The organism is Streptomyces formicae, assembly GCF_002556545.1.
Taxonomy (GTDB): Bacteria; Actinomycetota; Actinomycetes; order Streptomycetales; family Streptomycetaceae; genus Streptomyces; species Streptomyces formicae_A.
Genome location: NZ_CP022685.1, coordinates 7584375 through 7699717, shown reverse-complemented (window position 1 = coordinate 7699717; position 115343 = coordinate 7584375). Strand labels below are relative to the sequence as shown.

General features: G+C 70.7%; 100 protein-coding genes (2 of these 100 cut by a window edge). 45 read left to right on the top strand and 55 right to left on the bottom strand.

What is annotated here, in order from left to right; genetic code table 11:
- Together KY5_RS33500 and KY5_RS33495 are read left to right on the top strand one after the other, a co-directional pair.
- Positions 1–3891, top strand: partial view of a LamG-like jellyroll fold domain-containing protein gene (locus tag KY5_RS33500; protein ID WP_098245706.1) — the 3' portion only. 384 nt of this gene lie to the left of the window's left edge; only the last 3891 of its 4275 coding nucleotides appear in the window; the start codon falls outside the window, past its left edge; its stop codon occupies positions 3889–3891.
- A 139-nt stretch (positions 3892–4030) separates the two neighbouring features.
- Entirely contained in the window at positions 4031–10945 is a 6915-nt protein-coding gene (locus KY5_RS33495) for a polymorphic toxin-type HINT domain-containing protein (RefSeq protein ID WP_098245705.1), read from the top strand.
- Positions 10946–11681: 736 nt separating this feature from the next.
- Here KY5_RS33495 and KY5_RS33490 read toward each other — a convergent pair.
- A complete protein-coding gene (locus KY5_RS33490) occupies positions 11682–12584 on the bottom strand; it encodes a HipA family kinase (protein ID WP_098245704.1) in 903 nt (300 codons plus the stop codon).
- Between the two features lie 93 nt (positions 12585–12677).
- Positions 12678–13490: an SAM-dependent methyltransferase gene (locus KY5_RS33485; RefSeq protein WP_098245703.1), complete on the bottom strand. Its 813-nt coding sequence runs from the start codon at positions 13488–13490 to the stop codon at positions 12678–12680.
- A gap of 178 nt (positions 13491–13668) precedes the next feature.
- On the opposite strand from KY5_RS33485, the gene KY5_RS33480 reads away from it, so the two are divergent.
- Together KY5_RS33480 and KY5_RS33475 are read left to right on the top strand one after the other, a co-directional pair.
- Complete coding sequence (locus KY5_RS33480; protein WP_098245702.1) at positions 13669–14685, top strand: phospholipase; 1017 nt, start codon at positions 13669–13671, stop codon at positions 14683–14685.
- A gap of 83 nt (positions 14686–14768) precedes the next feature.
- Positions 14769–15737 (top strand): aldo/keto reductase, encoded by a 969-nt coding sequence (locus KY5_RS33475; protein ID WP_234362988.1) that lies wholly within the window; start codon positions 14769–14771, stop codon positions 15735–15737.
- A gap of 46 nt (positions 15738–15783) precedes the next feature.
- Here KY5_RS33475 and KY5_RS33470 read toward each other — a convergent pair whose 3' ends face one another.
- Positions 15784–16440, bottom strand: a complete 657-nt coding sequence (locus tag KY5_RS33470) for a winged helix-turn-helix transcriptional regulator (protein WP_098245701.1) — start codon at positions 16438–16440, stop codon at positions 15784–15786.
- Positions 16441–16524: 84 nt separating this feature from the next.
- On the opposite strand from KY5_RS33470, the gene KY5_RS33465 reads away from it, so the two are divergent.
- From KY5_RS33465 to KY5_RS33435, 7 genes are all read left to right on the top strand, one after another.
- Positions 16525–17736: a pyridoxal phosphate-dependent aminotransferase gene (locus tag KY5_RS33465; protein ID WP_098245700.1), complete on the top strand. Its 1212-nt coding sequence runs from the start codon at positions 16525–16527 to the stop codon at positions 17734–17736.
- An 87-nt stretch (positions 17737–17823) separates the two neighbouring features.
- Entirely contained in the window at positions 17824–18159 is a 336-nt protein-coding gene (locus KY5_RS33460) for a hypothetical protein (RefSeq protein WP_324965565.1), read from the top strand.
- 35 nt (positions 18160–18194) lie between these two features.
- Positions 18195–19421 carry an FAD-dependent monooxygenase gene (locus KY5_RS33455; protein ID WP_098247646.1) on the top strand — a complete coding sequence of 409 codons (1227 nt, stop codon included), beginning with the start codon at positions 18195–18197 and terminating at the stop codon, positions 19419–19421.
- Between the two features lie 79 nt (positions 19422–19500).
- Positions 19501–20796 (top strand): VWA domain-containing protein, encoded by a 1296-nt coding sequence (locus KY5_RS33450; protein ID WP_098245699.1) that lies wholly within the window; start codon positions 19501–19503, stop codon positions 20794–20796.
- Positions 20796–21590: a hypothetical protein gene (locus KY5_RS33445; RefSeq protein WP_098245698.1), complete on the top strand. Its 795-nt coding sequence runs from the start codon at positions 20796–20798 to the stop codon at positions 21588–21590. The genes KY5_RS33450 and KY5_RS33445 overlap by 1 nt, the downstream gene beginning before the upstream one ends.
- Positions 21591–21692: 102 nt before the next feature.
- Complete coding sequence (locus tag KY5_RS33440) at positions 21693–22289, top strand: histidine phosphatase family protein (protein WP_098247645.1); 597 nt, start codon at positions 21693–21695, stop codon at positions 22287–22289.
- Between the two features lie 81 nt (positions 22290–22370).
- On the top strand, positions 22371–23258 hold the full coding sequence (locus tag KY5_RS33435) for a TIGR03619 family F420-dependent LLM class oxidoreductase (RefSeq protein WP_098247644.1): 888 nt from the start codon (positions 22371–22373) through the stop codon (positions 23256–23258).
- A gap of 34 nt (positions 23259–23292) precedes the next feature.
- Here the strand turns inward: KY5_RS33435 and KY5_RS33430 are convergent, their stop codons facing one another.
- Complete coding sequence (locus KY5_RS33430) at positions 23293–24162, bottom strand: oxidoreductase (protein ID WP_324965560.1); 870 nt, start codon at positions 24160–24162, stop codon at positions 23293–23295.
- A gap of 209 nt (positions 24163–24371) precedes the next feature.
- Between KY5_RS33430 and KY5_RS33425 the strand changes: the two genes are divergently transcribed.
- The 5 genes from KY5_RS33425 to KY5_RS33405 all read left to right on the top strand — a co-directional run bounded on the left by KY5_RS33425 (position 24372) and on the right by KY5_RS33405 (position 28817).
- A complete protein-coding gene (locus KY5_RS33425) occupies positions 24372–25241 on the top strand; it encodes a helix-turn-helix domain-containing protein (protein WP_098245697.1) in 870 nt (289 codons plus the stop codon).
- A complete protein-coding gene (locus tag KY5_RS33420) occupies positions 25238–25876 on the top strand; it encodes a hypothetical protein (protein WP_098247642.1) in 639 nt (212 codons plus the stop codon). Before KY5_RS33425 ends, KY5_RS33420 begins: the two co-directional genes overlap by 4 nt.
- 230 nt (positions 25877–26106) lie before the next feature.
- Positions 26107–26529: an acyl-CoA thioesterase gene (locus KY5_RS33415; RefSeq protein WP_098245696.1), complete on the top strand. Its 423-nt coding sequence runs from the start codon at positions 26107–26109 to the stop codon at positions 26527–26529.
- 200 nt (positions 26530–26729) lie between these two features.
- Positions 26730–27554 carry an endonuclease I family protein gene (locus KY5_RS33410; RefSeq protein ID WP_098245695.1) on the top strand — a complete coding sequence of 275 codons (825 nt, stop codon included), beginning with the start codon at positions 26730–26732 and terminating at the stop codon, positions 27552–27554.
- Between the two features lie 489 nt (positions 27555–28043).
- A complete protein-coding gene (locus KY5_RS33405; RefSeq protein ID WP_234363255.1) occupies positions 28044–28817 on the top strand; it encodes an SAM-dependent methyltransferase in 774 nt (257 codons plus the stop codon).
- 12 nt (positions 28818–28829) lie between these two features.
- Here KY5_RS33405 and KY5_RS33400 read toward each other — a convergent pair whose 3' ends face one another.
- The 11 genes from KY5_RS33400 to KY5_RS33350 all read right to left on the bottom strand — a co-directional run bounded on the left by KY5_RS33400 (position 28830) and on the right by KY5_RS33350 (position 42628).
- Positions 28830–32165, bottom strand: coding sequence for a tetratricopeptide repeat protein (locus KY5_RS33400; RefSeq protein ID WP_107645719.1), 3336 nt, complete (start codon positions 32163–32165; stop codon positions 28830–28832).
- 14 nt (positions 32166–32179) lie between these two features.
- Positions 32180–32518, bottom strand: coding sequence for a trypco2 family protein (locus KY5_RS33395; RefSeq protein ID WP_098245692.1), 339 nt, complete (start codon positions 32516–32518; stop codon positions 32180–32182).
- A 46-nt stretch (positions 32519–32564) separates the two neighbouring features.
- Positions 32565–32981: a hypothetical protein gene (locus KY5_RS42785; RefSeq protein ID WP_234362987.1), complete on the bottom strand. Its 417-nt coding sequence runs from the start codon at positions 32979–32981 to the stop codon at positions 32565–32567.
- Positions 32891–33298: a hypothetical protein gene (locus KY5_RS33385; RefSeq protein ID WP_199843354.1), complete on the bottom strand. Its 408-nt coding sequence runs from the start codon at positions 33296–33298 to the stop codon at positions 32891–32893. The genes KY5_RS42785 and KY5_RS33385 overlap by 91 nt, the downstream gene beginning before the upstream one ends.
- Before the next feature lie 8 nt (positions 33299–33306).
- Complete coding sequence (locus KY5_RS33380) at positions 33307–33729, bottom strand: contact-dependent growth inhibition system immunity protein (RefSeq protein ID WP_234362986.1); 423 nt, start codon at positions 33727–33729, stop codon at positions 33307–33309.
- An 11-nt stretch (positions 33730–33740) separates the two neighbouring features.
- Positions 33741–34328, bottom strand: coding sequence for a hypothetical protein (locus KY5_RS33375; RefSeq protein WP_234362985.1), 588 nt, complete (start codon positions 34326–34328; stop codon positions 33741–33743).
- Positions 34329–34363: 35 nt separating this feature from the next.
- Positions 34364–38845 carry a DUF6531 domain-containing protein gene (locus KY5_RS33370; protein ID WP_098245690.1) on the bottom strand — a complete coding sequence of 1494 codons (4482 nt, stop codon included), beginning with the start codon at positions 38843–38845 and terminating at the stop codon, positions 34364–34366.
- Between the two features lie 5 nt (positions 38846–38850).
- A complete protein-coding gene (locus KY5_RS33365) occupies positions 38851–39165 on the bottom strand; it encodes a hypothetical protein (protein WP_055549276.1) in 315 nt (104 codons plus the stop codon).
- Between the two features lie 86 nt (positions 39166–39251).
- On the bottom strand, positions 39252–40655 hold the full coding sequence (locus KY5_RS33360; RefSeq protein ID WP_098245689.1) for a S41 family peptidase: 1404 nt from the start codon (positions 40653–40655) through the stop codon (positions 39252–39254).
- Between the two features lie 88 nt (positions 40656–40743).
- The gene (locus KY5_RS33355; protein ID WP_098245688.1) at positions 40744–42054 is read right to left on the bottom strand and encodes a phytase; all 1311 of its coding nucleotides are present in this window, start codon (positions 42052–42054) and stop codon (positions 40744–40746) included.
- Between the two features lie 133 nt (positions 42055–42187).
- Positions 42188–42628 (bottom strand): ATP-binding protein, encoded by a 441-nt coding sequence (locus KY5_RS33350; RefSeq protein WP_098245687.1) that lies wholly within the window; start codon positions 42626–42628, stop codon positions 42188–42190.
- A gap of 156 nt (positions 42629–42784) precedes the next feature.
- On the opposite strand from KY5_RS33350, the gene KY5_RS33345 reads away from it, so the two are divergent.
- A complete protein-coding gene (locus KY5_RS33345) occupies positions 42785–43609 on the top strand; it encodes a helix-turn-helix domain-containing protein (protein ID WP_098247639.1) in 825 nt (274 codons plus the stop codon).
- A complete protein-coding gene (locus KY5_RS33340; protein ID WP_098245686.1) occupies positions 43606–43851 on the top strand; it encodes a DUF397 domain-containing protein in 246 nt (81 codons plus the stop codon). The genes KY5_RS33345 and KY5_RS33340 overlap by 4 nt, the downstream gene beginning before the upstream one ends.
- A 12-nt stretch (positions 43852–43863) precedes the next feature.
- Here the strand turns inward: KY5_RS33340 and proP are convergent, their stop codons facing one another.
- From proP to KY5_RS33320, 4 genes are all read right to left on the bottom strand, one after another.
- Positions 43864–45348 carry a glycine betaine/L-proline transporter ProP gene (gene proP / locus KY5_RS33335; protein ID WP_098245685.1) on the bottom strand — a complete coding sequence of 495 codons (1485 nt, stop codon included), beginning with the start codon at positions 45346–45348 and terminating at the stop codon, positions 43864–43866.
- A gap of 167 nt (positions 45349–45515) precedes the next feature.
- Complete coding sequence (locus tag KY5_RS33330) at positions 45516–47351, bottom strand: alpha-L-fucosidase (protein ID WP_098245684.1); 1836 nt, start codon at positions 47349–47351, stop codon at positions 45516–45518.
- Between the two features lie 307 nt (positions 47352–47658).
- Positions 47659–48021 (bottom strand): hypothetical protein, encoded by a 363-nt coding sequence (locus KY5_RS33325; RefSeq protein ID WP_098245683.1) that lies wholly within the window; start codon positions 48019–48021, stop codon positions 47659–47661.
- Positions 48022–48312: 291 nt separating this feature from the next.
- Positions 48313–49776 (bottom strand): MFS transporter, encoded by a 1464-nt coding sequence (locus tag KY5_RS33320; protein ID WP_098245682.1) that lies wholly within the window; start codon positions 49774–49776, stop codon positions 48313–48315.
- Positions 49777–49881: 105 nt separating this feature from the next.
- Here KY5_RS33320 and KY5_RS33315 point away from each other — a divergent pair, with 105 nt between their 5' ends.
- The gene (locus KY5_RS33315) at positions 49882–50628 is read left to right on the top strand and encodes a TetR/AcrR family transcriptional regulator (RefSeq protein ID WP_098247638.1); all 747 of its coding nucleotides are present in this window, start codon (positions 49882–49884) and stop codon (positions 50626–50628) included.
- A 70-nt stretch (positions 50629–50698) separates the two neighbouring features.
- A complete protein-coding gene (locus KY5_RS33310; RefSeq protein WP_098245681.1) occupies positions 50699–52906 on the top strand; it encodes an alpha-N-acetylglucosaminidase in 2208 nt (735 codons plus the stop codon).
- A gap of 270 nt (positions 52907–53176) precedes the next feature.
- Here the strand turns inward: KY5_RS33310 and KY5_RS33305 are convergent, their stop codons facing one another.
- Positions 53177–53827 carry a DUF4360 domain-containing protein gene (locus KY5_RS33305; RefSeq protein WP_098245680.1) on the bottom strand — a complete coding sequence of 217 codons (651 nt, stop codon included), beginning with the start codon at positions 53825–53827 and terminating at the stop codon, positions 53177–53179.
- 264 nt (positions 53828–54091) lie between these two features.
- Between KY5_RS33305 and KY5_RS33300 the strand changes: the two genes are divergently transcribed.
- On the top strand, positions 54092–54943 hold the full coding sequence (locus KY5_RS33300; protein WP_098245679.1) for a chitosanase: 852 nt from the start codon (positions 54092–54094) through the stop codon (positions 54941–54943).
- Between the two features lie 168 nt (positions 54944–55111).
- On the top strand, positions 55112–55909 hold the full coding sequence (locus tag KY5_RS33295; protein WP_098245678.1) for an alpha/beta fold hydrolase: 798 nt from the start codon (positions 55112–55114) through the stop codon (positions 55907–55909).
- A gap of 44 nt (positions 55910–55953) precedes the next feature.
- Here KY5_RS33295 and KY5_RS33290 read toward each other — a convergent pair whose 3' ends face one another.
- The 3 genes from KY5_RS33290 to KY5_RS33280 all read right to left on the bottom strand — a co-directional run bounded on the left by KY5_RS33290 (position 55954) and on the right by KY5_RS33280 (position 58049).
- Positions 55954–56307 carry a hypothetical protein gene (locus KY5_RS33290; RefSeq protein WP_098245677.1) on the bottom strand — a complete coding sequence of 118 codons (354 nt, stop codon included), beginning with the start codon at positions 56305–56307 and terminating at the stop codon, positions 55954–55956.
- A gap of 3 nt (positions 56308–56310) precedes the next feature.
- On the bottom strand, positions 56311–56916 hold the full coding sequence (locus KY5_RS33285; RefSeq protein WP_098245676.1) for a hypothetical protein: 606 nt from the start codon (positions 56914–56916) through the stop codon (positions 56311–56313).
- A 173-nt stretch (positions 56917–57089) separates the two neighbouring features.
- Positions 57090–58049: a helix-turn-helix domain-containing protein gene (locus tag KY5_RS33280; protein WP_234362984.1), complete on the bottom strand. Its 960-nt coding sequence runs from the start codon at positions 58047–58049 to the stop codon at positions 57090–57092.
- A gap of 273 nt (positions 58050–58322) precedes the next feature.
- Here KY5_RS33280 and KY5_RS33275 point away from each other — a divergent pair, with 273 nt between their 5' ends.
- Entirely contained in the window at positions 58323–59246 is a 924-nt protein-coding gene (locus KY5_RS33275; RefSeq protein WP_098245675.1) for a hypothetical protein, read from the top strand.
- Positions 59247–59266: 20 nt separating this feature from the next.
- On the opposite strand, the gene KY5_RS33270 is transcribed toward KY5_RS33275, so the two are convergent.
- From KY5_RS33270 to KY5_RS33260, 3 genes are read right to left on the bottom strand one after another with little or no spacing between them, the layout of a single operon-like run.
- Positions 59267–60487 (bottom strand): MFS transporter, encoded by a 1221-nt coding sequence (locus KY5_RS33270; protein ID WP_098245674.1) that lies wholly within the window; start codon positions 60485–60487, stop codon positions 59267–59269.
- Between the two features lie 60 nt (positions 60488–60547).
- On the bottom strand, positions 60548–62062 hold the full coding sequence (locus KY5_RS33265; RefSeq protein WP_098245673.1) for an alpha/beta hydrolase: 1515 nt from the start codon (positions 62060–62062) through the stop codon (positions 60548–60550).
- Positions 62063–62076: 14 nt separating this feature from the next.
- Entirely contained in the window at positions 62077–62460 is a 384-nt protein-coding gene (locus KY5_RS33260; RefSeq protein ID WP_098245672.1) for a DUF4190 domain-containing protein, read from the bottom strand.
- A gap of 142 nt (positions 62461–62602) precedes the next feature.
- On the opposite strand from KY5_RS33260, the gene KY5_RS33255 reads away from it, so the two are divergent.
- Both KY5_RS33255 and KY5_RS33250 read left to right on the top strand, forming a co-directional pair.
- Positions 62603–63913, top strand: coding sequence for a sensor histidine kinase (locus KY5_RS33255; RefSeq protein WP_098245671.1), 1311 nt, complete (start codon positions 62603–62605; stop codon positions 63911–63913).
- Positions 63910–64668, top strand: coding sequence for a response regulator transcription factor (locus KY5_RS33250; protein ID WP_098245670.1), 759 nt, complete (start codon positions 63910–63912; stop codon positions 64666–64668). The genes KY5_RS33255 and KY5_RS33250 overlap by 4 nt, the downstream gene beginning before the upstream one ends.
- Positions 64669–64786: 118 nt before the next feature.
- Here KY5_RS33250 and KY5_RS33245 read toward each other — a convergent pair whose 3' ends face one another.
- On the bottom strand, positions 64787–65134 hold the full coding sequence (locus tag KY5_RS33245) for an ArsR/SmtB family transcription factor (protein ID WP_098245669.1): 348 nt from the start codon (positions 65132–65134) through the stop codon (positions 64787–64789).
- A gap of 90 nt (positions 65135–65224) precedes the next feature.
- Between KY5_RS33245 and KY5_RS33240 the strand changes: the two genes are divergently transcribed.
- Positions 65225–66364, top strand: coding sequence for an FAD-dependent monooxygenase (locus tag KY5_RS33240; RefSeq protein WP_098245668.1), 1140 nt, complete (start codon positions 65225–65227; stop codon positions 66362–66364).
- A 42-nt stretch (positions 66365–66406) separates the two neighbouring features.
- Entirely contained in the window at positions 66407–67468 is a 1062-nt protein-coding gene (locus KY5_RS33235; RefSeq protein ID WP_098245667.1) for a DUF6461 domain-containing protein, read from the top strand.
- A 7-nt stretch (positions 67469–67475) separates the two neighbouring features.
- On the opposite strand, the gene KY5_RS41955 is transcribed toward KY5_RS33235, so the two are convergent.
- Together KY5_RS41955 and KY5_RS33230 are read right to left on the bottom strand one after the other, a co-directional pair.
- Positions 67476–67712, bottom strand: a complete 237-nt coding sequence (locus KY5_RS41955) for a hypothetical protein (protein ID WP_159072660.1) — start codon at positions 67710–67712, stop codon at positions 67476–67478.
- A 134-nt stretch (positions 67713–67846) separates the two neighbouring features.
- A complete protein-coding gene (locus tag KY5_RS33230; RefSeq protein WP_098245666.1) occupies positions 67847–69235 on the bottom strand; it encodes a nucleobase:cation symporter-2 family protein in 1389 nt (462 codons plus the stop codon).
- Between the two features lie 382 nt (positions 69236–69617).
- Here KY5_RS33230 and KY5_RS33225 point away from each other — a divergent pair, with 382 nt between their 5' ends.
- Positions 69618–70445, top strand: coding sequence for a scabin-related ADP-ribosyltransferase (locus KY5_RS33225; RefSeq protein WP_098245665.1), 828 nt, complete (start codon positions 69618–69620; stop codon positions 70443–70445).
- 86 nt (positions 70446–70531) lie between these two features.
- Here KY5_RS33225 and KY5_RS33220 read toward each other — a convergent pair whose 3' ends face one another.
- From KY5_RS33220 to KY5_RS33185, 8 genes are all read right to left on the bottom strand, one after another.
- A complete protein-coding gene (locus KY5_RS33220) occupies positions 70532–71881 on the bottom strand; it encodes a nucleobase:cation symporter-2 family protein (protein WP_098247636.1) in 1350 nt (449 codons plus the stop codon).
- Positions 71882–72263: 382 nt separating this feature from the next.
- Positions 72264–73673, bottom strand: coding sequence for an 8-oxoguanine deaminase (locus tag KY5_RS33215; RefSeq protein ID WP_098245664.1), 1410 nt, complete (start codon positions 73671–73673; stop codon positions 72264–72266).
- A gap of 46 nt (positions 73674–73719) precedes the next feature.
- Positions 73720–75147, bottom strand: coding sequence for a nucleobase:cation symporter-2 family protein (locus tag KY5_RS33210; RefSeq protein ID WP_098245663.1), 1428 nt, complete (start codon positions 75145–75147; stop codon positions 73720–73722).
- A gap of 64 nt (positions 75148–75211) precedes the next feature.
- Positions 75212–76144, bottom strand: coding sequence for a factor-independent urate hydroxylase (pucL, locus tag KY5_RS33205; protein WP_098245662.1), 933 nt, complete (start codon positions 76142–76144; stop codon positions 75212–75214).
- A gap of 5 nt (positions 76145–76149) precedes the next feature.
- Positions 76150–76557, bottom strand: coding sequence for a hydroxyisourate hydrolase (gene uraH / locus KY5_RS33200; RefSeq protein ID WP_098245661.1), 408 nt, complete (start codon positions 76555–76557; stop codon positions 76150–76152).
- A complete protein-coding gene (uraD, locus tag KY5_RS33195) occupies positions 76554–77078 on the bottom strand; it encodes a 2-oxo-4-hydroxy-4-carboxy-5-ureidoimidazoline decarboxylase (RefSeq protein ID WP_098245660.1) in 525 nt (174 codons plus the stop codon). Before uraD ends, uraH begins: the two co-directional genes overlap by 4 nt.
- A 213-nt stretch (positions 77079–77291) precedes the next feature.
- Positions 77292–77669 (bottom strand): helix-turn-helix domain-containing protein, encoded by a 378-nt coding sequence (locus KY5_RS33190; protein WP_098245659.1) that lies wholly within the window; start codon positions 77667–77669, stop codon positions 77292–77294.
- On the bottom strand, positions 77666–77944 hold the full coding sequence (locus KY5_RS33185; protein ID WP_098247635.1) for a hypothetical protein: 279 nt from the start codon (positions 77942–77944) through the stop codon (positions 77666–77668). Before KY5_RS33185 ends, KY5_RS33190 begins: the two co-directional genes overlap by 4 nt.
- A gap of 126 nt (positions 77945–78070) precedes the next feature.
- Here KY5_RS33185 and KY5_RS33180 point away from each other — a divergent pair, with 126 nt between their 5' ends.
- The 3 genes from KY5_RS33180 to KY5_RS33170 all read left to right on the top strand — a co-directional run bounded on the left by KY5_RS33180 (position 78071) and on the right by KY5_RS33170 (position 81472).
- Positions 78071–78910, top strand: coding sequence for a TIM barrel protein (locus tag KY5_RS33180; RefSeq protein WP_098245658.1), 840 nt, complete (start codon positions 78071–78073; stop codon positions 78908–78910).
- 44 nt (positions 78911–78954) lie between these two features.
- Positions 78955–79845, top strand: coding sequence for a 2-hydroxy-3-oxopropionate reductase (locus KY5_RS33175; protein WP_098245657.1), 891 nt, complete (start codon positions 78955–78957; stop codon positions 79843–79845).
- 169 nt (positions 79846–80014) lie between these two features.
- A complete protein-coding gene (locus KY5_RS33170) occupies positions 80015–81472 on the top strand; it encodes a catalase (RefSeq protein WP_098245656.1) in 1458 nt (485 codons plus the stop codon).
- Positions 81473–81872: 400 nt separating this feature from the next.
- Here KY5_RS33170 and KY5_RS33165 read toward each other — a convergent pair whose 3' ends face one another.
- Together KY5_RS33165 and gcl are read right to left on the bottom strand one after the other, a co-directional pair.
- Positions 81873–82814, bottom strand: a complete 942-nt coding sequence (locus KY5_RS33165; protein WP_098245655.1) for a DUF2382 domain-containing protein — start codon at positions 82812–82814, stop codon at positions 81873–81875.
- Positions 82815–83136: 322 nt separating this feature from the next.
- Positions 83137–84924 carry a glyoxylate carboligase gene (gcl, locus tag KY5_RS33160; protein WP_098245654.1) on the bottom strand — a complete coding sequence of 596 codons (1788 nt, stop codon included), beginning with the start codon at positions 84922–84924 and terminating at the stop codon, positions 83137–83139.
- A 293-nt stretch (positions 84925–85217) separates the two neighbouring features.
- Here gcl and KY5_RS33155 point away from each other — a divergent pair, with 293 nt between their 5' ends.
- Both KY5_RS33155 and KY5_RS33145 read left to right on the top strand, forming a co-directional pair.
- Positions 85218–86153, top strand: a complete 936-nt coding sequence (locus KY5_RS33155) for a serine/threonine-protein kinase (protein ID WP_159072659.1) — start codon at positions 85218–85220, stop codon at positions 86151–86153.
- Between the two features lie 1332 nt (positions 86154–87485).
- Positions 87486–87860 carry a hypothetical protein gene (locus tag KY5_RS33145; RefSeq protein ID WP_199843352.1) on the top strand — a complete coding sequence of 125 codons (375 nt, stop codon included), beginning with the start codon at positions 87486–87488 and terminating at the stop codon, positions 87858–87860.
- On the opposite strand, the gene KY5_RS33140 is transcribed toward KY5_RS33145, so the two are convergent.
- On the bottom strand, positions 87841–89031 hold the full coding sequence (locus KY5_RS33140) for an MFS transporter (protein WP_234363251.1): 1191 nt from the start codon (positions 89029–89031) through the stop codon (positions 87841–87843). The genes KY5_RS33145 and KY5_RS33140 overlap by 20 nt on opposite strands.
- A 189-nt stretch (positions 89032–89220) precedes the next feature.
- Between KY5_RS33140 and KY5_RS33135 the strand changes: the two genes are divergently transcribed.
- Positions 89221–89775, top strand: coding sequence for a GNAT family N-acetyltransferase (locus tag KY5_RS33135; protein WP_098245650.1), 555 nt, complete (start codon positions 89221–89223; stop codon positions 89773–89775).
- On the opposite strand, the gene KY5_RS33130 is transcribed toward KY5_RS33135, so the two are convergent.
- On the bottom strand, positions 89747–91384 hold the full coding sequence (locus tag KY5_RS33130; protein WP_199843663.1) for an AMP-binding protein: 1638 nt from the start codon (positions 91382–91384) through the stop codon (positions 89747–89749). The two genes, KY5_RS33135 and KY5_RS33130, sit on opposite strands and share 29 nt — an antisense overlap.
- 186 nt (positions 91385–91570) lie before the next feature.
- Here KY5_RS33130 and KY5_RS33125 point away from each other — a divergent pair, with 186 nt between their 5' ends.
- Positions 91571–92722, top strand: a complete 1152-nt coding sequence (locus KY5_RS33125) for a DegT/DnrJ/EryC1/StrS family aminotransferase (protein WP_199843350.1) — start codon at positions 91571–91573, stop codon at positions 92720–92722.
- 372 nt (positions 92723–93094) lie between these two features.
- Positions 93095–93838, top strand: coding sequence for a ScbR family autoregulator-binding transcription factor (locus KY5_RS33120; RefSeq protein ID WP_098245649.1), 744 nt, complete (start codon positions 93095–93097; stop codon positions 93836–93838).
- A 6-nt stretch (positions 93839–93844) separates the two neighbouring features.
- Here the strand turns inward: KY5_RS33120 and KY5_RS33115 are convergent, their stop codons facing one another.
- Genes KY5_RS33115 through KY5_RS33105 form a run of 3 tightly spaced genes read right to left on the bottom strand, consistent with a single transcriptional unit; the run spans position 93845 to position 95399 of the window.
- Entirely contained in the window at positions 93845–94177 is a 333-nt protein-coding gene (locus KY5_RS33115) for an Asp23/Gls24 family envelope stress response protein (protein ID WP_234362983.1), read from the bottom strand.
- Complete coding sequence (locus tag KY5_RS33110) at positions 94174–94845, bottom strand: hypothetical protein (RefSeq protein WP_098245648.1); 672 nt, start codon at positions 94843–94845, stop codon at positions 94174–94176. The genes KY5_RS33115 and KY5_RS33110 overlap by 4 nt, the downstream gene beginning before the upstream one ends.
- A complete protein-coding gene (locus KY5_RS33105; protein WP_418952887.1) occupies positions 94836–95399 on the bottom strand; it encodes an RNA polymerase sigma factor in 564 nt (187 codons plus the stop codon). The genes KY5_RS33110 and KY5_RS33105 overlap by 10 nt, the downstream gene beginning before the upstream one ends.
- A 208-nt stretch (positions 95400–95607) precedes the next feature.
- On the opposite strand from KY5_RS33105, the gene KY5_RS33100 reads away from it, so the two are divergent.
- From KY5_RS33100 to KY5_RS33085, 4 genes are read left to right on the top strand one after another with little or no spacing between them, the layout of a single operon-like run.
- Positions 95608–96129, top strand: a complete 522-nt coding sequence (locus tag KY5_RS33100; protein WP_098245647.1) for an Asp23/Gls24 family envelope stress response protein — start codon at positions 95608–95610, stop codon at positions 96127–96129.
- A gap of 52 nt (positions 96130–96181) precedes the next feature.
- Positions 96182–96367, top strand: a complete 186-nt coding sequence (locus KY5_RS33095) for a hypothetical protein (RefSeq protein ID WP_098245646.1) — start codon at positions 96182–96184, stop codon at positions 96365–96367.
- Complete coding sequence (locus KY5_RS33090) at positions 96364–97329, top strand: DUF6286 domain-containing protein (RefSeq protein ID WP_098245645.1); 966 nt, start codon at positions 96364–96366, stop codon at positions 97327–97329. Before KY5_RS33095 ends, KY5_RS33090 begins: the two co-directional genes overlap by 4 nt.
- Positions 97326–97913: an alkaline shock response membrane anchor protein AmaP gene (locus KY5_RS33085; protein ID WP_098245644.1), complete on the top strand. Its 588-nt coding sequence runs from the start codon at positions 97326–97328 to the stop codon at positions 97911–97913. The genes KY5_RS33090 and KY5_RS33085 overlap by 4 nt, the downstream gene beginning before the upstream one ends.
- Before the next feature lie 54 nt (positions 97914–97967).
- Here the strand turns inward: KY5_RS33085 and KY5_RS33080 are convergent, their stop codons facing one another.
- Genes KY5_RS33080 through KY5_RS33065 form a run of 4 tightly spaced genes read right to left on the bottom strand, consistent with a single transcriptional unit; the run spans position 97968 to position 102032 of the window.
- On the bottom strand, positions 97968–98789 hold the full coding sequence (locus KY5_RS33080; RefSeq protein ID WP_098245643.1) for a DUF1295 domain-containing protein: 822 nt from the start codon (positions 98787–98789) through the stop codon (positions 97968–97970).
- Complete coding sequence (locus KY5_RS33075; RefSeq protein WP_234362982.1) at positions 98786–100036, bottom strand: SAM-dependent methyltransferase; 1251 nt, start codon at positions 100034–100036, stop codon at positions 98786–98788. The genes KY5_RS33080 and KY5_RS33075 overlap by 4 nt, the downstream gene beginning before the upstream one ends.
- Positions 100033–100773, bottom strand: coding sequence for a DUF1365 domain-containing protein (locus KY5_RS33070; protein WP_418952837.1), 741 nt, complete (start codon positions 100771–100773; stop codon positions 100033–100035). The genes KY5_RS33075 and KY5_RS33070 overlap by 4 nt, the downstream gene beginning before the upstream one ends.
- Positions 100767–102032 (bottom strand): NAD(P)/FAD-dependent oxidoreductase, encoded by a 1266-nt coding sequence (locus KY5_RS33065; protein ID WP_098245641.1) that lies wholly within the window; start codon positions 102030–102032, stop codon positions 100767–100769. Before KY5_RS33065 ends, KY5_RS33070 begins: the two co-directional genes overlap by 7 nt.
- A 244-nt stretch (positions 102033–102276) precedes the next feature.
- Here KY5_RS33065 and KY5_RS33060 point away from each other — a divergent pair, with 244 nt between their 5' ends.
- The gene (locus KY5_RS33060) at positions 102277–103965 is read left to right on the top strand and encodes a serine/threonine-protein kinase (protein ID WP_098245640.1); all 1689 of its coding nucleotides are present in this window, start codon (positions 102277–102279) and stop codon (positions 103963–103965) included.
- Between the two features lie 37 nt (positions 103966–104002).
- Here KY5_RS33060 and KY5_RS33055 read toward each other — a convergent pair whose 3' ends face one another.
- Complete coding sequence (locus tag KY5_RS33055) at positions 104003–105721, bottom strand: AMP-binding protein (protein ID WP_098245639.1); 1719 nt, start codon at positions 105719–105721, stop codon at positions 104003–104005.
- Positions 105722–105869: 148 nt separating this feature from the next.
- Between KY5_RS33055 and KY5_RS33050 the strand changes: the two genes are divergently transcribed.
- Positions 105870–106676 (top strand): helix-turn-helix transcriptional regulator, encoded by an 807-nt coding sequence (locus KY5_RS33050; RefSeq protein ID WP_098247629.1) that lies wholly within the window; start codon positions 105870–105872, stop codon positions 106674–106676.
- A gap of 92 nt (positions 106677–106768) precedes the next feature.
- Here the strand turns inward: KY5_RS33050 and dmpI are convergent, their stop codons facing one another.
- From dmpI to KY5_RS33035, 3 genes are all read right to left on the bottom strand, one after another.
- Positions 106769–106951, bottom strand: a complete 183-nt coding sequence (gene dmpI / locus KY5_RS33045) for a 4-oxalocrotonate tautomerase DmpI (protein WP_098245638.1) — start codon at positions 106949–106951, stop codon at positions 106769–106771.
- 150 nt (positions 106952–107101) lie between these two features.
- Positions 107102–108034 (bottom strand): LysR family transcriptional regulator, encoded by a 933-nt coding sequence (locus tag KY5_RS33040; protein WP_098245637.1) that lies wholly within the window; start codon positions 108032–108034, stop codon positions 107102–107104.
- A gap of 9 nt (positions 108035–108043) precedes the next feature.
- On the bottom strand, positions 108044–109279 hold the full coding sequence (locus KY5_RS33035; protein WP_418952836.1) for a winged helix DNA-binding domain-containing protein: 1236 nt from the start codon (positions 109277–109279) through the stop codon (positions 108044–108046).
- Between the two features lie 210 nt (positions 109280–109489).
- Here KY5_RS33035 and KY5_RS33030 point away from each other — a divergent pair, with 210 nt between their 5' ends.
- The 3 genes from KY5_RS33030 to KY5_RS41950 all read left to right on the top strand — a co-directional run bounded on the left by KY5_RS33030 (position 109490) and on the right by KY5_RS41950 (position 112309).
- Positions 109490–110680 (top strand): magnesium and cobalt transport protein CorA, encoded by a 1191-nt coding sequence (locus KY5_RS33030; RefSeq protein WP_098245636.1) that lies wholly within the window; start codon positions 109490–109492, stop codon positions 110678–110680.
- A 250-nt stretch (positions 110681–110930) separates the two neighbouring features.
- On the top strand, positions 110931–111566 hold the full coding sequence (locus KY5_RS33025; protein ID WP_234362981.1) for a transposase: 636 nt from the start codon (positions 110931–110933) through the stop codon (positions 111564–111566).
- Between the two features lie 578 nt (positions 111567–112144).
- A complete protein-coding gene (locus KY5_RS41950) occupies positions 112145–112309 on the top strand; it encodes a hypothetical protein (RefSeq protein WP_159072658.1) in 165 nt (54 codons plus the stop codon).
- 308 nt (positions 112310–112617) lie between these two features.
- Here KY5_RS41950 and KY5_RS33015 read toward each other — a convergent pair whose 3' ends face one another.
- The 3 genes from KY5_RS33015 to KY5_RS33005 form a co-directional block, all read right to left on the bottom strand.
- Complete coding sequence (locus KY5_RS33015; RefSeq protein WP_234362980.1) at positions 112618–113904, bottom strand: serine hydrolase domain-containing protein; 1287 nt, start codon at positions 113902–113904, stop codon at positions 112618–112620.
- Positions 113905–114124: 220 nt separating this feature from the next.
- Positions 114125–114796 (bottom strand): response regulator, encoded by a 672-nt coding sequence (locus KY5_RS33010; RefSeq protein WP_098247626.1) that lies wholly within the window; start codon positions 114794–114796, stop codon positions 114125–114127.
- On the bottom strand, positions 114783–115343 hold the final stretch of the coding sequence (locus tag KY5_RS33005; RefSeq protein WP_098245635.1) for a sensor histidine kinase. It continues 621 nt past the right edge of the window; 561 of the gene's 1182 nt are visible here — the last part of the coding sequence; its start codon lies off the right edge, out of view — the gene reads right to left on this strand; the stop codon is at positions 114783–114785. The genes KY5_RS33010 and KY5_RS33005 overlap by 14 nt, the downstream gene beginning before the upstream one ends.

Below are 115343 nucleotides of genomic sequence, written 5' to 3'. Positions count from 1 at the left end.
ACGGTCGGTCTTGAACTTTCCGGTGGCGGGGACGCGCCGCTGGTGCGGATGACGAGGGCCGGGCGCGAGTTGACCCTGTCGTGGCCCGGCAAGCTGCCCGAACCCCGTGTCAAGGGCTCGACCGCCACTTACGCGGATGTGCTTCCCGATGTGGACCTGCGGATGGGGGCTCAGGAGGACGGTTTCACCCAGCTGCTGGTGGTGAAGTCGGCCAAAGCGGCGCGGAGTTCGGAACTGGCCAAGCTGCGACTGAAACTGGCCACTGACGGTGTGGAGGTGACGGAGACCTCCGAGGGCGAACTTCAGGCTGTCGACCAGGGCGCCAAGGGTGTGGTGTTTGAGGCGCCGAAGCCGATGATGTGGGACTCGAGCCCGGGGCCCGAGAACGCGCCTCGCACGCGTTCCGCCCAGCTGAAGGCATCGGGGCCGTCTCAGGACGGTACGCCCCCGGCCAGGGAGGAGCCCGCAGCCGGCGAGTCCGGCAAGCTCGCGCCGGTCGAGGTGGATGTGCCGACCGACGGCAAGGAGTTGGTGCTGACGCCTGATGCGGAGGTGCTGAGGGGCAAGGACACCACGTACCCGGTGTTCATCGACCCGCAGTGGTACTCGCCGCGAGCATCCGCGTGGACGATGGCGTCGAAGTACTGGGCGGGTTCGCCGCAGTGGAAGTTCAACGGCGAGCGCGACGCGGGCCTGGGCTACTGCAATTGGTACTACTGCAAGCCGCACGACACCAAGCGGCTCTTCTACCGCATTCCGGTGTCCAAGTTCGCGGGCAAGTCGATCCTGTCGGCCGAGTTCGTGGCGCGGAACACCTGGTCGGCCTCCTGCGGGAAGCGGGCGGTCGAGCTGTGGCGGACCAAGGACATCTCCTCGTCCACGACGTGGAACTCCCAGAACGCGTCCGGCTTCTGGAAGAAGCGGCTGGGGTCGGAATCCTTCGCCCACGGCTTTTCGGGCTGCGCGGCCAAGGACGCGGAGTTCTCGGTGAAGTCAGCCGTGCAAGCCGCGGCGGACAGCCGGGACAAGACGATGACGTTCGGTCTGCGGGCTGCGAGTGAGGCGGACGCTTACGGCTGGAAGCGATTCTCGGACAAGGCGTTTCTGCGAGTGAAGTACAACCGCCCGCCCGCGCAGCTCAAGAGCTCGCAACTGACCATGGAGTACGGCGGCGCCTGCAAGAGCTCCGGGAAGGCCGCGCGGGTACGCACATTGGGGAAGATCTACGCCAACGACGTGAAGGACCCCGACGGCGACAGCGTTTCGGTGCAGTTCCGGGCCGCTTGGGACGGTGGCAGCTGGAGTCCGGCGCGGACGTCCTCGAAGAAGTCCGGCAGCTCCTTCGCCGTTAGCCTGCCCCCTTCGAAGATTCCGGTGAACAAGCTGGTCAACTGGTCCGCGCGCGTCCACGACGGCGCCCAGTATTCCCCCTGGTCGTACGCCGGGGACCCGACCGCCTGCTACTTCACCCATGACACCAAGGTGCCCAGAGCGCCCTCCGTCTCCTCGGGCGAGTACCCGGCCTCCGACCCGGAGAACCCTGACGACCCCTGGTACGACGGGGTCGGCAAGTACGGATCGTTCGCCCTGAAGGCCGCCGACAGCGATGTGACGTCGTACCGGTACGGGATCAACAGCGATCCCAGCTCGAAGAAGAAGATCTCCACATCCGGCGGCGCGACGAAGACCGCGAAGGTGCTGCCCGCCAGGCCGGGGCTGAACTTCATCACGGCTCAGGCCTTCGACGGCGCGGGCAACGGCAGCGAGATCCGCACCTACCAGTACCGCGTGAAGGCCGGGCAGCCGGAACGGGCCACCTGGCAACTGGACGAGGCCGAGGGCGCGAACGAAGCCGCGGGAACGACCCCGGCGCGCACCGCGCGGCTGCACGGCGGTGCCACCCCCGGCGTGGAGGGCGTCCAGGGCACAGCCGTCTCCTTCAACGGAACGGACTCCTACGCCTCGACGGACATTCCCGCCGTCAACACCAACGGCGGTTTCGCGGTCTCGGCCTGGGCGCGGCTCTCCAAGATGCCCGACGGCACGGCGGTCGTCGCCACCCAGCCGGGCAACCACAAGCCGGGGTTCGAGCTGTACTACTCCAAGTCCTATGACCGCTGGGTGTTCAACCAGTACACCTCCGACACCTCGGGAGCCCAGGCCGTCCGGGCGATGGCCGACAAACCGGGCGGTGCAACGGCCGGCAAGTGGACACACCTGGTCGGCTCCTACGACTCGGTGCGCGATGTCCTCGAGCTGTTCGTCGACGGCAAGCCGGCCGGAAGGACCGCCTACGACAGTCCGTGGGAGGCCCGCCGCGGTCTGCAACTCGGGGCCGGTTCCTACAGCGGGTTCCCGGCGGGGTTCTTCCCCGGCGCCATCGACGAGGTTCAGCTGTTCGACAAGCCGCTGGCCCAGGACGAAGTGGACAAACTGCACGCCAAGCGGACGATCGGTGACCCGGGCCGCCCCGCGGTGGCGGTCTTCGACTTGGACGAGGCCCCGGACGCGAAGGAGATCTCGGGGTACGGAGGCGTGCTGCCCGCCCAGTACCACGGCGGTGTCACCACCGGTGTGCCCGGAGTCTCCGGCAAGGCGGCGACGTTCAGCGGTACCGATGGCTACGCCCGGATCGGCCGGACCAGTGGTCCGCACGTGAACACCTCGCGCAGCTTCAGCGTCTCCGCCTGGGCCAAGCTCGACAAGAAGCCCGACGGAGCGGCGGTCATCGCCGCGCAAGCGGGCAAGGAGCGTCCCGGCTTCGAGCTGTACTACTCCTCCGCCTACAACCGGTGGGCGGTCAATCAGTACTCCTCCGACGCGGCGGACGCGAAACCGATCCGCGCCATGCAACCGGACGGCGCCAGTGCCCGGACGAAGGATTGGGTGCATCTGGTAGGCGTGCACGACACGGTCGCCAACACCCTGACCCTGTACGTCAACGGAGCCGAGGCCGGATCGACCAAGCTGGCCGGCGCGTTCTACGCGGATCAGTCCATGTACCTGGGCGCGGGCAGTTACAGCGGAAAGGCGGCCAGCCACTTCCCGGGCAGCATCGACGACGTGCGTCTCCTTGACCGGCCGGTCTCGGCCGCAGAGGTCCAGCAGATGTTCAAGCAGCGCCCGCTGGTCAAGGGCCGCTGGAACTTCGAGAAGAGCGGCACGGGCAGCCCGGCCACCACGCCTGACTCGTCGGCGGAGAAGCGCCCGATGAATCTGTACGGCGGTGCGCGGCTCGGCGAAGGCATGATCGATCTGCAGGGTCTCGAGCTGAACGGCACCGACGCGTACGCGGGCACCAGCACGATGCCCGTCGACACGAGCGGCAGCTTCACCGTCACCTCCTGGGCCAGGACCGCGGCGACACCGAAACATGACGTCGCTCTGGTCAGCGGTGAGGGAAGCACCCGCAGCGCGTTCGAGGTGCGCTTCGTCCCCGATGCCAAGGACCCCGAAGCGTTGGGACGTTGGGAGCTCACGCTGCCGTCCAAGGACGGCACTGATGCCACGGTCACCAAGGTGGGCAACACCGAGTTCTTCGACGTCCGGGAGTGGAACCACCTGGCAGTGGCCTACGACGGGTTCGCCAAGGAGGTCCGCCTCTATGTCAACGGCGTCCTGCAAGAGGTCGCCTGCGGCGACGCGGATGGCGACGGCGACGCGGATGACGCCGCGTGTCAGGACCTGATCGCCTGGGCCGACAACGCCCTGGCCTTCAAGGCCACCAAGTCCCTGCAGGTCGGCAAGGCCAAGGGCGATGCCAAGGGGACGTACTTCCCCGGCTCCGTCGATGACGTGTGGGCCTTCCAGGGCGCCCTGACGGACGCGCAGATCGAGAAGCTGGCCGGTTCGTTGTTCGGCCTGCCCACCGAGGTCCCGGGCGACAACTGACCCCTGGGGTGGCCGGTGGGCGAGAACTCCCGCTCTCCGGCCGCCCTCCCCCAAGGCACTGGTAACCGAGCTTTTTCACCACCGTGCCGCGCTGCCGCGCGGCCTGCTGGTGTTGTCGTGTGAAGGACTGATTCCGAAGATGAACGGCAGAACAAGGCCGCGCCGATTCGCCGGGCTGCGGCGGTCGGCAGCGCTGGTGGTGTCCACCGCGTTGGTGGGCACGCTGCTGCAGGCCGCCGCGCCTGCAGCGGTGGCGCAAGGCAACGAGCGCCCCGGCCTCCCCTCGGCAGAGAACCCGATCAAGGGAAGTGACGGCGCCAAGAGCGCACCGCGCACGGTCTCCAAGGGGCCGAAGACCCCGGACAGAGCACCGAAGGCGGCTTGGCCGAAGCCGGGTTCGGCCGTGGTGCGCATCCCCGGCGCGCCGGTGAAGGCCGAAGGCGAACCCGTCGGAGCCAAGGGGCTGCCGCTCGCTCTGGGTGCCCCTCAGGCTACGGCCGCCAAGAGCACGGGCAAGAGGGCCAAGACAGTCGAGGCGACCGAGCCCGCCGCTCAGGGCAAGGTCACGGCACGCGTGCTGAGCAGGAAGGCCACCGAGCGGGCCGGTGTGAACGGTGTGCTGTTCGCCTTGGAGAACGGTGACGCGAAGAGCGACAAGCCCGGCAAGGTTCAGGCCGAACTCGACTACTCCGGCTTCGCCGAGGCGTTTGGCGGCGGCTACGCGTCCCGGCTCACGCTGGTCGAGCTGCCGTCCTGTGTCCTGGACAAGCCGACGAAGCGGCAGTGCCGTCACACGGCCGAGCCGGTGCGGACCGTCAACGACACGGAGAAGCAGACGCTGACCGCGAACGGGGTGGCTCTGCGGGCGTCGGGTCCGACCGTGCTGGCCGCCGTCGCCGACGACAAGAGCGCGAACGGCGACTACAAGGCGACTTCGCTGTCCCCGTCCGCGACCTGGGAAACGAACCTCAACACCGGTGACTTCTCCTGGTCGTACGACATGGCGGTGCCCGAGGTGCCGGGCGAGCTGAAGCCAGAAGTGGGCCTGTCCTATTCCTCCGGAGCCATCGACGGGCGGACCGGTACGACCAACAACCAGTCCTCATGGGTCGGCGACGGTTTCGACCTGTGGTCCGGCTACATCGAGCGCCGCTACAAGCCGTGCGCCGACGACGGGGTGAAGGGCGCGGACGGCAACAAGCCGGGCGACCTGTGCTGGGGCCACGACAACGCGTTCATCACCTTCAACGGCAAGGGCGGTGAGCTGGTCCCGGCCGGTGGCGGCGAATTCAAGTTCAAGCAGGACGACGGCAGCCGCATCACGAAGCTGACGTCCACGAAGCGCGGCAACGGGGACAACGACGGCGAGTACTGGCGCCTGACCGACCCCGACGGCGTGCGCTACTACTTCGGGTACAACCGGCTGCCCGGCTGGAAGGACGGAAAGGCCACGACCGGATCGACCTGGACGGCTCCCGTCTTCGGCAACGACAAGGACGAGCCCTGCCACAAGGCGTCCTTCGCCGATTCCTGGTGCCAGCAGGCCTGGCGCTGGAACCTCGACTACGTCGTCGACCCGCACGGGAACGCGATCGCGTACTACTACGACCAGGAGAAGAACTCCTACGGCCGCAACCTCAAAGCCAAGGACAACACCCGGTATGTACGCGGCGGTTCGCTGAACCGCATCGAGTACGGCCTCAAGTCGTCCTCGATGTACGGCACCAAGCCGCTGGCCAAGGTCGACTTCACCACCGCCGAACGCTGTCTGCCCGACAGCAAGACGGACTGCAAGGACATCGGCAAGGACGCCTTCTCCTGGTACGACACGCCCTGGGACATGAACTGCAAGGAGGCGGAGGACTGCGACAAGGGCCGCCTGTCCCCGACCTTCTTCACCCGTAAGCGGCTGACCGGTGTCACCACCCAGGTCCTGAACGGCGCCGCCTACAGCGACGTCGACTCCTGGAAGCTGGACCACCGATGGGGCAAGGCTGATGTCGATTACCAGCTCCTTCTCGACTCCGTCCAGCACTCCGGGCACACCGCCAAGCCAGCCCTGACACTGCCGAAGACCACCTTCGCCTACACGCAGCTGGCCAATCGCCTGGACAAGGTGGGCGACGGCTACGCGCCGTTCATCAAGTCCCGCCTGTCCACGATCGCCGACGAGTCCGGCGGCCAGGTCGACGTCAACTACTCGGCCCCGGCCTGCGAGGCGGGCGCACTGCCCACTCCGCAGTCGAACACCACCCGCTGCTATCCGCAGTACATCGGCGGCTCCAGTTCGGACGACCCCGAACGGCAGTGGTTCAACAAGTACGTCGTCACCTCCACGACCACCACGGACCGCACCGGCGGGGCGCCCGACGCCGTGACCGCGTACGAGTACCTGGGCGGCGGAGCTTGGCACTTCGACGATGACGACGGCCTGACCGAGAAGAAGTTCAAGACCTGGTCCCAGTGGCGAGGCTACGGCCACGTCCGGGTCAGGACCGGCGGCCAGGGCGGCGCCGACGCGCTCAAGTCGCAGGAGGACTCCTACTTCCTGCGGGGCATGGACGGCGACCGCAAGGACGCCTCGGGCGGCACCAAGTCGGTCAGCGTCACGCTCGGCGAGGGCGAGGGCGACCCGATCACCGACCACGAGTCGGCGGCCGGTTTCGGCTACAAGACCGTCTCCTTCTCCGGTCCTGGCGGCAAGGTCCTGGCCAAGACCGTGAACCGGCCCTGGCACCACGAGACCGCGAAGAAGGTCCGCGGCTGGGGCACGGTGACCGCCAACTTCACCGGCGCGGGCCACACCAAGACCTGGACCTCACTGGACGACGGCGCGGGCAAGGACTGGCGGACCACGTCGACCGCGACGCAGTTCGACACCGTCGCGGGCCGTGTCACCCAGGTCGACGACTTCGGCGACAGCGCCACCGCGGCCGACAACCAGTGCACCCGCACCACGTACGCCACCAACACCAAGGACAACATCCTCAACCTGCCCTCGCGGGTGGAGGCCGTCGCGGTCAAGTGCGCCGGCACTCCCGACCGGGCCAAGCAGGTCCTCTCGGATGTGCGGACCGCCTACGACGGCGGCGCCTACGGTGCGGCGCCCACCAAGGGCGACGCCACCGCGATCGCCACGCTGAAGAAGCACGACGGGAGCAAGGCGACCTACCTGGAGTCCGGCGTCACCTTCGACGCCTACGGCCGCAAACTGACGTCCACCGACCTCACGGCGAACGTCACCGTCACGGGCACCGGCGACCCGGTGCGCGCCCTGCGCAAGGACGGCCGCACCACCACCACCGCCTACAGTCCCGCCACCGGCTTCGCGGCCAAGGTGACCGAGACCAGCCCGCCGGTCAAGGCGGCCGATCCCGCCTCGGCTCAGACCACGGTCACCGAGGTGGAGCCGCTGCGCGGCCAGCCGAAGGCGAAGGTCGACACCAACGCCAAGCGCACCGAGATGACCTACGACGCCCTCGGCCGCTCGGCGAAGGTCTGGCTCGCCGACCGCAGGACCAGCCAGACGCCCAGCTACCAGTTCACCTACCTCGTGGAGGAGGGCAAGCCGGTCACGGTCCGCACCCAGACCCTGAACAACGAAGGCGGGCAGGTCGCCTCGTACGCGCTCTACGACGGGTTCCTGCGTGAGCGCCAGGTTCAGCACCCTGGACCGAAGGGCGGTCGTCTGCTCGCCGACTCCTTCTACGACGAACGAGGCCTCAGCACCCGGACGTTCGCTCCCTACTACACCGAAGGCCCGCCCGGTCGGGAACTGTTCAAGCCGTCCGACACGATGAGTGTGGAGTCGCAGACCCGCACCACGTACGACGGTCTCGGCCGTGCCGTCGAGGAGCGGCAGATCGCCGGAAACGGTGACGGTGGCAAGGAGTTGGCCACCACCAAGACCATCTACGGCGGCGACCGCACCACGGTGATTCCGCCCGAAGGTGCCACGGCGACCACTACCCTCACCGATGCCCGCGGACAGGCGACCGAGCTGCACCAGCATCACACGCGCAGTGCCGGTGCGGCCTTCGACACCACTAAGTACGCCTTCACCCCGCGCGGCGAGCTGAAGAAGGTCACTGACCCGGCGGGCAACACCTGGGCGTACGAGTACGACCAGTTGGGCCGCCAGACCCTGGCCGACGACCCCGACCGGGGTGCCACGAAGAGCACCTATGACGACCGGGACCAGCTGACCACGACCACCGATCAGCGCGGCACCGTACTGGCCAGCGTCTACGACAACCTGGGCCGCAAGACCGAGCTGCACAAGGACAGCCCCTCGGGTGAGCTGCGCGCCAAGTGGACCTACGACACCGTCTCCGGTGCCAAGGGTCAGCTGGCCGAGTCCACCCGTTATGTGAACGGTGCCGCCTACACCTCCAAGGTCACCAGCTACGACCGGCTGTACCGACCCACGAAGACCGCCGTGGTGATCCCCGGAGAGGAGGGAGCCCTGGCCCGTACCTACCAAAGCGGCACCACCTACAAGCCCTCCGGCCTGGTGGGCGGCGTGAGCTACTCCGCAGCAGGCTCTCTCCCCGCCGGAAGTTACTCCACCACCTTCGAGAAGCAGACCCTGCGTCCCGTCTCGATCCTGGGTGACGGCTTCCAGGCGGACACCAGCTATTCCTGGACCGGCAAGGCGCTCCAGTACCAACTGGCCGGTACCGGCGGCAAGAAGATCTGGGCCACCAACACCTACGAGTGGGGCACCCAGCGCCTGGCCACCGCGCGCGTCGACCGCGAGGACCAGAACGGTGTCGACCAGCACGACACCTACCGCTACGACCAGGCGGGCAACGTCCTTTCGGTCTCGGACGTCTCCCGCACCGGCACCGACACGCAGTGCTTCACCTACGACTACCTGCGGCGGATGACCGAGGCCTGGACCCAGGGCGACAAGACCTGCGCCACGGCTCCGCCGACGGGCAAGACGGGCGGCCCGGCACCGTACTGGCACTCCTACACCTACGACAAGGCGGGCAACCGCGCGACCGAAACCCTCCACGACACCGCGGGTGACAGCACCAAGGACACCAAGCGCACCTACGACTACCCCAAGCCCGGCGCCTCTCAGCCGCACACGCTGACCTCGGTCACCACCGAGAAGCCCGGCGGCACCGCCACCAAGGACTCCTACGGCTACGACGAGACGGGCAACACCAACTCCCGCACTCTGCACGGCGACACCCAACGCCTGAGCTGGGACGCCGAGGGCCACCTCGCCAAGGTCACCGAACCCGGCGAGAAGGGCAAGGACAAGGTCACCGAGTACGTCTACGACACCGAGGGCAACCGTCTGATCGGTCGCACACCGACCGAGACCACGCTCTATCTCGGGCACACCGAAGTCACCCTGGCCAAGGGAGCGGACAAGGCCAAGGCCACCCGCTACACCCCCCTGGGCGGCGGCCACCAGGCCGTCAAGGCGGATGACGGCACGATCACCTTCACCACGGCCGACCACCAGGGCACCGGTCAACTCTCGGTTGCCGCAGCCGATATGAAGCTGGCCCAGCGCCGTACGCTCCCCTTCGGCGGGCCGCGCGGTGAGACCCCGAAGTCCTGGCCCGGCACCAAGGGGTTCGTCGGAGGCACCGACGACACCAAGTCCACGGGGCTGACTTACCTGGGCGCCCGAGAGTACGACCCGTCGACGGGCCGCTTCCTCTCCGTCGACCCGGTGATGGATCTGACGGACCCCCAACAGATCAACGGCTACACCTACGGCAACAACAACCCCGTCACCTTCAGCGATCCCACCGGGCGCCTCTTCGGCTGCATCGCGTGTGCAGTGATGAACATCTACAAAGCCGCCAAGAGCATCTTCCACAAGGCGGTCTCAGCCAACCGTGGTGGGGGCCGTGGCGGTAGCGGTGGTGCGAATCGTGGCGGATACAGCAGTCGCGGGTACAGCGGTGGTGGGCACGCCAGCAGTGCCGTGTTCCGCGGGAGCGGCTCCAAGAGCATGTCCCGAACCTCATACGGGATCGACAGTGCTTTCGGTGTCTTGAACCACGGCATCTTCAGACCGTTGAACGACTTCTTCTCCAGTGGCGGCGCAGCCGAGGTAGCGAAGGACTTCGTCCTCCCCGACCTCCACTCGTGGGAGGAATGCGGGAAGCACCCTGGCGTCAGCGTGGCGTGCGGGAGCGCCGCGACGGACCTGCCCTGGGGGAAATGGCTCAAGCCGTTCAAGGGCGTCGCCAAGGACCTCAAGAAGGCGGAAGGGGGTGGGGAAGCAGCAGGAAAGGCGAAGAAGAGCGCCCCTTCGGGCTGCAAGTGCTTCCTCGCCGGCACCGGGGTCCTCATGGCCGACGGATCCTCCAAGAACATCGAGGACGTAGAACTCGGCGACAAGGTCCTGGCCACGGACCCGGAAACGGGTGAAACCCGCGAACGCGACGTCACGGCGACGATCGTCACCGACGACGACAAGCAGTTCACCGAGCTGACGATCGCCACCCCCGAGGGCAGCGAGAAGCTGACCGCCACGTACGAGCACCCCTTCTGGTCGGTCGACAAGAAGGACTGGGTAGAGGCCGGAGACCTCAAGCCGGGCATGACCCTGCGCACGGACGAGGGCCGCACGGTCAGCGTGACGGCGGCTCGCGAGTACCAGGATCACGCGCGCACGTACAACCTCACCGTCGAGGGTCTGCATACGTACTATGTACTGGCGGGGCAGACTCCGGTTCTGGTTCACAATTCCGGAGGGCCGTGCAAGGAAGTGACCCTGCCTAGCTTTGGCAGCTTCGAACAAGCTCGCAACAAAGCGCTCGACCTGCTGGGCGAGGTTGATTCAGCTACTCGGCAGCCATACATCGGCCGTCTCGAATCTGCACCGACGACCTATGGCAAGGTAGTGGGATTCACTACTCGAGTGAACGGCGAATTCAAGAGGTTCAGGATGGATTACGATCCAGCAAAGGGTCCCCATATCAACGTAGAAGTCGGCAAGGGTGACTCTGCACGTAAGTGGGCGGTGCCATGGAACGGAACAGAAGACGATTTCGCGAGAACGCTTGGCGGTAATTCGTGACGCTCGACGGTGTATACGGAACCAGGCCGGACCTCCTGCCCCGATCTATGGTCCGAATGGTTCGCGCAGATCAGCAGGGCGGCCGACGGCTGACTTGGGTTGGGCGGCCGGGCGTGCAGTTGCTGAACCTGAATCAGCATCTCCAATACGAGCATGAAAGCCTCAGTCGTTACCCGCGAAGCTCTGACGGTGCAATCACTTGGAGTGCGGTAGCTGATGGTTTGGTACTCAGCTCGCTAGATTCGGGTTCTGTCGAGTTGAGTACCGTAATCCAAGAGTTCGCCCCGAAAGCTAGCAACCTAATCTTCTTCTGGGAAAGCCTGGCAGTTCCGAGTGTAGAGATGGGGCTCGAATCAGCCATCTCTCACCTGCCGGAACTCACGGAATCCGTCCCGGAACTCTGGGTATATTCTCCTGGTGACCGCATTGTGGTGGAGAGTTCATTCAATGGCGTAGTGACTGTGGCCCACATTCCTGTGGAAGCAGATGGCCAGAGTCCTGCGTAACGCCGTTTGAAGGCAACGCTGACGACAACGTCAGCGGACGACCACCGCTGAGGGCGGCGGCTCTTCAGAGTCGCCGCCCTCAGCCAGTGCATCGCTTCTGGGACACCTGCGGGAGGCATCCGGGCACACGCCTCTGTTATGCGAGCCTCCGCGTGATCGCCGAGCCGGACCTGCGACCTACGCGCGAGCCATGGGAAGACAACTTCGCCGTCTTCGTGGTCTCGCAGCCGTCATCCGACGTGTCGCGACCAATCCTGTTCCGCCGGAGGCTTTCCGTGCAGGTCCGGGACCCTCTTCAGCCACGCGGGGCGGCCCTTCTCCGTCGCGGCCGCTCGGCGCGCGTCGGCCGCCGCCAGTTCGTCCCGGCTGGGGAAGCCCGTCGGGAGCCAGGACGCGGAGGAGCGGGCGCGGGACAGGAGGTGGGTGACGTAGGCGTCGCGGACCTCGTCGGGGGACGTGAAGCCCGGCTCGTCCGTCAGCCAGGCGTCGGGGACCAGCGCGGCGATCTCGCGGAGTGTCGGCTCCGTGACCAGGGGGGCCAGTTCGGCGTCGGCCGATGCCGTGTCGGGGGCGTACGCGCCCAGGGCGTGGTGGCGGAAGTCGTACGTCTTGTCGGGCGGCGACGCTCCCCAGCGGTGGTGGAAGACCAGGGCCGCGCCGTGGTCGATCAGCCAGAGGCGCGGGGTCTTGATGCCGAACGTGGGCCAGATCATCAGGTTCGAGCTGTGTACCGTGCGGTCGACGTTCGCCGTCAGCGCGTCGAGCCAGACGATCTTCCCCGCCTCCAGGGAGGTGACGTCGACGGCGTCGGGGGTGAAGTCCGCCGCGCCCGGCAGGAAGTCCATGCCGAGGTTGACGCCCGCGCTGGCGCGCAGCAGGTCCTGGACCTCCTGGTGGGGTTCGTCCGCGGCGACCGAGGGGTCGAAGTCGACGAGGACCAGTTCGGGGAAGCGCAGACCGAGGCGGCGCGCGAGTTCGCCGACGATGATCTCGGCGACCAGGGCCTTGCGGCCCTGCGCGGAGCCGGTGAACTTCACGACGTACGTGCCCAGATCGTCGGCCTCAACGATGCCCGGTACCGAGCCGCCCGTCCGCAGCGGCTCGACGTAGCGGGTGGCGACCACCTGTCTCAAGCCTTTCAAAGGCCCTTCTCCCCACTCCCCGGAGTCCAGCCCCGAAGTCCTGCGACGTCGTGACCAGCTTAATCGGAGCGCCCCGCACGACCCTCAGGGCTTGCGGGCCACCGCCCCGTACATCGCGATGGCCCGGTCGTCGACGCCCTCCTGCTCGGGGCCGGGGCGCCACTTGTGGACCTGGGTGACGCCCGGGTCCACCAGGTCCATCCCGGCGAAGAACGAGGCCGCCGTGGCCCGGTCGCGCAGCGCCATCGGCATGCCCTGCGCCGCGTACTCCTCCGCCACCCTGCCCACCTCGCCCGGCGCGAAGTCCCCGGTCCCGATGGTCATCGCCAGGAAGCTGCCCGACGGCAGCGGTTCCAGCAGGCGCCGCACCAGGAGGCCGTCGTCCGGCGGCAGGATGAAGTGGAGTATCCCGATGACCATCAGGCCCACCGGCTCCCGCAGGTCGATCAGTTCACGGAACTCCGGGCTGTCCAGGATGGCGTCCGGATCGTGCATGTCGGCGTCGACGTACGCGGTCGCGCCCTCGCGCGTGCCCTGGAGGAGGGCGCGCGCGTGCGCCAGGACGATGGGGTCGTTGTCGACGTAGACGACGTGCGACTCCGGCGCCACCCGCTGCGCCACCTCGTGCAGGTTGGGGGCCGTGGGCAGACCGGTGCCGATGTCGAGGAACTGCCGGATGCCCTGCTCCTCGGCAAGGTAGTGCCCGGCCCGGTGCATGAAACGGCGGTTCTCCAGCATGTGCACCGGAAGCGCGGGCCAGTGTTCGCACATCGTGTCGCCCGCCTGGGCGTCGACGGCGTAGTGGTCCTTGCCGCCCAGGATGTAGTCGTACACCCGCGCCGAATGAGCCGTCGAGGTGTCGATCCGGCTCCGGTCACCTGCGCTGCCGCCGTGCATGGACCACTCCGCTCCTGATCGCTTGGTTGTTGACGATGGGCTCAGACGGTACAGCGGGCCGGTCTTCCTACCGCTTCATCCGGCCACGCCCGGACCGCTTCCGAACGGGCGGAGGGCGTTTGACCTGGGACGGGACGGGCAGGTGGCCGAGCGCACAGGAACGGATGGAGAGACCACCTTGATACATCGGGACCGCCCCCGCTCGACCGCCGTCGCCGCGACGCTGACCGCCGCGTGCGGCGCCTTGGTGCTGGGGCTCGCCGCCCCGTCCGCGGGCGCCGCCACCACGGGTCACCTCGCGGACGACGCCCCCCGGTCCGGTGCCGAGCCGGGAGCCCAGCGCCCCGTCTGGGCCATCGCGCACCGCGTCCTCACCGTCGACGGCGTCGACAAGGCGCTCGACCACGGCGCCAACGCCATGGAGATCGACGCCACCGCCTGGAAGAAGGGCTGGTGGGCCGATCACGACGGGCTGCCGACGAGCGCGGGGAACACCATGGCGGAGATGTTCGACCGGATCGCGCAGCAGCGCCGGGCGGGCAAGAACGTCGGGTTCGTCTGGCTCGACATCAAGAACCCCGACCACTGCGCGAGCGATGACGCGAAGCGGCGCCACTGCTCGGTCGCGGCCCTGCGCGACCTGGCCCGCGCCAAGCTGGAGAGCGCCGGGGTGCGGGTCCTGTACGGGTTCTACGGCACCGCGGGCGGCGCGGGCTGGAAGGACGTCGCGGGCGGCCTCAACGACCTCGAAGGCGTGGACATCAGCGGCGACACGGACGAGGTCACGCGGCAGTACGGCGAGTTCGGCGACTCCGTGAAGCACAACCAACGGGTCATGGACAAGGGCCTGTTCAACCTGAAGCTGCCGACCGTTCTGGGGAAGGTGGAGAAGCAGGTCCGCCTCGGCGCCCAGGCCCGCGACCGCGGCGAACTGGCGCGCGTGTTCGGCTGGACGACCGCGGCGGGCGACAACCGCGCGACCCGGAGTCTGCTGGACGGCGCCGGGGGCGACGCCGACGGGCTGATCTACGGCCACCGGGCCTCCTGCTACCCCGACGGCGTCTCCGGGATCCACGGCTGCGGCAAGGACGAGTCGTCCGCGAAGCGGGCCATCGGCCACATCCACGACTTCGTCGCGGCGCACGGCGACACCCGCCGCATGGCCACCACGGAGGACGTCCCCTTCGGGAGCTGACCCGAGAGCCGACGAGATGACGCAGTCATGCCAACCCCTCGGCCGTTACGGTGACATCACTAGGTCATCAGCGAGGGAGAGACATGACTGCACAGCTCGACCTGCACGACCTGCCCGACCTGCCCGACCGCCGGCCGCTGTACGGCTGCATGGGCCTCGGCGGCACCTGGGACACCGCGCCGTACACCGCCGCGGACATCGCGCACGCGGAAGCCGCCGTCGAGGCCGCCCTGGCCATCGGCATCACCGCGTTCGACCACGCCGACATCTACCGGAAGGGCAAGGCCGAGTCGGTCTTCGGCGAACTGCTCGCCAGGGACCCGGACCTGCGCGGCCGCGTCGTCCTCCAGACCAAGTGCGGCATCCGGCAGGCCGACGGCGAGTACCCCGGCATGTACGACCTGCGGGGGCCGACCATCCTCCGGCGCGTCGAGGAGAGCCTCACCCGGCTCCGCACCGACGTGCTCGACGTGCTGCTCCTGCACCGTCCCGACCCGCTGGCGGGGCCTGAGGAGATCGCCGAGGCGCTCACCTCCCTGCACCGCCAGGGCCTGGTGCGCCACTTCGGCGTGTCGAACATGAGCGCCGCGCAGATCGCCTCACTACAGGCCCACCTCGATGTCCCGCTGGTGGCGAACCAGTTGGAGATGAGCCTCGCCAGCCGGGACTGGGTCGAGGCGGGCGTCCTCCTGAACACGTCGGCCGCCACCGAGAACGGCTTCCCGCACGGGACGGTCGAGTACTGCCGGGCCAACGGTGTCCGGATCCAGGCTTGGGGCGCCCTCGCCCAGGGCCGCTTCACCGGCGCGGACGCGGACGACTCGCCCACCGCACGGCTCGTCGCCGACCTCGCCAAGCGCAAGGGGACGACTCCGGAGACGATCCTGCTGTGGTGGCTCCAGCGTCACCCGGCCCGGATCGCCCCGGTCATCGGCACCAGTCGGCCCGAGCGCATCCTGGCCTGCCGGGACGCCGTCGGGCGCGAGTGCGAGCTCACCCACGAGGAGTGGTACGAGCTGTGGGTCACCGCCCGCGGAGTCCCCCTGCCCTGACCCGCACCGCCCGTCACCTCACGCCCGCGGCCTCACGCCCGTCGCCTCACACCCCGCGCAGCGCCTTGGCCACCACGGAGTCCCCGGAGACCTCTATCCGGCCCTCCCGTACGCCCTGCCCGACGGTGAGTTCGCCACGGCCGATCGCCACACAGGTCGCGGCGTCCAGGGAGATGCCCGCGTCGGCCCCGTCCGGCGCGGGCCCGTCGCCGTAGGAATCGGCCCCCCGGGCGAGCCGTACGTGGAACTGCCCCTCGGCGAGGCGGACGTCCACCACGCCCTCGATGTCAGCCGCCGCGAGCGCGCCGAGCAGCGGCAGCGCGAACCAGTGCGCCCGCACCGCGTCCGTCGGTCTGCGCTCCGCCAGGGCGGGGGCGCCCCAGACCGCGAGCGCCTGGAGCACGGGGAGCAACTCGCGTCCCCGGTCCGTCAGTTCGTACACGTACGCCGCCGCCGGCGGGGGCAGCTTGCGGCGCGTGCTCAGGCCCTGCTGCTCCATGTCCTTCAGGCGCGAGGCGAGCACGTCCGTGCTGACGCCGGGCAGGTCGGCGTGCAGGTCGGTGTAGCGGCGCGGGCCCGCGAGGAGTTCCCGGACGATCAGCAGGGTCCAGCGGTCGCCGACGGCGTCCAGGCCGCGGGCCGCGGCGCAGTACTGGTCGTAGCTTCGACGGGACCGCGACTGCGGCCGGGGCTGAGGTGGCATGCGGCATAGTCTATGCAAGTTGTTGGACTTTCCAAGCGCAGGCTTGGTAAAACCAAGTAAGACACGTCACGGGAGGCGCAGCGCATGGAGTTCCGGCAGTCGAGCAAGCTCAGCGAGGTCTGTTACGAGATCCGGGGCCCGGTCATCGAGCACGCCAACGCCCTGGAGGAGGCGGGCCACAGTGTCCTGCGCCTCAACACGGGCAACCCCGCGCTGTTCGGCTTCGAGGCGCCCGAGGAGATCGTCCAGGACATGATCCGGATGCTCCCGAACGCGCACGGCTACACGGACTCGCGCGGCGTCCTCTCCGCCCGGCGCGCCGTCGCCCAGCGATATCAGGCGCTCGGCCTGAACGACGTCTCCGTAGACGACGTCTTTCTCGGCAACGGCGTCTCCGAGCTGGTCACCATGGCCGTACAGGCGCTCCTCGAGGACGGCGACGAAGTCCTCATCCCCGCGCCCGACTTCCCTCTGTGGACCGCCGTGACGACCCTCTCCGGAGGCAAGGCCGTCCACTACGTGTGCGACGAGTCGGCCGACTGGTACCCGGACCTCGACGACATGGCGTCGAAGATCACCGACCGCACCAAGGCTGTCGTGATCATCAACCCCAACAACCCGACGGGCGCGGTCTATCCGAAGGAGATCCTGGAGGGCATCCTCGATCTCGCGCGCCGCCACGGCCTGATGGTCTTCGCCGACGAGATCTACGACCAGATCCTGTACGACGACGCCGTGCACCACAGCGTCGCCGCGCTCGCCCCGGATCTCGTCGTCCTCACCTTCTGCGGTCTGTCGAAGACGTACCGCGTGGCCGGTTTCCGGTCCGGCTGGCTGGTCGTGACCGGGCCGCAGCAGCACGCGAAGAGCTACCTGGAGGGGCTGACGATGCTCGCCTCCATGCGGCTCTGCCCCAACGCCCCGGCGCAGTACGCCATCCAGGCGGCGCTCGGCGGACGCCAGTCCATCCACGAACTCACCGCGCCCGGCGGCCGGTTGCACGAGCAGCGCGACAAGGCGTGGGAGAAGCTGAACGAGATCCCCGGCGTCTCCTGCGTGAAGCCGAAGGGCGCGCTCTACGCCTTCCCGCGCCTGGACCCGAAGGTCCACCCGATCCACGACGACGAGAAGTTCGTCCTCGACCTGCTCCTCCAGGAGAAGATCCAGGTCGTCCAGGGCACGGGCTTCAACTGGGCCGCCCCCGACCACTTCCGTATCCTGACGCTCCCCCACGCCGACGACCTCGACGCGGCGATCAGCCGCATCGGCCGCTTCCTCAGCAGCTACCGTCAGTAGGGCGCCCGAAGGGGCGCGGGGAACTGCGCGACCAGCCACGGACGACCGGCAGCCCTCAAGTACGGCGCGTACACGGAGGAAAACGGGGTGATCCGGGGCATGGTCTACGCCCCGTTCGCGGAGTACGCCCGTGCGGAGCACGGCGTCGACGCCGAGGTCCACCGGGACCTCACCGTCGGGGAGATCGTCGAACTCCTCGACGGGGGACGGCAGGTCATCGCCTCCGTGCACTACGAGATCCGCCGCCCGCACCGCCCCGCGCCGGGCAGGGGCGGCCACCTGGTCCTGCTGACCCGGCGTACGGCCGAAGGGCTGCTGCACTTCCACAACCCGTCGGGCATCGACGCGGACACCCGCACCGCCGAACTCCCCACCGACCGGTTCGAGCCGTTCTTCGCCGGACGCGGAGTGTCACTGCCCTGACAGACGGTCACCCCGCCTGCCAGGATGGCGCCATGATGCGTGGAGGCAAGGTCGCTGTCGTGGGTGGCAGCATCGCGGGGTGTGCGGCGGCGCTGGCCGCGTACCGCGGGGGTGCGGACGAGATCACCGTGTACGAGCGCGCGGCGGGCGACCTGGCGGACCGGGGCGTGGGGCTCGCCGTGCACGACGCCCGTTACGCGGAGCTGTCCTCGGCCGGGTACATGGACGCGGGCATGCCGTGGGTGCAGCTCGTGCGGCGGCGCTGGTACGTCAGGGACGACGCGGCCCCCGCCCCGGTGGGCCGGGAGATCGCCGTGATGCCGTTCCCCTTCCGTACGTACAACTGGGGTCCGCTGTGGCGGGAGTTGAGGAGCCGCGTTCCCGCGGGCGCCGACTTCCGCGCGGGCACTCCCGTGACAGCGCTGCGCCCGGAACCGGGCGGCGTGCGGGTCGAGACCGCGGACGGGGCCGAGCACGTCGACCTCGTCATCGGCGCCGACGGCTACCGCTCGGTGGCCCGCGCGGCCGCGTTCGGCGACGTGCGCCCCGCCTACGCCGGGTACCTCGCCTGGCGCGGCGCGTTCCCCGAGGCCCGCCTGACGGATCCGGGCCTGTGGGACGACGAGGACTGCGTGTACGCGGTCTTCCCCGGCGGGCACGTGATCATCTACCGCATCCCGGACGGCGCGGGCGGCCGCCGCGTCAACTGGGTCCTGTACACCGCGCCGCCCCCCGACCTCGATCTGGGCCTCGGCCTCGACCTGCAGCTCACCGGACCCACGAGCCTGCCGCCCGGCGGCCTCACCGAGGCGCTCTCCGCCCATCTCGGGTACGTCGCCGACGAGCTCCTGCCGCCGTACTGGGGCGCGGTCCTGCTCGCGACGGCCCCCGAGGAGCTCTTCCTCCAGCCGATGTACGACTTCACGGCGCCGCGCTGCACCGCCGACCGCGTGCTCCTGGTCGGCGACGCGGCCGCGGTCGCCAGGCCGCACACGGGCGCGGGCGCGGTCAAGGCGTTGCAGGACGCCACGGTCCTGGAGTCCGCGCTCGCCACGGCGGACACGTGGACGGACGCGCTCGACACGTACGACACCGACCGCACGCTGTCCGGCCGCTCGATGGTGGATCTGGGGCGGCGGCTCGGCGGCGCGTTGGTCCAGGGGACGCCGGACTGGAGCGCCATGGATCAGGCGGGCATGGAGACGTGGTGGCGGCAGGCGGACGGGACGGGGGCGTTCGGGGGGCGCGAGCTGAGGCGCTGAGCGCGGCCCCACGCCCCTGACGGGGGCGTCTTCCTGACGCCGTTTTGGGTATCACCGCCGAGATCAATAGGATCCGGCGATGATCACAAGACAACGGCCGACGGCCTGGGCTATCGCCCTGCTCGCGGCCCTGACCGCCGGGCTCGTCACGGCGGGCCCCGCCGTCGCGGACGACGGCGACGAACCGGCACGGCCCTCCCCCAAGGTCGAGCTCGTCCTCGACGTCAGCGGCTCCATGCGGGCCCGCGACATCGACGGCAAGTCCCGGATGGCCGCGGCGAAGCAGGCCTTCAACGAGGTCCTCGACGCGACCCCGGACGAGGTGGCGCTCGGCATACGCACCCTGGGCGCCAACTACCGCGGCGACGACCGCAAGACGGGCTGCAAGGACACCGAGCTGCTCTACCCCGTGGAGCAGCTCGACAAGGCGGGCCGCACCGACGCGAAGACGGCGGTGGCGACCCTCGCGCCGACCGGCTGGACCCCGATCGGCCCGACGCTGCTCAAGGCCGCCGACGACCTGACGAAGGACGACGACGCCGAGCGCAGCCGCCGCATCGTGCTGATCTCCGACGGCGAGGACACCTGCCAGCCGCTCGACCCGTGCGTGGTGGCCCGCGAGATCTCCGCCAAGGGCATCAACCTCACCATCGACACCCTGGGCCTGGTCCCCGACGCCAAGACCCGCGACCAGCTGAGCTGCATCGCCGAGGCCACCGGCGGCACGTACACCTCGATCCGGCACACCGATGAACTCTCGGGCCGCGTCAAGCAGTTGGTGGACCGCGCGGCCGACCCGGTGGTGACACCGGTCGAGGCGAAGGGCACCGCGGAGTGCTCCGCCGCGCCGGAGCTGAAGTCCGGCCTGTACACCGACCGCGAGAAGTTCGGCGAGCACCGCTGGTACCGCGTGAACGTGCCCGCGGGCAAGGAGCTGCGCGCCTCCGTGAGCGTCGCCGCCGACCGGGCCGTCAACCCGGACTACGGCGTGCTGCTGCGCGCCGAGACGCCGAACGGGCGCGAGCTCGTGCGCGGTCAGGAGTCCGGCGACGGGCGCACCGACGTGATCTCGACGGGGCTTCGCCACCCGGTCCCCGAGGCGGACGACGAGGACGAGGAGGACACCGCCGAGACCGTCTGTCTGCGCGTCAGCAACTCCTTCTCGGCGCCCGCTTCGGTGAAGACGACCCCGGGCCTGCCCGTCGAGCTCGCCGTCGATCTGGTCGACTCCCCCGACGAGGCGTCCGACGTGGCGTTCTTCGGGCTCGGCCACGGCTGGTGGCTGCTCGGCCTGCTGGTCCTCACCGGCTTCGTCGCCGGTCTGGTCTGGGGCTGGGTCTCTCGCTGGCGCTTCGCGGTCTGGAGGACCAACTGATGCGTACGACACGCGTGTTGAGCCGCCTCGCCGCAGCGACCTGCGCCGCCCTGCTCGCCCTCTCGGGGGCCGCGGGCGCGGCCTTCGCCGACGGCGGCGACAAGGACGACGCCGAGGCGCCGACCGACGCGGGCACCTCCTTCCGCACCGCCACCGCGATCCGCCCCGACCAGGAGGCCACGGCACAGGCGTCCACGGGCGACTACCTGTACTGGGCGTTCCCCGTGTACACCGGGCAGCGCGCCACCGTGCACGCCACGGTGAAGCTGCCGGACGCCGCGGCCCGGCACGCCGCCGCCACCTGGCAGGTCGACGTGTACGACGGCCTCAGGCGCCGTCAGGCGTGCCGCCTCGGCACGCCGACCAGGACCGTGGCGCAGGACGCCGAGTCCGTCTCGCTGTCCTGCTCGCTGCGCACGGTGCGGGCCTGGTCGGAGCAGTGGGCCAACGATCCGCTGCCGGGCACGTACTTCCTGCGGCTCACGGTCAGGGACCTCAAGGCCGACGACCTCGGTCTGCCGCTGAGCGTCCGGACGAAGGTCACCACGACCGACGCGGGCGGCGCGCAGGCCGTGGACGGCACGCTCGGCGAGCCGCTGGTGCCGGGCGCGGGCTCGGACAAGGCGCGGCCCGCGGCCGTCACCGAGCCGGAGGACGGCTGGGCGGGCGGCTGGTGGTCCTCGCGCTGGCTGTGGACGGCGGGCGGCGGTGTCCTCGCGGCGCTCGCGGGCGTCGGGGGCTACGCCCTGACGCGCGGCTCCGGGCGGCCCGCACGGGTGCCTCAGGGCCTCTGACGAGGCCCCCCTCGCGCGGGTGACCTCCACCGCGTGGCAGTCTCGTGGGTGGCGGGACCGGACGGTTCCGCCACCCACCTGAAGAACAGGATGCGCGCGACCATGGGCGATCTGCTCCTCGTCCGGCACGGCGAGACGCCGTGGGCCCTCTCCGGGCAGCACACCAGTTGGACGGACATCCCGCTGACGGACAACGGCAGGGAGCAGGCGCGCAGGCTCGCGCCGCTCGTCGGCACGTACCGGATCGGCGCGGCGTTCACCAGCCCGCGCGGGCGGGCGCGGGAGACCGCCGAGCTCGCCGGGTTCGCGGACGCGCGGGTCGACGAGGATCTGAGCGAGTGGGAGTACGGCGCGTACGAGGGCCTCACGACGGTCGAGATCCATCGCACACGCCCCGACTGGTACCTCTTCACGGACGGCGTGGCGCCCGGTCCTCCCGAGCACCCCGGCGAGACGCCCGACCAGGTCGGTGAGCGCGCCGACCGGATGCTGGCCAAGGTCGACGCGGCGCTCGCCGACAACGAGGGCAGCGTGGTCCTCTTCGCGCACAGCCACTTCCTGCGCGTCCTCGCGGCCCGCCGCCTCGGTCTGCCCACCTCGGGCGGATCGATGTTCCTGCTGGCCACGGGCACGGTGAGCCGACTGAGCACCGAGCACGGCAGGCCCGTGGTGGCGGGGTGGAACGTCCGTCCCCACTAGCGCCAACACGCTTGCCGCGTAAGGGAAATGTCGGTTCCGCCCGGTTCGACAGGCCCGGACTTGATCATCAAGACTGCGCCCATGCGATACGGCGTGAATCTCCTCAACTTCGGCTCGGGCACGACCCCCGAATCCCTCGTACGACAGGCCACCGACGCCCGCGACCTCGGACTCGAGTTCGCGATGATCTCCGACCACATCGCGGTGACCGAGGACGTCCACACGGTCTATCCGGCGCCGTTCTACGACCAGTTCGTGCTCGCCGCGCACCTCGCGGGGCGCGTGCCGGGGCTGCGCCTGGGCACGACCATCACCGTCATCCCCTACCGGCATCCGCTCCAGACCGCGCGCATGGCCGCCAACATCGACCGGCTGAACGACGCCGGGTTCATCCTGGGCGCCGGGGTGGGCTGGTCGGCGGCCGAGTACGAGGTGCTCGGCGTGCCCTTCCGCGAGCGCGGCGCGATCACCGACGAGTACCTGGCGGCGATCCGCGCCGCCTGGGCGGAGGATCCGACGTCCTTCCGGGGCGAGTACGTCTCGTACGAAGGCGTCCGCACCGCCCCCGCCCCCGCGACGAGCCCGCACCTGCCCGTCTGGGTGGGCGGCAACTCCCCCGCCGCGCAGGTCCGCGCCGCGCGCCTCGGCGAGGGCTGGCACCCGTTCATGCCGACCCTGGAGGCGCTGCGCGACGCGCTCCCGCGCCTCGCCAGGGAGGCGGAAGCGGCGGGCCGCCCGGTCCCCGCCCTCGTACCGCGGCTGCAGATCCGGCTCGGTCAGCAGGAGGACACGGCGGAGCGCCCGCTCGGGCACGGCAGTGCCGACCAGATCCGCGCCGACCTGGAGACCCTCGCGGAGCTGGGCGCCACCGACGTGCTCCTGGACACCTACCCCGGCACTCCCGACGAGCGGGCGGACGCGGAGGCGGACCGGAAGGTGCTCGAGCTGGTGATGTCCACGGCGCCGTGAGCGGCCGGGCGCACGGAGACGGAACGCGCGGGGGTCAGGCGGACCTGCCGACCTCGTCGAAGTCGGTGGAGGCCGATACGTCGACCCATGCGCGCATCTCGTGTTCGAAGGCGGCACGTCCTGCCTCGACGAGTCGCAGGGCGTCGGTGCCGAGCAGCAGGCGCGTCGGGGGCTGGTCGGCGGCCACCACGCGCAGCACCGCGGCCGCCGCCTTGTCCGGGTCGCCCGGCTGGGTTCCGCTGCCGTTGACGCGCCGGGCGCGCAGCGGGTCGAACAGCTCGTCGTAGTCGGCGATCGAGCGGGGTGCGCGGATCATCGAGCGGCCCGACCAGTCGGTCCGGAAGCTGCCCGGCTCGACGGCGGTGACGTGGACGCCGAAGTCGGCGACCTCCTTGCCGAGCGTTTCGAGGATGCCCTCCACCGCGAACTTGCTGCCGTGGTAGAAGCTCAGGCCCGGCATGGTGATCAGGCCGCCCATCGAGGTGACGGCGATGATGTGGCCCGATCGGCGCTCCCGCATGTGCGGAAGGACGGCCTTGATCACCGCCACGGTCCCGTAGACGTTCACGTCGAACTGGCGGCGGAGGTCGGCCATCGAGGACTCCTCGAAGAGGCCGTCATGGCCGTACCCGGCGTTGGCGACGAGGACGTCGACCGGGCCCAGGTCGCACTCGGCCCCGGCCACGACCGTCTCCACCGCGTCGTGGTCGGTCACGTCCAGGACGCGGGCGTGCGCGTCGCCGTCGAGCGCCTCGAAGGCCCGCGCGTCGGCGGTGGTGCGCACCGTGCCCACCACCCGGTGGCCCTCGGCCAGCGCCGTGCGGCCCAGCGCGCGGCCCAGGCCGGTGCTGACGCCGGTGATCAGGAAAGTCTTGGTGCTCGGCACGTCCGTCATGTTCGACATATGAGTTCCCTTCGTACGGTGCGAGGCGGCAGAGGCCGACCGGGGCCGTTGGGCCCCGGCCGGTCTCGACGCGTTCCACTTCAGCACCGGAATCGGCCCCTGACCGGCTTCAGGGAGGCCCACCCCGCCCCGGGGACGGCCGGACCGGGGGACTGCCAGTCCCCCCTTCGCGGGCCGTCGGGGCGATCCCGCGTCCTATCGTGAACGGCATGGACCGCAACACGGCTCTCGCTGAGTTCCTCCGCTCCCGGCGGGCGCGGATCACCCCGCGCCAGGCGGGCCTGCCCGATGACGGCGGCTCCCGGCGCGTGCCCGGACTGCGCCGCGAGGAGATCGCCCAACTGGCGGGCGTGAGCGTCGACTACTACGTACGCCTGGAGCGCGGACGTCGGCTGAACGTCTCCGAGACCGTGCTCGACGCCCTCTCCCGCGCGCTGCGCCTCGATCCGGTCGAACGCACCCATCTGTTCCAGCTCGCCAAGCCCGCCGCGAGCAGGCCCCGGCGCGCGGCGACCCGTCCGCAGCCGGTCCGCCCCGGGCTGCGCGACCTGCTCCGGATCCTCGACCACACCCCCGCCCTCGTGCTGGGGCGGCGCCTGGACGTCCTCGCGTCCAACCGGATGGCACGCGCGCTGCTCACCGACTTCGACGCGCTGCCGCACCGCGAGCGGAACCTGGTGCGGTTCATGTTCCGCGACGAGACAGCCCGTTCGCTCTACGCCCACTGGGACACCCACGCACGGGACATCGTCGCCTCGCTCCGGCGCGACGCCGGACGCCATCCCCACGATCCGCTGCTCGCCGAACTCGTCGGCGAACTCTCCGTCCAGGACGAGGACTTCCGCCGCTGGTGGGCCGGCCAGGACGTGCACCGGCACACGCACGGCAGCAAGCACTTCCACCATCCGATCGTCGGCCCGCTCACCCTCAACTACGAGTCCCTCACCCTGCCCGCCGACCCCGACCAGCGGTTGAGCGTCTACACCGCGGAGGCGGGCACCGGCTCCGAAGAGGCGCTCGCGCTCCTGGACGCGTGGACACGGCGGCCCGAGCCCGCGCAGCCCGAGCCATCGCGGTGAAACCGCCCACCGCCGCTCAGCGCCGGATCATCGCGGCCGCGGAGCCGGAGACCGGGCGCCTGTCCGGCACCGAGGCCCAGCTCACCGGCCTGGTGCGGGCGCGTCTCGCCTTCCGCCACCCCCGCCCCCCGCACGCGTACTTCCTGACGCCCGCGGGCCACCGCGTACGGGAGGAGGGCGCGACCCCGGCCGCCCCCGAGCCGCCACCGGCCCCCGCGCCCGCGCCCTCCGGAGTCTTCGCCGCGCGCACCGGCACGGAGACGGCACCCGTCGGCCCCGAGGGACCCTCCCGCGCGCGGGAGGTGCGCGGCGCCTGGGAGGGACTGATCGAGCTGCGCCGCATGACGAACACGGACGGCTCGCGCGAGCGCCCCTGCGCCTGGGAGCGGGGCCACTTGGTGCAGGCGGCCGCGCTGGCGCTGGAGGCGACCGGGTGCGAGCCTGCGGGCGCGGGCCATGACGGATACCGGGTGGCTCCCTCGCCCCAGCCGGAAGCGGTCACCGTCCGTGCGTCCACCCCGACCGACCTGCGCGCCTGTGTTGCCGCGCTGGAACGGGCCGGGTGGCAGACCAGCGAGCACGCGGAGGCACGCGGCGGCGCCCGCTACGTCCTGGCTTCGCCTCGGCGGACATAAGGAGACGCCCCGTCAGGGGCGCGGGGAACGGCGCGCTCGGCGCGCGACAAGCCGCAGACGCGACTGCCGAGATCCCCCGCAGACGCGTCTGCGGCTTTTTCGTGGTTGCTCGCGCAGTTCCCCGCGCCCCTGGGGCGGCCGTTCCGGCGCCCCCGGAATTCCCTGTGCCACGGGTGAGTTGAAGACGCGGGGCACACCCACCCCAACCACCGCACCCCGAAGGGAATCCCGTGGCAGACCCGTATTCCGTGAGCATCGGTGTCCGTGGGTACGAGACGGACTCGCAGGGCCACCTCAACCAGGCCGTGTACCTCCAGTACGCCGAGCACGCCCGCTGGTCCCTGCTCCGCGCCGCCGGGATCCAGCAGACGGACCTGCTGGGCAAGGGCGTCGGCCCGGTGGCCCTGGAGAACACCATCCGCTACCGCGGCGAGCTGCGCGCGGGCGACGAGATATCCGTGAGCTGCCTGTTCGTCTGGGGCGAGCGCAAGACCTTCCGTACGGAGCAGACGATCACCAAGGCGGACGGCAGCGTCGCCGCGACGGTGACCGGCGTGGCCGGACTGCTCGACCTCAAGGAGCGCCGCATGGTGTCGGATCCGCTGGAGTACTTCCGGGCGCTGGCGGCCGACCCGGGGCTGCTCGGCCTGTAACGGCACGCGCGACGCGTCATGGGCACGGACCCCGACCGGCCGTGTCCATGACATCGTCACCCAACCGTTCCACGAGGTTCACACGAGAATACGTACATCCGTGCCACTCTCCCGGTGGTTGATTAGTCAACTCGCGTAGACCGCACGCTCCTTGGGCGGGCGCGCGGTTCGCGAGGCCTTCGGGAAAGGACACCCCCCACATGCCCGTCCCGCGCGTACGCCGCTGGCAACCCCTGGCCCTGACCGCGGCCGCGGTCCTCGTCGGCATCACCGTGCCGGCCACCGCGACGGCCACCCCCTCCCCCACACAGGCACCGGCCACCGCTGCCGTCGGCGCCTACGACGACACGTACTACAAGGACGCGCTCGGCAAGACAGGCCCCGAGCTGAAGTCCGCCCTTCACACGATCATCAGCGAGCAGACCAAACTCTCGTACGACCAGGTCTGGGACGCCCTCAAGAGCACCGACGAGGACCCCGCCAACAGCTCCAACGTGATCCTGCTCTACAGCGGCACCTCGCGGAGCAAGGACAGCAGCGGCGGCGACCAGGGCGACTGGAACCGCGAGCACGTCTGGGCCAAGTCCCACGGGGACTTCGGCACCTCCACGGGTCCCGGCACCGACATCCACCACCTGCGTCCCGAGGACGTCACGGTGAACAGCATCCGGGGCAACAAGGACTTCGACAACGGCGGCAGCGCCGTCGAAGGGGCCCCCGGCAACCTCACCGACGGCGACTCCTTCGAGCCGCGCGACGCGGTCAAGGGCGACGTGGCCCGCATGATCCTCTACATGGCCGTGCGCTACGACGGCGAGAGCGGCTTCCCCGACCTGGAGCCCAACGACAAGGTGGACAACGGCAGCGCGCCCGCCATCGGCAAGCTCTCCGTCCTGAAGAAGTGGAGCGACGAGGACCCGCCGGACGCGTTCGAGAAGAACCGGAACCAGGTCATATTCGACAAGTTCCAGCACAACAGGAACCCGTTCATCGACCACCCGGAGTGGGTGGAAGAGGTCTACTGAGGCGCCCTGGGATCGCGAGCATCGCGGGCGAGACGGCACGGAGCCACGCCAGGGTGGCCTGCCCGGGCGTGGCTCCGTGCCGGTCCGGTACTCCCCCCCCGCCGCGGGCGTCCCGGAAGCGAGCACATGGCCACTTGCTGCCGCCGTTGCCCCCCTTCGCGCGACACCGCAGAATGTCGCCACCATGGCGAACGCACCCAGGTCCGGGTCGCCAAGGTGATGACCCTGCTCGGCGCCACGTCCCGATTCCAAGCGGGGCTCCGGGCGCGCGAGTTGGATTTCGGTGACAGGGTCGGGGCAGGCAACGGAGCGGCTGACAAGGCCGTCTAGATTGATACTTGATCGTCGAACCACCCATGTGCCCGCGACGGACCACGCCACCCCCGTGCGCCGTACGCCGCCCCTCAGGAGGATTCCGTGTCGGACAACGCCCAGCACCTCGGTCCCGCCGCAGACCCCGCGTTCGGCTCCGCCGAGGACGCGGCGGAGGTGCGCGCCCGCATCGACACCAGCAAGCCGCACTCCGCGCGCTTCTGGAACTACTTCGTGGGCGGCAAGGACAACTACGAGAAGGACCGCGAACTCGGGGACCACATCAGGGAGATCTTCCCCGGCCTGGTCGACGTGGCGCGCACCAGCCGCCAGTTCCTCGGCCGCGCGGTCCGCCACCTCGCCACGGAGCAGGGCATACGCCAGTTCCTCGACATCGGCACGGGCCTGCCCACGGCCGACAACACGCACGAGGTCGCCCAGGCCGCGGCCCCCGACTCGCGCATCGTCTACGTCGACAACGACCCGCTGGTCCTCGCCCACGCCCGGGCCCTCCTGACGAGCACGCCCGAGGGCGTGACGTCGTACATCGACGCCGATCTCTACGACCCCGAGGCCATCCTGGAGAAGGCCGCGGCGACCCTGGACTTCTCGCGTCCCGTCGCCCTGATCATCCTCAACACCCTCGGCCACGTCGCCGACTACGACCGGGCCCGCGACCTGGTCGCCCGCCTGATGGCCGGTCTGCCGTCCGGCAGCTACCTGGTCATCAGCGACTCCACGGCCACCAGCGAGGGCATGATCGCCGCGTCGAACGAGTACAACAAGAGCGGCGCGATCCCGTACTACGTGCGCGAGGTCGCCGAGATCGGCGGCTTCTTCGACGGCCTCGACCTGGTGGAGCCGGGCGTCGAGCAGGTCACGCGGTGGCGGGCGGAGTCCGCGGACCCGACGCCGGTCGACGCGTACGGGGCGGTGGGGCGCAAGGCGTAGCGCCCGGTCCGGTCAGTCGGGCGGGGCCCCGAGGCGCGTCACGTCGGCGATGAGCCGGGTGTGCGCGCCCGGGGCTTCCCGGTCGAGCCGCCGGTAGAGGGCGAGCGCGGCGTCCCTCGCCTCCCGGCACTCCCGTGGGCGCTCCAGGGCGAGCAGCGTCCTGGCGTGCGCGACGAGCGCGTCCGCGTGCTCCTTGGCGTACTCCTCGCGCAGTCCCTCGGGCAGCCCCGCCAAGGCGGCCACGGCTTCCGCCGCGACCTGCTCGGCCTCCTCGTACCGCCTCATGTGGGACAGGTACTGGCCCTGATTGCGCAGGGCGCTCAACAGGCCGCTCACGTCAGGGGATTCCCCGCGGAAGACGGTCCGGAAGACCTGGGCGGACTTGTTGGCCGCCCGGAAGCCCATCGCGGGGCACGACGCGGCGCTCAGGGCCGCCGTCTGCACGAGGAAGGACGCTCCGAGCAGGGGCAGATAACCGCGGCCGTGGGCGGAGGCCAGTTCCCGCGCCAGCACGACGGCTTCGTCCGCGGCCGCCACGGCCTCCGTCGGGGCGTGACCCTCGACGCAGAGCTGCGCCAGGGTGTGCAGCGTCAGTACGTACTCCGCCCTGCGATAGGCCGTCGGCTCCAGGCGCATGAGGCGGCGCCCGATGGACGCCGCCTCCGCGAGGGCTTCCCGTGCGCCCGTGAGGTCGCCGAGGTCCGTCAGGACCTGTGCCTTGGTGGTCAGTGTGGACGCCAGTTCGGGGAGATAGGCGTCGGGGTGGTCGTCGGCGGCGGCCCTGCGGGTACGCAGCGACTCCTCGGCCGCCTCCAGCGCCTCGGCGTGCAGGTCCGCCTCCCGGCAGCGCTGGGCGAACGTGTTGAGCGACCGGGCGAGGTCGGGCAGCGTGCCGGGTTGCCGGGCGGCCAGATCGCGGCGCATGTCGACAGAGGCGCGGGCCGTGTCCAGTGCTTCGCCGAGGTCACCGGTGTCGGCGAGGTTGATGGCGAGGTTGTTCAGTGCTCCCGCCAGGACGGAAAGGCGGTCATCGGGGTCCTCCGGCTGCCAGGTCTTCACCAGCCCGATGCTCTTCCTGCCGTCCCGCACCGCCTCTTGTGCCCGCCCCAGCTTTCCGAGGGCCGCGGCCCTGTGGTGCAGCAGCAGTCCTTCAAGCAGCGGCTGCCCGGTCGGCACGGTGTCGAGGAGGCCGAGCGCGGACGTCACGGTGGTGAGGGTCTGCTCGTAACGGTGGTCGGACATGAGCCTCATGGCGAGGTTGTGCAGGGAGGCCGCGCGCTCCACCTCGGGGTCCTGCGCCTGCTCGTCCACGAGCTGCGCGAGCCGGTCGGCGAGGCGGATGCTCCACGAGGCGAGCGCGCGGGTCATCAACGGGGTGCGTAGGGAGAGTTCCCGCAACTGGTCGGGCGGCAGCAGTTCCTCGGCGAGGATCAGGTCGAGCGCGGCGATCAGGATCGCGGGTTCCGCGCTGCGGGTTCCCGCGGCGACCAGCAGGGGCGCGAGCCGGGCCGGGTCCGCGCGCACGGCTGTCAGCAGGACGTTCTCCAGCGCCTCGGTCCCGATCCGTGCGGCGGCCCTGCTCAGTACGAGGAGGGAGTTCACGGCCTCCTCGGCGTGGAGGACGCCCACCAGACGCAGGAAGATCTCGGGTTCGGCCGCCACGCAGGTGCCCACGAGGTACTCGCCCAAGGGGTCGGGCTCCAGAGGACCCCACTGCTGGCGGACGCCGTCCTCGGCGGGCTCGGGCCGGGGGTAGAGCCCGCCCACCCAGTCGGCCACGGCCCAGCGCACCGACTCCGGGTGCTCGCCGATGCGCGGTACCCGGTGCAGGATGTCGTGCGCGCGGCCCCTCGGCACCGGTCCCGCCAACGTGGCCGCGACGACGGCGTTACGCAGGGCCGCGTCACCGAGTCCGTCGAGCGGTGCCCGCCGCGACGTCCTGCGCCAGTAGGCGCTCTCGTGCAGCAGCAGCGTCTCCTGCGCGCCGCGCACCTCCGCCGAGGAGTACGGCGCGAGGACCCCGGCCAGCGCCGCCATGTGGATGTCGAGGATCGTCCGCGGCCGCCCGCGCGGGGAACGCCGGTAGAAGGCGGAGGATTCGTCGGGCGGGGCGGTCACGGCGAGGCCGAGCGCGAGCGCGCCCCGCGTCAGGTCCTCCACCGCCGTACGGAACGCCTCGTCCTCGTCCACTTCGAGCGACTCGGTCTCCGGGATCGCCCAGCGCCTGACCTTCTCCTTCTCCGTCACGTCGGACGCCTCGGGCGCGCAGTCGGCGCGTACGACGTCCCACCATTGGCCGACCGAGCGCGCGACGAGGAGGACCTTGAACGGACGGCCGGGCGGGCGCCTGCTCAGGATCTTGAGGAGGGCACCGAGGTCGTCCACGTGGCTTTCCGCGTAATCGATCACGAGGAGGACGGGGGCCGTCGCGCGGGCGATCCTCCGGTGCTGCTCGGGCCCGCTGTACCTGCTCAGGTGCACCACGGCGTACCTCGAAGCGGCGAGGCGGTGGCCCACTTCGCGGGCCATCCTGGTCTTTCCCGCCCCACCGGGGCCCGTCAGCAGGGCCACCGACAGGCCGTCGCCCGAGGTGCTCCACTCCACCATCGCGTCGAGGAGTTCACGGCGCCCGGTGAACCGCACCGTCTCCGCTCTGGGGTGCAGCAGCGTGACCGCGGAGCGGGGCACCAGGGGCTCCGCCGCCTCGGCGCCCTCGGCGAGTTCGGCGGGTTCGAGGTGCACGGCCGTGCCGGTGTGACGGTGGATGAGTTCGCGGAATCCGTCGTCCGCGAGGAGCGCGTAGGCGGGAACGGCTTCGAGCCGACTGTGCGGCCAGCCCGGCAGGTCCTCGACGGCGACCCCCACGACGGTGTCGCCGCACCAGACGGCCCCGCCCGAAAGACCGGCCCACGGCGACGCCGCCGGGGCTCCGACCGGCGGGCTGCCTCCCTGGAGGGCCAGTACGTACCGGTCCCTCTCGACGGCTTCCAGCGGGTCGAGCGACCCTCGGAACACCGCGGACCCGACGCGTCCGTCGCGGCCCGCCAGCGCGGTGAATCCGAGGATCGTGACGTCGGCGAGGTCCGATGTCACCGCCCTTCCCCAGCGCACGGGATCCACGGCGGGGAGCACGTCCTCGTCGGCCAGCAGGAGGGCGGCGTCGTAGGGGCCGTCGGAACGGGCCCACACCACCTGGCAGTTGGCCGACACGCCACCGGGGGTCTGTACCGTCGCCTGTGTGTGGTCGCCCAGCACGTGCTGGGCGGTCAGGACGAGGCGCGGCGCGAGCAGATAGCCGGAGCCCTGCCCAGCCGCCTCCACCACCGCGACCCGGCGCCTGTCCTCCACTACGGACCCGCCCCTCAGCGCCCGAAGGAGGAGTCCAACTTCCCGACGTCCGCCTTGTCCTGATTACTGATCAGAAGCGGGCCGCCGGAGCCGTCCTTGGGCGTGAGGACCAACTTCACCCGGTGGACGTCCTCCTTGGCGACCTTGCCGGAGACGTCCGCGGACACCACGGAGCTGAAGATCTTGCTGAGGCCCACCTTGGCGGTGCCCTCTTTGGTCAGGGTGAAGGCGAACTCCATCTCGATGGGCCCGACTTCGAACTTCACCCCACTCGCGGCCCCCGCGACAGCGGCGGCCATCAACTCGTCCCGCAACGCCTGCACGGCCTCCCCGACCCCGATCCCCTCGGCCACGCTTCCCCCTCGTTCCACGGTTCGTTCCGGGTATGCCGCGCATACTCTACGGCGATGGCGTGGCGGGCCGGTCCCATTCCTCGACCCAGGCGTCGAAGTCCTCTTTGCCGTGCAGGTACTGCCCCGGGCCCTCCAGGAGATCCGCTCCGGACAGCCGGTCGAGGGCGGTCCGGATCCGCCCGTCACGCAGCTGCGGGGAATCGCCCTCCATGGCGTCCAGCGCCCATCCCGACACCTCCTCGGGCGTGACCGCACCGGCGGCGAGGGAACGCAGACGGGAGCGGATCGCCGCTTCCAGGGAGCCGTCCGCCCCGGACCAGTCGAGGCCCCGGCCGCCCTCGGCGCAGTCGACCCGCCTGAGCTCCGGCCCGCTCACGTCCTCGGCGCCCGACACGTAGGCCAGCCAGCGCAGTTCGTCGCAGGCGAAGAAGGACTCGCCCCAGGTGTCGGCCCAGATCCGCACCGTCCGCCCCTGATCGCCGCGGCGTAGCGCTCCCTGCCGCGCCGTGCGAACCGCGGGGCCCGCGCCGAGAGCGGACCGCTCACCTCGGCGAACCACGCGGGCACGGCGGCCACCGGCAGGTCCTCCTCGGCGAAGTCCGCCGAGAGGGCGATCCCCAGCGCGGCGTCGAGCACGGACCGCAGGCGTGCCTCGTACTCCGCGGCGGGCACGGTCAGCGTCACGTCGAACGTGCTCAGCACCGGGGGCGCGTCCTGCGGGGGCGGGCGCCGGGCGACGCGGAGGCGCTCCTGCTCGATGTCCTCGATCTCGTGGAACACGCGCGTCGTCAGTCCTCCCCAGGAGCCGGAACCGTCGCCAAGAACGTCTCGATCTCCTGGCGGACGTAGCGCGACACATCGGTCAGGACCGCCACGGTGTCGCGGAGCTCGCGGGCCAGTTGCGGTGCCGCTGCCCAGATCTCCGGCTTGCCGGTGACGACGGCGTACAACAAGTCGTCGTCGAACCAGCCGCCCTCCGCCTGCCGCGGCGCCGCGTCCCGGAGGATCTCCACCGCCAGCGGCAGCAGCCAGGCCGTGCCCACGTCCTGCCTGATCAGCCGCGCCAGCTCATGCGGCTCCAGGGTCCCGACGGGGCGGCGCCGCATCTCGTGCACGGCTCTGACCAGGGCAGTCGCGTCCGCGGGCGGATCCGGCCAGCGGTGCCCCTCCAGTTCCTCCAGGGACCTGCCCCGGTCGAGCGGCCCCGTCACCGTGGAGTTCCTCATTCGCCGACCCGCGTGTGCTCCAGCCAGCGCTCCAGGGCATCCCGCGTGCCCCGCGGAGTCTCCGGCGATGCCGCCATGCGCGTACCGAGATCCCGAAGTGATGGGAGGTCATGGGGGTTCCTCAGGAGGACGCAGTCCGTCCACTCCTCCCCCTTCGCTCCCCGCACGAGGACGGTTCCGTCGAGGGACAGCATCGCGAAGTCGACGTGGCCCGCGCCGCGCCCCGTCACCCCGGCCTCGGCGCCCGCGCCCGCGAGGTCGCAGTCCACGGTCAGGGCCACCCGCGCCCACCGCAGGGAGTCAGGGTGCGTGGCCTCCCTGTCGCCGACGGCGAGCAGGAACTCCGGGGCGTCCGGCTGGAACAGTCCCTGGTCCGCGCTGAGCATGTACCACTCGTGGTTCACCCTCTCCCGCAGGTCGGGCGCATCGGATTCCACGCTCACGGCCCATTCCTGACCGCCGGTTTCCACGGAATCCGCGAAGAACGCCAGGCTCGGAGGGATGAGCGGTGCGGACGGGTCCGCGAGGCCCAGGTATCGCAGACCCGCCTTGGTCAGCGAATTCTCCAGTTCTGCTTCCCGCATGGCATTCCTTCGAGATGAGCGTTCGCGGCCCGCGCCTAGTTGGACCGCGGCTGCGCCTTCGCCCAAGGGTACGGGATGACCTGGTCGTAGTTGTGCGATCCGTCCTTGCGCCTGCCGAAGTAGGCGATGTTCCCTTCCCGGTCCACCACAACTCGCGCCTGACTCAACGGATTTCCGTTGTCATAAATCGGCTGGTCCTTCCACCGCTGCCCTGCGCGGGAATTTCCACCCCGATAATTGTCGGCCACCCGATCGTGGGCCGGACCGGTATAACGCTGTTCCTTGTTGGGATTCTTGACGATGTCGTCCACCAGCTTATGAATGTCCTCTGGTGTTTCGAACCAAGCCTTGCGGTCCTTGTTCCCGCCGATGCGCCGGGTGATCTCCTCCGGCGAATAGTTCTCGTCCGGCACCCAGTTGCTCGGCGGCACATCGGCGTCACCGCACTCCGGTGCGAGCCCGAGCGGGTCCGTCCAGGTGCACGGGTTGTGCGGATAGGTGAAGGCGTTGTCCGCCGGACGCAGACCCAGTGGGTCCGGTGAGTGGTAGCGGCCCGTACTCGGGTCGTAGTACCGGAAGTAGTTGTAGTGCAGGCCGGTCTCCGGGTCGAAGTACTGGCCCGGGAAGCGGAGCGGCGTGTAGGCGGTGCTGTCGGCGGCCCAGCTCGTGGTGCCCCAGAGGGTGGAGCGCATGCGCCAGGCGATGTCACCGTCCTCGTCGACCAGTTCCGTCGGGGTGCCGACGAGGTCGGTGACGATGGCGTAGAAGCGCTCGTCGATCTGTTCCTGCGACGGCCCGTCGTCGGCGGAGCCGCTGCCGTCCGAGGAGCCGTCACCGCCTTCGTGGGCGGCGATGCGTTCCGTCTGCGCCAAAGGCCGCACCGCGTCGTGGTCCCACGTCAGCGTGACGGGGGAAGCGAGCCCGTCACCCCGTGTGGTCTGTTCGCAGAGCGTCGTGCCGTCCCAGGTGAAGTCGACGCGCTCGGTGACCGTCTCCCCGTCGCCGGCGAGCCGCTCCTTGGCGATGCGCCGCCCGAGCGGGTCGTAGGTGTACCGCCACCGCGTCCCGTCCGGCGTGACGACCGACGTGAGCCGGTCCTCCGCGTCCCAGGTGTACCGCCAGGTGTCCGGCTTGCGCGACAGGCGGGTCTTCTGGCGCAGCACGACGCGGCCCGCGGCGTCGTGCTCGTACCGGACAGCACCCGCCCTCAGGAGCGTCATTCCGGCCAACTCGCGTGCTCCTTGGGCCTCTTGGCCCGGGTGCGCCGCGGGCCAGGAGGCGTCCGTCTGGTTGCCCGCCGCGTCGTACGCGTACGTCTCGCGCCACCCCTCGGCACTGACACCCGTGACCCGGCCGACCTCGTCGAGTTCGAAGGCGCGGCTGCCGCCAGACGATTCCTCGATGTCCGTCAGATAGCCGTCCGCGCGGTATCGGTAGGCGCGTTCCTGGACGCGACGGTCCTCGGAGCCGGTGACGGTCTGGGTCCGCGGGCGGCCCAGTTGGTCAAACGTGTGGGCGACGGTGAGGTGGTCTCCGACGTGGCGGGTGATCTCGCGTCCCGCCGCGTCGTGCTCGAAGCGCAGGCTGTGTCCGCCCGTCGTCAGTCCGGTGCGGTTGCCGACCGCGTCGTACGACCAGGTGCTCACCACTCCGGTGGGCGTAGTGCGGTGTGTGCGGCGGCCCAGCTCGTCGTAGGCGTAGCTCAGTTCCCTGCCTGCCACCGTCTCCGCGCGGAGCTGGCCCTTCTCGTCCCAGTGCCATTCGACGGCCGTGCCCGACGTGGCCGCGCGCAGCATGCGGCCCGCCACGTCGTACGTGAAGTCGGTGACCTGCCCGGCGACGTCCTTCCGTGCCGCCTGTCCGAGCGCGTCGCGCCAGTAGCGGATCTCCTCACCGAGCGGGGTCGTGCGACGGGTCAGCTGGCCTGCCGCATCGTGCGTGTACCGCTGCGAGCGTCCGTCGAAGTCCGACTCCGCGACCAGACGGCCCGCTGCGTCGTACTCGTACGTCCAGGTGAGGCCCTGTGGATTGGTGACCGTGGTGAGCCGCAGTTCACTGTCGTAGGTGAACGCGTGGCGCACCCCGTCGGCACTCGTGCGTGCCGACAGGAGGTCGAAGTGGGTGTACTCGAAGCGCGAGACCGCGCCACTCGCGGCCGTGTGGTGCGTGCAGTTGCCCTCGGCGTCGTAGAGCCACGTCTCCTGCGAACCGTCAGCCGCCACACGCCTGGCGGGCCTCCCCTCGACGGTCCACTCCAGGCGGGTCGACGCCCCGAGCGGGTCCGTCAGAACGGCGAGCCGCCCGAACGCGTCGCGCTCATAGGTGCTCACCGCACCCCGTGCGTTCGTGACCGTGAGCGGCAACCCCGCAGCATCACAGCGGACCCGCACCGCGTGCCCCAGGGCATCCGTGACCTCCGAGAGGCCACCCGCCGAGTCGTAGGCGAAACGTGTGGTGCGGCCCGCGGGGTCGGTCACGGCGACGGGGTTGCCCGTGCTGTCGTACTCCCGCACCCAGCGGGAGCCGTCCGGGTCGACCGTCAGAGCCGGGAGGCCCGACTCGTCGAACTCGACGGAGGAGTGCGCACCGTCCGGCCGCGTCACCTGGATCAGGCGGCCGACCTGGTCGTACGCGTACCGCGTCGTCCGGCCCAACGGGTCGACGTACGCGGTGAGTCGGTGTTCCTCGTCCCACTCCTGGTGGGTGACATGCCCCAGCGGATCCGTCTCCCGCACCAGCCGATACGCGTCGTTGTGCTCATACACCCGCACATGCCCCAGCGAGTCCGTCACCCGCGTCGTGTGCGTCGCGTCCTCATACGTCAGCGTCGAGGCGAGTGCGTCGCCGGTGCCGCCGGTGGCCGTGACCCGGCCGCGTTCGTCGTAGACGTACCAGTACGTCGTGCCGTTGCGGTCGGTCCAGGAGGTGATGCGGCCCGCGTCGTCGTAGGTGTAACGCATCGGCAGGCCCGAGGAGTTGGTCTCCTCCACCAGGTGGCCTGCCTCGTCGTAGCCGAAGGTGACCAGCGTGGTGCCGGGGGCCTTGGGGGAGGTGGGGTCCAGCAGGCGCAGGCCGGTGATGCGGGAGTTGGTGGCGTCGCGGTCCAGTGCGATGCGGTAGCCGCCGGAGTGGGTGACCGCCAGCGGGAGGTCGCCGTCGGGCGCGTACTCGATGGTGATGCGGTTGCCGTTGCGGTCCTCGATGGACTGCAGGGGGACGTCGACCGCTTCGCCCGCGGCGGCGGGGAGGGGGCTGTGGAAGGTGTGGGTCAGGCCCGTGTCGGGGTCGTGCACGCACAGCGCGCCGTCGAAGCCGTCGGCGTAGGAGAGGGTGAGGCGGGAGCCGGGGGTGTCCGGGGTGACGGAGGGGGTGCCGGTTTCCGGGGACGGTGGGGGGAAGCAGAGGCGCGCGCCGTCCGCGGCGGCGTAGATGAAGCCGTCCGCGTCGGCCTGGATCCGCTGGTCCAGCGTGGAGGCCCAGGACGGGCCGAACCAGCCGCCGAAGCGGTAGGAGGACAGGTGGGTGCGTTCCAGGAGCAGGGGCAGGACGCCGGGGAGCCGGACGTCGGTGCGGGGCAGCGCCATGTCGCCGGTGGCCACGTCGATGGGGTCGCGGACGAACTTCTTGAGGGCGTTGCGCACCGAGGCGGGGAGTTTGTCGAAGCCGGGGCGCAGGGAGAGGCGCTGGAAGGCGGCGCAGTTGAGTTTCATCGCGCCGCGGAGTTTGGAGAGGTCCTTGGGCTTGAGTTTGCCCAGGCCCTTGCCCAGCAGTTTACCCAGGCTGCCCACGCCGACGCCGAGGGCCGCGCCCAGCGCGAGGGTCTCGGCGAGTTTGCCGGGATCCTTGAAGGTGGCGGGGTCCTTCAACAGGGTGTCAAGGGCGGCGAACTTGGCGCCCTCGCCCGCCATCTTGCCCACCCGGGCGATCGTCTTGATCTCCTTGAGGGCGCGCAGCGCGCGGCGCAGTCCGCGGATGACCTCAAGGACGGCGCGGATGGCGCGGGCCATCGCGGTGCCCGCGTGCTCGATCCGGCCAAGCAGGGCCATCACCTTCGCGAAGCGGGCGCCCGCGGCGAGGCTGCTGACCACGGCGGAGGCGCCGCCGGTGAGGACGGACAGGGCCAGGCCCGCCATCTCCACCTCGATGATCTCCAGGATGATGACGTTGAGTTCGGTCAGCAGCTCGTGTGCTTCGTCCGCGTACTTGTCCAGCGCGTCGGCGCCGTCGCGCAGCGAGTCGGCCATCTGGGTGGCCTGCGTCCGGGTCTTCTTGGCCCGCTTGTTGAACGCGGTGGCGGTCTTGCCCTCCCAGGTGACGTCCTTGAGGGCGGCTTCGGCGTCCTTGACCGAGGCGTCCACGGCCTTGGCCAGCTCGCGCCACTTCTTGGCGATCTCGCGGACGCCGTCCGGGTCGACGGCCGGGTCGGAGATCCCCAGGAACTCCATCATGGAGGCCATGTTGTCGCCGGCCATGTGGTTGAACTTGTTGATGTAGTGCAGGGGGTTGAGGTCGACCACCGGGCTCAGCCCTGCTTCTTGCCGCGCGCGGCGGCTTCGAGCAGCACGTCCAGGACGTCGAACGCCTCGGAGAGGTCCGTCATCAGCTTGGCCTCACCGTGCCACTCGTCCACCAGGTCCCCGGCGACCTCGGCGAGCGTCTCCATGCCCTCGCGCACGTCATCGGTCGCACTCATCAACGCACCCAGCGCGCCCAGGGCCGACAGGTCGTGCGAGGCAGTCTTGAAGTCGTGCAGCGGCTTGGCGATGTGATGCGGCGCCTTGCGCAACAGCGGCGCCGCCTTCGCGATCGACTCCGAGTCCTTACCCAGGTCCCCCATGGCTGCCGTCCCCCGAAACGCCGCGTTGCTGTGTGCACATGCCAACGGCAGACAGTAGCTGTCACGGGTAAGCGGAACGCCTTCATTCAGTCATGAGACGGCAAAGAGGCCCGGAGAACCTTGACCGCCTCGTCGAACGCCGAGTCCCGGTTCTTCTCGAACTCCTCCTTCGTGAAGACCGGCGTACGCAGGTGGGGCGGGATGCCCGCGCCGTCGAAGGTCCGGCCCGAGCGGGTCAGGAACTCCTCGTTCGGGAGGCCGACCGCCATGCCGTTGGGAAGCTTGCGTTCCATGACGTCCGAGAAGACGCCCTGCGTCGCTTCGCCGATGCGGACCGTCCCGCCGGGGCGGTCGATGAGCGCCTGGGTGAAGGTCTCGCCCGCGCTGACCGTCGAACCGCCCGTCAGGACGGCGACAGGACCGGTGTAGCGGGGCACGCCCTTGGCGGGCCGCACGGGCACCGGCTGCGGGCGCGTGTACCGCGTGCGCTTGCTGTAGGCGAGGTACGGCGTGTCGGTCAGGCGCCCGGCGATGTGCAGGCCGAGCGCGTCGGAGCCGCCGCCGTTGACCCGCAGGTCGATGATCAGCCCCTTGAGGGAGGCGGTGCGCGCGGGGGTGAGGACGGTGTCGAGCGCCTTGTCGAGTTCGGCGAGCTGGGCGGCGTACGACGGGTCCTTCGTGTCGTAGCCCGCGAAACCGGAGATGCGCAGATAGCCCTGCCCGCCGGGCAGGTCCGCGTAGCTGATCCGGCCGCTCGCGAATTCGCGCGGCTTCTTGCCGCCCAGGTCGCGCCGCACGATGTGGTTCTTGACCTTGGTGTCCAGCTTCTCGCTCGGCACGGTCGTCCCGGGGCGGACCTGGTAGAACCGGTGATCGCCGTCGACGACAGCGACATGCGCGTCGTGAAGCGGCTTCACCATCTTGCTGAAGACGGCGAAGAGTTCGTCCCGCGTCGTGTCGGCGTGCACCTGGGGCCGGTACGTGTCCCGTACGGCGTGCCAGTCGATCCCCTTGGCCGCGAAGAAGGGGTAGTTCTCCTCGAAGGACTGCCAGAAGACGTCGAACGCCGTCACCGGGTCCTTGGGCATCGCGGTGCCGCAGCCCTCGGGGAGCTCCGCGACGCGCCGCAGCTGCCGGTCGCCGGCCGAGCCCGACGCGTGCAGGGTGGCGCGCCGCGCCCCGTCCCTGCGGACGGTGAGGAGCGTCCGGTCGGCGTCCTGGTACTCCCCCGGCGCCGTCCGCCGCGCGGAGAAGCCCTTCTGGCAGCTGACGTCCGTGGTCTGGTACTCCCGCATGCGCCCGCCCTCGATGGCCAGGACGGCGCCGTAGCCCTCCATCCGCCAGAGACCGTCGACGGACGTCGGCCGCGGGGCGGCGGATCGCGCCGTCGCCGCGACGGGCGCCATCGCGCCGCCCGCGAGGGCCAGCACCACGGCGACCTGCACGGCCTTGGAACTCCTGTGTCGCACGGCTTCCCTCTCCCTGTACATGAGCTGCGTCAGGAATCACGATCGCCGAGGAGCACGGCCCGGACCATCCGGCGTACCGGTCAATCGACAGGGGGGATATCCCCCGGGGTCACAGCGCCTTCATGACCTTCCCGAGGTCCACGAACTTGAAGTTCGTGGACGGGCGCTCGCCGTCGCCGGGCGCGTCGTGACCGTCCTGCACGACCAGCAGGCCGTGCGGGTACTTCGGGCCCAGCGGCTCGTTCAGCGCTGCCGCGCCGTCGCACTCCTCGGAGCCGTCGAGCGCGCCGCCCGCCGGGGTGACGCGGAAGCCGCCCTCGTACTCGTTGTGGTCGCTCAGCTCGCGGTCGTACGCGGCGAAGGTGTTGTCACCCTGGCTGGAGGCGAGCAGGTAGCCGTCGCCGTCGGACTCGTGGACCAGGGTGAGGCCCTCCACGTCGGCCGCGATCCGCTTGCCGCCGTAGCCGGGGTCGGGGCCCGGGGTGCACTCCTCCGTCTCCTCGTCGTAGGTACCGGGGACGCCGTACTCCCTCACCTTGTCGACGAGTTGGGGCGCCCCCGTCAGGTCGGCGGGCATCCGCCAGATGCCGACGTCCTCCTGGCCCGCGTACAGCGTGCCGTTGGCCGGGTCGACGACCATGCCCTCGACCTGCGGGAGTTCACCGGGCTCCGCGCACGGGCTCCACGAGGTGCCGTTCGGCAGCCGGAAGGAGGAGGGCAGGTCAAGGGTGCGGATCTTGCGGTACGAGACCTTGCCGCCCTGCCCGGGGAGCAGTTCGAGGAGCGCGACGCTGCTGCGCTCGCGCTGGCTGACCAGGGCGTACGAGCGGCCGCTCGCCTTGTCCTGCCAGGTGGCGAGCCCGTACGCGGTGCGCTGTTCGTTGATCTCGGCCTGGTCGGCGGAGAACACGGGCGGGGCGGCCGGGTCCGTGACGTCGGTGAGCGGACCGCCGGGCCGGTCCGGGTCGATGCGGTAGAAGCGGAGCCGGTCGTGGCCGCGGTCGCTGGTGACGGCGAGATCCGCGCGGCCCGACGAGAGCTTCAGGCCGTGGACCAGGTCGACGTTGTTGAAGCGGCCAGGCGCGTCGTCCTGCCCTTCAGCAGGGGGTGCAGCTATCGACTGCACGGGCCGCGCGTCCAGGTCGTACGCGCGCAGACCGCCCTCCTTCGCCGTCGCGATCACCAGGCTGCGCGCCGGGTTCGCCGCGTCGCGCCAGATCGCGGGGTCGTCGGCGTCGGCGTTGCCGCCCGCGTCGTCGTCGTGCAGCACGGGCGTCTCGGCGCGGGGCGTGACACCCGGCAGCGGGTCGGCCGTGGTGCGGGCGGGCGCGGCGGCCGTGGCCGTGGCGCCCGCCAGGACGGTGGTCAGTGCGAGCAGGACCGGGCCGATCGTTCGATGGGTCGGACGGCGTCTGGTCACGCGGTGTCTCCTCGTTCCGGGGTCGGACGGATCTTGCGTGAGACTGGGGCCTGCGGGTGTCGGCCCGGCGTACGCGGCACGTCCGGCAGCACCCCTCCCGGATGTACGGGGAGTGAACCAACTCCCCTGTACGTCAGGCGGGTTGGACGTTCAACGCGAGCTCGGCCCACACCGTCTTGCCGACGGGCCGCTCCGTCACGCCCCACTCGGCGGCCAGCGCGGCCACGATCACGAGCCCCCGGCCCGACTCCCCGTCGGGCGCGGGCCGTTCGGGTTCCCGCGGCGGCCTGCTTTCGGCACGGGTGTCCGAGACCTCGACACGCAGCGTGTCCGCGTGGAGCGTCAGGCGCAGCTCGAAGTCACGGCCGGGTACGCGACCGTGGGTCACCGCGTTGGCGGCGAGTTCGGCGACGATCACCTCGGCGGCGTTGGACGGTTCGGAGTCGTACGGGATGCCCCAGCCGTCCAGGTGGTACCTGGCCAGCCTGCGGGCGAGGCGGGCGCCTCGGGGCGTCGAGCTGAGGCGTTCGGTGACTTCCCGCGCGGGAGCGGCGGGTTGGAGTTGGGTCGGCATGATCTCACCGTGGCCGTACGGGCGGGCCGCACACCAGCAACCAAACTCGTACGCTGAGTCAGCGTACGAGTACAAAGGGTGGACAGGTGGGGTAACGGACCGTGACCATGGGGCTGTTGGCGGGGATCAGCACACGAGCGTCGGGGGTTACCCGTGATGTCGTCGAGCACCAAAGAGCCAGAGCCGTCGGACGGCCTGAAGACCTTCGGCGCGGTACTGAAGAGTTTCCGCAAGCGGGCCGGTGTCACACAGGAGGCACTGGCCGAGGAGGTCGGCTGTTCCTCGCACTTCCTGGCCTCCATCGAACAGGGCAGGCGGTTCCCGCCGGTCGGCTTCATCGACCAGTGCGAGTCCTCCCTCGACGCGTTCGGCACGCTGCGGCTCGCCGCGAACCAGCTGACGCGCAAGCCGGGCCTTGCGACGTGGTTCCGCCAGTGGGCCCTGCTGGAGCAGGAGGCGCTGGCCCTCAACACGTACGAATGCCGGTTGATCCCGGGTCTGTTGCAGACCGAGGCATACGCACGGACGCTGTTCGTCAACCGGCTTCCACCTCTGGGTGACGAACAGATCGAGGCGAGGCTTGAGGCTCGATTCGAGCGCCAAAAGCTGCTTACCGGACGGCCGAACACGGCCTATAGCTTCATCCTTGAGGAACATTTGTTCCTGCGCCGCATGGGTGGGCATGAAGTCACCATGGAACTCATCGACCACGTTCTCGGTCTCGCCGAGCGACGGAACATCGAGCTTCAGATCATGCCGGTGGTGCGGGACAGCCATGCAGGGCTGGACGGACCGATGCAAGTGCTAGAGACCCCGGACAACAGGTGGTTCGCCTACGGAGAGGGACAGGAGAGCGGCCAGCTCATCTCCGACTCGAAAGTCGTCAGCATGCTCCAGATGCGGTATGCCAGGATGCGCGCACAGGCTCTCTCGTTCGAGGACTCGGTGAGCCTGCTGGAGCAGATGCGAGGAGCAGCATGAGCACCCCCGAACTGGCCTGGTTCAAGAGCAGTTACAGCAGCGGCAGCTCAGGCGACTGCCTTGAAGTCGCCCTCACCTGGCGCAAGTCGAGCTACAGCAGCAGCGGCGACGGAGACTGCGTAGAGATCGCCCCCTGCCCCACCACCATCCACGTCCGCGACTCCAAGAACCCAGAAGGCCCCCGGCTCGCCCTGAACCCCCGCGCCTGGGCGGAGTTCGTGGCGTACGCCGAGGGCCGTTGAAGCCGTCGTCGGTCAGTACTGCGGCTGCGACTGGGGCTGGTTCTCCACCAGTTCCCGCGCCTCCTCGTCCGTCGCGACGGACGGCGGTGAGCCTTCGAGCGGCTGACGCGCCGTCTCCTTCATCGCGGCGACGGCGATGATGCCGACCAGACCGGCCAGCATCGTGTAGAACGCGGGCATCAGGTCGTTGCCGGTGGCGCTGATCAGGCCCGCGACGACCAGCGGGGTCGTACCGCCGAAGAGGGAGACGGAGATGTTGAAGCCGATGGAGAGGGAGCCGTAGCGGACGTCCGTCGGGAAGAGCGCGGGCAGCGAGGACGACATGACGCCCAGGTAGCAGACCAGGGCGAGGCCGAGGATGAGCAGGCCGGTGAAGACCGCGACCGTGCCGCCCTGCTTGATGAGCAGGAACGCGGGCAGGGCGAGGACGAAGAAGCCGACCGAGCCCGCCATCAGGACCGGCTTGCGGCCGATGCGGTCGGAGAGGCGGCCCACCGAGTTGATCAGCGCCATCAGGATCAGCATGACGATGACGATGGACATCAGGCCGCCCGCTTCGCCGAAGCCGAGCTGGGTGAGGTAGGTCGGCATGTACGACAGCAGCATGTAGTCGGTGATGTTGAACGCCGCGACCAGCGCGATGCAGAGCAGCATCGCGCGCCACTGGCCGAAGAAGGAGTCCTTGAAGGACTTCTTCTGGCGCTCGGCGGCCGGGCCCTCGCCCTCCTCCATCTTCTGGAAGGCGGGCGACTCGTCGAGCTTCATGCGCAGGTAGAGGCCGATGAGTCCGAGCGGCGCGGCCACCATGAAGGGGATGCGCCAGCCCCAGGACTGCATGGCGTCGTCGCTGAGCAGCATCGTCAGGGTGGTGACGAGGACGGCGGCGACGGTGTAGCCGATCAGGGTGCCGAACTCCAGGAACGAGCCCCAGAATCCGCGCCGCTTGTCGGGGGCGTACTCGGCGATGAAGGTCGCCGCTCCCCCGTACTCGCCGCCCGTGGAGAAGCCCTGCACCATGCGGCAGAGGACGAGCAGGATCGGCGCCCAGACGCCGATCGTGGTGTAGCTGGGGATCAGGCCGATGGCGAGCGTCGCCGCCGACATCATGATCATGGTGAGCGCGAGGATCTTCTTGCGTCCCACGCGGTCGCCGAGCGGGCCGAAGAACATGCCGCCGATGGGGCGCACCAGGAAGGCGGCCGCGAAGGTGGCGAGGGACGACAGCGTCTGCGCGGTGTCGTTGCCCGAGGGGAAGAACTCCTTGCCGATGATGACGGCGAGGTAGGCGTAGACGCCGAAGTCGTACCACTCCATGGCGTTGCCCAGGGCGGTCGCCTTGACCGCGCGCTTGACCTGGGCTTCCTCGGTGACGGTGATGTCCGACTGGCGCAGCCGCGGGTTCTTGCGGCGGTGGATCACGCGGAAGAGCGCGCGGTGTCTCGCGACGGCCTCCGGAGCGGGGGGTGCCGGTGTTTCGGGGGCTTCTGGCGCGCTCACGGGCGGGTCAACTCTCTCGGTCGTCTCCTGGCTGGACGTCGATCAACATTGCCAACCGGTGGAGCCAGAAAGTGCCCGCCATTGGTCCTTGCCGCAATGGCCCCAAGTCCCTTATCGGGAAGGACTTGGGGCCTGAATCGCCACAAAGCGAACGGACTACGCCGTGCTCACCTCGCGTACAACTGACTCTTCGGCACGACCTGCTGCTCCTGCCCGGGGCTCGACCAGAGCAGTTTCAGATGGGCCTCGCCCGTCTGCTCCGCGTACTCGACCTTGATCGAGTGGCGCTTGCCCGCGGTGAGGGCGACCTGCGCCTTGTCGATCCTCGGCTCGTGCGGCGACCAGGAGTCGATGACGAGCTTGCCGTCGATCCAGACGCGGGCCATGTCGTCCGAGATCGTGGTCAGGGTGTACGTCTCCGTGCGGCGCGGCTCGATCGAACCGGTCCAGCGGACACTGAAGTTGTCGGCGGGGATCGACGCGTCCGGCGAACCGGCGAACTTCCAGGCGTGGTTGAGGGTGGGGTCGACGCGAGTGACCTTCGGGGCGCCTTCGAACCTCGCGTTGTCGAAGACCTCCTGCTTGAGGCCCTTGCCGCGCCCGGGCCGTGCCGTGGGTCCGGGGTCGACGGTCAGCTCGACGACCGTCGCGGTGTCGTTGGTGGCCGCGCCGGACGGCTTGATGTCGTAGCCGTCGCCCGCCTTGGTGACGGTCACCTTCTGGCCGCTGCCGAGGACGCGGGCGGCCTTCACCGTGAACGCCGTACGCGCCGTCAGGTGCAGGGAACCGCCCGCCGATGGCCACTGGGTGACCGCCGCGTAGAGCTTGTCTCCCTTCCTGCTGACCGAACCCCAGGCGGGCTCCTCGACGAGACCGCCGTAGCGGGCGCCGAAGACCGCGTCGCCCTGGCCCGCCGTGCGCAGCCAGTCGCCCATCTGCTTCAGGCGGTCGACGGAGGGCTGGGGCACGCGGCCGCGCGCGTCGGGTCCCACGTTGAGGAGGTAGTTGCCGCTGCGCGAGGTGGTGGAGAGGAGGTTGCGGGTCAGGGTCCGGGCGGACTTCCAGTCCTCGTCGTAACGGGCGTATCCCCAGTGGCCGTTGAGGGTCATGCAGGACTCCCAGAGCTGGCCGTCGACCGGGGCGCCCGGGATCTCCTGCTCGGGGGTGCCGTAGTCGCCGTCGACCACGCGGCGCTTGCCGACGCGGTTGTTGATGACGAGGTCGGGGTCGAGGCCGCGGAGGTACGCCTCCAGCTTCTCGCCGTCCTTGGACGTCCACGGGTTGTGCGGATTGTCGGTGTCCCACTCGCCGTCGAACCAGAGCAGCGCCGGGTCGTAGTTGTCGACCAGCTCCTTGAGCTGGGCGTACATGCGCTTCTCGTACCGGGGGAAGGTGGCCGGGTCCGCGAAGTCCTTGTCGTGCCAGTCCCAGATCGAGTAGTAGAAGCCGAGCTTGATGCCCGCGTCGTCGGATGCCTTCTTCAGCTCGGCGAGGATGTCGCGGTTCTTGTCGAAGGACGAATGGTCGCGCAGGTTCCAGTCGTTGACCTTCGTCGGCCACATCGCGTAGCCCTCGTGGTGCTTGGACGTGATGACGATGTACTTCATCCCGGCGTCCTTGGCGGCCTTGACGACGGCCTTGGCGTCGAAGTCGGCGGGGTTGAAGCCCTGCGCCTGCTTCTCGTACGCGTCCATGGGGATGTCGCACTGCCGCTTGATCCACTCGGCGTCGCGGCAGACGGTCCCGTCGGGACGCTTGTACTCGCCCTCCAGGTTCGAGTACGCGCCGAAGTGGATGAACATCCCGAACCGGTCCTGGCGGAACCAGTTGGTGCGGTCGGCGGTGAAGGGGTCGTCGGTGGCGTGGTCGGTGCCGGGCCCCGCGGGCCGCGCGCTGTCCTGGGCGGGGGCGTCGTTCGGAACGGCGGACGCGGTCGACATGGCGGCCGTGCCGACGAGGGCCACGGCGAGGAGCAGGGCGATTCCAGTGGCTCTGTGGCGCATGGGGCGGCTCCCGGGGTTCCCTAGGTTGGGGGGGTCGCTCGGGAACGTAGGGACGAATACATCGGATGTCAATGGGGTCAACTGGCGCGATTCTCCGCTGGGTTGCCCTTGTCGCACCTCTACTGCTCCGATGACTGAGGCGTCTCGCACTGCTCTGACGACGGAGGCGCCTCGGCGGCCTTGCGGCCCTGCGACCCACGGCCCGGGCTCCGGGGCAGCCTTCCGCCGCCCCGGAGCCCTCCCCGCACACCACCTCCCGAGCCCTCGGCCGGGGAGGCGTCTCTCAGTTGAATCCGTTGAAGTTGAATCAGTTGAAGACGACCACGTCCGTACGCATCGGAAGCGGGCTGCCCCAACCAATGTTGATCTTGAACCATACGACCCCGCTGCCGGGGGCGATGTTGTCCACCTGGAACGGCGCGGAGCCGACGAACCTGTTGCCGTTGCCGTCGACCTCGGAAGCCGTGATGACCACGGTCGAGTTCGGGTTGATCACGCTCAAGGAGATCGGCAGGTCCCACGCCCCGTTCCCCGGGCTCCACCACTGCGCGCTGCGCCACACCTCGCCGACGTTGCCGCCGATCGCCTCGGCACTCGCGTCCCGAGCCGCCTCCTGCACGTCCTTTTGGAACTTGGGGGTGACGGCGTTGGTCGAATTGACTGTCGTCATGGCTGTTCTCCGATCCGTGCTCGCGAAGTACTTCTTGCCAACTCCCCTGAGCACAAGGTGAGTTGGGCCGCATTTCGCTGTTCGAGATGCGGCGTACCCAGTGTTTCCCGCAAGGTGGCGAACCCTCAGATTCCGGTCCGTCCAGCGGAACACCCACGGAAGGACATGCCGTTTCAGAGGCGCCGCGTCGACCGTGGTGGCGGACGGGCGCCGGTGTTGCCCAGGCGGCCCCACGCGGCCCGGCTGGAGCCGGAGCCAGGGCCCGGGGGCCGAGGGTGCGGAGGCGCTGATCTACCGCTCAACCGCCCCGGGGCGAGTCCGCCGTATGGCCCACCCCACCAGCGCCGCCGAAACCACCGTGAGCACCGCCCCGGAGACGGTGGCCGCCTCCCGGAACTGCCCGGTCTGCGCCGAACTCCAGTGTCCGGCGGTGACGTTGCCGACGAAGACCGCGGCGAGCACGGTGCCGACCACGGCGACGCCGGCCGCGGCGGTGACCTCGGCGGCGGTGTCGAGGAGCGCCGCGCCGGTCGAGGTGCGGTTGCGGGGCAGGCCGTCCAGCACGTTGACCCCGGCCGCCGCGCCGACGACCCGCAGGCCCGCGGCGACGAACACCAGCGCGGCCGCCACCCACGGGTAGCCGAACGTGCCGAACACGGTGTAGACGGCGAGCCCGGCCACGACCGACCCCGCGCTGATCCAGGCGGCGCGGTCGATGCCGACCCGTGCGACGAAGCGGTGGACGAACGGGCCGCCCGCGATCAGCACGACGACCTGGGGCAGCATGCCGAGGGAGGCGAGGGCGGGCGACCAGCCCCGGTCGAGTTGCAGTTGCAGGGTCACCAGGTAGGCGAGCCCGGCGTTCGCGAGGCCCGCGGCCGCCTTGTAGGCGAGGCCGCCGGAGACCTTGGGCCGGGCGACGAGCGCGAGGTCCAGCAGCGGGTGTGCGGTCGATCGCTCACGTACGACGAACAGGATCGCCGCCGCGAAGAACCCGGCGACGGCAGCCCACGGCGCCCACGATCCGGCGCCCGAGTGCTCGAACAGGGTGGGCGCGACGAGCGCGAGCACGATCGTCGCGGTGCCGAGCACGCCACCGGCCAGGTCGGCGGGCGCCCGATGCAGGTCGGCGGGGTCGTCGGCCGGGACGCCGAGCCGGATGCCGACGATCGCGAGCACCACGATCGGCACGTTCATCAGGAGCAGGAGCTGCCACGGGGCGAAGGAGAGCACGAGGCCGCCCACGGTCGGGCCGATCGCCAGGCCGACCATGCCCACGGTGGAGATCAGAGTGATCGCCCGGACCCGGAGCCCCTCCTCGCCGAACAGCCGGAAGGCCATCGCCATGGTCCCCGGCGTGGTCATCGCGGCCGCGAGGCCCATCACGGCCCGGACGGCGATCAGCTCGCCGGTGTCGGTGACGGCCACCGTCGCCAGGCTCGCCACGCCGAGCAGGGCCAGGCCGACGAGCATCACGCGGCGGCGGCCGAGCCGGTCGGCGACCACGCCGAACACCAGCATCAGCGCGCCGAACACCACCGAGTAGCCGTTCGTCACCCACTGCAACGCGACCGTCGGAGCCGCGAGATCGCGGCCGATCGTGGGCAGGGCGACGTTGAGGACGGTGTTGCTCATCATCTCGAACAGGAAGACCGCGGAGAGGCCCACCAGAGCCACCCACGCTTCTCGCAGGGAACGGAACGCGCCGGACGGCTCGGCCGCCGGGCGTTCCTGGGTGACGCGTGGGGACGACATGGGATTCCTCTCGGGCGGGACAAGGGAGGCGACGACGAACAGTGTTCGTGCTACGAATGCTGTTCTACACACGAACACCGTTCGGGTCAAGCTATGCTGGGTGGCATGGCCAACAAGAGGGCTCCAGGTCACGCCGAGACGCGTGACGAGTGGGCGGCGAAGATTGCAGCGCTGAGCGAGCCGGGCAGGACCGAGCGGCAGGGCAAGGCCCCCATCACGGTCGGGCGGATCATGGAGGCGGCCTTCGGGCTCGTCGAGGCCGAGGGCTTCGACGCGCTGACCATGCGCCGGGTCGCCGCCGCGCTCCAGACCGGCCCCGCCTCGCTGTACGCACACGTACGCAACAAGGCCGAGCTGGACGAGCTGCTGATCAGCGAGCTGTGCGGCAGGGTGCCCGTGCCGGAGCCCGACCCGGCGCGGGCCACGGAGCAGATGCTGGAGATCTGCCGTTCCCTGCGCGACGAGTACCTGCGCTATCCCGGGATCTCCCGCGTCGCGCTGGCCTCCGCCCCGAACAGCCTGGAGGCGCTGCGGCTCAGCGAAGGCATGCTGACGATCCTGCTGGCCGCGGGGGTGCCGCCCCGGCCCGCCGCGTGGGCGATCGACGCCGCGTTCCTCTACGTCTCGGCCTACTGCTTCGAGGTGTCGCTGCGCTACCGCCCCGACAGCGGGGCCGACCAGCGCGTCCTGGACAGGGACGCGGTCGCGGAGCGGTACCGGATGCTGCCCCGTGACGCGTTCCCGAGCACGGTCGCCCACATCGAGGAGCTGACCTCCGGCGAGGGGCACGAGCGCTTCGAGTTCACCCTCACGACGCTGCTCGGCGGACTCGCGCGGGGGCCGATCGGTTAGCGACCCGGGCCGGACGGGGCAGGAAACACCACGGCCCGCACCGCACCGCCCCCGGCCCCACGGAGCCCGCATGCCACTGCCCCGCCGCACCTTCCTCACCGGCATCGCCGGTACCGCAGGCGCCGCCGTCGCCTGTTCCGGCAGCGCCGCCGACGGCGTTCCCTCCGGCGGCGCCCCCGCCCCGCGCGGGGACGCCGCCGCCGACGCGGCCCGACGACTGCTCCCCCGCCACGGGGACCAGCTGACCTTCCATGCGACCCCGGCCGCCGACGCGGACGCCTTCCGGGTGACCGGCCGCCCCGGCGACATCACCGTCGAAGGACCCACCCCCGCCGTCCAACTCGCGGGCCTGCGCCACTACTTGAAGCACACCGCGCACGCCAACATCACCTGGGCGGGCAGCCAGACCGACCTGCCGAAGCGGCTGCCCGCGCCCACCCGTCCCCTCACCGGCACGGCCAACGTCCCCCACCGCTTCGTACTCAACGACACCAACGACGGCTACACCGGCGCCTACCACGACTGGGCCTACTGGGAGCGCGAGATCGACGTGCTCGCGCTGCACGGCTACAACGAGGTCCTCGTGTACCTCGGCGCCGACACCGTCCAGCACCGCGTCTTCCAGGAGTTCGGCTACACGGACGAGGAGCTGCGCGCCTGGATCCCGGGCCCGGCGCACCAGCCGTGGTGGCTCCTGCAGAACATGTCGTCGTTCCCGCACCCCGTGTCGCGACAACTCCTCGACGCCCGCGCCCACCTGGGCCGCCGCGTCTGCGACCGGCTCCGCGAGCTCGGCATGACACCGGTCCTGCCCGGCTACTACGGCACCGTGCCGACCGGTTTCACCGACCGGAACCCGGGCGCGAGGACGGTCCCGCAGGGCGAGTGGGTGGGCTTCACCCGACCGGAGTGGCTGGATCCGCGCACCGGCCACTTCGCCCGCGTGGCCGCCGCGTTCTACCGCGCGCAGGACGCGCTCCTCGGCCCGACCACGATGTACAAGATGGACCTGCTCCACGAGGGCGGAAAGCCCGGCGACGTACCCGTCGGCGACGCGGCCAAGGGCGTCGAGAAGGCGCTGCGGACCGCCCACCCCGGTGCCACCTGGGTGATCCTCGGCTGGCAGCACAATCCCCCGAAGGCCATCACCGACGCCGTCGACACGGAGCGGATGCTCGTCGTCGACGGCCTCTCCGACCGCTTCCCCCACGTCACCGACCGCGAGGCCGACTGGGGCGCCACGCCGTACACCTTCGGCTCCATCTGGAACTTCGGCGGACACACCGCGCTCGGCGCCAACACCCCCGACTGGGCGGCCCTCTACGAGAAGTGGCGCACCAAGGACGGCAGCACGATGCGCGGCATCTCGCTCATGCCGGAGGCCGCCGACAACAACCCCGCGGCCTTCGAGCTCTTCTCCGAACTGGCTTGGCGCACAGGTGAGTTGGACCTCAAGAGATGGTTCAGCGAGTGGGCGGAGGCCCGCTACGGAGCGCGCGACCCGCACGCCACCGCCGCCTGGGACGTCCTGCGCCGCACGGCCTACGGCACGACCCGCGCCGACGAGTGGGCCGAGGGCGCCGACGGCCTGTTCGGCGCGCGCCCCGACCTGTCCGCGACATCGGCGGCGGCCTGGTCCCCCAAGAAGATGCGCTACGACCCCGCGGAGTTCGAGCCCGCCCTCGCCGAACTGCTCGCCGTGCGGCGGGACCTGCGCGGTTCGTCCGCGTACCGGCGCGACCTGCTCGACGTCGCGCGCCAGGCCCTCTCCAACCGGAGCCGCGTCCTGCTTCCTCGCATCAAGGAGGCGTACGAGGGCGGGGACGCGGCGCGCTTCGACCGGTTGACCCGCGACTGGCTGGACCTGATGGACCTGCTGGAACGCCTGGTCGCCACGGACTCCCGCCACCTCCTCGGCCGTTGGGTCGCCGACGCGCGATCGTGGGGCACCACCGACAAGGAGCGTGCGGAGCTCGCGTACGACCAGCTCTCCCTGCTCACGGTCTGGGGCACGCGCGCCGGGGCGGACGCGGGTCTGCGGGATTACGCCAACCGTGAGTGGGCGGGCTTGGTCGGCGGGCTCTACCGGCTGCGCTGGTCGCGCTACTTCGCGGAGTTGCGGGACGCGTTGGCGCGGGGGCGGGCGGCTGACGTGATCGACTGGTACGCCGTCGAGGAGGCGTGGATCCGCGATCCCGGTCGCCTCGCCACCCGCCCTTCGGGCGATACGTATGCCGTCGCGGCGCGGGTGCGGAGGAGGCTCTCGGGCGGGGAGTAGGCCCGGGGGCCGGGGGGGACGGTTCGTAGGCTGCGGGCGCATCGTGGCTGGTCGCGCAGTTCCCCGCGCCCCTAACTGCGACGGGGCTGGTCGTGCGGTTTCCCGCGTCCCTCGGCCCGTCGGGGTCGGCCGCCCATTTTCCCCGCCAGGGGGCGCCCCGTAAGGGGCGCGGGGAACTGCGCGATCAGCCCAAGCGGGCCCGCGGCCAAAGGACGCAGGGCCACGCCCCCACCCCGTAGGGGGCCAAGGGGGCGCAGCCCCGACATCACCTCACGGCCGACGCGGGCAGTCCTTCCACGCCAAGTGGTACACGGTACTGATGTCCCCGTCCGTCGAGTCCATCGTCATGAAGCTGGACTTCGCCGGATCGGACGACCCCACATCCACCCGCAACTCCGTGTTGATGTTGAAGTTGCGCCGCACACCACACGGCGCCCACACCAACTGGGCCCAGTCCGTACTGTCCGTGGCCTGCCAGTTGTCGTTGTAGACGCCCTTGAACTCGTGGCTGATCGCGGCCGTCTGGGGCGAGCCCTGGAAGTAGTACGACGCCTTCTCCGTGCCCTTGGCACCCGGCTGGAGCGAGGCGTAACCGCGATAGTCCGCACTGGCGATCGCGTAGGTGAAGCCCTGCGGAACGTGCACGATCAGGTTGAGCTGACAGTTCTTCCGGAAGGCCGTGGGGTCGGCCCCGGCACCCGCGCGGGCGAGGTAGTCGCTGTACGTCACCGTGAACGCCGTGTTGTCCTCGGAGACGGCGACGGCCGCGGTTCCGGCGGGGCAGCCGGAACCGTTCACCGTGGCGACCTCGATGACGATCTTGTCCGGGGGCGGGTCGAGGATCGCCGACGTGTTCTGCGCGGGCAGCGTCGAGCCGAACAGCGCCGCGACGGCGCCGGTCAGCAGCAGTGCACCAGCCATGGTTCTCCGTTCCATTACTGAGGTGGGGAGTTGGAGAAGAGCTGTGGTGCGATGAGCGGGCTGCAGGCGCCTGGAGCGGATTGCGTGAGCGTGGGGATCGTACGGACCAATGGATCCGGCGGACAGCGCGATGTCCGGCCAATCGACGCCACCGATCCAAACGCTGCTTGACGGGTATACGTCACGTCGAATCTCTGGTAGGAAACCTTCCTAACAGAACGCGGAACCATGAACTCCCGCTCGAACTCCCCCTAGGAGGCTCTCGTGGAGACCCCCCACATAAGCCCGCGCACCACCCACACCTCACGCCGCACCCTGCTGGCCTTCATCGGCGCCGCAGCCGTGGCGGGTCCGATCATCGCCACGCAGACGGCCACCGCGACCCAGACCTCCCCCAGGATCAACGCGGGCGGGCTCGACGACCCGGCGAAGAAGGAGATCGCGATGCAGATCGTCTGCAGCGCGGAGAACTCCTCGCTCGACTGGAAGAAGCAGTACGGCTACATCGAGGACATCGGCGACGAGCGCGGCTACACCGCCGGGATCATCGGCTTCTGTTCCGGCACCGGCGACATGCTCGACCTCGTCGAGCTCTACACCAAGCGCAAGCCGAACAACGTGCTCGCCAAGTACCTGCCCGCGCTGCGCGAGGTCGACGGCACCGACTCGCACGAGGGCCTCGACCCGACGTACACCAAGGACTGGGCGAAGGCCGCCAAGGACCCGGACTTCCAAAAGGCGCAGAACGACGAGCGCGACCGCGTCTACTTCAACCCGGCCGTCAAGCAGGGCAAGACCGACGGGATCGGCGTGCTGGGCCAGTTCGCCTACTACGACGCGATCGTCATGCACGGCGACGGCGGCGACTCCACCAGCTTCAGCAACATCCGCAAGCGCGCGCTGCGTTCGGCCAAGACGCCGGCCCAGGGCGGCGACGAGGTCAAGTACCTCAACGCCTTCCTCGACGCGCGCGTCTGGGCGATGAAGCAGGAGGAGGCGCACGAGGACACCAGCCGGGTCGACACCGCGCAGCGGGTCTTCCTCAAGAAGGGCAACCTCAACCTGAACACTCCGCTGGACTGGAAGGTGTACGGGGAGTCGTTCCACATCGGCTGAGCATTCCCGCCGACGGGCACTGCCGTCACGGCCGTCGAGGCCGCACACCCCGGGATCGCGTCACGTGGCCCCGGGGTGTTCTTCGTAAAGATTGTGTAGCGGTCGATAGATAAAGCTGCTACGGTTCTATCCATAGCGACCGCTACAGAAAGCACGGGGGAGCATCCCATGTCTCACATCGCCCTGCCCGAACCGGCCTTCGCCCGCACCGTCGTCCGCGGCGAAGGGCCTGGACTGCTCCTCGCCCATGGCGCGGGCGGCAGCGTCGCCGCCAACTACGGCCCGATCCTGGACGAGTTGGGCGCCGGTCACACCGTGGTCGGCGTCGACTTCCCGGGCACCGGCGACACCCCGCGCTCCACGACCCCGCTCAGCCTCGACGAACTGGCCGACCAACTGGTGGCCGCCGCCGTCGCGGAGGGCGTGGACACCTTCACGCTGATCGGGTACTCACTGGGCACCGCCGTCGCCGTCCGGGCCGCCGTCCGCCACCCCGAGCGGGTCACGGGCCTGGTCCTGACCGCCCCGTTCGCCCGGCCCAACGCCCGACTGCGCCTGAACGCCACGCACTGGCGCGACCTCTACGCCTCCGGTGCCCACGCACCCCTGGCACAGTTCCTCGTCCCCCTGGCCCTGGGGGCCACGGTCCTCGAATCGCTCCCCGCCGCCGACGTGGACGCCCTGGTGCAGGGGACCGCACAGTCGCTCCCCGAGGGCTCGGCCGAGCACGCCGACCTGGTCACCCGCGTCGAGGTCCGCGACGACCTGGCGCGCGTCACCGTCCCGACCCTGGTGATATCGACGACCGAAGACCTCCTCGTCACGCCCGACCTGCACCGCGAAGTCGCCGCGGGAATCCCGGGCGCCGAGCTGGTCGAGATCCCCACGGGCCACCTGCCGTTCGCCGAGCGCCCGGAGGAGTGGCTCAAGCTCATCACCGCGTTCCTCGGCGAGCGGATGCGCTGAGAGGGCCACGCCGTCAGCGGCGCGGCCCTCCGGTGGCGCTCACCTCAGTCACAGAGGCGGATGTACCAGATGGGGCTCCAGTCGAAGTGGGTCCGGGACTCGCCCGGTCGCGCCGTGAGCACGACATGGCCGTTCTTGTCGTACATCCTGACGGAGTCCTGTCGGGCGTTGACCCACGCGCCGAGGTCCCTGTCGGGGACTTCGTGGAAGCCGCACGAAGAGAACGTCCACACCGTTCCCGGAAGGCCGTTGGGGTCGTCGTAGGCGCAGAAGCTGCCCCGGCCGCACGGGAGGGTGGCCGACGAGGGAGCCCCCGCCGCCGCGGTGGGGGTCGCGGCGAGGCCCGCCCCCAGCAGAGCCGCGCCGCACGCGATCGCCGCGCGCTTCGTCAACCGCATGGCCTAGCAGGGCCTCACGTACCAGACGGGACCCCAGTCGCCGCTCGGGTCGAAGGAGTACGCGCCGGGCGTGGTGTAGATGAGGGCCTTGCTCTTGTTGTACATGCGCGCCCGCGTCCCCGAGGATTGGTTGTTGATCCACGAGCCGCCGCTGTTCCAGCCGTCGGGGATCTCGTGCAGGCTGCACGACGCGACGTTCCATTGGCTGCCGGAGTAGTTGGCGCCCTTGTAACCGCAGAAGTCGTAGTAGGGGCAGTTCCCCAGGGCCGTGGCGGGGGAATTGCCGTCGAGGCCGCTGTTGAGGGCGCGCGCGTACTTCTCTCCCGGGACGGTGAGTGTCACCGAACCGCCCTTCACGGCGATCTTGTTGGCGGCGATCTGCGTGCCGCCGGACGTGGCGAGGAAGGAGTCCACCCGCTTCTGGAGGCCACTGATCTGCTGGGCGCTCAGCCCGTCGCGAGCCGCTTCGGAGCGGAACGCCGCGGCGCCGTTCGCCACTGTGCCGTTCGTCGTGTCGGCGGTGCCGGAGGCGAGTGCCGGGGCGGCGATGCCCGCCGCGCCGAGGAGAGCCGCTCCCGCGGTGATCGCGATGTGGGTGCGCAAGCGCATGTCTGCCACTTCCTTTCGACGAAGCCCCGGGGCCGGCCCGTCGAGGAACGGGGTCCCGGGTGCCGGATGGCGTCCACACCCTGGCGGGCTCCCGCAACCACGGTATTGAAGAAATTCGCAGTGGGTTCGCAGGCGGCCTGAATTCGGTTTCCTCACCCCGCCTTCGACCTGGTTCATTCAATGGCCAGAACGGCACTGGTGATCTCGCCTTGTACTCTGTCGGCGATCACCGGACCCTCGTGGATGCCACTTCGGATGGCCAGGAATTTCCGGGGAGTGCATCCGATCATGGTTTTGAACTCCCGCGCGAAGTGGGCCTGATCGCTGAAATGACAGGCGGCGGCGACCCGGGACGGAGAACGGACTTCCGTGAGCAGCCGAAGGGCTCTGCGCAGGCGAAGCACCCTGGCCGCGGCCTTCGGGGTCAGTCCGATCTGCTCGCGGAAGCGGTGCTCGAACTGCCGCCAGCCCCACCCGGTCCGCTCCGCGAGCAGCCGGATCGGGATGGTCCCGGAGGAGCGGACGAGTTCCCGCCAGGCGTAGCGCACCCGGGGCGAGGAAGGCGGCCCTGCCCCGATCCACCGCACGAGCGTCGCGTCCAGACGGTCGAAGCGCTCGGCCCATCCCCCGGCCGCCACGAGTTCCTCGGTGAGCAGCGGGAAGCGGTGGCCGAGCAGCTCCGCCGGGTCGGTGAAGCACTCGGAGAGCTCTCGCATGGGCGTCCCGAACAGGGAGAACGCCGCCCAGGGGGCGAGGATGACCTCCAGGCCGTACAGCTTTCCGTCGTGTCGGCCGTAGGTCGCGTGGGTACTCAGTCCTGAGATCATCGACCGGTGCGTGGCCGTCGGCAGGGTGGGGTCCACCGCGTCGGCCAGCTCCACCGCGCGGTCGAAGGCCAGCACCAAGGTCACGACGCCGTCCGGCACTTCGAGCCGGGTCCGCGGCCGGTCGAGGTCCAGGCGGAACCCCCGGTAGCTCTGCACGCCCGGCCGCAGCCGGGCATCGGGCGAGGCGGTGGCCGTTTCCCACTGCCCCTGTGGACAGCTTAAATGTTGCATGAATTCCCCCATCGACCGTCTGGCGCTGCCCTTGGCGCGTATGCGCCGCAGCGGTAATTCGCCACGGCGGCGCATGGCCGACACCCGCGACACTCCCCCTCCCCTTCTCGTTCCCGCCGCAGGATCGGCTGATGTTCCACATCCAACTGACCCGTACATACTCGGACCATTACCGGAGATCCAGGAACAGCTCTTTCTTGCCGTCGTTGCTTTTCGGCGGCCGCAGCTCCGCGTTCGCCCGTGCGTCTCGTCCACGCATGCCCCTTGCCTCACCCCGGTGGAGATGGGTACGGTCCCGGCCAACTCCCGCTCTACGCGCGTCAACACGCACCGAGGTGAAAGATCCCCATGTTCCTCCGTACGACCGTTCTCGCGACTGTCACCGCCGCGTTCCTCACCTCAGGGGCCCCCGCCGTCCCCGCCGCCTCCGCCGTCGACGACGGTTGGCAGCGGGCCGGTGACGACATCCGCTCCGGCATCAGCGGTCTCGCCCTCACCGGCCGCGCGGGCGGTGCCACGCACGCGCTCGTCGTACGCGACAACAAGAAGCCCGGCCAGAACCGCGTCGCCGAACTCACCTATCGGCCCGGGAAGTCCGCCCTCATAGAGCCGCTGGCCTGGTCCGGCGGCGCCGAGCCGATCGACCTGGAGGCGATCGAGGCGGTGCCCGGGGCCTCCGGCGAGTACGTGGCGCTCGCCAGCCGCGGTCTCGTCTACCACCTGAAGGTCACCGGCTCCGAGGTGCGGGTCCTCGACACCTCGCCGCTGCCCGCGATCGCCGACGGCGACGACTACGAGAGCTTCACGCTGGCCGCGCGGGACGGGAAGACGGTGGCGGTCTGGGCCGATCGCGGTGCGGGCAAGGAGCGGCCCTCGGTCGTGCGTGCGGCCGCGTTCGGCTTCAACGAGTACGGCGAGGCGGACTTCGGCCCGGTCACCACCGCCCGCTTCCGCGCCGCCTACCCGAAGGGTGCCGTACGCCACGCCTCCGACCTCAGCGTCACCGCCTCGGGCCGTCTGCTCGTCGGCTCGGCGTCGGACGCGGGCGACGACGGACCGTTCGACTCGGCGGTCAGCGACGCGGGCACGGTGTCCGTCGGACGCACCGGGAAGGTACGGCTCGGCATCGCCAAGTCCCCCGAAGTCCTGCGGAAGTTCAAGGGCCACAAGATAGAGGCGGTGGAGTGCGTGCCGGGCACGCGGACGGTGCTGCTCGGCACGGACGACGAGAACGCGGGGGCGGTGGTGACATCGGTGAACAAGCTCGGCTGAGCCCTCGTCGGCCTCCGTCGTCAGCCCCGGGGGCGACAGACCGCGGCCGTCGCCGCGAGGACCGCGGCGGCCCCTCCCGCCACCATCACCACGGAGACGGAGGCCGCGTCCACGACCGCGCCACCCGCCAGCGCGCCGAACGAGAGCGTCGCCTGGAACGACGAGGTGAACAGGACGGACGCCGCCTCGGGCGCGTGCGGCGCGGCGGTCGCGAACCAGGTCTGTGAACACACCGGCACGGCACCGTAGGCGAGGCCCCACACCAGGAGCAGCGCGAGCGCGCCGGGGCGGCTCGTGCCGAGGAGCGGCAGGAGCAGGGTCGCCGCGGCGACGAGCACCGCCGCGAGGGCGAAGGTGGTCCGCAGCGCGCGCCGGACCCAGGCGCCCGCCAGGAAGTTGCCGACGATGCCCGCGGTGCCGTAGGCGAGCAGGAAGGCGGTGATCAGGCCCGGTCCCGCGTGCGTCACGTCGGCCAGGAACGGGGTGACGTACGTGTACGTGGCGAAGTGCGCGGTCACGATCAGGAACGTCACGGCGAGACCGGCGCGGGCGCGGGCGGTGCCGAGCAGGTCGCGCAGGACGGCGAGCCGGGTGACCTGTTGGGGCGCGAGCGGTGGCAGGGACACGAGGAGCGCGGCGAGTACGCCCAGCGTGAGGACGCCCATCGTGACGAACACCGCACGCCAGCCCGCGAGTTGGGCGAGCAGCGTGCCCGCGGGGACGCCGAGCACGGAACCCAGGGGGACGGCGGAGAAGATCAGCGCGGTCGCCCGCCCCACCCGCTCCGCCGGAACGAGCCGTTCCGCGAGCCCCACGCCGATGGACCAGAACGCGCCGATGACGCATCCGACGAGCACCCGCGAGACCATCATCAGCCAGTACGCGGGCGCGCACGCGGCCAGGAAGTTCGCGAGGGCGAGCACGGCCATCAGCAGGCAGAGCATGCGACGCCGGTCGACGCGGCCGGTGCCGACCGTGACGACCGGCGCGGCGACGGCGGCCAGGATCCCCGGCAGCGTCATCATCAGCCCCGCCGTACCGTCCGACGCGCCGAAGGTGTCGCCGATGGGCGTGAGGAGCCCGATGGGCAGGATCTCGGTGGTGACGATCGAGAAGAGCCCCAGGGTGAGGGAGACGACGGCGAACCAGCCGAGGCGGGGCGAGCGGACGGTGGTGGGGGCGGCGGCGGTCGCGCTCGCGCTCGGGGCGAGCGGGGCCGACGTGGGTGTCTGTGCGGGCATGGTGCCGAGTCCATCAGCGAGCACCTGCCGGGGTCTGGCACGAATGCGACGTGGACGTCGCTACCTCTGCCCGGTCGTGGCCCGGCAGGTCAGGTCCTCGGCAGGGAGCCTGCCCGTGATCAGGTAGCGCGTCGCGGCCAGGTCCGCGCAGGGGTTGCCGTCGGGCGCGTAGAGGACGCCGTGCCCCTCGCCGTCGGCGACGGTGAGCATCAGGGAGCCGCGCAGGGCCCGGTGCATGGCCCGGCCGGAGAAGAGGGGCGTCTGGGAGTCCCACTCGTTCTGCGTGATCAGCGCGCCGACCTCGTTGCCGATCCTGGTCTGCGGCTCACTGCCCCGCTGCCAGAAGGCACAGGGGGTGATGGCGGCCGCGAAGTCGCCGTAGAGCGGGTACCGGGCCTTGTCGCGGATCGCCTCGCGGCGGTACCGCTCGGGGTCGTGCGACCAGGTGCGGGTGTCGGCGCACATGGAGGACCAGGCGATGGAGAGGTAGTTGTCGTCGGTGGCGTCGTTCGCCTCGTTCTTGTAGGGACGGTGCTCCCCCTTGGCCGCCGCCTCCTTCAGTGCGGCGATCCTTTCGGCGGCCTTCCTTACGTGGAAGAACGTGCTGTTGTCGGCACGGATGTCGTCGCCGGTGAGGGGCTGCCCCTTGAAGGGGACGGGCTCGCGGTTCGCCCGCGCGATCAGGTCCCAGTAGGCCTTGCGGACCTCGGCAGGAGTCTCGCCGAGGCCGTAGGTCGTGTGCCGACGGGCGGTCCACGCGGTCCAGCGCGTGAAGGCCTGCTCGGCCGCCTTCGCCATGTCCTGGAACATCCCCCGGTAGATCCGGGTCGGGTCGGTCGCGCTGTCCAGCACGATCCGGTCGACCCGCCTGGGGAACAACTGCGTGTAGACGGCGCCGAGGTAGGTGCCGTAGGACATCCCCAGGTAGGAGATCTTCTTCTCCCCCAGCGCGGCACGCATGACGTCCATGTCACGGGCGCTGTTGCGGGTGGTGAGGTGCGGCAGCTTGTCACCGGCCGCGACCCGGCACTTCTCCGCGAAGGTACGGGCCCGGGCCACGTCCTTCGCGAAGGTCTCCGCCTTGTACGGATGATCGGCCTGTTCGTCGGCGGTCAGCCCGCAGTTGACGGGAGCGCTCCGCCCGACGCCCCTCGGGTCGAAGCCGACGAGGTCGTACCGCCGCCTCACTTCCGCGGGGAACTTCATGAGCGGGTCGACGGGCAGCCGCAGTCCCGGGGCGCCGGGGCCGCCCGGGTTGAGCAGCAGAACGCCGTGACGTGCCTGGGCGCTCCCCGCCTTCAGCCGGGACATCGCGATGCCGATCGTCCGGCCGCCGGGGTCGCCGTAGTCCAACGGCACTTCGAGCGTCGCGCATTGGAAGGTGGCGGGGCTCTTGGCGTCGCAGCGTTTCCAATGGAGCTTTTGCTGTGTGTACTTCCGCAGGGGGTTCTCGGCGGTGGAGGCGTCGGATGCCGTGGCGGCGGTGAAGACCGTCGCGGGCGCCAGCGCCGAAAGGGCGGCCGCCGCGAGGCCGATGGTGAGGAGGGGGGCCTTGAGGGTGTTTCGGCTTCGCACGGTGGTGGGGCCTTTCAATTTCCGTTCAGGTGCTCGCGGACGCACTGCGTGTACTGGTGGAAACTGTCGGGCTGATAGCAATCCTGCGTCTTGTTCGCGTACCAGACCATGAAGACGGCGACGAGCCCGGACACCACGATCGCGAGGGACGACGTCACCACCGCGGTGACGGCCTTGCCCCGGCCCGTGCCGGTCCGCTTGGCCGTCATCAGCGCGGCGATGCCCAGAATCAGGCCGATCACGGCGAGCGGGCCGCCGACAAGGACGACCGAGGTGGGCAGGCCGATGATGCCCAGTGTCATGGCGGCCGTGGCCAGACTGTTCTTCGGTGCCTTCGGTGCCTTCGGTGTTTCAGGTGCCGTGTGGTTCGGCGGTGTCTCGATTGCCTGGGCGTTCATCAGCCCGTCCTTTCGCCCATCAACTGGTGAGGCCCCGATTCTGGTTTCGGGGGCCCTTGGGCACATCGCGGAAAGGCGGGAGAATTCCCTCCCCCGATCGAGGGAGGGCGCCGGTGGACCGTCCGGTCATACTTACCTGGCCATGTTCAAAGGAATCCGGCCGCTGCTGCGCGGCTCCACGTACGCGGGTGCGCTCTTCGCCTATTGCGGCGCCTTGGCGAGCCTTCCCTTGCTGCCTTTCGCGGCACTACCGGCGATGGCTTGGCCATCCGCTTCCTGGGGAGCGCAGTTCGCTCTCACCGCGCTGGTCTGGGCCGTACTGATCGGCGTGATCGGCCTTGCTCGCACCACGCGGCGGGTACTGATCGCCTGCGCGCGGCGGATGCTGGGGGTGCCGCTGCCGGATCCCGTGGGCGAGTCCCGGGGTGCCGACCGTCTGCGGACCCCGCTGTGGCTCCTGGCGCATGTGGTGCTGGGGTGGGCGGGGGCGCAGCTGAGCGTCCTGCTGTTCGGCGCGGCCCTGCTCCTTCCCGGCGGCTGGGCGGGAGCCGAGGCCGGGGTGAGTGTGAACGGCTGGTCGCTGCGGGCGGAGAGCGGCTGGCAGAGCTGGGCGACGGCGCTCTGCTGCCTGCTCCTGGCGGCGGCCCTGTGCCTCGCGGTGACGTGGGCCCTGCGGTGGCTGGCTCCCAGGCTGCTCGGTCCTTCGTCGGCCGAGCGACTCGCGCTGGCGGCCGAGCGGGAGCGGGTCCTCGCCGAGCGGGAGCGGGCCCTTGCCGAGCGCAATCGGCTGGCCCACGAGTTGCACGACTCGATCGGGCACACCCTGACGGCCGCCACGATCCAGGCGGCGGTGGCGGGCGAGGTGCTCGGCGCCGACCCGGGGGCGGCGCGGGCCGCCCTGCGCAGCATCGAGGAGTCGACGCGGGCCGCCCTGGAGGACCTGGACCACGTCCTTGGCATGCTGCGCGAGGACAAGGCGGGGACGGCGCCGACCCGCACCCTGGCCGACCTGCCCGAACTGCTCGACCGGCTGCGGCACGCGGGCGCGGTGGTGGAGCCAGAGCTGTCGGGCGACCACGCGCAGGTGCAGGGCACGCTGTCCCGGGCGGCGTACCGGATCCTGCAAGAAGGACTGACGAACGCGCTGCGGCACGGAGCGGGCGGTCCGATCCGGGTCACGGTGACGGCCGCGGGGGACTCGCTGGAGCTCGACGTGGTCAACAGGGTCGGGAGCGGAGCCGGGGCCGGGGCCGGGGCCGGGGCCGGGGCCGGGGCCGGGGCCGGGGCCGGGGCCGGGAAGGGAAAGAGCCCGGACGCCTTCCCGACGTCCGGGCACGGCCTGCCCGGCCTCGTGGAGCGTGTGCGACTCCTGCACGGCGACATCGAGGCCGGTCCTGACGGACCCGAGCACTGGCGGCTCGCGGTCCGGCTGCCGGTACGGTTGCCCGCATGATCGGCTCACGAGCGAGCGCAGCGGCAGCGACCGGCCCCGACGCGAGCGCAGCCGTCACACCTGACACCACGGACGACTCCCACACCTCCGACGCCACCGACCGCACCACCCTCCTGATCGCGGACGACGACGCGGTGACCCGCAGCGGTCTGCGCACGCTGCTCGCGATGCAGCCCGGGATCGCCGTCGTCGGGGAGGCCGCCGACGGCGTCGAAGCGGTCGAGCGGGCGCGGCGCTCGCGGCCCGACGTGGTCCTGATGGACGTACGGATGCCGCGCCTCAACGGCATCGAGGCCACCCGGCAGCTCCTCGCCGGGCCCGCCGCCCCGCCGAAGGTCGTGGTGATCACCACCTTCGAGAACGACGACTACGTCACCGCCGCGCTCAGCGCCGGGGCCAGCGGCTTCGTGCTCAAGCGGCTCCCCGTCCCCAAGATCGCGGAGGCGGTGCGGGTGGTCGCGGCGGGCGAGGCGATCCTCTTCCCCGCGGCCCTGCGTCAGATGGTCACCACCCGCCCGCGGGAGTCCGCCGACGCGCTGCCGCGGGCGGCACTGACGGCCAGGGAGGAGGCGGTCCTGCGCCTGATGGCCACCGGCCGCTCCAATCCGGACATCGCGGAGTCGTGCGGAGTGAGTCTGGAGACGGTGAAGACGCACGTCGGGAACGTACTGACCAAACTCGGCGCACAGAACCGGACCCACGCGGTGGTCATCGCGTACGAGACCGGCCTGGTCGTGCCCGGGGTGCCGGGCTGACGCGACATCAGGCGGCCCGCTCCCGCCTGCGCGCCTGCCGCGGAACCACGCACTATTTAGTGCGTACTTGGCGCCGAGGGGCTCACGGAGCACTCGGAGCCCGAGACCGTACGGCGCCTCAGGACGCGTCGGTCCTGAGAGCAGCCGATCCCGGAGGCCCCGCCACCAGGAGGGCGAGCAGCCCGGGGAACCTCTTCTCGATGTCCGCGCGTCGCAGCCGGATGCCCTTGCGGTTGCCGTAGTCGATTTCGTCCACGAGACCCGCCTCGCGCAGGACGCGGAAGTGGTGGGTCTGGGTCTGCTTCGAGATCGGAAGATCGAACGAGTTGCAGCCCCGCTCGCTGTCGTCGCGGTCGGCGGCCAACTGCGTCAGCACCGAGCGGCGGTGATCGTCGGCGAGGGCGCGGAACACCGCACCCAGATCGAGCGCATCGGCCTCCGGGCCAACCAGGTTCTTCCCGGTCACGCGACACCTCCTTCAGGTACGACTTGAATCGTACCTGAAGGCTGTGCTCCACTCAGGTACGAAATTTTTCGTACCTGAGAGGTCATCGCCATGAACAAGCCCGAGGTGCTGATAGTCGGTGCCGGAATCGCAGGGCCCGCGCTCGCGTACTGGCTCTCGCGGAACGGCTACCGGCCGACGGTCGTCGAACATGCCAGGCAGCTGCGCTCCGGTGGCAGCGCGATCGTCGTGAAGGGGCCCGCGATCCCGGTCGCCGACCGCATGGGCGTCCTCCCGCAGCTCCACGGGCTCGCCACCCGCACTCGGTCACTGAGCCTGCTCGACCCCGACGGCAGGCGGATCCTGCGACTCCCGCTCGCCTCGGACAAGGCGCCCACGGTCGAGGTCACCCGGGCCGACCTGTCCGAGGTGCTCCACCGGTCGGCGCGGACCGACGCCGAGTTCTTGTTCGACGACACGGTCACCGCACTCGACCAGGACGCGGACGGGGTCGACGTCACCTTCCGGCGGTCCGCGCCACGGCGCTTCGACCTGGTGGTCGGTGCCGACGGGATGCACTCGACCGTGCGGCGCCTGGTGTTCGGGCCCGAGCGGCAGTTCGCGGGCGACCTGGGCCTGTACGGCGCGACCGTGCCGCTGGATCCCGGCGCCGTCGAGGACCCGAGCGAGATGACGATGCTGACCGCGCCGAACCGGATGCTGGTCCTCCACCCCTCGCGGACCACTCCGCTCGCGATCTTCACCTTCCGGGCCGCACGGTCGGCGCCCCACGACCGCAAGAACGTCGCCCTCCACAAACAGACCGTGGCCGACGCCTACGCCGACGTGCGGTGGCGGGCACCGGAGTTCGTGGCGGCGTTCGTCGACCACCCGGCTCCGTACTTCGACCCGCTGACCACCGTCCGGGTGCCCTCGTGGTCCCGCGGACGGGTCGTCCTGCTCGGGGACGCGGCGGCGGCGACAGCCCTGCTGGGTGACGGGTCCAGCATGGCGATGGCGGGCGCGTACGCCCTCGCGGAAGAGCTCGCCGCCCATCCCGGTGATCACGCCCGGGCCTTCGCCGCCTACGAGTCGCGGCTCCGCCGTGAGGTAGGCCCGCGGCAGCGCCGCGTCGGTCCGCTCTCCAGGCTCCTGGTGCCCCGCACCCGGTCCGGCCTCGCGGTGCGCAACGCGGTCGGCCGCACAGTCGGCCGCACGAAGCGGACCGCCTCCCGCGAAGCCGCGAGATGAGAGCGAGCCCCGATTGTCAGTGCCGGGGACGACAATCCCCGCATGACCTCACCCCAGCAGCTCCACGGCCTCCTCACCGATCTGGGACTCGCGGAGGCGGCCACGTTCACAGCCGTGCACGGCGGCGACGAGGACGCCGTCATCCGTCTCTTCGGCGGCAACCCCGAGCAGTGCTGTCCCCTGCGCCTGGAGGAACTGCGCGAGCACTACGACAGGGACCTCATCCTGGTCTCCCGGTCAGGACCTGCCGTCGTCGTCGTGGAGAACAACAACTATCAAGGGTCTCGCGAGGAGGTGCTGCGTCCGCTCTCCCGGCGCGGACGCACCGCCAGCGCCTACTGGAACGTCAACGCGGTCTCCCAACTGACCCTGGCCGAGGACGGACTGATCTCCTCCGCATTCGAAATGCTCGTGCCCGAGGGCATATTCGGCGCGCGCCCCGACGCCTGGCAGCCCCTGTTGCGGGGGCTGAGCCTGGAAGACGATGACTACCTGTGGGGCACCGGTCTGGCGGCCGTCGAGCGCGCGACCGGTGCGCGATTCGACGACGCCTGGGTACGGGGCCCGCACCGCGCCGTGGAGATCACGCGGGTGCCTGAGTACCTGCTGGGGCAAGGACTCATCGACTCACCCCTACTCAAGCGGGAGCCCTTCGTCAGCTATCTGGCCGACCTGGGACCTTCGTCGCTGACGCCGATGCGGCGCCACGCCCTGGACCTGGCCCTCGCCCACGCCGGCCTGGGCGAACACCCACTGGCCGTAACAGCACTTGCGGCCGCCACCGTCCCGGCCGCCGCAAGAGTGCGACTGCACGAGGACCTCGCCGCCGCACACGACCAAGAGCTGCTCCGGGCACGGGCACTTCTGATCGGCGAGCCGGAAGAGTTCGAACCCGAGTGGGAACGCCCCTCCCACCTCGTCTTCCGTCAGGCCATCGTCTTCGGCGTCCTGGCCCAGTGCGTCGCCGCCCAGCTGCCCACCCCGACGGACGGCCTCCCGGACATCCTCAGCTCCTTGGTCACGGCGATGACCGGGGACGGCGCGCGCGTCGAGGAGTTCTGGATGGTCGCGCACCTGCACAACGCGGTGCGAAGAGCGGCCTGAGCCACGATCAGGAGCATCGCGTCCTGCTGCTCCACATCGCTGTCGGTCGCCACGTGCAGGGGCACGAACACCACCACCCCTGGCCGCCGTCGGTGGCGCGGACGACGCGCAGGCCGGTCAGGAATTCGCCGACGCTCGCCCGTGCCGGACGGGTCAGCGCGACGCGGTTGAGGAACGAGGCGCCGAGTGCCGCGGCCCACACCGTCGGTGCCCCGACGCGGAGTTCGACCGCCCCGTCGGCCACCGTGGGGCCGGTCGCCGCCGGGCGGTGAGCCTGCGTGACTGCGTGGGGGCGGGAGGGGATGTGTGGGGGTGGGTGATCACGGCGTACCAGCGTAGTCAGGCTCCGCGGAGGGCGGGAGGAGGGAGGGGTCCGTCTCAGTGCGTCGTCGCGGGTTCCGGGTCCGGTGGGACCGAACTCTCCTTCGTACCGAGGTGGTTGAAGATCAGGTTCAGTGTCACCGCGAGGATGCAGCCCGTGGAGATGCCCGAGCCGAGGACGATCTGCGCCCAGTCGGGGAACGCTTCGTAGAAGCCGTCGGAGAGTGCGGGGGCCAGGCCCGCGCCGAGGGTGACGACCACGATCAGCGCGTTGTCGCCCCGGTGCAGGTCGGCCTGGAAGAGGGTCTGGATGCCGCTGACCGCGATGGAGCCGAAGAGGAAGAGGCTCACGGCGGCGAGCACCGGCATGGGGACCACGGAGATCAGCGCGGCCGCGGCGGGGCTGAGGCCGATCAGGACCAGGATGGCGCCGCTGAGGGCGACGACGAAGCGGCTGCGCACCTTGGAGATGACGACCAGGCCGATGTTCTGCGCGAACGCGCTGGCGTGGAAGGCGTTGAAGAGGGGGCTCAGCGCCGAGCCGAGCGCATCGGCGCGCAGGCCGCGGGCGATGGTCTTCTCGTCGACGTCCTTCTCGACGATCTTGCCGAGGGCGATCATGTCGGCGGTCGACTCGGTGAGGATCACCAGCATCACGACGCACATGGAGATGATCGCGGGGATGTTGAACTCCGGGGCGCCGAAGTGCAGCGGGGACGGGATGCCGACCGGGTCGGCGCCGTCCAGCTTCGAGAAGTCGGCGAGGCCCATCGGTATCGCGAGCAGCGTGCCGAAGACCATCGCGAAGAGCATGCTGATCTGCTTGAGGAAGCCGCGCGTGAAGCGCTGGAGCAGGAGCATGACCAGGACGGTGGCGCCCGCGAGCCCGATGCTCTTCGGTTCCGGCGTGCCGGTCGTCGAGTCGTCCACGATCCAGTCGTACGCGACGGGGATCAGCGAGACGCCGATCAGGGTGATGACCGAGCCGGTGACGACGGGCGGGAAGAAGCGGACCAGGCGCGAGAAGTACGAACTGACCAGGAAACCGAAGAGACTTGAGACGATGATCGCGCCGAACACGATCGGCATGCCCGCCTCGACGCCGCCCTGGGTCGAGATGATCGTCAGCATCACGCCGACGCCCGCGAACGAGACGCCGTTGACGAACGGCAGGCGCGAGCCGATGAAGGTGCCGATGCCGAGGGTCTGGAGGAGCGTCGCGATGCCCGCCATCAGGAGGCTGCCGCCCATGAGTACGGCCGTGTCGCCCGGCGACATCTTCGCCGCGACGGCCACGACGAGCGGGACGGAGACCGCGCCCGCGTACATGGAGGCGACGTGCTGGAGGCTGGCGACGAGCATCCGGCCCGGCGGCAGGACCTCGTCGACGGGGTGGACTTCCGGGGTGCCCGCACGCGCGGCGGCGGACTTCGCTGCAGAACTCATGGGTGGCGCTTCTTCCGTTGCGTGACGCCGGAAGTCGCTCCCGTTCCGTGGGAGTTCACGAGACGCGGAACAGGGCGGCCTTGACCGACTGGAAAGTAACTTCCGCCATGCGATCGGCGGCGCCACGACGTTACGTCAGCGCACCCCGGCCGCGGAAGACCCCGGAGCCGCTCACCTTGATCGGCACGACCGCGCCCACCTGCCCGTTCGGTCATCGAATGCTGCCCTTCCGCTTCTGGTCCCGTCCGGTGCCCTTCGGGAAGCATGGGTGCCTCTGTCACCGAGGAGCCCCCCGTTGCGCGAACACGACCACGCCAGGAAAACCGCCCCAGCGACGTCGCGAGCCGCGGCCCGCAGATCCCCGGCCGGAGCGGGCTCCCCCTTGCAGCGGCTCCAGGCGCTCCAGGCCGCCGCGGGCAACGCCGCCGTCGTCCAACTGCTTCAGCAGGACGAGCGGCAGGGCGAACAGCGGGGCGAACAGCCCGTGGTGCAGCGGGCGCCGGGGCAGGACTCGATGGCCATGGACATCGACCAGCGGGACTTCTCCGATGCCGAGGAGATCTCGGACGGCGGCATGGACTCCGAGGCGGACGAGGCCGACTACCAGTCGTTCATGGCCGAGCGCGGCAAGTACCCGCGGTCCACCACTCCGACGCCCCAGGAGGCGGTCGGGTTCGGCGACAGCAAGTACGGCGTCGACCCGGCCAAGGTGAAGACGATGCGCGAGGACAAGGCGGGCGGTGGGCGCCCCCTCCCGCCGCTGCTCTACCGCAAGGACAACGAACTCCTGTACCGGTGGGACAAGCGCACCCCCGACCAGATCCTCGGCAAGGGGTTCGACGCCTGGAACGACAAGCTCCCGGCCAGCCTGCGGCACTACCAGAAGCTGCTGCAGAAGACCGGTTTCGTCAGCACCACCCGCTCCCCCGGCGGATACGTGCCCGACTGGGCACGCCAGCCCGACGGCAGCGGCTACCGCTATGTGATCAGCGCGCCCGGCGGCATCGACCTGGTGGACACGCTGGGCACCACGTCCTTCGTCCAGCAGCAGGAGGTCATCTTCTGGCGGGGCATGACGGCCGGTCACATCCTGCGCGCGGAGCTGTGCGACAAGAACGGCAACATCCTCAAGGTCATCCCCGCCGGTGGCGCCGGGGCGGGGCAGGCCGCGGCCGGGCAGGGCGACGCGATGGACATCGACAGCGACTGAGCGGTGGCCGCTCGCGCGGCGGCCCCTCGCGCGGGTCCTGACCGCGCGAGGGGCGCCGGAACAACCGGTGGCCGTGGGCCGGTGGCTCAGTGCGCCACGGCCTGCCCCGGCACCCGCGTCTCCGCGATCGCCTCGCCGCCCTCCATCGGCGCCGTGACGTCGTCGTCCTCACGGCCCTTGCCGATGTGGTTGAAGACCAGGTTCAGGAGGACGGCGGCCACGCAGCCCGTCGAGATGCCCGAGTCGAGGATGATCTTCGCGGTCTCCGGGAACGCGTGGTAGAACTCCGGCGCCGCGATCGGGATCAGGCCGACGGCCAGCGAGACCGCCACGATCAGGACGTTGTTGTCCTTCTCCAGGTTCGCCTTCACCAGCGTCTGGATGCCGCTCGCCGCGACCGAACCGAAGAGGACCACGCCCGCGCCGCCGAGCACCGGGCGCGGCACGACCGCGATCAGCGACGCCGCCATCGGGCACAGACCCATCAGGACGAGGAAGCCGCCGCCCGCCGCCACGACGTACCGGCTGCGGATCTTCGTCATCGCGACCAGACCGATGTTCTGCGCGAAGGCGCTGCACATGAAGCCGTTGAAGAGCGGGCTGATCGCCGAGCCGAGGGTGTCGGCGCGCAGGCCCGCCGCGATGGTCTTCTCGTCGGCGGGGCGGTCGACGATCTCACCGAGCGCCAGCATGTCGGCGGTGGACTCGGTCATCGAGACCACCATGACCACGCACAGGGAGACGATCGCGGCGGCCGCGAACTGCGGGGCGCCGAAGTGGAAGGGCGTCGGGAAGCCGACGACGTCCGCGTCGCCGACCGGGCCGAAGTCCGTGACGCCGAAGGGGATCGCGATGACCGTGCCGATGACCAGGCCGAGCAGTACGGCGATCTGCTTCACGAACCCGGTGGTGAAGCGGCGAAGGAGCAGGACGACCACGAGCGTGATGCCCGCGAGGCCCAGGTTCTTCATCGAGCCGTAGTCGTCGGCCCCGGGGACCGGTCCCTGCGCCCAGCCGAAGGCGACGGGCATCAGCGAGATGCCGATCAGGGTGATGACCGTGCCGGTCACGACCGGCGGGAAGAAGCGGATCATCTTGGAGAAGAACGGGGCGGCGATGAAGCCGAGCACGCCCGCGACGATGACCGCGCCGAAGATGATCGGCAGCGCGTCGTCCTTGTCCTTGGTGGAGTCGACGACGGCGAGCATGGGCGCGACACCGGCGAAGGTCACGCCGTTGACGAAGGGGAGGCGGGCGCCGATCTTCCAGACGCCGAGGGTCTGCAGGAAGGTCGCGAGGCCCGCGGTGAAGAGACAGGCGCCGGTGAGGAAGGTGAGTTCCTTGGCGGAGAGGCCGATCGCCGCTCCCACGATGAGCGGGGGCGCGACGACTCCCGCGTACATGGCGGCGACGTGCTGGAGGCCGGTCGTCGCCATCTTCAGCGGGGGGAGCTTCTCGTCGACGGGGTGTATGGACCCCTCGTCGGTGTCCGGGCCCGGGGTGGTGCCTGGGGTGGTGCCTTGCTTGGTGAACCTGGGCTGATTGGCCACTGTGGCTCCTCCGGTTGTTTTCCGGTCCCGGCTGAGCGCCGGCACTTTTCGCTTCTGGGAGGTGGTGCGTCGTGCAAGGACTTGCTCGGTATGAGGTTGTGGGTGGTGCTGAGAGGTACCGGCGTGGCCGGTGGAAATGCGCCCAGGTAGTGCTGACCGCCCCGGGAACGCGAAGTTTTGGGCCGCGTTCCGGGGCGGCAACTTGAGCAGCCCGCTCGGCTGCTCAAGTCCGGTCGAGGGCCGTCCCCCTCAACCGGAGTTCATGGGTTCAGCTCCCGGCGGCGATCCGCGCGAGACGCTGCGCCTCCTCCCGCGTGGAGCGGGCGATGGCGTCCTCGTCGGCGTGCAGCAGGCGGCCGTTCTCGACGACCGGCTCGCCGTTGACGAGGGAGAGCGTGACCGGGGCCGCGGCGCCGAAGACGATGGCGGTCACCGGGTCGGCGATCGAGGCGTGCCCGATGCCGTCGATCTTCCAGAGCACCAGGTCGGCGAGCTTGCCCGCCTCCAGGGAGCCGATCTGCGTGGCGCGCCCCAGGACCTGCGCGCCACCGTAGGTGCCGAGGCGCAGCGCCTGACGGGCGTTCAGGGCGGCCTCGCGGTGCGCGCCGAGGCGGTTGATGAGCAGGGCGTTGCGCAGCTCGGTGTGGAGCTCGCCGGACTCGTTGGAAGCGGTGCCGTCGACGCCGAGGCCGACGGGGACGCCCGCCTTGAGCATGTCGGGGACGCGGGCGATACCGGCCGCCAGACGCGCGTTGGAGGACGGGCAGTGGGCAACGCCCGTACCGGTACGGGCGAACGCCGCGATGTCGGAGTCGTTCATGTGGACGCAGTGCGCCATCCACACGTCCTCACCCAGCCATCCGGTCGACTCGAAGTAGTCGGTCGGGCCCATGCCGAACAGCTCGTGGCAGAACTTCTCCTCCTCGACCGTCTCGCTGCCGTGGGTGTGCAGTCGTACGCCGAGGCGACGCGCCAACTCGGCGCCCTGCTTCATGAGTTCGGTGGAGACGGAGAACGGCGAGCAGGGCGCGACGGCCACCTGCGTCATCGCGTCGAAGGACGCGTCGTGGTGCTTCTTGACGGTCTCCTCGGTCGCGGCGAGCGCGCCTTCGAGGGTCTCGACGGCGAAGTCCGGCGGCAGGCCGCCGTCCTTCTCGCTGCGGTCCATGGAGCCGCGGGCCAGGGTGAAGCGGACGCCCATCTCGGAGGCGGCACGGATGATCGAGCCCGACAGGTCGCCGGAGCCCTTCGGGAAGACGTAGTGGTGGTCCATGGCGGTGGTGACACCGCCGCGGGCCATCATGCCGAGGGAGCCCTGCGCGGCCGCGTACGTCATCTGCTCGTCGATGCGCGCCCAGGTCGGGTACAGCGCCACCAGCCAGTTGAACAGGTTGTGGTCGGTGGCCAGGCCCCTGGTGATCCACTGGTAGAAGTGGTGGTGCGTGTTGACCAGGCCGGGCGTGGCGAGGTGTCCCGTGCCGTCGACGCGGCGCACGACGTTCTCCAGGCCCTCGGGAGCCTTGCCCGCCCCGATGGACTCGATCCTGTTGCCCGCGACGACGATGTGACCCGAGGCGTACTCGGTGTCGGTGGCGTCGACCGTCGCGATGGCGACGTTCTCGATGACGATGCGCTCGACGGCGCCTGCGGTGCTGCTGGGGGTTGCCGATGCTGCCATGGTGCTTCCTTTACTCGGTGAGTGGCGATGTGGGCACGGCATGACCCTAGGAAGATTTGAGTGCCGCAGCCGCGTTGGCGCTGCTACGGGTGCCGAGATGGTGGAAGAACAGGTTGAGCGTGACCGCGACGAGCGCACCGGCGCTGATGCCGGAGCCGAGCACGGTCTGGGCCCACGCGGGGAACTCCGCGTAGAAGGTGGGCGCGGCGAGCGGGATGATGCCCGCTCCGAGCGACACGGCCACCAGGATGATGTTGGAACTGTCGTCCAGGCCCGCCTCGGAGAGCGTACGGATGCCGCTGACCGCGATGGAGCCGAAGAGGACGATGCCCGCGCCGCCGAGCACCGGCATGGGGACGACGTTCACGACCGCGCCGAGCACCGGGAAGGCGCCGAGCACGATGAGCGCGCCGCCCGCGACGGCGACGACGTACCGGCTGCGGACCCGGGTCAGGGAGACGACGCCGACGTTCTGCGCGAAGGCCGAGGTCGGGAAGCCGCCGAACACCGGTCCCACGAGCGTGGCGATGCCGTCCGTGCGCAGGCCGCGGGTGATGGTCTTCCCGTCGGTCTTGCGCTCGCAGATCTCGCCGAGGGCCAGCATCCCGGCAGCCGACTCCGTCATCAGGACCAGCATCACGATGCAGAGCGAGAGGATCGCGGCGGGCTGGAAGACCGGCGCCCCCGCGGCGAACGGCGTGGGCAGCGCGGCGAGCGGCGCCGTCTGTACGGAGGTGAAGTCGGCCATCCCGAACGGGATCGCGGCGAGCGTGCCGATGAACATGCCTGCCAGCAGGGCGACTTGCTTGAGGAAGCCGCGGCCGAAACGCTGGAAGAGCAGGATCACGACGAGCGTGAAGGCGGCGAGCGCGAGGTACTTCATGTCGCCGAAGGTCGGGTCGGTCTCGTCCCCGCCCTGTGCCCACTTGACCGGCACGGGCATCAGCGTGACGCCGATGAGGGTGATGACGACGCCGGTGACCAGCGGCGGGAAGAAGCGGAGCAGTCGGCCGAAGAAGGGTCCCACGGCGAGACAGAAGACGCCCGCGACCATCACCGCGCCGTAGATCGCCGGGAGTTGGTCGCCCTTGGCGTTGGTCTCGGCGATGGCGAGGATGGGCGCGATGCCCGCGGAGGAGGCGGCGTTGACGAACGGCAGGCGGTTGCCGACGAAGCCCTTGACGCCGAGGGTCTGCAGGATGGTGGCGAGACCGGCGATCAGCAGACCCGCGGCGATCAGCCGGGTCTGGGCCACGGTGTCCAGGCCACACGCCTGGCCGATGATGAGCGGAGGGGTGACGACACCCGCGTACATGGCGGCGATGTGCTGGAGCGCGGCGGGGACGAGCCGCGAGGGGTGGAGCTTCTCGTCCACCGGATGACAGGCGGCGGTCGAGCCGCCGTCAGCTGAGTCAGCTGTGTCCGGTGGGGTGGAACATGGACCTTCTGCGGGCCCCGATGCAGGCTGTGCCATTGCTGTTCCCTCCGGTGTGGCGCGCCCCCGCCCACTGCGGTGGGGCGGGGGCGCGCGTCCCGCGTCAGAGGTTGGTCATGTCGACCGGGATCTTCGGCTCGACGCCGTCCCGCAGGATCGTGGCCTCGATGAGGCCGTAGGGACGGTCGGCCGCGTAGTAGACGGCGCCGTCCTTGGCCTCGTTGTCGAGTCCGAAGGCGGAGAGGTCCTGGCGGAAGTGGTGCTTGTTGGGCGCGGAGAAGCGGATCTCGTCGATCTCGCTGCGGTTGTTGATGACCCGCGAACCCATCTGGTAGAGCGTCTGCTGGAGCGACAGGGAGTAGGTCTCCACGAAGGCCTGCAGGATGTGCTTCTTGGACTGCTCGTACGACCGCTCCCAACTGGGCATGCGCTGCTCGTCGTTGGTCCAGTTGTGCCGCCACCAGGTGGACAGGGAGGTGGCGAGGATGCGGTCGTAGTCCTCTTGCAGGGTCGTGTACTTGTCCTTGATGTAGCCCCAGAACTCGGAGTTCGTGGAGTTCATCACGGTCAGGTCCTTCAGACCCGAGAGGACCTCGAAGTTCTCCCCGTCATAGGTGATCTGGGCGAGCCGCGTCTCCTGGCCCTTGCGGACGAAGGAGTGCTTGACCTCGTCGGCGCCGATGAACTTGGAGTTGCTGTCGGAGCCGCCGATGCGCTCCCAGGAGTACTCCTCGATCCGGATCCGCGCGCGGTGGATGGAGGGCTGGCTGTCCACGAAGTGCCGGGCGAGGTGGATGCCGTACTGCTCGGCGGACTCGATGCCGTATTCCTTGGCGAACGCGAAGCAGGTGTTCTTCGTGGTGTCCGTCGGCAGGCAGTTGGCGTTCGAGCCGTTGTAGTGGACGTCGTCCAGGTCGCCGGAGAGGGCGACCGAGACGTTCAGGTCCTTGATGTGGTGGGTGTCGCCGTCCCGCGTGATCTTTACGACCCGGTTCTCAGCCTTGCCGTACTGGTTCTGTCCCAGAATGGTGGGCATGTCTGCTAGCTCCCTCGGTAAACGGAGTAGCCGAACGGGTTGAGCAGCAGCGGTACGTGGTAGTGCTCGCCCGGCGTGACGGCGAACGTGATCGCCACCTCCGGGAAGAACGCTCCGGTCGCACCGCTGTCCCGATTCGCGGGGGCGTCCTGCTGCGCCTCGGCTTGCTTGTTCTTCTTACTCAGGAAGTACGCCTCGGTCTCGAAGTCGAGACGTACGTGGGTGGTGCCTTCCGGCAGCGCCGGGAGGTCCTTGCAGCGGCCGTCCGCGTCGGTCGCGCTGCCGCCGAGCGCCTGCCACTCCTCGCCTGTACCACTGCGGGCGGACAGGGAGATGGCGACGCCCTCGGCGGGGCGCCCGACGCTGGTGTCCAGGATGTGGGTGGACACCGAGGCGGTGGTGGCGGTGCTCATGCGTCGCTTCCTTCTTCTGCGAGTGCTACGAGACGGGTGAGACGGATGCGGTTGATCTTGCCCAGTTCGGTACGGACGATCTCCCGCTCTCCCTCCGCCTCGTTCTCGATCCGGATCCTGAGCTGTCCGAGCATGAACTCGGCGGTGGCGCCGGTCGCGCAGATCAGGAAGACGTGCCCGAACTTCTCCTGGTAGGCCAGGTTCAGTTCGAGCAGTTCGGCCTTGAGCTCCTCGGAGGCTCCCGCCATGCCCCGCTGTTCGCGGGACGAGGTCGGGTCCCCGGGCTTCGGGCGGCCGATCGGCGGGTGCCCCGCCATCGCCTCGGCCAGATCGCCGGCGGTGAGCTCGGCCATGGCGGCGTCGCTCGCGGCGAAGAGGGCTTCGACAGTGGCGTAGGGGCGCTGGGAGAGGAGCTTTCCTCCCCAGGCCGAAGAGGCGCATACCTCGTGGAGGGCGGCGGTGGCCGCGGCCTCCTCCAAGGCGTTGAACCGGGTGAGACCCGGTGTCGTACTCGAAGTCACGGGAGCCTCCGTGGCCTTGTGCTGGACGGGCTGCGGAACAGCTAAGACCTTCAACAACACGGCGTCAACAGTTTGTTGAAATAACTTGAACAAAGAAGCCGCCACCCGTTCATACGGGTGACGGCTCAGCTGCGAAGAGTGACTCGGGGGGAGGCCCCGCAAGGGGCGCGGGGAACTGCGCGACCAGCCACCACCGGCCCGCAGAGGGGACAATCACCCCTCCTTAGCGGCGTTCTCCCTGTTCAGGTAGTTGTAGACGGTGAAACGGCTGACGCCAAGGGCGCTCGCCACCGTCTCCACACCATGCCGCACGGAGAACGCTCCGCGCGCCTCCAATATGCGTACGACCTCCTGCTTCGCCTTGCGGTCCAGCTCGGACAGTGGACACCCCCGCTTGCGCTCAAGGGCGAGCAGGATGTGATCCAAGGAGTCGGCGAGCTGCGGCAGCCGCACGGCCACCACGTCCTCGCCCTCCCAGGCGAGGACGACGTCGTCGGCCCCCGCCTCCGCGGGCGGCATCAGCTCGCCGCCCATGGCGTCCACCAGCGGCTTCACCGCGGTGACGAAGGGGTCGTCCCCGAAGCTGGTCACTTATCCCCCTCCCCCGGCTTCCGCGGCTCCCCCGGTTCGCCGATCACGTTGACCTGCAACGAGACACGGGTCGCCCCGGCCTCCAGGGACTGGCGCAGCATGGCATCGACCGCGGTGAGCACGGCGTCGATGCCGCCCTCCGCCGTATTGCCGAACGGACCTACGTCCACCGCGTCGAGCGAGGCCCCCTCGATGACGTCGCGGGCCACCAGCGCGTGCGCGGGGGCCTCGTCGAGATCGAAGGGTTCGGTCGTGAACTCCACTCTCAATCGCACGCGGAACAACCTACTGCCGGTCCTCGAATTTTCGGCAGCCCCCTCTTGACAGCTTCCTCGGATCACATGCACTCTTCCATCAAGCAGAAATGAACTTCCGCAATACGGAAGGAGCGCGGAAGCCCCATGGGATACTCCGACCAGCGCTTCAATGTGAACCTGTCGATCCTCTTCACCGAGCTCCCGCTCCTGGAGCGCCCCGCGGCCGCCGCGAAGGCAGGCTTCGGCGCGGTCGAGCTGTGGTGGCCCTGGGTCGACGCCCCCACCCCCGAGCAGTCCGAGCTCGACGCCCTGAAGAAGGCGATCGAGGACGCGGGCGTCCAGCTGGTGGGCCTGAACTTCTACGCCGGACAGCTGCCGGGCCCCGACCGCGGCGCCCTGTCGATCCCCGGCGAGGAGAGCGAGAAGTTCCGCGCGAACCTCGCGGTGGCGGCCGACTTCGCCAAGTCGCTCGGCTGCACGGCGCTCAACGCGCTGTACGGCAACCGCGTCGACGGCGTGGACCCGGCCGTCCAGGACGAGCTCGCCCTGGAGAACCTGGCGCGCGCGGCCCGCGAGGCCGACCGCGTCGGCGCGATCCTCCTGATCGAGGCCCTCAACAAGCCCGAGTCGCCGCTCTGCCCCATCGTGAGCGCGCCCAAGGCGATCGAGATCGTCGACAAGGTGAACGCCCTCACCGGGCTCGGCAACGCCAAGTTCCTGATGGACCTGTACCACCTGTCCATGAACGGCGAGGACCTGCCGTCGGTCATCGAGCGGTACGCCGCCCAGACCGGCCACGTGCAGATCGCGGACAACCCGGGCCGCGGCGCCCCCGGCACCGGCTCGCTCCCCCTCGAGGCCCTTCTCGACCAGCTCAAGAAGGTCGGTTACGAGGGCTGGGTCGGCCTGGAGTACAAGGCCGGGGACCGCCCGAGCGCCGAGGTCTTCGACTGGCTGCCCGCCGAGGCCCGCGCCGCGCGCTGAGCGCCAACTCACCGTCGTACGTCAGCAGTTAGAGAGGCACCCTCATGAGCAACCTTCCCAAGATCGCGTGGATCGGCCTCGGCATCATGGGCTCCCCCATGTCCGAGAACCTGATCAAGGCGGGTTACTCCGTCACCGGCTTCACCCTGGAGCAGGACAAGCTGGACCGCCTTGCCGCCGCCGGTGGCACCGCCGCGAAGTCCATCGCCGAGGCCGTCAAGGACGCCGACGTCGTGGTCACGATGGTGCCCGCGTCGCCGCAGGTCGAGGCCATCGCGTACGGTGCCGACGGCATCCTGGAGAACGCGAAGGCGGGCGCGCTGATCGTCGACATGTCGTCGATCACGCCGCAGACCTCCGTGGACCTGGCCAAGGCCGCCAAGGAGAAGGGCCTGCGCGTCCTGGACGCCCCGGTGTCCGGCGGCGAGGCCGGTGCCATCGAGGCCGTGCTCTCCATCATGGTCGGCGGTGAGCAGGCCGACTTCGACGAGGCCAAGCCGCTCCTCGACGCCCTGGGCAAGACCATCGTGCTGTGCGGTCCGCACGGCTCGGGCCAGACCGTCAAGGCCGCCAACCAGCTCATCGTCGCCGTGAACATCCAGGCGTGCGCCGAGGCCGTGGTCTTCCTGGAGAAGTCCGGCGTGGACCTGACGGCCGCGCTCGACGTCCTCAACGGCGGCCTCGCGGGCTCGACCGTGCTGACCCGCAAGAAGGACAACTTCCTGAACCGGGACTTCAAGCCCGGCTTCCGGATCGACCTGCACCACAAGGACATGGGCATCGTCACCGACGCCGCCCGCAACGTCGGTGCCGCCCTGCCGGTCGGCGCGGTCGTCGCCCAGCTGGTCGCCTCGCTGCGCGCCCAGGGTGACGGCGGCCTGGACCACTCCGCCCTGCTGCGCTCCGTCGAGCGCCTCTCGGGCGCCGAGCTCTAAGAGCTCCCCCATGAACTTCCGGGCCGCGGTGGCGCTGACACCTGTCCTGTCGCGCCCAGGCGTCGCCGCGGCCCGGAACCCCATCATCAACTTCAACAAACTGTTGACGTAGCAGTTCAGGGGTCCTTACGCTCCGAACACCTCAGCAGTCACAGCACGGAAGGTCACGATGTCGAAGCGCGTGCTTACGACCGAGTCCGGCGCCCCCGTCGCCGACAACCAGAACTCAGCCACCGCCGGCGTCGGTGGCCCGATCCTGCTCCAGGACCAGCACCTCCTGGAGAAGCTCGCCCGCTTCAACCGTGAGCGCATCCCGGAGCGAGTCGTGCACGCCCGCGGCTCCGGTGCGTACGGCCACTTCGAGGTGACGGACGACGTCACCGGCTTCACCCACGCCGACTTCCTCAGCGAGATCGGCAAGCGCACCGAGGTCTTCCTGCGGTTCTCCACCGTGGCCGACAACCTCGGCGGCGCCGACGCCGTCCGCGACCCGCGCGGCTTCGCGCTGAAGTTCTACACCGAAGAGGGCAACTACGACCTCGTCGGCAACAACACCCCGGTGTTCTTCATCAAGGACCCGATCAAGTTCCCCGACTTCATCCACTCCCAGAAGCGCGACCCCTTCACGGGCAAGCAGGAGCCGGACAACGTCTGGGACTTCTGGGCGCACGCCCCCGAGGCGACGCACCAGATCACCTGGCTGATGGGCGACCGCGGCATCCCCGCGTCGTACCGCCACATGAACGGCTACGGCTCGCACACCTACCAGTGGACGAACGCGCGGGGCGAGGCCTTCTTCGTCAAGTACCACTTCAAGACGAACCAGGGCATCCGCAGCCTCTCCGCCGAGCAGGGCGCCGAGACCGCGGGCAAGGACCCCAACTCGCACCAGACGGACCTGCTCCAGGCCATCGAGCGCGGCGTGAACCCGTCCTGGACGCTGCACGTGCAGATCATGCCCGCGGCGGAGGCGGCCGAGTACCGCTTCAACCCGTTCGACCTCACCAAGGTGTGGCCGCACAAGGACTACCCGCTCCAGCGCGTCGGCCGTCTGGTCCTCGACCGCAACCCCGACAACGTGTTCGCCGAGGTGGAGCAGGCGGCCTTCTCCCCGAACAACTTCGTGCCGGGCATCGGCCCCTCGCCCGACAAGATGCTCCAGGGCCGCCTGTTCGCCTACGCGGACGCGCACCGCTACCGCCTGGGCGTCAACCACACCCAGCTCGCGGTGAACGCCCCCAAGGCGGCCAAGGCCGACAACTACGGCCGCGACGGCCTGATGGCGTCCAACGCGTACGGCCGTGACCGCAAGAACTACGAGCCCAACTCGTACGACGGTCCCGCCGAGACCGGCCAGGCGCTCTCCGCGCCGCTCGCCGTCAACGGCTACACGGGCACGCACGAGGCCCCGGCCCACACCAAGGACGACGACTTCTTCCAGGCGGGCGAGCTCTACCGCCTGATGTCCGAGGACGAGAAGTCCCGTCTGGTGGCGAACATCGCCGGCGGCCTCTCGCAGGTCTCCCGCGACGACGTCATCGAGAAGAACCTCGCCCACTTCCACGCCGCCGACGCCGACTACGGCAAGCGCGTCGAGGAGGCCGTCCGCGCCCTGCGCGAGGACTGAGCGAGCAGCAGCATCTCCCAGGCTGCGCCGATGAGTTGACGGGAGGTCAGCTCATCGGCGCTGAGCCCGCACCGTCGTCACGGACCCGGATGAGGGGTGGTACGTGACACACGCGGGCAGGTACGGTCCGCGGCGGCTCTGCGAGCCAGTGCGGTGGTCATGGTCCGACGGATCCGCTCTCGACCTGAGGGAGCGGAACCCGCCGGTCCGTCGCACCCGCCGCGGTCCCTTCCCCGCCCCTCGCGCCGAGGGGCCCATGGACTCCGTCCGGCAGCGCGTACGCATGTTCCGCCAGTCGCGCGCCGTCGGGCGGCACCCACGTCATACGACGTCAGGCCGGAGCGCCGAGTACGGACGGTCCCGTACTCGGCGCTCTTCTGTGCCTCGATCAGTGCCGCGGTCAGTGGCTCGGGCCCTGCTTGCCCCGCCAGTCGCCGCCCTTGGTGTCCTTGCCGTACTTGCCCTCGTCCTTCGGGGCGTCGTACTCGATCCGCTCCTTGCGGACCGTGTCGGACACCTCCTGCTGCTCGGTGACGCGCTCCGTCTCCAGGCGTACCCGCTCCACCGGCACGGTCTCCTTGCTGACGACCGCCCGCTCCGCGTGCAGCGTCACCTCGGTCTGCCCCTCGCCGATCTGCGAGCGCACGCGCTCACCCTCGCGGATGGGCTCGCGCACCACGCGCACCTCCTCGTGCGAAACCGGCACGGTGGTGGTGACCTCCTCGGTCTCCACGACCTTGCGCAGCCGCGCGTGGCCGGACTCCGTCTCCTCGGTGCCGACCCGCAGCCGCTCCTCGGACCGCACGAGCGACTCGCCCTTCTCGTCCGCGCCCGCCGTGCCGCGGGTCGCGAACTCCCGTGCGCCCGCGTGGCGTCCGTGGCTCTCGGCGCCCATGCCGGTGCTCATCGCCCCGGCCGCGCCCGTCGCGTGACCGGTCTTCGCGGCATCGGCCCGCCCGCCCGTGCCCGCCACCGGAGTGCCGGCCGCGGTGCCCGCGACACCGCGCGCCCGCGCGTCAGGACGCGTCATGCCGTAGTGGGCGTACAGCTCCTGCTCCTGGGCCGCGTCCAGGTGGTGGTCGGCGTCCACCCGCGGCGCGTCCTTCACGACGTCCTTGGCGGGCCTGACCCGGAGCGTGTCGTCCTGGCGTGCCGCTCCGTCCAGTGGCACGAAACTCTCCTTCGTGCCGAACAGGCCGGTCTTCACCGTCACCCACTCGGCCTGTCCCGTCCGGTCGTCGAGGTAGACCTGCTCGACGGAGCCGATCTTCTCGCCACTGCCGTCGTACGCCGTCAGGCCCTTGAGTGCGTCGGGATTGCTGAAGGCCTCGCCCTGCGTCATGGGTGATCACTCCCTCAGGTGCGCGACTGGCACGGCTCGAAACCCGGCCACGGGACCGCGCACCCTCCGTTCTCCATCGCGCTGCTTCGGCGGCCCGAGTGCAATCGCGAAGCTCACGCAGGGTTTCCGGACCGGTTACTCGAAGGGCGATACGCGCCTGGTTGAGGCGCGGGGACGGGACAGGAGCGCTCACCCCCGATTAGCCCGTTCGAGTGATGCCCCCGGGTACGCCGAAGGGGCGGTCCACCCCCCTCTGGTGGACCGCCCCTGTCAGCGTTCGGCGTCGCGTCGGACCTTCGGTCGCGTCGGACCTCCGGTCGCGTCAGACCTTCAGCGGACGGATCGCCGTGGGCGCGTGGCCCGGCTCCGTCGCCAGCTCCTCGAACTCCGAGACGTCGGAGATGTCCGCCGTCTTGCTCATCGCGATGTTCGTGATGCGCTCCAGGATCGCCTCGACGACCACCGGCACCCGGTGCTCGGCCGCGAGCTTCTTGGCCAGCTCGAAGGCGGGCAGGAGCTCGTCGGGCTCGGTGACGCGGATCGCCTTGCAGCCCAGGCCCTCGGCGACCTTGACGTGGTCGACGCCGTAGACGCCCAGCTCCGGGGAGTTCTGGTTCTCGAACTCCAGGTTGACCTGGAAGTTGATGTCCAGACCGATCTGCGCCTGCCTGATCAGGCCGAGGTAGGCGTTGTTGACCAGGACGTGGACGTACGGGATGCGGTGCTGCGCGCCGACCGCCAGTTCCTCGATCATGAACTGGAAGTCGTAGTCGCCGGAGAGCGCGACGACCGGGGTCTCCGGGTCGGCCTTCGCGGTGCCGAGCGCGGCCGGGATGGTCCAGCCGAGCGGGCCCGCCTGGCCGCAGTTGATCCAGTGGCGGGGCTTGTAGACGTGCAGCATCTGCGCGCCGGCGATCTGGGAGAGGCCGATGGTGGTGACGTACCGCGTCTCGGGGCCGAACGCCTTGTTCATCTCCTCGTACACGCGCTGCGGCTTCATCGGCACGTTGTCGAAGTGCGTGCGGCGGTGCAGCGTGGACTTGCGCTCCAGGTGGGAGGCGACCCACGCCGAGCGGTCGGGGAGCTTGCCCGCGGCCTTCAGCTCCTTGGCCAACTCGACGAAGAGTTCGAGCGCGGCCTTGGCGTCGGACGCGATCCCGTAGTCGGGGGCGAAGATCTTGCCGATCTGCGTCGGCTCGATGTCGACGTGCACGAACTTCCGGCCCTGGGTGTACACATCCAGCTTGTAGCCGGTGTGGCGGTTGGCCCAGCGGTTGCCGATGCCGAGGACGAAGTCCGACTCCAGGAACGTCGCGTTGCCGTAGCGGTGGCCGGTCTGCTGGCCGACCATGCCCGCGTTCAGGTCGTGGTCGTCCGGGATGGTGCCCCAGCCCATCAGGGTGGGCACGACCGGGGTGTTGGTGATCTCGGCGAACTCGACCAGGAGGTCGGAGGCGTCCGCGTTGATGATGCCGCCGCCCGCGATGATCAGCGGCCGCTCGGACTCCAGGAGCAGGCCGATCGCCTTCTCGATCTGGGCGCGGGTCGCCGTCGGCTTGTAGACCGGCAGCGGCTCGTACGTCTCCGGGTCGAACTCGATCTCGGTCATCTGGACGTCGATGGGCAGGTCGACGAGAACCGGACCAGGGCGGCCCGAGCGCATCAGGTGGAACGCCTGCTGGAAGACGCCGGGGACCTGCGCGGCCTCCAGGACCGTGACGGCCATCTTGGTGACCGGCTTGGCGATCGACGCGATGTCGACGGCCTGGAAGTCCTCCTTGTGGATCACGTGGGTGGGCGCCTGGCCCGTGATGCACAGGATCGGGATGGAGTCGCCGATCGCGGAGTACAGACCCGTGATCATGTCGGTGCCCGCCGGGCCCGACGTACCGATGCAGACACCGATGTTGCCCGGGTTGGCCCGGGTGTAGCCCTCGGCCATGTGCGAGGCGCCCTCGACGTGGCGGGCGAGGGTGTGGTCGATGCCACCGCCCTCCTTGAGCGCCTTGTAGAAGGGGTTGATCGCGGCGCCCGGAACACCGAACGCGTTGACGACGCCTTCGCGCTTGAGGATCTCAACTGCCGCGCGGGCAGCGGTCATACGAGCCATGGGAGTTCTCCTGCTTCGACAACAGCTTCGACGAGTCGACAGCTGTGGCGGCCTCGCGGCCGCCGCGTACGGCTGGCGGTTTCGGCTCCCGTCGCGCCCCGCGGTGAGCTTCAGTTTCCGCATTGTGGAAAGTTTGTTCTGCTATATGGAAGCAATGTAGAGGCGTCCTGCGGAGACCGTCAAGAGACATCCGGGATCCGGGCGCCCCGGCGGGCCGGGAACCACGCCCGCCGCGGCGGCGTCCCAGACGGTGAATTCGGGCCACACCGTCACGACACGGCTGGGGGGCGATCGTGGCCGCAACACCCGTGACGTACGGCCGCTGGACGGCCGGGACGCTGCTCGGACGGGGCACGACGGGAACGGTCCGCCTCGCGCACGACGCGACGGGCCACGCCGTCGCCCTCAAGGTGGTGCACACCTTTCTCGCCAGGGACGAGGAGTTCCGCGCCCGCTTCGCCCGCGAGGTCGCCACGCTCGGCGCGGTGCACGGCCGCCACACGGCCGCGCTCGTCGACGCGGACGCGGGGGTGGAGGCGACGGTGCCGTGGGTCGCCATGGAGTACGTGAGGGGTCCTACGTTGCACGCGCGCGTGGGAGGTGCGGACGCGGTCGGTGGCGGCGATCCCCTGCCCCTCGGCGAACTGCGTTCCCTCGCGGGCGCCCTCGCGTGGGCGCTGGACACCGTCCACGGTGCGGGCCTGGTCCACGGCGGCCTGAAGCCGTCGAACGTACTGCTCGCCGAGGCGGGGCCGCGCGTCGTCGACTTCGGGATGGCGCGGGCGATGGACGACGCGTCGAGCGACACGGAGCGGAGTGCCCGTGGCCTCCCTTACGCCGCGCCGGAGCAACTGGCCCAGGCCCTGTCGACGCCCGCCGCCGACGTCTTCTCGCTCGGCGCGGTGCTCGCCTTCGCCGCGACGGGGCACGCGCCCTTCGCGGGCGGCCCGCGCGCCGTACCCGGCGACCCCGACCTGGCGGGCGCCCCGGAGCCGGTGCTTCCGCTGCTCGCCGCCTGCCTGGCCGTGGATCCGGCGGCCCGGCCCACGCCCCGCACGGTCGCGCGCATGGCGGGCCACCCGCTGCCCGGCAGCCGCCGCAAGGCGCTGACGGTGGCGACGGTGCTCCTGGCCTTCGCGAGCCATCACGTCAACTCGGCACCTCGGCACCGCACTTTGGTGGACGATGGAACGGAACGGCGCGCCGGGGCCGACGGCACCCCGGGCTGACGGCAGGCGGTGGCGGTAATGACGGACGACGGCGTGCCGGTACGGTGCCCCCTCTGCCGACGCGAGCACGCCTACGCTCCCCCGGCGTTCCCCTGCGCGTGCGGCACCCTCGTGGTCCCCCCGATCGCCCGCGGCACGACGGCGTCGGTCATCACGGACCAGACATGGGCGGACTCCTGGGTAACGGTCCGCTGCCTGGCCTGCGGCCGCCCGAGCCAATGGCCCCAACCGGAACTGGGCTGCGCCTGCGGCGCGATCCTCCGCGTCCCGGTCATCCCGGCAGTCCGCACGTCCCGCCCTCCGGCACGGTGGGCTCGGCCGTCGGGGGGTGCGGGCTTTCCGGGGGACTCGGTGGGGCCGGGTGACGTGGCGGGATCGGGTGACGCTGGGCCGACGGAGTCGGCGGGTGGGTCCATGGGGGTGGCGGGCTCAGGGGGTTCGGAGGGGCCTGAGGGTGCAGAGGGGCGAGGAGGTCTTGCGGATCCGGCGAGTCCAGAGGGCCCGGCAGACCCAGTGAGCCCGCCGGGACCAGCAGATCCCGCCGCGCCAGCGGGGTCGACCGGACCGGCGAACCCAGCACCCTCGGCGGGATCGGCGGGTCGTGCCAGCTCCGCCGATGCAGTGCGGCAAGCACGTCAGGCGGGACCGGGGAGCCCGACGGACCCGAGCAGCTCCACCCGCGCACCGCACCACACGGACCCGGCAGTACCCGAGGTGCCGACGGACTCAGCGAGTGCGGGCGGCACGGCGAAGGCGGAATCACCAAGGGCGGGCTCGACGGGAGCGTCGCGTTCGGCGGCATCCGCGGACACGACAGGACCGGCGCGTTCGCCGGGACGAACAGGTCCGGCAGATCCGACGGACCCGGCAGATCCGGTCGACCCCACAGAACCGGCAGGCCAGGCAGGCTCGCTGAGCCCAACGGGACCGGTTGGTCCAGGAGGCCCGGTGGCCCCAGGAGGTTCTGTCGACCCGGCGAGCCCAGCAGGCCCGGTTGGCCCGGCAGACCCGGCAAGCCCCACGGGACCAGCAAGCCCCACAAGCCCAGCAGACCCCGCAAGCCCCCCAGGCCCAACAGATCCGACGAGCCCAACACACCCCGCCGATTCGACGCACCCCACGGGCCCCACAGCTTCGCCCGACCTCACAGGTGCTGCCCCAGCCCGACGCACCGACCCCACAAGCAGCCCTGCCCCAGCCCGACACACCGACCCCACAACTAGCCCCACCCCACCCCCACACACCGACGCCCCAGAGCTCCCCGCCCCCGACGGCCCCGCTCACATCCCCCTGCCCCGGACAGCCCCGCGCCCCCGCCCCGCCTTCCGGCCCATGACCATCCGCGACGCGCGGGACGCCGTCACCGTTGCCGCGCTCTATCTGCGGTGGCTCGGGTATCTCCATACGCGCAGTGCCACGCTCCGGCCGCCCTCGGGCGTGCGGATCACCGCGCGCGGGATCGTCGCCCAGGTGGAGCCCTCGCTGCGGCGCACCGCGCCGCGTGATGTCGAGTGTCTGTGGCTGAGCGCGATGACCGAGGCCGACGAGACCGCTCTCGCCTGTGCGTTCTTCTCGCTCGCGGGGTACACCGACGAGGCCCGCACCCGTGCGGACGCACTCGGCGTGCCGCTCTTCACGATGGATCTCACCGGCACGCCCCAGCCGGTCAACAGCGCGGCGGACGAGCTCATCGCGACGGGAGCGTGAGCGCCGCCTCCGTGGCGCGCGGGCCGAGGACGTGGCGGGTCAGCGCCACGGCGGCGAGCAGGGCCACCAGGGCGCACACCCCGGGCCAGCCGAACCGGTCGTACGCGCGTACGCCGAGCCAGGAACCGACGCTGCCGCCCAGGTAACCGCACGTCATGTACGCCGTGTTGAGCCGCGCGCGGGCCTCGTCGCTCAGGGCGAAGATCCGTACCTGGTTGGCGACCATGCCCGACTGCATCGCGACGTCGAGCAGCAGCGAGCCCACCGCGAGCCCCGCGAGACCCACCGCTCCGCCGAGCCCGCCGAGCAGGAGCACCCCGGCCGCGCCGAGGACCGCGACGAGGCAGACGAGGTTGACCGCGTCGGGGCCGCGCCGGTCCACCATCCGGCCCGCCACGGGCGTGCAGAGCATCGTCCCCGCGTTGACGAGCGCGAGCGCCCCGACGGCCGACGCGCCAAGACCGTACTCCGGGCCCGTGAGCAGCAGCGCCACACCGGTCCACAGCGCGGAGAACCCCCCGAAGACCGTGGCCTGGTAGACGCAGGAGCGGCGCAGCTCCGGTTCGGTGCGAAGGAGGTGGAGCGAGGCCGCGAGCAGTGCCGGGTAGCGCTGCTTCGACGGAGCCGTCGTGCGCGGCAGGGCGCGGGCCAGGACGACCGCGATGAGCAGGGCGACCGCGGCCGTCATCAGGTACGGGGCCCGCCAGCCGAGCCACTCGCCGACGCTGCCGCCGAAGGCGCGGGACAGCAGCATCCCGCCGATCGACCCGCTGAGGAGCGTGCCGGTGACCGCGCCGCGCCGGTCGTCGGCGACCAGGCCCACCGCCATGGGCGCGACGATCGGGGCGATCACGGTCGTGACGCCGACGAGGACGCTCGCGGTGACGAGGGACCCGATGCCGGGCGCCGCGCCCGCGCCGAGCAGACCGAGCCCGGCGAGCGTGAACAGCGTGACGAGCAGCGGCCGGTGGGGGAAGCGGTCGCCGAGCGGTACGAGGAGGAAGATGCCGCCCGCGTAGCCGAACTGGGTCGCCGTCACCACGGAGGCCGCCGTGTCCGGCGAGACGCCGAGGCCCTCGGCGACCAGCGGACTGATGGCCTGCGGAAAGTACACGTTGCCCACGCCCACGCCGCAGGCCACGGCGAGCAGCCACACCGTCCCCCGGCCGATCCCTCGCGGAGGCCGCCGCCGGGGAAGGCCGTCGGAGCCCTCGCCGGTCCCCGCCGAAGGAGGCGGGCCGGACTCACCGGGCTGGGAAAGACGCACACGTACCTCACGGGGATCGGTGGAAGGACCGGCCCACGATCGCCGCGACACCCGCCCGCGCACAACCGATTTCGGCCGGGGCATACTCGGGCCATGCACACCCGGCCCCCGCTCATCCGCCCCGTCACCGCCGCCGAACTCCCCCTGCTCCAGGACATCGAGCGGGCCGCGGGCGAGCCGTTCCGCGCCCTCGGGATGGCTTCGATCGCCGACGACGAGCCGCCCGCCGTCGAGGACCTCGACCGCTTCCGCAGGGCGGGACGCGCCTGGGTGGCCGTGGACGAGGAGGCGGGCGCCCCGATCGCGTACCTGATCAGTGAGCCGGTCGAGGACGCGGACGCCGAGCACATCGAGCAGGTCTCCGTGCATCCGCGCGCCGCCCGCCGAGGGGTCGGCGGTGCCCTCATCGAACACACCGCACGGCACGCCCGCGCGGCCGGGCGCTCCGCGCTCACCCTGACGACCTTCGCCGACGTGCCGTGGAACGCCCCGTACTACGCCCGCATCGGCTTCCGCCCGCTCGCCCCCGCCGAACTCACCCCGGAACTGCGGGCGATCCGCGCGCACGAGGCGGAGCTCGGCCTGGACCGGTGGCCCCGTCTGTGCATGCGCCGCGACCTCACGTCTGCGGGCCGTACCGCTCCCTGAGCTCGATCTTGCGCACCTTGCCCGAGACCGTCATCGGGAAGGAGTCCACGATCCGCAGCCGCGCCGGGATCTTGTAGTGCGCCAACTGCCCCTCGCAGTAGGCCCGAAGCTCTTCGAGCGTCAGTACGCCGCCGGGCTCGCGCAGGATCACGCAGGCCAGCGGCACCTCGCCGTACCGCTCGTCGGGGGCGCCGACGACCTGGACGTCGGAGATCTTGGGGTGGCCGTACAGGAACTCCTCGATCTCCCTGGGGTAGACGTTCTCACCGCCCCTGATGATCATGTCCTTGATGCGGCCGACGATCTGGACGTAGCCGTCGTCGCGCATGACCGCGAGGTCACCCGTGTGCATCCAGCGCCCGGAGTCGATGACCTCGGAGGTCCGTTCGGGCTCGTCCCAGTAGCCGAGCATCACGCTGTAGCCGCGCGTGCACAGTTCGCCGGAGGCGCCGCGCGGCAGCGTCACGCCGGTGGCCGGGTCGACGACCTTCACCTCGATGTGCGGCAGGACCCTGCCGACCGTGCCGGTGCGGCGCTCCAGGTCGTCGTCGCGGCGGGTCTGGGTGGAGACGGGTGAGGTCTCGGTCATGCCGTAGCAGATGGACACCTCCGCCATGTGCATCTCGGCGACCACCCGCTTCATCACCTCGACCGGGCACGGCGAGCCCGCCATGATCCCGGTGCGCAGCGAACTCAGGTCGTACGAGGCGAAGTCGGGGAGGTTCAGCTCCGCGATGAACATGGTCGGTACGCCGTACAGCGAGGTGCAGCGTTCCTGCTCGACGGCGCGCAGCGTGGCGACGGGGTCGAAGGACGCCGCGGGGATCACCACGCACGCGCCGTGCGAGGTGGCCCCGAGGTTGCCCATGACCATGCCGAAGCAGTGGTAGAAGGGCACGGGCAGACAGATCCGGTCCTGCTCGGTGTAGCCGACCGTACGGCCCACCCAGTACCCGTTGTTGAGGATGTTGTGGTGGGAGAGCGTGGCCCCCTTGGGGAAGCCCGTGGTGCCCGAGGTGTACTGGATGTTGATGGGGTCGTCGCAGCTCAGCCCGGCCTCGTGGGCGGCGAGTTCCGTCTCCGTGACCCGCCGCCCCGCGTCGACGAGCCGGTCCCACGACGCGTCCCCGATGTAGTGGACGGCGCGCAGCTCGGGACAGTCGGGCCGCACCTGTTCGACGAGCGCGCGGTAGTCGCTGCTCTTGTGGGACAGCGAGGCGACCAGGACGGAGATCCCGGCCTGCTTCAGGACGAAGTCCAGCTCGTGGGCGCGGTACGCCGGATTGATGTTCACCATGATCGCGCCGATCCGCGCGGTGGCGTACTGCACGAGCACCCACTCGGCGCAGTTCACCGCCCAGATCCCGACGCGATCGCCCTTGCCGACGCCCGAGCCGAGGAAGCCGCGCGCCAACTCGGCCACGGCCTCGCCGAATTCTCCGTACGTCCACCGTCTGCCGGTCGGCACGTCCACGAGCGCGTCCCGGTCGGGCCAGGCCGCGACGGCCCGGTCGAGGTTGCGGCCGATGGTGTCCCCGAGCAGGGGCGTCCCACTGGTTCCGTGCGCGTACGCGCCCTCAGTCACGCCCTCGGCCGCGTCCTCAGCCATGTCCTCAGTCACGAAGGCCTCCTCGCACCATGTCACCGGCACCTTCTGCAACTTGCTGCACCATGACGCTCAGCATGCCCGGCCGCGCCCCGGGACCGCCACCAGCACACGACAACAGACCACCCCTCCTGTTTTACGATCTGTTGACGATCAAGGAAGTCGCGACGCAGCGGGGGGAACACGATCATGATCCATCTCCATCAGCCGCAGGTGGGCCAGGAGGAACTGGCTGCCGTGGCCGAAGTGTTCGACAGCAAGTGGCTGGGGCACGGGCCCCGTACCGAGGCGTTCGAGGCGGCCTTCGCCGAGCACCTCCAGGTGGACGCCGAGCACGTCGTCTTCCTCAACTCCGGCACCGCGGGGCTCTTCCTCGCCGTCGAATCCCTCGACCTGACCGAGGGCGACGAGGTCGTCCTGCCCTCGCCCAGCTTCGTCGCCGCCGCCAACGCCGTCGTCGCCGGCGGCGGCCGCCCGGTCTTCTGCGACGTAGACCCGCGCACCCTCAACCCCACCGCCGAGCACATCGAAGCGGCCCTCACCGACCGCACCAGGGCCGTCCTCGTCCTGCACTACGGCGGCAGCCCCGGCGACATCACCCGCATCGCGGAACTCTGCCGCCACAGGGACATCACCCTGATCGAGGACGCCGCCTGCTCGGTGGCCTCCACCGTCGACGGCCGACCCGTGGGCACCTTCGGCGACTTCGCCATGTGGAGCTTCGACGCCATGAAGGTCATGGTCTGCGGCGACGGCGGCATGCTCTACGCCCGCGACCCCGATGCCGCCGCGCGGGCCAGGCGCCTCGCCTACCACGGACTGGCACAGCCGACCGGGTTCGGCTACGCCCAGGTCTCCTCACGCTGGTGGGAGCTGGACGTCCCCGAGGTCGGCCGCCGCGACATCGGCAACGACCTCACCGCCGCCATCGGCGCCGTCCAACTGCGCCGACTGCCCGAACTGGTCGCCAGGCGCCGCGAGATCACCGAGCTCTACGACCGCGAACTCGCCGACCTGGCCGACCTGTCCGACCTGCTGACGCCCCCGCCGCTGCCCGCAGGGCACACCTCGACGTACTACTTCTACTGGGTCCAGATGCCCCCGGACATACGCGACGACGTGGCCAACGAACTGCGGGCCGCGGGGATCTACACCACGTTCCGCTACGCGCCGCTGCACAAGGTTCCCGCCTACGGGGCGGGCGAGTTGAGCCTGCCGGGGGCCGAGCACGCGGCGGACCGGACCCTCTGTCTGCCCCTGCACCCCGGGCTCGACGACGCGGACGTGCACACCGTGGCCGCCGCCCTGCGCAAGTCGGTGGAGGCACTCCTCCACCGCTGAGGTCACGGAGCGGCCGGCCGCGGTGGGGACCGCGACCGGCCCGTCGGCACGCCGGGGGACGAAGTGCCGACCGCTTGCGCGTCCCGATCGGGAGTCTATAAACCGACTGCACGGTTTGTAAACTGAGGAAGCCGGGTTGCCGTAAGGACCACGCCAGTTTCCGCCGCCGCCGCATCTTTCGCAACGATCCACTTCCCTGGCACCCGAAGGCCCGTACGGCCAGCACGTTCCCGGCACAGGAGTAGTGAAACACAGTCAGGCCAGACAAGTGGAAACCAGACGTCTGTCTAGAAGGCCGCTGACCAGCCCTGGATCACAAACCGCCGTTCTGGTTTGATACTTGCTCCAAGGAACTGGCCAGGAAGGAACAGCGTGGCGAAGCAAGCCCGGGCGATACGGACGCGTCGCGCGATCCTGGAAGCGGCGGCGAGGGTCTTCGACGAGCACGACTATCAGGCGGCCACCATCACCGAGATCCTCAGGACCGCGGGGGTGACCAAGGGGGCGCTGTACTTCCACTTCCAGTCCAAGGAGGACCTGGCCCACGGCGTCCTGACCGAGCAGACCGCGCGCCCGACGGTACCGCCGCGCACCTGCCGGGCGCAGGAACTCGTCGACGTCGTGCTGCTGCACGGCTACCGGTTACAGAGCGATCCGATGGTCCGTGCCGGAGTGCGCCTCTCCCTGCACGAGGTGGGCCACCGGCCCGACGGCCGGGGCCCGTTCGACCCGTGGGTGGACATCGTCCGCGACCTCCTCGAAGCGGCCAAGGCCCGGGGCGAGCTCCTGTCGCACGTCGACATCGCGGCGAGCGCCGAGGTCCTCGTGGGCGGCTTCGCCGGTGTGCAGTCCATGTCCGAGACGGCCAGCAGATACCGGGACCTGGACCGCAGAGCCGCCGCCCTCCTGCGGCATCTGCTGCCCAGCATCGTGATCCCCTCGGTACTCGCCTCGCTCGACCTCGCCGAGGACCGAGGGGCACGGGTGTTCGCCGAACTGCCCGGTCCGGCGGCGCCCGGTGCCCCGGCGTCCGATGTCTCGGCGCCCGGTCCCTCGGCGCCCGACGTCACCGTGCCCGCTCCCCCGGCTCCCTGTGACGCTCAGGTCACCACCTGACGCCGCTCACACGAGCCCGCTCACCGTCACGGTCACCGCGATCCGCCCGGTCTCCCGCGCCACGGCCTCCGTCACCCCGGCGCGGATCTCCCGGGTCACGTCCAGGGCCCGGTGGTCCCTGCGCACCACCACCTGCACCTCCACGTGCCAGTCCCCCGTGCTCCTGTCGCGCCGGACCCGCACGCCCGCCGAGCGCCCTGTCGGCAACAGCGGGGTGGAGCGAAGGAGTTCCGCGATGCCCGGCTTGAGGAAGGCGACGCCCGGCGTACGCAGGACCGCGTCCCTGACCACGTCGGTCATCGCACGGGCGGCGTCCCTCTCCGCTTGTCTCTCCGTCACCGCCGTTCCCCTTCCACTCCGTCGCCCACGCCGTCGTCCTCCGCGCCGTCGTCGATGATGTCGGCGATCCGTACGTCGATCTCCGCCACCCTCATTCCCAGCTCGGCGTCGGCCGCCGCGAGCACTCTGTGCCTGGCCCGGTCCGCGACGTCCCGCAGGTTCCACGCGAGGGCGACCTGGATCTCGACCCGCACTCTGACCGGCCCCCGGGGCAGCCGCCCCGACGGCACCACCGGCGCGGGCCGTCCCTGCCCCGCTTCCAGGGGCGCGATGTCGATGCGGCAGCTGCCCGCACGTACGCCGGGCAGCGTCTCCACCGCGGCCCGGATCGTCCTGGCGGCGGCCGCCTCCACGATCCACACGTCCTCGTCCTCGTCGCCCAGCGGCAACGTACGGCCAGGTCGCAGCTCCAGGCGTACGACGTCCATGATCCGACCCGCGAGCGTCGCGGCCTGCGACGCCTGCTCCGGCGGTTCCGCCACGCGTGCCTGGGCCACGACTCCTTCCAGGGCGCGCAGCGCGGCCACGGCATCGGCGCAGTACGCGCAGCCGTCGACGTGCGGGTCCCGCTCCCCCGCCTCCCACCGCTCCCACACCCGCGCGAGCTCGCGTCCGCACGGAAGGGTCTCCTCGTCCACGGCCCCACGGCCCTCTTCGTTCATCGCCATGCGGCCATCGCCTCCGTCAGATAGCGCCGCGCCCGGAAGACACGGCCGCGGACCGCCTCCGGGCTGATGCCGACCGTCTCGGCAATGGACTCGTAGGACACGCCGTCCAGTTCGCGCAGCACCCAGCACACGCGCTGCTCCGCGGAGAGGCCCTCCATGGCCCGTGACAGGTCCGCCACCGCGGCGTGGGCCTCCGCCGCCCGCGAGGGTGACACCTGGTGGTCGGGCGCCGACGGTTCGGGCACCGCGTCGAGGCCCAGGTCGGAGCGGCGCGACCGCAGCACGTTGAGGCACCTGTTGGTGACGATCCGGTGGATCCAGGTGCCGAACCTGGCGTCGCCCCGGAACTCCGGCAGCTTCCGCCAGGCGCTCACGAACGACTCCTGCACGGCGTCCTCGGCCTCGGCCCTGCTGCCCAGGAGCCGCGTGGCGAGGCGCAGCAGGCCGGGCGCGTGGTGGTGCACCAGGGTCTCGAACGCCTCCTCGTCGCCCTCCGCCGCCCTGACCGTCAGCAGGTCCTGCTCACGCCGCAGGGACGCGTCCGTCTTCTCCAGTGCTCTGTCCCGGTCCCCCGGCACACGCGGCTCCTCTCCTTTAGACCGTGCTCGTACGACACATCGGGAGCGCTCCGCGTTACGCGGCGCAGGCACGCTACACGCGAGACGAAGAAATTCCGCGTAGGCGCGTAACGGAAGACCGGTGTCCGGGTCAGAACCGGAGAAGCACCGAAAACGGACCGGCACCCGACGAGGAGAAGTCACCATGGCGACACAGGACCTCACCACCAAGGCGGCGACGTCCGCGGGCGACGCGAACAGCCTGAGCGGCACCGTCCAGAAGAGCGTCCCGGGCTCCACCACTGTCACCGGCGCCACCGGCGCCGACGAACCCGCCGCCACGCGCGGCAAGACTTCCATCGCCGACGTCGTGGTGGTGAAGATCGCCGGTATGGCGGCGCGTGAGATCCCCGGCGTGTACGACATGGGCGGCGGTCTCTCCCGCACGCTCGGCGCCGTACGCGACCGCGTGCCCGGCGGGCGGCCCAACGTGGGGCGCGGCGTGAAGGTCGAGGTGGGCGAGCGCCAGACGGCGATCGACCTGGACATCGTGGTCGAGTACGGCGTGCCCATCACGGACGTGGCGCACGACGTGCGCGAGAACGTCATCGCGGCGGTGGAGCGCATCACCGGCCTCGAAGTCGTCGAGGTCAACGTGGCGATCAACGACGTGCGCCTGCCCGATGACGACGACGCGGACTCGTCGGGCGAGACCCGGGTGGAATAGCACGGCACCGTCCCCCCGTCCCCTTCCCCTTCCGAAGCAGTTGAGGTGAGTGGTGAGCACAGCGCTGGTGGGCCTGATGGTCGGCATGGCGCTCGGATTCGCCGGATGGTTCGGCGGTTTCGGCGCGTTCCTCCTGGTGGCCGCGCTCGGCACGGTCGGCTTCGTCCTCGGCCGGCTGGTCGACGACGGCACGGACATCCGCGAGTTCCTCGGCGGCCGTGACCGGGGGCGCCGATGAGTGCGCCCGGCACGCCGCCCGCGTCCCGCACCCCGCCCGACGAGCGCGGTGCGACGACCGTCGCGAGCCGGGCGGTGCGGCGGATCGCGGAGCACGCCGCGACGGAGGTACGGGCGGCGGGCCCGGTCCGGGTGTCGGGCGCGTCGGCGTCCGTCCGCGGCCGCCGGGCCAGGGTCGCCCTGGACGTCACGCTGCCCTACCCCGGCCCGCTGGACGAGGCGGGCGAGCGGGTCCGCTCCCACGTCGTGGACCGCACCGCGCGGCTCACCGGCCTCACGGTGCCGTCGGCCCGCATCCACGTACGCGCGCTGTCCCGGCAGGACGGCGCGGAAGCGGAGCAGGCGGTAGCGACGGAGGCCGGACCGGTACCGGCGGGCACCGCGCGGCGGCCGTGGTCCCAACGGCGCCTGCCCATGGGCCTGTTGACCCTCGTTGCGGCGGCCGCGTGCGGAGTACTGCTGTACGAGGTGGTCTCCGTGCACGTGGCCGGGCGGCCTGCCGCGCGATGGCGGGTGGAGCTGGTGGACTGGCTGTCGCAGCACGGCCCCGGCGTCACCGCCACCGATCTCGCGGCGGCGGCAGGCGTGTTCGCCCTCGGCGTGTGGCTGCTGATCCTGGCGGTGACACCGGGCAAGCGCCGCCGCGTCCCCCTGGCGGCGCCGGGACCCGGCGTGCACGCCACGCTCGAACGCGCCGCTGCCGCCGCCCTGTTGAGGGACGCGGTGAGCGACGTCCCTGGCATCACACGGGTGCGGGTCCGTATGGGACGACGCGGCGCCCGCGTGCGCGCGAGGCTGGGGTTCGGGGACCGGGACGCCGCCCGCGACGCGGTGCGGCGGGCCGCGCTCGCCGCGGCGGACGGCTTCGGCCTCGCCCGGCCGCTCAAGCTGCGCGTACGGGTCCGCACCGAACCGACATGGCGCGCCCCTGCGGCGCACGAGGAAGGCGGGAGCACCCGGTGACTAGTGGAATCCGTGGCGGCGCGAACCGGGCGGCGCTTGCCTGCGCGGCGGCGGTCCTCCTGGGCGCGGGCGCGACCCTGGCCTCGGCGACGGGCCCCGTACGGGACCGGCTCCCCGCCGGGTGGCCGCGTCTGGACGATCACCGGGTGTGGCTCGACGCGGGCGCCCTGGAGCGCTGGCGCGACCACACGTGGTGGCCCGCGGCCCTGCTCGCGGCCCTGTCCCTCGCCTTCCTGCTGCTCGCGTACGTGGCGGTCGCGCAGGTCCGCGCGGGGCGGCTGCGCGCGCTGCCCCTCGGCCGGGGCGACGTCACCCTCGCGGGGCCCGCGCTGGGCGCCGCCCTGGCCGAGCGGGCCGGGGCGATCGACGGCGTGCGCCGGGCACAGGTCCACATCCTCGGCCGCCCACACCGGCTGCGCGCCTCCATCACCCTCGTCCTCGACCCGGACGCCTCACCGTCGACGGTGCTGCGCACGCTCTCCGAGGACGCCATCACGGAAGCGCGCGCGGCCGCGGCCCCGCGCGAGCTCACGGCGGACGTCCGCATCAAGGTGCGGTCACACCGGGCGGAACGGGTGCATTGAACCCGGCCGCCGGGCACAGGCCCTCGTCCGCGGAAGCGCGCGCCGCGCCGCCGCTCACCCCCGGTCGCGCGGCGGCCGGGGAAAGAACCCGCTGGTGCGCCGCACGTACGCGGCATAGCCGGGGCGCTCCGCCATGTGCCGTTCCAGGAGCGCCTTTCCGCTGCCGCGGGTGAGCAGCAGACTCATCGTCACGGGGCCCACGGCCGTGGCCGCCGCGGCGGCGGGCGCGTCGCACACCAGCAGGAACAGGCCCCACCAGACGCAGAAGTCGCCGAAGTAGTTCGGGTGGCGGGTCCAGGACCACAGGCCGCGGTCCATGATCCGGCCGCGATGGGCCTCATCGGCCTTGAACCGGGCGAGCTGGTGGTCGCCGACCGCTTCGAAGACCAGGCCGGTCAGCCACAGCGCGGTTCCCACGAGGGCGATCGGCCCCATCGGCCCCCGCACGTACCCGGCCGCCTGCACCGGCAGGGACACCAGCCAGACCAGTGCGGCCTGGAGCAGATAGACCATGCGGAAGGCGTACGCGGCCCTGCTGCCCGGCGCCTTGGCCAGCATCCGCTCGTAGCGCGGGTCCTCGCCGTGCCCCCGGCCGCGCCAGGCGATGTGCACGGCGAGGCGCAGCCCCCAGATCGCGGTCAGCGCGGTGACGAGCAGCCGCCTTCCGGGGTCCCCGTGGCCCGCGGACATGCCGTAGGACACCGCGGCGACGGCGGTGAAGGCGGCTCCCCAGGCGACGTCGACGACCCGGTGCTTCCCCGTGCGCAGCCCTACGGCGAAGGCGACGAGCAGCACCACGAGGGCGGCGCCCGCCGCGACGGCGAGGTTGGCCCCGAAGGCACCCCAGGCGAAGTCCCCCCAGGCGAAACCGTTCACGACGGGCCTCCTGACAACTGGAGTTGGTGGACGTCGAGATACCCCGAGCGGAAGCCCGCCTCGGAGTAGGCGAGGTAGAAGTCCCACATCCGCCGGAAGGTGGCGTCGAAGCCCAACTCGTCCACGCGCGCCGCCTGTTGGGCGAAGCGCTCGCGCCACAGTCGCAGGGTCTCCGCATAGTGCGCCCCGTACCCCTCACAGGCCGTGACGCGCAGCGACGTGTGCGCGGCCGCCGTCTCCTCGACGGCCCGCAGGGAGGGGATCAGGCCGCCGGGGAAGACGTACTTCTGGATCCAGGTGTGCGTGCCCGCCGAGGCGCGCATGCGGTCGTGCGGCATGGTGATGGCCTGGAGCGCGACCCGGCCGCCCGGCGCGAGCAGGGTTTCCAGGGCGTGGAAGTAGGCGGGCCAGTACTCCGCGCCGACGGCCTCGATCATCTCGACGCTGACGACGGCGTCGTAACGCCCGGTGACCTGCCGGTAGTCGCACAGCTCGATCCGCACGCGATCCTCGAACCCGGCCGCCCTGACGCGCTCACGGGCCAGCTCGCACTGCTCGGCGGAGAGCGTGACCGAGTGGACGACCGCACCGCGCGCCGCCGCCCGGATCGCCAACTCGCCCCAGCCCGTGCCGATTTCGAGCACCTTGCTGCCCTCGGTCACGCCGCACAGATCGAGCAGCCGGTCGATCTTGCGGTGCTGGGCGGCGGGCAGCTCCCGCCAACTGCCGTGCGGCCGTTCGAAGATCGCCGACGAATAACTGAGCGTCTCGTCGAGGAAGAGCGCGAAGAGGTCGTTGGACAGGTCGTAGTGCCGGTGGACGTTGGCCCGCGCGCCGGTCAGGGTGTTGCGCTGGGCGTCGGGCTGCCGGGGCGCCCACAGCCCGCGCAGCCGTTGCAGCGGCGCGGGCACCAGGGTGGCGGCGTGCCGGGCGAGCACGCCGAGTACGCCCACGAGGTCGTCGGCCTCCCACTCCCCCGCCAGATAGGACTCCCCGAAGCCGATGAGCCCGCCGACCGCGATCCGCCGCCAGAACGCCTCAGGCGCGCGGACGACCAGCAACGGGCCGCGCACGCCGAACTGTTCGGCGTCCCCCAGCCGCACCCGCAGCGGAAGACGGCGCAGCGCGCGCAGCACGATCGCGCGCGCGATCGCCTGCCGCACCGGCGAACAGCGCGGCACCGCGGCCACGTCGGGCCACCGGTCGGCGTCGATGCCACCGTCGGGTTCGAAGACGTGCGTGGTCACTGCATTCCCTTCTGTACGCGATGGTCCGGCCTGTCCTGGACGGGCAGGCCGCGCAGCCACAGGCGGATCCCGTGCCGACGGATGGCCGCGCTCACCGCGAGCGTCGGCCAGGGGTGGCGGGCGAGGGCGCGCAGCAGGTTCCGCGCGGTCGCGGGACGCCGCTCGCCCCGTACGGTCGCGGTGAAGACGCTGTCCCCGTCGCGCGTCAACTCGACGGCGATCCGCAGCCGTTCGTCCGGCACCGGAAGGCGCATCCGGTAGGCGCCGTCCACCGGGAAGAACGGCGAGACGTAGAACTCCTTGGCGACCTCGGCACGGCCCGCGCCGTCCGGCTCCAGGAGATAGGCGTGCCGCTCGCCGTAGGTGTTGTGCACCTCGGCCACCACGCGGCACGGCTCGCCCCCGGGGCCGTAACACCAGAAGAGCGTCAGCGGGTTGAAGACGTGGCCGAGCACGCGCGCGTTGGCGAGCATCAGGACGCGCCCGCCCGCCAGGTCCACTCCGTGCGCGGCGAGGAAGCGTTCGAGCCCCGCCCTGATGCCGTCGGGACGCCCCGCGAAGTGGTCGCGCCCCTCGAACCGGGCGAGCGCCCGCAGCGGCCGGGGCAGTACGGGCAGCCGGTCGAGGTCGACGAGCCACAGGTAGGTGCGGTGCGTCAGGACGTACCGCTCGGGCCGGGTGCGGACGTGGGTGACGAGGCTCGGATAGAGCGCGGGCACCACGTCCGGGCTCACCACCGCACCCCCAGGGCCGCGGCCGCCGCCGCCCCGGAGCGGCAGCCGTCCTCGTGGAAGCCCCAGCCGTGGTACGCCCCGGCGAAGACGGTCACCTGGCTGTTCAGGGCGGGCAGCCTGCGCTGCGCGGCCACCGACTCCGGTGTGTAGACGGGGTGTTCGTAGACCATGCGGTCCAGGACCCGCTCCGCGGGGATGTCGTGGTCACCGAGGCTGACCACGTACGTCTCCGGCGTCTCGATGCCCTGGAGCCGGTTCATGTCGTAGCTCACGCGCACCTGTTCGGCACCGGCGTCACACGCGGGCAGCAGGTGGTTCCACGCGGCACGGGCGCCCGCGCGGCGCGGCAGGACCGACGTGTCGGTGTGCAGGAGCGTCCGGTTGCGGGAGTAGCGGAACGCGCCGAGCACCCGTCGCTCGGCGTCGGTCGGATCGGCGATGAGCCGCAGCGCCTGATCCGGGTGGGTGGCGACGACCACCGAGTCGTAGGTGGCGGTGGCACCGTCCTCCGTGGTCAGCTCGACCCGGTCCCAGCCGCGCCGCAGCGCCCGCACCGGAGTCGAGGTGTGCACGGCGTCGAGCTGCTTGCCGATCCGCGTCACGTAGTCGCGCGAGCCGCCCACGACGGTGCGCCAGCTCGGGGACCCGCTCACGGCGAGCATCCCGTGGTGGTCGAGGAAGCGGAAGAGGTAGCGGGCCGGATAGCGCAGCGCGGTCGTCGCGGGGCAGGACCAGACGGCCGAGACCACCGGCGTCACGAAGTGCCGGACGAAGTACCGCGAGAAGCCGCGCTCCGCCAGGAAGTCGCCCAGGGTCGGCCCGTCGTCCCGCTCCTCGTCGGCCAGCACCTGCCGCGCCGCGCGGTGGAACCGGGGCACCTCGGTGAGCATCCGCAGATACGGGACGGTGACGGCGTTGGCGGGCCTGGCGAACAGACCGCGCGGGCCGCGCGCCCCCGCGTACTCCAGGCCGCACCCTTCGCACCGCACGGACATGCTCATCCCCGTGGGCCGCGTCACCACCCCCAGCTCGTCGAAGAGCCTGAGCAGATGCGGGTACGTCCGCTCGTTGTGCACGATGAACCCCGAGTCGACCGGGTGCGCCCTGCCGTCCCCGGAGACCACGTCGCGCGTGTGCGCGTGCCCGCCGAGCCGCCCGTCGCTCTCGTACAGCGTCACCTCGTGTCTGCCCCGCAGAACGTACGCCGCGGTCAGCCCCGCGACCCCGCTCCCCACCACTGCCGTCCGCTGCCTGCGCGTCATGCCGCCCCTCTTTCGACGTCGGGGCGATCGAGCCCCGCACCGGTGATTCGGAGCCGCGGCCGGATCGGCTTGGTGCGAGCTGTGGCCCGTGGAGGGCTGAGGGACGTGAAGCGACTCCGGCCGTGATCGGTTCCGGCCACACGCCTTAGGCTCTTCCGTGGTCGACCCACCGGTTCGACCAGGGGATCAGGGGTTCCTGGAGCACGAGAAGCTCCAGGGAGCAGGTGGTAGGGGGTAGGGGCAGATGACCGACGCGAGCGCGGTGTTCCGGCCGCTGGGGGCGGACGATCCAGGCGTGGTGGCCGGATATCGGCTGGCCGCCCGGATCGGCGCGGGCGGCATGGGCCGGGTCTATCTGTCCCACACGCGGGGCGGCCGACCGGTGGCGATCAAGGTCGTACGCTCAGAGCTGGCCGACGACCCCGCCTTCCGGCGCCGTTTCCGCCGGGAGATGGAGGCCGCGCGGCGGGTCAGGGGCGCGTACACCGCCGAGCTGATCGACGGCGACGCGGACGGCACACCGCCCTGGCTGGCCACGCTGTACGTCCCCGGTCCCTCCCTGTCCGAGGCCGTCGGGCGCCACGGCCCGCTGCCGGTGCGCGCTGTCCTCTGGCTGGTGGCGGGCGTGGCCGAGGCGTTGGCGGCCATCCACGGCGCGGGCGTCGTGCACCGTGACCTGAAGCCGTCGAACGTCCTGCTCTCCGCCGAAGGCCCGCGCGTCATCGACTTCGGCATCTCGCTGGCCTCCGGCGTCAGTTCGTACACCGCCACGGGGGCCGCCGTCGGCACGCCCCAGTTCATGGCTCCCGAGCAGGCGTCCGGGGGCGACGTCACGGCGGCGACCGACGTCTTCGCACTCGGTCAGACCGCGGCGTTCGCGGCGCTCGGCGAATCGCTGTACGGGGACGGCCCCGCGGTCAGCGTGCTCTACCGGATCGTCCACTCCACGCCCGACCTGTCCCTGCTGCCCGAGGAGCTGCGACCGCTCATCGCCCGGTGCATGGCCGCCGACCCGGCGGAACGGGCCACTCCTGCGGAGATCATCGACTGGTGCCGACAGCGGCTCGGCCATGAGGCCGACGCCGGGGCGGGGCCCGCCGTGTGGCGCGAGGTGATGGGCCCGGAGGTGACGGTTCCGTCGCCGCTCACCGACACCACCACCCGGTCCCTGGCGTTCCCCACGCGGCACCTGCCCCCGGGGTCGTACCCGACGGCACAGGACCCGTCGCCGACGCGAAGACGCAGGACCGGCCTCGTCACGGCGGCGGCGGTGACGGCGGGCGCGCTGGTGCTCACGGCGCTGGCGTGGACGGTCATGGACGCGACGGACGCGTTGCGCGGAGGAAGCGCGGGCGACAAGGACGGGGACAAGGCGTCGGGGGCCCGCCCGAACGCGTCCGGCGAGCCGCTCGGGAAGTCGTCGAGGTCGGCGAAGTCCGACGGCCGGGACGCGGACGGGGCTGACGAGGCGAACGAGGCGGGCGCCGAAGAGCGCGCCGGGTCCGGCGGAGGCAAGGGAACGTCCCGCGCGCCGTCCTCCAAGGACGCCTCGCCCCGGGGCGAGGCCCACCCCGGGCAGTGGCTGGACGCGAAGACCTCCGTCAGCCTCAAGGAGCCGACCCGGCGCGAGAACCTCACCGGCGACATCCGCTTCACCTGCGCGAAGGACGCCGGATGCGCGCTGGAGAGCGACACCAGCGTCCTCCTCCTGCGCTACGCCAAGCCGGGCGCCGACCTCGACAAGTGCCGCTTCGAACTCACCGGGGCGAAGGAACACCGCCTGCCCCTCGCCGCGGCCGCCGCGGGCAGCGAGATCTGCGTGAAGCACCGCAACGGAGACATCGCCCTGCTCGTGGTCCAGGTGAAGTCGACGGCCGTGCCCGACATCGGCTTCCTGACCGCGGACATGACGGTGTGGCGACGGGGGGACTGACCGCCTGCCAGCCGCACCGGGCGTAGCTCTACCGGGCTCAGCCCTTCCCCTGCTCCGTCCACTCGTCCGTGGCCCCCTCCGCCGTACGCCCCCGCAGGTCGACGCGCCGGATCTTGCCCGAGACGGTCTTGGGCAGCTCCTCGGTGAACTCGATGCGGCGGACGCGTTTGTAGGGGGCCAGCACCGAGCGGGTGTACTCGAAGATCGCCTGCGCCGTCTTCCCGTCCGGCGTCCAGCCCTTCGCGAGCACGACGTACGCCTTGGGGACCGCGAGCCGCACCGGGTCGGGCGCGGGGACGACGGCCGCCTCGGCCACCGCCTCGTGCTCCAGGAGCGCGCTCTCCAGCTCGAACGGGGAGATCTTGTAGTCGGACGCCTTGAAGACGTCGTCGGCGCGGCCGACGTAGGTGATGTACCCGTCGGCGTCGCGCGAGCCGATGTCGCCGGTGCGGTAGTAGCCGCCCTTCATCGCCTCCGCGGTGCGCTCCGGGTCGCCGTGGTAGCCGACCATCAGGCCGACGGGGTCCGCGCCCAGGTCGAGGCAGATCTCGCCCTCCGCCGCGCCGGGTTCGCCGGTCACCGGGTCGAGCAGCTCGACGACGAAGCCGGGCGTCGGCCTGCCCATGGAGCCCGGCTTCAGCTTCTGGCCGGGCGAGTTGGCGACCTGTACGGCCGTCTCGGTCTGTCCGAAGCCGTCCCGGATGGTGACGCCCCAGTCGCGCCGCACCTGCTCGATGACCTCGGGGTTGAGCGGCTCGCCCGCGGCGACGACCTCGCGCGGCGGGGTCCGCAGCTGGGTCAGATCGGCCTGGATGAGCATGCGCCACACGGTGGGCGGCGCGCAGAACGACGTCACGCCCGCGCGGTCCATCTCGGCCATCAGCCGCCCCGCGTCGAAGCGGCTGTAGTTGTGGATGAAGACGGTGGCCTCGGCGTTCCACGGGGCGAAGAGGTTCGACCAGGCGTGCTTGGCCCAGCCGGGCGACGAGATGTTCAGATGGACGTCGCCGGGCTTGAGCCCGATCCAGTACATCGTCGCCAAGTGGCCCACGGGGTAGGACACGTGGGTGTGCTCGACCAGCTTGGGCCTGGCGGTGGTGCCCGAGGTGAAGTAGAGCATCAGCGGGTCGTCGGCGAGGGAGATCCCCTCGGGCTCGAAGGCCGCGGACGCGTCGTCGACACCGTCGTACGAGATCCATCCGGCGCCTCCCGCGTCCTCCTCCCCCTCCCCCTCGCCCGCCGCGCCACCCACCACGATCCGGGTGTAATCGCCGGGCACGTCGGCGAACTTCGCGGTGTCGTCGGGGCGCACGACGACGTGCCTGGCGCGGCCCCGGTCGATCCGGTCGCGCAGGTCGACGGGGCCGAGCAGCGGCGTCGCGGGGATGACGACCGCGCGCAGCTTCATCGCGGCGAGGGCGATCTCCCACAGCTCGACCTGGTTGCCGAGCATGACGACGACACGGTCACCGGGCCGTACGCCTTGCGCGCGCAGCCAGTTGGCCGCGCGGTTGGAGCGCTCGGAGAGCCGCGCGAAGGAGGAGAGGGACTCGGTGCCGTCCTCCTCGACGATGTGCAGCGCGGTCCGCTCGTTGCCCTCGGCGATCACGTCGAACCAGTCGAGGGCCCAGTTGAACCGCTCGGGCCTGGGCCAGGCGAAGCCCTCGTACGCGGTGGTGTAATCCTCCCGGTGGCGCAGGAGGAAGTCCCGCGCGGTACGGAACTGCTCGGTGGCACTCGTGCCGGTGGTCGTCATCTGCACTCCCGTACCTAGTGGCCGCTCTCATCGCCGGACGCTACGTAACATCGTGTAATCCGTGATGCGGATCTCACCACCCCCGGACGGGGGTGTCGCGAGGTGAAAGGGCGAACGCGTGTCGGCAGACGGCGGGGAGACGGTGGAGATGCGGGCCGCGCTGCTGCGGCTGCGCCGCGGCACGGGGCTCCCGGTGGCCTTCGGCGGACTCCTCGAAGGCCAGCGGCAACTGCGCATCGGGGAGCTGAGCGGCACCGCGACGCGTGCCCTGTGCGGGCTCGCGGTGTCGGCGGGCAGCGGCCTCGGCGGCAAGGCGGCCGCCCTCTCGCGCCCGTGCGCGGTCACCGACTACAGCGAATCCCGGCATATCAGCCACGAGTACGACGCGGCGGTCGAGGCCGAGGGCCTGCGCTCGGTGCTCGCCGTGCCGGTGGTGGTGCGCCGCCAGGTGCGGGGCGTCCTGTACGGCGCGCTGCGCGCGGCCCAGCCGCTCGGCGACCGCGCGCTCTCCGCGGCGGTGGCCGCGGCACGGGACGTGGAGCAGGCCCTCGTCGTACGGGACGAGGCCCGGTCCCTGCTCGCGGCGGCCCGCGAACCGGTGGCGGGACCCGGCGCGTGGGAGGTGGTCCGCGAGGCGCACGGGGCGCTGCGCGCGCTGGCCCCGCGCATCGTGGACCCGGAGCTGCGGGCGGAACTCCTCTCGGTGACGGGGCGCCTGGAGTCGGCGTCGACGGTCCGGGAGCGCGACGGCGAGCGCCCCGTGTCGCTCGCGCCGCGCGAGATGGACGTCCTGGCGTGCGTCGCCACGGGCGTCACGAACGCGGTGGCCGCCTCGCGGCTGGGGCTGCGCCCGGAGACGGTGAAGGGGTATCTGCGGTCCGCGATGCGGAAGTTGGGGGCGCACACACGGCTGGAAGCGGTGGTGGCGGCGCGGCGGGCGGGGCTTCTGCCTTAGGGGGCGGGGCTTCTGCCTTAGGTGGGCGGCGCCGGGCGGGAACACCCCCGTGGCTCCGCCCAGCCGCCCCCGCCGCCCCCGCCCCGCGGCCGCTACTTGTCGGCGGTCAGCACGCCCGCCGCGCCCCAGCTGTCCGCCGGGGTCTCCTGGATCCAGACCTGGACGGTCTCGGCCGGGATCTTGTACGCGTCCACGAACGCGTCGGTGATCTGCTTGACCAGCTCCCGCTTGAGCTCGACGTCGCGGGGACCCTGCTGGACGGTGACGATGGGCATGGCTGAACTCCCTTGTGTAGGGCCGGAATCACCCGGCTCCGTTCCCGGCAGGACCGGGGTTTTCGGTACGACCCCAGTTCAGCCCGGCCGCGCCCCGCGACCAAGGGCCAGCCCGCGACAGCAGCGATCAGCTTTGATGATCGCCGCAGGTCACGGGGTACGGGCCCCTGCGGGCACGGCCGAAGAAGCGGCGGCCCGGCACGCCTCGATGAAGACGCCGAGCTCACCCCCGGGCCGCTCCCTGACCCACTCCTCCCCCGCCGTCGCTTTGGCCCGCACCGCGAGCCCTGTGGCGAGGGCGAGCCCGGGTGCGCCGAACGGCACGAAGGCCACCCTCGGGCTGTGCAGCACGCGCGCGTGCGAGGCGTAGACGACCGTCCACTGCGGCACGACGCCCGCCCCGATCGTGGCGAGCCTGTCCTGGAGCGAACCGCCGACCGGCCCCGGCACGGGCTCGAACCCGGCGTCGTGACACGCCCCCACGACGAGGTCCACGAGGGCGGGATTGGCGCGGCGCGGCGTGATGCTCAGGGGCAGCCCCGCGAGGTCGCCGAGCGCCAGTTCGGGCCGGGCGGCGAGCGGATGCGTGGCGGGCAGGACGGCCACCAGCGGGTCGTCCCACAGCGGCACGATCCGCACGCCGGGCACCGGATCGCAGGACCGTACGAAGGCGGCGTCGACCCGCCCGTCCACGACCTGTTCGAGCCGCTCGCGGGCCCCCGCCGACACCAGCTCGACGGGCACGCCGGGCGCCCGCGCGGCGAACTCGGCGAGGATCCGGTCCAAGTGCTCGCCGAGCCCGGTACTGGTGGCGAGCCGCAGCCCCGTCGGCCGCGCCACCGCCTCCCGCGCCCGCTCGGCGGCGGCGAGCACGGCGCGCGCCTCGGGCAGCAGCCGCTGCCCGGCCCCGGTGAGCCGCACGTGCCGGGGCGACCGGTCGAAGAGCTCGGCGCCCAACTCCCGCTCCAGACGCCGTATCTGCTGACTGACGGCCGACTGCACGATGTGCAGCCGCTCGGCCGCCCGCCCGAAGTGCAGCTCGTCGGCGACGGTCACGAAGTAACTGAGCTGCCGTAGTTCCATGGGAGCAGCCTATTGACCGAGGGCGCTGCCATCTTTGACCGTCCCATAGACGGTCCCGAAACGGATGTCGTACGAGGTGGAGGTCTCCGCGATCCGCGTCAGCATCCGCCCGGCCTCCGTCGTCAACGCGTCCCGCTGTTCCCGCCCCAGCTTCTCGGGCGACTCGAACGGCTCGATGACGAGCACGGCGGTCCCGCTCCCCGCGTCCTCCACGAGCCGCCAGAGACCGGCGAGGAACCCGTCGAGCAGGAAGACGCAGTAGGTGTAGTTCCCCTTCCACGTACGCCCCTTGTACGCGGCGGGGACGACGCGGGTGCGATCGGCGTGCGACAGGAGGAGGTTGTCGTACTCGGGGAGGAAGCGGGGCGGCGCCGGAGTGTCCGGATCGGGGCGCGGGGCGTCGGGCAGATCGAAGAGCTCGACGCCGTTCTCGTCACGGAACGTACGAAGGCCGGGCCGCAGCCGCTCGAAGACCTCCCGCAGCCGCGTGAGCCGGGCCCAGGTCTGCATGTCCTTGACGGAGGCGGGCCCGAACGCGGCGAGATAGCGCAGCACCATGGCGTCGGGACCGGCCGCGTCTCCCTGCGAGTCACCCGGGGTCCCGAGCCAGTGCCCGGCGGTGGTCAGCGCCACCTGCCCACTGCGCCGCCACAGCCCGCGCGGGGTCACCTGGACGAGGGGCAGTACGCAGCGGGCGGCGATCGCGAGGGACTGCGGATCGGCGTCGGGCCACCGCACGAGCAGCACCTCGCGGAGCTGCTTCATGGTGCGGGGTTCGACCTCGACGGCCTCGCGGGCGATCCCGGCCAGCTCCTTGAGATCGACGCCGACCAGCCCCGCGCGGAAGGCGGTCAGCTCGCGTTCGAGGGCGCTCTGCATCAACTGCCGTACGGGAAAGGCGTCTTCGGCGGTGTGCAAGTGAATGGTGGACCGCATGGTGACCGTACGGACGACCCTCCGGTCGGCGAGAAGACCGGAGAGCTCGGCCGGATCGAAGCCTTCGAGCCGCGCGGCGAGCGCGTAGTAGGGCGGCTTGACGTTCTGCGCCTGGAGCCCGACGAGGTGCCCGACGGCGTCCTCGACGGAGAGGTCGGTGGAGCGGCGCAGCAGGAGCTGCCGGTCGAGGGTGGCGCGATTGAGCGCAAGCCGCCCAAGAACACGCTCACGAGCCTGCGCCTTCACCATTGCCTTCGTCTTCGTCTTCGTCTTCGTCTTCGCTTGCACTGCCTCTCCCGCCGTCGCCATGCCCGCACGCTAACGACTATTGCGGACACCTATGGTCCGCAAGGAGTCCGCGCCGCGTCCGCGCATGTCAGCGTGCGTCCGCGTGCGTCCACCTCCTGCCTGCGTCCTGGCTGCGCCGCGTCCGCGATGTCGCCACGCCCGCGCCTTTTGAGACGTATATCCTGCTCCGTGGCCATCTAGACACACGTTCGACATGGGAGGCCGCCCAGCATGGCGGAACGCCGAGCCCGCCCCACACCACCCACACCACCCACGCCTCCCGCGAAGAACGGGAGAAAGCACGTGTGGCGCCGAACGACACCTCAGACCCCCGCACCGGCGAAGGACGCACACCCCGCCCCCACCACACCGACGTCGGCCGAGGCCGCTCCGGACGCGGGCGACAGCGTGGTGCAGGCGGCGCTGTACCGGGACGGCGTCCGGGTGGCCACGCCGTCCACCCTCGCGGACACCTTCAGAGAACTGCGCGAGCAGCGGGACGGCATGGCGTGGATCGGCCTCGCCCGCCCGACGGAGGCGGAACTCCTGTCCCTGGCCGCCGAGTTCGACCTCCACGAACTGGCCGTGGAAGACGCCATGGAGGCCCATCAGCGCCCGAAGCTGGAGCGCTACGGCGAGACCCTCTTCGTCGTCCTGCGCGCCGCCCGCTACCTCGACGCCCCCGAGGAGGTCGACTTCGGCGAGCTGCACGTCTTCGTGGGCCCGGACTTCGTGATCACGGTCAGGCACGGCGCGGCCCCCGACCTCTCGGCGGTCCGCCGCCGCATGGAGGAAACCCCCGACCTCCTCAAACTCGGCCCCGAGGCGGTCCTCTACGCCATACTCGACGCGGTGGTCGACGGCTACGCCCCGGTCGTCTCCGGCGTCCAGAACGACATCGACGAAATCGAGACCGAGGTCTTCGGCGGCGACCCCGCGGTCTCCCGCCGCATCTACGAACTCTCCCGCGAAATGGTCGAGTTCCAACGAGCGACGCGCCCCTTGGTGAGCATGCTCCACGCCCTGATGGCAGGCTTCGCCAAGTACGGCACGGACGAGGAACTCCAGCGCTACCTGCGAGACGTGGCCGACCACGTCACCCACACCAGCGAACGAGTCGACGGCTTCCGCCAGGCCCTCGCCGACATCCTCACGGTCAACGCGACGCTGGTGACGCAGCAACAGAACGCGGAGATGCGGGCGTTGGCGGAGGCGGGGTTCGAGCAGAACGAGGAGATCAAGAAGATCTCGTCGTGGGCGGCGATCCTGTTCGCACCCACGTTGGTGGGGACGATCTACGGGATGAACTTCGAGACGATGCCGGAGCTGAAGTGGGCGGCGGGGTATCCGTTCGCGATTCTGCTGATGGCGGTGGTGTGCGTGAGTCTGTACTTCATCTTCAAGCGGCGGGACTGGCTGTAACGCCGAGCACGCAACCTTCGACCCGCTTCGCGGACGCGAACGTCTCCGGGCTCCCATTTCAGCCCGCTGGGGAGAATCTGGGGAGAATGCGCGGCGCTGAGGAGCGAGCCACCACCCGTCGGCACGTCATCCGCCGTTTCTGCGTGGCTCACCCCAGCCCTCCCCGGCTGCGCCGAACCGTCACTGACGGTATTGACCGATCGGGATGTGGACCGGCAAGGCCGCACCACTGTGCGGAAGATCAGGCACGGTGTGTTGCAGCAGCCAAGATCAAGGACCTGGTCCGCGCGGCGGATGGGCTTCCTGGCTCGCCCCCGATCTCTTCACCCAGCTCACCGGCCTGCTGCGGCACCTGGTCCGCGCGGCCGAAGGACGCGACGGCGAACCGTCCGCCTGCGTGCTGGACTGCCAGACCATCAAGACCTCCGCCAACGTGCACCTGGCCGACCAGGGCACCGACGCGGGCAAGCGGATCATCGGCCGCAAGCGCCACCTCGGCTGCGACACCCTGGGCCTGCTGCTGACCGTGCTGGTCACCGCCGCGAGCGTGTCCGACACCGCAGCCGGCGTCACGCTGCTGTCCCGCATCTCCGCCGCCCACCCCCGGGTGACCAAAGCCTGGGCGGACGCCGGCTACCGGACCACCGCCATCAAGCACGGCGCCCGCCTGGGCATCGACGTCCACCCCGACCAGCGCCCGCCGGGCGTCAAGGGGTTCACGATCATTCCGCGCCGCTGGACCATCGATCACCCTGAACTGGCGCGGAACCTGACCCGGGGCAGCGACCCGAGCTCGCGGAACGCAGAAAGGGCCTTCCACCTGGACCGGCAGAACCCCTCGACAAGGTTCATCGCCCCAGATCAGAAGGCACTTTCGCGTTCGTAGCCAGCAACCGGTCTCACCCTGAGTGAAACGGTGAGGTTAACGGCAACCGAAGGCGTGGCTCAGCAGGAGCCGATCACCACGGGCCGCCACGGGAGGCCGCAGGGATTCGTCGTCGGGCCCGCAGGCTGGCGGAACCCATAGAGCGTGTGGTTTTCGCAGCTCTGTACCTCCGACAAGTCGAGGCAGGGGTCCGGGTTGAAGATGACGGCTTGGGCCGAGCCAGATCCTATGAAGACAGCGGCACCGGCGATGCCGGTCGCGAAGACAAGACCGATTTTGCGCATTCTTCCCCCTGAGATTTAACCGTCGCTGGCTCACGCTGTTGCGGCGGTTGACTGTTTGCTGCCGCATCGTAGGCATCACAGCTTCACAACTTCCATCGTTTCGAGGACAGTCGAAAGGTGCCCGGCCTGTGAATCCCTGCCGGAATCGCGCCGGTCGCCATTCCAGTGACGTGCCGCGCGCCGCTCCCCGAGGAATGTCAGTGGCGGATGCCATGGTGATCGCATGAGCGCACCGGCCCCCGCCCCTCCCACCCAAGACATCACTGTTCTGGCCGAGAGGCTGCAGGTGCCGGTGTGGAGCGCCAGGCGGCGCTCCACGACCACCTGGACGCCTTGTGCCGCTCCCTCGCCGGACGCTGTGCGCTCGGTCACGCCGCCGACGATCCGATGCCGAGTACCGCGCTGGAGGAAGCCGACGGCCTCACGGGCGAAGCCAACCTGAACTGGCGCGGAACCTGACCCGGGATCAAACACACCTCACAGGGCGAAACGCTCAGTCAAACCCGCGCAGGCTACTGAGGTCTGATGGCGAGAGGGCGGAAGGAAAAATTGCCTTCCGCCCTCTCATATTGCTGGATGCTGCGGTCAGTTACCGATGACGCGCAGATGCCACCATCAGGAACGAACAGCTCCGCGCAGAACGACGACCACCCTCGGTGCCCCATCGGTATATGCCCCCAGCAGGGCCTGACTTGCCCAACAGTCCACCTGACAACCCATCAGAACGAGCGTCACTTCAGGGAGGGGGCGTCCTGCCTCCGCCTGAGTCATTCGGCGGGGCTGTCCGAGGGCTGCGGCTCGCCGAGCATCCGGCAGGTGGCCGCTTCGACGAGCGTCTTGTTCGTGGTGGCCGCCTTCTTCTCCTTGATGCGGAAGTTCGTGCTCGTCAGGACGGCGACGCTGCGCCGACCGCTCGCGTCGGTGTAGACCTCGCTGGAGTAGCCGGGCAGGCCGCCGGTGTGCCCCCAGACGGTGCCGCAGGAGGTGTCGACCCGCATCAGGCCCAGTCCGTAGCCTCCGCCCTCCTCGGGAGCGTCGACCGTGGTGCGCATCTGCTTCAGCTGCGCCTCGGGCAGCAGTTCGCCGGAGATCAGCGCGGTCAGGAAACGCTGCCAGTCCTGTGCGGTCGAGACCATGCCGCCGGCCGCCCAGGACCAGCTCGGGTCGATGGCGGAGGTGTCGACGTTGCCCTTGGGGCGTTCGGGACCGGCGAACCCGACGCCCTCGGGCAGGTCCACGGTCCCGGCGAGGATGGCCTTCAGGCGCTCGGCATCCGGCTCGTAGCCGGTCACGTGCTGCTTCCCGGTGGTCTCGTCGGTGTCTCCATCGGCGTGCGTCACCAAGAACGAGTCCTTCATGCCGAGCGGCCCGGTGATCTTCTCCTGGATCAGCTCGGCCAGGTCGCTCCCGGTGGCCTTCTCCAGAATGAGTCCGAGTGCCTCGTAGCCGGCGTTGCTGTAGGAGTACGTCTCACCGGGCGCGGACTCCCGCTGAGGTGTGACGGCGAGGAGTTGCTCCGGCGTCCAGGTGCGCTGCTCCTGGCCGGTGAGCGAGGGCAGGAACTCCGGCGTCAGCAGGAAGTCGCCGAGCCCGCTGGTGTGGTTGAGCAGCATCCGTACGGTGATGTCCTCGCCGCCCTGGACCAGACCTGGCAGCCACTTCTCCACCGTGTCGTCGAGGCTGATCTTCTTCTCGGCGACCTGTTGCAGGACGAGGGTCGCGGTGACCGTCTTGGTGTTGGAGCCGACCCGGAACTGGTCACTGACGGCGATGCGGTGATCTTCCTTCGTCCAGGCGGCCTGCTTCGCGATCTCGACGGGCTTCCCGTCGCCGGAGTCGACCCGGACGATGACGCCCAAGGAGCCGGTGTCGGCCGCCTTCTGCGCGAGGCCGGCCAGCCGGGTGTCGGCCGCCGGGCTCACCGCGCTCCGCCCGGCCCCGTCCGACTCCGCATCCGAACAGCTCACGAGCGCCGCGCCCATGCAGGTCGCCAACGCCACGGTCAGCACCCCACGGCGGATCCGGTGGCGGCGGCACGGCATATGTATGGGCATGACAGGTTCCCTTCGGCGCATGACAGTTGCTCTGTGCGTCGAGGGACCTGGCATCCATCCGTCGAGCGGCCTTCTGGCGGATCCCGCGCACAACAGCCATTCAGTCAGCGGCGCGCTCCCGGCACATCGCTCGATGGCGGGCTTCCCGCGGGCACGAGGTCACTCCTAGGAATGACCTCGCGGGGGCCGGCGCCCCGCCCGCCCACCAGGAAGGGGCGGGTCAGGGCAGGGTGTTCCTGGCCAGCACCGCCGCCTGCGCCCTGCTCTGGCAGCCGGTCTTCGTCAGCACACGGCTGACGTGCGTCTTCACCGTGTGCAGGCTCACCACGAGCCGTTCGGCGATCTCGGCGTTGCTCATCCCGTCCCGGATCAGACGCAGCACGTCGACCTCCCGCTCGGTGAGGTCCCGCAGCCGGGCCAGCTCCTGGTCGCCGGGTCGGCGGCGGCCGCTGAGATGCCCCTCGATGATGCGCTGGGTCACCGCGGGACTCAGCGCGCTGTGCCCGGCCGCCGCGGCGCGCACGGCCCCGGTCAGCTCTTCGTACGAACTGTTCTTCAGCAGGAAGCCGGAGGCCCCGGCGGCCAGCGCGTCGTCGACGTACTCGTCCAGGTCGAACGTGGTCAGCATCAGCACCCGGCTGCGCCCCGGCCTGGTCAGTCCCCGGCGGCCCAGCTCAGCCAGCGCCCACAGTCCGTCGCGGCGCGGCATGCGGATGTCCATCAGCAGCACGTTGGGCCGCAGCCGCGCGCACGCCTCGACGGCTTCCTCACCGTCGTTCGCGGTGCCCGCCACGGTGATGTCCGCCTGGCTGTCCAGGATCGCGCTCAGACCGGCGCGGATGATCGGCTCGTCGTCCACGACGAGCACACTGATCTGCTCAGACACCGGCAGGCTCCCACGGCATCGTGGCCACGAGGCGGAAGCCGCCCTCACCGGTCGGGCCCGCGGTGAGTTCGCCGCCCAGCGCACCCACCCGTTCCTCCATGCTGACCAGACCGAGTCCGACACCCGCGCCGGCCGTTGCGCGCCGCGCCGCGCGGCCGTTCACGACCTCGCACCGCAACTCTTCCGCTACGCCGTCGACACTCACCCGGACCGGTGCCCCGGGCGCGTGCCGACGTGCGTTGACCAGTGCCTCCTGCACGACGCGGTACGCCGCCAGCTGCACCGGCCCCGGAACGGACTCCAGCGTGCCGCCCGTCGTCAGCTCGACCGTCCCTCCCTCGGCACGGTGGCTGTCCAGCAACGTGTCCAGCTCGCCGAGGTCCGGCACCGGCTGGAGCGGGACCGCGTCCGTGGGATCGCGCAGCATCCGCAGCAGGTCACGCAGCTCGCCGCTGCTCTGCCTGCCCGCCGTCGCAAGACCGTCGACCTGGGCACGGGCCCAGTCGGGCAGCTCGCCGCCGCGGGCCCGCAGGGTCTCCGCGTGCACCACGAG

Coding starts and splice junctions, on each gene's coding strand:
- KY5_RS33495 (WP_098245705.1), top strand. CDS start 4,031: ATGAACGGCAGAACAAGGCCGCGCCGATTCGCCGGGCTGCGGCGGTCG.
- KY5_RS33485 (WP_098245703.1), bottom strand. CDS start 13,490: ATGCACGGCGGCAGCGCAGGTGACCGGAGCCGGATCGACACCTCGACG.
- KY5_RS33475 (WP_234362988.1), top strand. CDS start 14,769: ATGACTGCACAGCTCGACCTGCACGACCTGCCCGACCTGCCCGACCGC.
- KY5_RS33470 (WP_098245701.1), bottom strand. CDS start 16,440: ATGCCACCTCAGCCCCGGCCGCAGTCGCGGTCCCGTCGAAGCTACGAC.
- KY5_RS33465 (WP_098245700.1), top strand. CDS start 16,525: ATGGAGTTCCGGCAGTCGAGCAAGCTCAGCGAGGTCTGTTACGAGATC.
- KY5_RS33455 (WP_098247646.1), top strand. CDS start 18,195: ATGCGTGGAGGCAAGGTCGCTGTCGTGGGTGGCAGCATCGCGGGGTGT.
- KY5_RS33450 (WP_098245699.1), top strand. CDS start 19,501: ATGATCACAAGACAACGGCCGACGGCCTGGGCTATCGCCCTGCTCGCG.
- KY5_RS33445 (WP_098245698.1), top strand. CDS start 20,796: ATGCGTACGACACGCGTGTTGAGCCGCCTCGCCGCAGCGACCTGCGCC.
- KY5_RS33440 (WP_098247645.1), top strand. CDS start 21,693: ATGGGCGATCTGCTCCTCGTCCGGCACGGCGAGACGCCGTGGGCCCTC.
- KY5_RS33435 (WP_098247644.1), top strand. CDS start 22,371: ATGCGATACGGCGTGAATCTCCTCAACTTCGGCTCGGGCACGACCCCC.
- KY5_RS33430 (WP_324965560.1), bottom strand. CDS start 24,162: ATGTCGAACATGACGGACGTGCCGAGCACCAAGACTTTCCTGATCACC.
- KY5_RS33425 (WP_098245697.1), top strand. CDS start 24,372: ATGGACCGCAACACGGCTCTCGCTGAGTTCCTCCGCTCCCGGCGGGCG.
- KY5_RS33410 (WP_098245695.1), top strand. CDS start 26,730: ATGCCCGTCCCGCGCGTACGCCGCTGGCAACCCCTGGCCCTGACCGCG.
- KY5_RS33375 (WP_234362985.1), bottom strand. CDS start 34,328: ATGCGGGAAGCAGAACTGGAGAATTCGCTGACCAAGGCGGGTCTGCGA.
- KY5_RS33365 (WP_055549276.1), bottom strand. CDS start 39,165: ATGGGGGACCTGGGTAAGGACTCGGAGTCGATCGCGAAGGCGGCGCCG.
- KY5_RS33360 (WP_098245689.1), bottom strand. CDS start 40,655: ATGTACAGGGAGAGGGAAGCCGTGCGACACAGGAGTTCCAAGGCCGTG.
- KY5_RS33350 (WP_098245687.1), bottom strand. CDS start 42,628: ATGCCGACCCAACTCCAACCCGCCGCTCCCGCGCGGGAAGTCACCGAA.
- KY5_RS33345 (WP_098247639.1), top strand. CDS start 42,785: ATGTCGTCGAGCACCAAAGAGCCAGAGCCGTCGGACGGCCTGAAGACC.
- KY5_RS33340 (WP_098245686.1), top strand. CDS start 43,606: ATGAGCACCCCCGAACTGGCCTGGTTCAAGAGCAGTTACAGCAGCGGC.
- KY5_RS33330 (WP_098245684.1), bottom strand. CDS start 47,351: ATGCGCCACAGAGCCACTGGAATCGCCCTGCTCCTCGCCGTGGCCCTC.
- KY5_RS33325 (WP_098245683.1), bottom strand. CDS start 48,021: ATGACGACAGTCAATTCGACCAACGCCGTCACCCCCAAGTTCCAAAAG.
- KY5_RS33320 (WP_098245682.1), bottom strand. CDS start 49,776: ATGTCGTCCCCACGCGTCACCCAGGAACGCCCGGCGGCCGAGCCGTCC.
- KY5_RS33315 (WP_098247638.1), top strand. CDS start 49,882: ATGGCCAACAAGAGGGCTCCAGGTCACGCCGAGACGCGTGACGAGTGG.
- KY5_RS33310 (WP_098245681.1), top strand. CDS start 50,699: ATGCCACTGCCCCGCCGCACCTTCCTCACCGGCATCGCCGGTACCGCA.
- KY5_RS33305 (WP_098245680.1), bottom strand. CDS start 53,827: ATGGCTGGTGCACTGCTGCTGACCGGCGCCGTCGCGGCGCTGTTCGGC.
- KY5_RS33295 (WP_098245678.1), top strand. CDS start 55,112: ATGTCTCACATCGCCCTGCCCGAACCGGCCTTCGCCCGCACCGTCGTC.
- KY5_RS33290 (WP_098245677.1), bottom strand. CDS start 56,307: ATGCGGTTGACGAAGCGCGCGGCGATCGCGTGCGGCGCGGCTCTGCTG.
- KY5_RS33285 (WP_098245676.1), bottom strand. CDS start 56,916: ATGCGCTTGCGCACCCACATCGCGATCACCGCGGGAGCGGCTCTCCTC.
- KY5_RS33280 (WP_234362984.1), bottom strand. CDS start 58,049: ATGCGCCGCCGTGGCGAATTACCGCTGCGGCGCATACGCGCCAAGGGC.
- KY5_RS33275 (WP_098245675.1), top strand. CDS start 58,323: ATGTTCCTCCGTACGACCGTTCTCGCGACTGTCACCGCCGCGTTCCTC.
- KY5_RS33270 (WP_098245674.1), bottom strand. CDS start 60,487: ATGCCCGCACAGACACCCACGTCGGCCCCGCTCGCCCCGAGCGCGAGC.
- KY5_RS33260 (WP_098245672.1), bottom strand. CDS start 62,460: ATGAACGCCCAGGCAATCGAGACACCGCCGAACCACACGGCACCTGAA.
- KY5_RS33255 (WP_098245671.1), top strand. CDS start 62,603: ATGTTCAAAGGAATCCGGCCGCTGCTGCGCGGCTCCACGTACGCGGGT.
- KY5_RS33250 (WP_098245670.1), top strand. CDS start 63,910: ATGATCGGCTCACGAGCGAGCGCAGCGGCAGCGACCGGCCCCGACGCG.
- KY5_RS33240 (WP_098245668.1), top strand. CDS start 65,225: ATGAACAAGCCCGAGGTGCTGATAGTCGGTGCCGGAATCGCAGGGCCC.
- KY5_RS33235 (WP_098245667.1), top strand. CDS start 66,407: ATGACCTCACCCCAGCAGCTCCACGGCCTCCTCACCGATCTGGGACTC.
- KY5_RS33230 (WP_098245666.1), bottom strand. CDS start 69,235: ATGAGTTCTGCAGCGAAGTCCGCCGCCGCGCGTGCGGGCACCCCGGAA.
- KY5_RS33220 (WP_098247636.1), bottom strand. CDS start 71,881: ATGGCGACGACCGGCCTCCAGCACGTCGCCGCCATGTACGCGGGAGTC.
- KY5_RS33215 (WP_098245664.1), bottom strand. CDS start 73,673: ATGGCAGCATCGGCAACCCCCAGCAGCACCGCAGGCGCCGTCGAGCGC.
- KY5_RS33210 (WP_098245663.1), bottom strand. CDS start 75,147: ATGGCACAGCCTGCATCGGGGCCCGCAGAAGGTCCATGTTCCACCCCA.
- pucL (WP_098245662.1), bottom strand. CDS start 76,144: ATGCCCACCATTCTGGGACAGAACCAGTACGGCAAGGCTGAGAACCGG.
- uraH (WP_098245661.1), bottom strand. CDS start 76,557: ATGAGCACCGCCACCACCGCCTCGGTGTCCACCCACATCCTGGACACC.
- KY5_RS33180 (WP_098245658.1), top strand. CDS start 78,071: ATGGGATACTCCGACCAGCGCTTCAATGTGAACCTGTCGATCCTCTTC.
- KY5_RS33175 (WP_098245657.1), top strand. CDS start 78,955: ATGAGCAACCTTCCCAAGATCGCGTGGATCGGCCTCGGCATCATGGGC.
- KY5_RS33170 (WP_098245656.1), top strand. CDS start 80,015: ATGTCGAAGCGCGTGCTTACGACCGAGTCCGGCGCCCCCGTCGCCGAC.
- KY5_RS33165 (WP_098245655.1), bottom strand. CDS start 82,814: ATGACGCAGGGCGAGGCCTTCAGCAATCCCGACGCACTCAAGGGCCTG.
- gcl (WP_098245654.1), bottom strand. CDS start 84,924: ATGGCTCGTATGACCGCTGCCCGCGCGGCAGTTGAGATCCTCAAGCGC.
- KY5_RS33145 (WP_199843352.1), top strand. CDS start 87,486: ATGACCATCCGCGACGCGCGGGACGCCGTCACCGTTGCCGCGCTCTAT.
- KY5_RS33135 (WP_098245650.1), top strand. CDS start 89,221: ATGCACACCCGGCCCCCGCTCATCCGCCCCGTCACCGCCGCCGAACTC.
- KY5_RS33130 (WP_199843663.1), bottom strand. CDS start 91,384: ATGGCTGAGGACGCGGCCGAGGGCGTGACTGAGGGCGCGTACGCGCAC.
- KY5_RS33125 (WP_199843350.1), top strand. CDS start 91,571: ATGATCCATCTCCATCAGCCGCAGGTGGGCCAGGAGGAACTGGCTGCC.
- KY5_RS33110 (WP_098245648.1), bottom strand. CDS start 94,845: ATGGCGATGAACGAAGAGGGCCGTGGGGCCGTGGACGAGGAGACCCTT.
- KY5_RS33100 (WP_098245647.1), top strand. CDS start 95,608: ATGGCGACACAGGACCTCACCACCAAGGCGGCGACGTCCGCGGGCGAC.
- KY5_RS33090 (WP_098245645.1), top strand. CDS start 96,364: ATGAGTGCGCCCGGCACGCCGCCCGCGTCCCGCACCCCGCCCGACGAG.
- KY5_RS33065 (WP_098245641.1), bottom strand. CDS start 102,032: ATGACGCGCAGGCAGCGGACGGCAGTGGTGGGGAGCGGGGTCGCGGGG.
- KY5_RS33060 (WP_098245640.1), top strand. CDS start 102,277: ATGACCGACGCGAGCGCGGTGTTCCGGCCGCTGGGGGCGGACGATCCA.
- KY5_RS33055 (WP_098245639.1), bottom strand. CDS start 105,721: ATGACGACCACCGGCACGAGTGCCACCGAGCAGTTCCGTACCGCGCGG.
- KY5_RS33050 (WP_098247629.1), top strand. CDS start 105,870: ATGCGGGCCGCGCTGCTGCGGCTGCGCCGCGGCACGGGGCTCCCGGTG.
- dmpI (WP_098245638.1), bottom strand. CDS start 106,951: ATGCCCATCGTCACCGTCCAGCAGGGTCCCCGCGACGTCGAGCTCAAG.
- KY5_RS33040 (WP_098245637.1), bottom strand. CDS start 108,034: ATGGAACTACGGCAGCTCAGTTACTTCGTGACCGTCGCCGACGAGCTG.
- KY5_RS33035 (WP_418952836.1), bottom strand. CDS start 109,279: ATGGCGACGGCGGGAGAGGCAGTGCAAGCGAAGACGAAGACGAAGACG.
- KY5_RS33030 (WP_098245636.1), top strand. CDS start 109,490: ATGGCGGAACGCCGAGCCCGCCCCACACCACCCACACCACCCACGCCT.
- KY5_RS33015 (WP_234362980.1), bottom strand. CDS start 113,904: ATGCCCATACATATGCCGTGCCGCCGCCACCGGATCCGCCGTGGGGTG.